The following is a 115,343-nucleotide window of genomic DNA, read 5'->3' as shown; positions in this document are numbered from 1 at the left end:
CTACCTATAAATTCTATATTTCCATCAGTTAGATATCTTACTGAATCTCCTGTTCGATATAGTCGTTCCCCCAATTGGAATGGATGCGAAACGAATTTTTCAGCAGTAAGATTCGGACGATTTAAGTATCCACGTGCTAAACCAGCACCACCAATATATAACTCACCCTCAATTCCTATTGATTGCAAGCGTTGATTTTGGTCTAATACATATAATTGCGTGTTCTGTATTGGCTGCCCAATAGAAACAAATTCTTGATTAGGCTGAATATCAAATGCATTCACATAAATAGTGGCTTCAGTTGGTCCATAAAAGTTGGTCAATTTCACTTGTCCACTATAATTCCATTTCTGTTGAAATCGTCTAACTAACCCTGAACTTAGTTCTTCTCCACCAGAAAATACATGGCGTACGGACGAACAATTCATGTTCAATTCAATACGATTGAAGTGATCTAAGAAAACAGATAACATTGAAGGTACAAATTGAACTATAGTAACCTGATGTTGTTTAATCACTTCAGCTATAATAGAAGGATCTTTTTCTCCATCTGGAGGTAGGAAAGATACACTGGCACCAACGTGAATGCCCCAAAACAATTCCCAAACAGAGACATCAAATGAGAATGGCGTTTTCTGCAAGACCACATCCTTTTCAGAAAGCGGATATTTATGTTGCATCCATTCTAGATAATTAATTACTGAATGATGCTCAATCATTACTCCCTTTGGATTCCCTGTAGATCCTGAAGTATACATAACATACGCTAAATTTTCTCCTGTTACACCACTTATACATGGGGTTGATTCTTCTTTTTCAATTGCAGTGTAATCTTTATTCATACAAATCGTTTCTATATTTTCAGATACAAACAAATTTTTAGAATTCTCTTCCGTCACTAGTACTTCGATTCCAGCATCCTCTAATATATATCGAAGCCGACTCTCTGGATAAGTAGGGTCAAGTGGAACATACGCTGCTCCTGATTTTAGAATACCTAATAACGCTATCATCATTTGTAATGAACGTTCCATATATACTCCAACTAGAGACTCTGGGCCTACACCATGCTTTTGTAAATAATGAGCTAGCTGATTTGCACGCTTCTCCAACTCTTTATATGTAATTTGTTCATTTTCGTAACTAGCCGCGATTGCTTCCGGTGTTTTTTTAACTTGCTCCTCAAACATCGTATGAATCATGCCTTCAGCCGAATAATTAACTTGAGTATGATTCCATTCCTCTAGTAACTGTATCTGTTCTTCTTCTGTTAAATGAGTAATTTCAAATAGTTTTGAATCTAGGCTCTTCGTCATCTGAATTAATATTTGCAATAAGTGATTCTGAATCAGATTTATTGTTTCTTCATTAAAATAGCTTCGATCATACATCAACTTTAAAGTAATTTTCTTACCGGGCATTACAATGAGTGTTAAAGGATAATTTGTTTGTTCCGTGCTTGTAACATCTAGTAATCTTAAATCATCATTTCTCTCACCTTGAATTGGATAATTTTCAAACACATACAAGGTATGAAATAAGGAGCTATTTCGCGGAACCTCACTCCAGCCTTGAATATCTATCAACGAATTATACTCATACTGTCTTCGTTCCATTTCTTTCATTTGTATTTTACGAAGCCAATCTACTACTGATGTATTATCCGTTAATCGAATTCTGGTAGGTAATGTGTTAATAAATAGCCCCACCATATTCTCTGCTCCCATTAAATCAGTAGGACGCCCAGCGCTAGTTACGCCAAATACGACGTCACTGTCACCGCTATACCTACTCATCAAATAAGCCCATGCACCTTGTACTAACGTATTCAACGTTAATCGACTATTTCGTACCCACTCTTGTAAACTCTCAGTAAGTTCCTCAGATACTTGATAAGCACATTCTCCATAACCCTTCTCTTGTCCTTGTTCCTTTCTTTCCATTGCTAATGGAGTAGGTGCATAGAACCCTTTTAATTCTTCTTTCCAAAATTCCTCTGCTTGACTTTGATCTTGTTTATTTATCCATTGAATATATTTTTTATAAGGAAGAGGTTTAGGAAGATTCAACAATTCTCCCTTTATCATCTTGAGATAAACTTCCATCACTTCACTAAAGACCAATGACACACTCCATCCATCTAGCAAAATATGATGATGTGTCCAAATAATTCTCGTTTCCTCTTTTGCCTCTTTAATCGCAGTGACTCTCATCAATGGTGCTTCATCCAATAAAAATCCTTTTCTACGATCTACATTCAAAAACTGTTGTAATTTCTTCGCCCTTTCATCATGTGGATAGGTGCTCCAATCCTCTTCATGAATAGTAAAAGGAAGACGTTGGTAAACCGCTTGTAGTGGTTTTTCTACTTCCTCCCACACAAATACTGAACGTAAAACCTCATGTCGATGAATAACATATTCCCAGGCCTTTTCAAAAGTAGCAATATCCAATTGCCCCCCGAGCAAGAAGCCTACTTGTACAATATAGGAAAATGAATGTTCATCATCTTGATCGTATAAAGTATGAAACAGTATTCCTTTTTGCAAAGGTGATAAACCATATATATCAATAACGTCTCCCATTTTTACACCCTCTTCTTTTTTAATTTAAGTAATACTTTGCTCAAGCTTTCTTCCGTAAGATCCTCTGCATCAGCAAAATCTGATACCGTAAAAGCAGACTCTGTTGTTGGTTTATTTATAAGTTGACGAAGATGCCTCAACATACCATCTGCTATCAATTGAATTTTTAATTTAGAAAACTGTTCTCTACTATACATCCAAACAAAATGTAACTTTTCATCTTTCACCATTCCGATAACATCAATTAGATGAGATGGTTTGGAATCTGGAGCATGATCTAAAAATGTAAATCCTGTCTCTTGCATAAACAAAGATTCCCTTGAGAAAACCTGATCAAATTGGCCCAAATAGTTAAAACTTATTGAAGGCTTTTGCTGATAAAACGGAAGTAATCCTTTATTCAAGTAACGTAAAATACCATAGTCAACTCCGCGATTTGGGATTCGACGCAATTGTTCTTTGACAGACTTTAATCCTTCAATAGGTGTTTGAGTTCCTTGAAAATTGAGATGAACGGGATAAATACTCGTGAACCAGCCCACTGTCCTTGATAAATCAATACCTTCAATTACCTCTTCTCTTCCGTGTCCTTCTAGATGAATAGAAACGGTTTGCTGATTTGTACAATCGACGATAGCTTGTCCTAATGCCGTTAATAGTACCTCATCAATCCTTGTCTTATGAGTTACTGGAACTTCGTGTAACAATTCATGTGTTTCTTCTATTCCTAAAGTCCTCGTCACTTGATCAATCGATTCCTCTGTCGTTTCTTGTATTGGATAGTCCATTGGAATTTTCATCGTTTCTTTTTCTACTTGTTGATTCCAATAATTTTGTACTTCTTTTGAAATACCCGAATCACTGTACGTCTGGAGTCGTTCAGACCACTCTTTAAAAGATGTACTTTTCGCAGGTAAGCGAACTTCTTGACCTTGTTTCATCTGGTTATATACCACCTGTAAATCTTCCAATAGAATCCTCCATGACACTCCATCTACTACTAAATGATGAATCACCCAGAATATTCGATCATTTCCAGTCAAGTTATCTTCAAAGTACACTACTCTCATTAACGGACCAGTAACTAAATTGAAACTAGCTTGATTAATGTTCATTTCTTCTTGTATTATTGTATTCCACTCTTTTTCATTAACTTGATTCCGTTTTACAACATGGAGTACTGACAGCTCATCAGTCTCTTCATTTCTCTGCCTCCACGTTCCGTTTGGTAACTGTTCGTACCGGAAACGTAAAGCATCATGATGTTTGAGTAAATTTAATATCGCTCCCTCTAGTAATTTCACATCCAATTTTTCTTTTACTCTTAAAAGCATTGATTGATTCCAATGCTCTGTATGTGGATGTTCTTGCTCGAAGAACCAGCACTGAATTGGAGTAAGAGGCACATCACCTATCACAATTCCCTGCTCCGCTTGTACTCCCTGCGTTTCTATAGCCACTTGTGCCAGCTCAGCGATAGTTGGGCATTCAAACATTTGCTTTGGAGTAAGTTTTAACCCTACTTGACTTGCTTGAGATATGATTTGAATACTGAGAATCGAGTCGCCACCAATTTCAAAGAAATTATCATAGATTCCCACCTTTTTAACACCTAATACTCGCTTCCAAATGGTAGTCAGTATCTGTTCGTTACTATTCCGAGGGCCAACACATTCACTATTAATCTGCTTTTCCTCCGGCATAGGTAAGGCCTCACGATCAACTTTACCGTTAGCTGTAAGTGGAATAGCTTCCATCGCCACAAATCCCGAAGGAACCATATAACTTGGTAGTTTCGCTTTAAGATACTCTCTCCACCCATCTACATTTCCATCTCCTACAACATATGCTACTAATCTTTTATCGCCCGGCTGATCTTCTCTTACAATTACAACTGCCTCTTTTATATATACATATGTATGTAAAGTAGACTCAATTTCCCCAATTTCAATTCTGAAACCACGTATTTTAACCTGATGATCAATTCTTCCACGATAATCTAAATTCCCATCTGGCAAATACCTCGCTAAGTCTCCTGTCCGGTATAATCTTGCTTTCGGATCACTACTAAATGGATGAGATATAAAACGCTCTGCTGTTAATTCAGGTCTATTTAAATATCCACGTGCCAATCCTGCTCCACCAATATAAAGTTCACCATCAACACCTATAGGAACAGGTTGTTGATAAGCGTCTAGTATATACACTTCTAAATCGGGAATCCGCTTTCCAATATTACTTCTTGAAGCATGCTGCACATCATCTAGAGTAATTGGATAATATGTAACATGAACTGTAGTTTCTGTAATTCCATACATATTAATTAACTGTGGGTTTTTCTCACCATACCTTTGAAACCACGGTAACAAGCTAATAGGTTCTAATGCTTCTCCGCCAAATATTACGTAACGTAGCTGCAAATTTTTATTCTTATCTTCTTGTTCACACACTCGTATTAATTGTCGAAATGCGGAAGGTGTCTGATTTAGAACTGTGACTTCTTCCTCCACTAATAATTGATAAAAATCCTTAGGTGATCGACTAATCCAGTACGGAACAACAACTAATTTTCCACCATATAATAATGCTCCCCAAATTTCCCATACTGAGAAATCAAATGCATACGAATGAAAAAGCGTCCAAGTATCTTTTTCATTAAACTGATACCAACAATCCGTTGATTTAAATAACCGAATGACATTGTGATGCTCTATCATAACGCCCTTTGGATTTCCCGTTGATCCCGAAGTATAGATTACATATGCCAGATTTTTGGGACCGACATTAGAAAGCGGCAAAGTCTTACTTTCTTTCCCAATCTCATCTTGATCACGATCCAGGCAAATCGACTCAACATTTTCTGGTAACCATTTCAATTCTTTTAAACTTTCTTGCGTCACGAATAACTGAATGCTAGCATCTTCTAAAATATATTGAAGTCGCTGCTCTGGATATGTTGGATCGAGTGGAACATAAGCCCCACCAGCCTTCAAAACCCCTAAAATACCTACAATCATTTCGAGGGAACGTTCAACGCATATTCCAACTAAAGTATCAGGTCCTACTCCCTTTTTCTGCAAATAATGAGCTAACTGGTTTGCACGTTCATTAAGCTCCTTATAAGTAATTTTTTCTTGTTCATACGTAACTGCAATAGTATTTGGATAAATCATCGCTTGCTGTTCGAATATTTCATGAATAGTTACTTGAGGTGGGACATTCAGTTTAGGATTGTTGAACTCAACTAAACTTATTCTTTTATCTTCCTCAGAAATGATTTCTATTTCAGCTACCTTCTGCTTTGGTTTTTCAAAAGTGTTTTCCATTATCGCTAACATCACGTTAAAAAACCGTTTTATCTCTTCCTTAGAAAATAGCTCCTCACGATAATCAATATGTACATGTAAAGAGTCAATATCAATTAGATTTTCAATATGCACTGCAAAATCTTGTACCTCTTCATGGTTTGGAATCCATAGTGAGTCACCACTTTCATCGCGATCCCTATAATCAATCGTAGTTCCGAAAAGTCTCACATTACTATTATTCTCTTTATTAATCTGCTTTAACAACAAATCAAATGGATATTTCTGGTGCCTCAATAATTTGCTTTGTTTTCTGGACACCCTGCTAATAAATGAAAGTACTTCTTCTTCTGGATCAATATCCATTCTTAAAGGAACTGTACTCACCATCATTCCAATCAATTTTCGTTCCATTTTAGTCATACGATTGCCGTAAGCCATTCCTAAACCAATATCAAGCGATGAAGTCCACCGATACATGGACAACGAGAAAGCAGCAACAAAAAAAGTGTATAAACTAATTTTGTAATCTTCAGAAAATTTTTCTATCTTTCTCTTCAAATGCTCCGTTAATATAAATGTCTCACGTGATGCTTTAGTGCTAACTTGGTACGTATTATAGGGCTTCAATCCAGTCACAGATGGCAGTGTTTTAAATTCCTCTAACCAGAATTTTTGATCTTTTTGAAAGCGACTACTATTCAAGTATGTTTGTTCATTGGTCAGGAATTGAACATATGAATTTTTAATTTCGCCTTCCTCATTCTCGTTATGCATTTCATAATAATATTTTGCAATTTGCTCAGTAAATATTTGAATTGATAAACCATCCATAATAATATGATGAACATTTCCAAAGACTGCACATTCATTATCGTTTAATTTTATTAAAGCGAAATAGTATAAATCTGAATTAAATAATGTAAACGTGTCTTTTGTTTTCTGCTCAATCCATTCCTCAAGCAAATTTGTATTCTCCACATTACTGAAATCAAAAAACTCAAATTCTTGTTCTTCATGTTTAATAAAATATTGTTTCGGTTCCTGATGCCCATTTTCTTTTAACCTAATGCACAGACCGTCATTTTCACTGATAACGCGATTCACAACTTGGTTTAATTTTGAATAATTCATTTTCCGATGAAGTTTAAATAAAAATCTTAAATTACATATTCCTTTATCAGAATGAATAACTTCTGTATACCATATTCTTCGCTGCGGATGGCTTAATCGATAACATTCCTCATTGGTCATAAAAATCTCCCCTTCAAAAATTATTTGCTCTTATAGGTTCGTGTTTATGTTTAGCCCATAAATATTTCTGCAGTGAAACTCCAATTAATCCAATAATAACAAGCCCAATCCCTCCATAAACATAGAGTTGAGTTACTCCAAACAAATGCACTAATGGGCCACTCATAGCAGGAGAAATAATTAGAACTGCGTTTGTTAAACTGCTTTGTATACCAAATACTCTTCCTACTTGATCTTGGTCGGATTCTATTTGTAAAATGACTTGATTAGATACAAGCATCAGCCCACTTCCGATACCAGCGATAAAACTAATTAAATAGGCTAAAACGAAGACCGTACCGGGCGTTATCAAACCAATCCCCCCAAAACCAATTCCCATTAAAACCATACCTCCACATACTACCCAGCCATATTGAAATTGTTTTAATTTCTGAGTTAGTAGTGCACCAAGTATTCCGCCAAGACCAATAATAGAAATGATATATCCCATTTTACTTTTATCATGTGGGAATAAGCTCTTAAATAAAGTTGGGAATTGTGAGTCGACTAATTGTAATACTGCCATGGCTATTGTAACGAAAATCATGGTTGATAATATTATCCGATTAGATAACACATAACCCCACCCTTGTACCCAAGCGGTCCAAGTACTTTGTTTTTGCTTTTCAACAAATTCTTTCGATATAGTTTCTTTAAATTTTATTGTGGGTATGAGAACTAAGGTAGCTAATAAACAACTTATAGCTCTTATAATGAGGCAGAACTCTGGTTGAAACCAGCTCAGCAACATGCCCCCTATAAGTGGACCTACTATCTTGGTACCCTGCTCTACTATTCCGTTGATACTTACTGCTTTAGTAAGTAAGTCCGGGGATACAATCTGTCTTGTTAGTGTTTGCTGTGCAGGATAATAGAAAACAATAAAAATGGAACGAATCATTAATGCCACTAAGAGCCAGTGGATATCTTGTACAAATAAAAGAGCAATTGTTATTAGACCAACCATTAGATTACAGAACATCATAATTGGAATTTTTCTAAAACGATCTGCAATAACACCTGCCCATGAGCCAAAAATAATTCCAGGAAGTGCATATGCAACAGGGATCAATCCAATCATAGTAGGATCTACTTCCCATTCAAACCCAACTATAGTCATAATCGCTAACATATCAATAAAAACACCAAGCATAAGCAATGAATAAGCAGAGAAAACTTGTAAATAAACCCTATTTCCTAATAGGCCTTTTGAATCAGTAGTTTTCATAAAAGCAAGCTCCTTAGGTTACTAATATAAACGCTTTTGCGTATAAGGTACCCCTTTATTAAACCTAATTAATCATTATAAAGATTTCACCTAGAATGTAACTTCGTCAAAACCTAGACTAATCTCAAGGTTTAGTTTATTTTAAATAGTCAGATAAATTTAGGCGCACCTATTTCTTCGTATTTATATCAACTGTTACAACATAGACCTTTACCTTACACTAAAAAACAGCTAAACATTACCTTAATATAACCATTTATAGTTGTTTGCACATTCAATTCACATCCTTTTTAAAGTTGGCTTTTTTCTATCTCAAATACTATCACACAAATATTTCACCTACTATATTCATAAAGTTGAAATATTTGAATCAGAAAATTCGGATAAAAAAACCAACCCACAAATCATACCAAACAATTATTTAGTTATATTGTCAGTTTATAGATGGCTTTAGCCATAAGGATATCAAAAATTAAGTTTCTTAATTTTATTAACATAATAGTTTAAAGAGACTATAAATCCTACTAAACAAAAAGATAAATATACAATAAAGTATATTTATCTTTTCTTATCCTACATATTTTCTATGCAAATTAATTCCAATAACTAAAATTGATAATAAAAATATAATACTACCAATTACTAATGTACTCATAACAGAATTGAATAATATAGTATTAATACTTCTGCACCTACTACCTATTTTATTTATTAGATATTTACACTTCAAAAAAATTACAAATTATTCATAATTAGGATACACACCCAAAATATGATTTGAATATGTTATTATATTTTAAGATAATATAAAATCAGTTTTTCTATAAGAGAACTTAATTTTTATGTAGTACGAAATTGTTAGTACTACAGTATATATTTAAATTTAGTTATAAAAACGTTTAAAGACCACCTATTTCCATAAGTGATCTTTCTTTGTAATTCTACATTTATGCACTACTGTAGAAATATATCGTAGATACGCTTTGTATGCTAAATTTCTAGTTCTCTCCATTTACTAAAAAACATAGCTTAGCACAATTAATATCATATTCGTTAAATTGCAAACTATTATTTTGTCTTCTGTACAGACAAACTACTAAAAATCAAATCAGCAACTTTTACATATCCTTTTGAGTTTGGATGAATTAAATCCTTAGACCAAAGCGTATTGTCATTAACTAAATGATGATTCCAAAAATCAACATGATGAAACTTATATTCTCTGCTCAGTGAACGTATAACTTCATTTGCCTCTAATAATTGTTCTTTTATTACTTGTTTTTTTTCAGAAGCAAAAGGAAGCCTAACTGTAAAATCAGGAAGGTTTGCTATAATAATATCAGCCCCTGCTTTACTTAATGAATCTATCATAAATTCCATATCGTTCTTATATGCATCATGATTCCAACGTCCTTTTAAAACATCGTTTGCCCCTGCAATGAGACTAACCAAATCTGGATTAAAAGTTAACGCCTTTTCCAATTGCTGCGAGCGAATTTCTTTAGTTACTAAGCCACGCTTTGCCAAATTAGCATATTTTATATCGTTTTCACACAGTTGAACAAAATGATCTATCCAGCTTTTTAATGCAATTCCCTCAACTTCATCCCCTATCCCCTCTGTAAAACTATCACCAATTGCTACAAATCGCTTCCACATATGTATTCCCCCTTTATTATTAACCATATCTATACTATACAATAGCTCACACCGTAATTGTTATTTCTAAGTGGTTTTCGATTTCAATTATATTCCACTTTATTATATTTACATTTAGAATCCAAAATTGACCGATTCCTAAGTATACTTAGGAATCGGTCATATTCGTATATTTACTAAAGAAATAAAATTTCTCTAGGAATTATACTTTTTTCAAAAAATTGGTTGTTCTTTGTTTTGCCCAGTTGATACATTTCTTTTCGATTAAATGATATGAAACTATAGAAAAAAGTAGTGTCATTGCAATGCATAAAGTAAGAAGGAAAAAGATAGGTATCTTTGTATACAAAAGTTTAAATAGTACCATCATGATTGGAAAATGACACAAATAGATACTGTATGAAATTTCTCCTAAATATACAAATACACTCTTATTTAAAAATGCTTTTACTTTTAGGTTACTCATAGCCATTATAATAAATATACCAACCCCCATTACGACACCCCAATCTTTTAATAAGAAAGTAGTATCATTACGGGAAAAACCATAAATTAAAATGGAATATAAATACAGAATAATCCCTAATGCAATAAGAAATCCTTTTTTAAATTTTTTCATATTCCTATATGAGTAGATAAGTTTTTCCTGATACTTAAAAAGTAACATTCCAACCATAAACATAGATGTAAAATGCAGTGTATCAGCATAACCATTATAAAATCCTTCAGCTTTCCCAATATACAACACATTAAGAAAAACACTAATTAAAGAAAAGCTCAAAGCAAATAGTATCGTTTTCTTCCAATTCAATTTATAAAAAAGAAGGAATAACAAAGGAAACACAATAGATATACGCATTTCTTGAGCCAATGACCAAATAACTGGATTATAATTTTCCGTAAAAAAGTTATTAAGAAGCACAAAGTGGTTTAGAATATCTAATTTTGTTATAGACCCTTGCCACCTATCATAGAACCAATCCCGTAGTCCTACCACTTCATACGACGAAAATAAAATAAATAAAACAAAGGAAACAATTATCCAAAAATAATAAGGAATATAGATTCTTACAAATCTCTTAATTAAATATCCCCAATAATTTGTTTTTGAATGATAAAGTGCCATCGATAACACAAAACCACTTAGTACATAAAAAACGATAACAGCTTCCCCACCCGCCCATAAAAACCTAAGCGGGGAAAATTTAATAGAATTAGGCAACGATGGTAGCATTAAACAAAAATGTCCAAATACCACAGTAAGTGCCGCTAACCCTCGTATGGAATCTAATTCTTTTATTCTCTTACTCATAAAATGTTCTCCTTGTAAATTGTAGATTTTGCTTTTCATAAAGGCCACTATGCGAATATAGTGAGAGAACTGTACACATCGTTTCTTTAAATTCCTAATATAAGCAGTAAAAAGTTAATTTGACCTCCATTTCTTTATATACATAATTTAAAACAAAATATTTAATACAAAGAAAAGATTTTATTAAATTTTTATAAAGTGAAACTTTAATGGGTGGTTTTTCATCATGTAACTTTATTAAACTAACCTTGCACCAGAATCCTTTAAATCGAAAGATTCATAATAAACGCCATCCCTTCTGTATATTTCTACAAAAAGAATAGCGTTTTTGGAGTATATGGATACAAATTTATTTTAGCTTAATAGAAATACAAAAAGTTCCGAAGGACCAAATTTGAAAAGTAATACAATCTTTCATTCCAAACTATCCACATAAGAATCTATAATACTTTGAAACCTTTTGTTTCAAACTAATATTTAGTTGTATCCTATAAAATTAGCTTTTTACTATATCAATCGCACTATCCCACATACCACTAAAAAAAGATCCAGTTTTACGTATAAAACGTGTAAACCAATTTGCTTGTTCCACATCAGATTTTGTTACAAGGTCTATTTGTAATGAATTACCTGATAAGAACCCAGGATCGGTATTATCTTTAGGCGAGATAATTATTTTACTAATTGTTACACCTTTTTTAATAGGCGCTTCAGGTTCTTTATTTGATACTTTAAATTCTTTTTTATAACCGTCTTTGTTTCCCTTCCGCATTGGAAGTGAAACAGCTTGCTTCGTTTGAACTACTACATCTTTCTCTTTTGCATTTGCTACTCGTACCGTTTCATGTCCTTTTACTACTGAATCTTTTCCGTAGACATTCTTCACTTCAAAATTCGCAAATCCATAATCGTATAATTTCTTTGTTTCATCAAAGCGTGCCGTATGAGATTTTGTTTTTATCACTACAGAAATTAGGCGCATACCATTTCTTTCTACTGTACCAGTGAAACAATCTCCCGCTTCTGGAGTCGTTCCTGTTTTCAAACCATCTACACCTTCATATTGCTTAATTAAACCTTTTAACATCCAGTTAAAGTTCGCCATATCAATTGGATATTTACCACCCTCTTGGAATGTTTTTTTAGGAATTTTTGCTGTATTCAATATTTGGGGAAAATCTTGAATAAGACGTTGTGCTAAAATTGCACAATCCCTTGCAGACATTTTATTTTTCTCATCTAGAGTTGTCCCTTCTAGGTGATATCCTTTTAAATCTTGATTTGTTAAGCCTGTAGAGTTTACAAATTTATAATCTTTCATTCCAAACTCTTTCGACTTATCGTTCATCATTTTTACAAAATTGCCCTCTTTACCAGCAATCTCTTCAACTAAAGCAATTGTTGCACCATTTGCAGAATAAATTGCCATTGCCTCATATAACTCTTTTACCGTATAAGAGCCACCATTTTCTAATGGAACATTTGATAATGAACGATCTTGCGAAATCTTATGTGCATATTCAGAAATTTTAACTTTTTGATCCCATTTAAGTTTTCCTTTATCTACCGCTTCATGAACTAAGTATTCGCTCATCATTTTTGTCATACTAGCAATTGCCAATGATTCATCTGCATTTTTTTGATATAAAATTTTTCCGGAATTTGCTTCTATTAAAATTGCTGATCCTGCTTCAACGTCTATAGCAGAAACTGTTTCCGCTGCTGCTCTTCCAAATGTAACGAACATACTAAAAAATAGTGTAAGCACTGTTACTATTGCAATAAATCTCTTGCAAAACATACCTTTCACTTCTGTTACCTCCAATATCTTTGTACTCAAAAAAGCGTTATTCTAACATAATCTCAAAAAAAATAGACAGTGTTCTCAAATTGTATATACATATTAAACGTTAGGATTGCTTTCATATAGACCATCTCATCTGACACTTTTAGGTGCCCTGATACTTTGTATTCCCACGCATATCCTTATTTTTAATCCCCTTATATTTTTTAAAATGATTCGCACTTTCATATTTTTTAGGATTACAATTAATAGACAATCTACATAATACATTTGTTCCACATTTACAAAAATAAAGTGAAACTTTAATCAGTGGGGGTTTTGTTCATCCCCACTAATTATTAACCCTCACCAATCGGGATTTTAATTATTCAATTGAGCTATTTGCTAGACTTATATTAGAGATAAATTTTCTTTAGTCTAAACCATTAGTTTTTTGTAATAAAAAAACTACACCCAATACTGAATGTAGTTTTTCTAACTAACTAATTTATTTATTTTTTACTTCATTTTTATAAAAAGCAAATAATGGTTCAATGGATGGACTAGATAACAGCGGAATTGCCTTCTCGATCAATTTCCTATCCCAATCAAACCAACGCATTTCCATTAACATGTTTATTTCTGTATCAGTGAATCGTTTCTTTATTTCCTTAGCAGGATTTCCACCAACTATTGTATACGGCGGAACATCTTTACTTACGACAGATCCTGCAGCAACAATTGCACCTTCACCAATAGTAACGCCAGGCATTATTATAGCATTCATTCCAATCCAAGCATCACTTTTAATGACTGTATCGCCCTTAGTTTCATATGATTGTTCAATTTGCTCAGCGAATGGATATACTGTAATCCATTCTGAGTGATGATTATGGTTACCACCCATTAAAATGACTACTCCACTTGCAATGCAAACATAATTCCCAATAATGAGTTTATCAAGATGCCATCCCATCTGTTCAATTGGATTAAACAGTGCTTGTGACTTAGCATCCCCCCACAAATACCTTACACAACCATCTTCAAAATTTTGATGACCATAATACCCTGAATAATAGGAGTACTCTCCTACTTCAATGAGTGGATTTGTTACTATATCTTTTATATATTTTGTTTCTGACCAATGATTAAATAATGGATGCTTCATAACTTTATTCCTCGCTTCTAAGTATTATATATTTTGCTATTTACTTAGAAGCTTACTACGACTGCTACATTTTTTAGCTTTCTCAAACGACGAATCATTATCTTCAAGCCTTTCTTTTATAATAGAAAAAGCATAACGCAATACATTACACTAGTCAAATTGTGTAATTTTGAACACATCTTAAACAGTGTAATACTGCAATAACAACATGAAAACACTCTAACTTCGATACAAATACTATATTTATTACATTTAGTTCATATTTTGTAAAAAAATCTTAATTGCCATGACAAAGCAAACAATAACCACTATTGGTCGTATTAATGACGTCCCTTTTGTAAGCACCATCTTCGCCCCAATATATGACCCTATAATTTGACCAAGCATCATAATCAATCCAATTGTCCAATCGATTTGGCCAAAAATAATAAAATACAACAAAGCAGCGAAATTACTAGTAAAATTCAAAATCTTAGCATTTGCAGTTGCCCGTGTAGCACTATATCCACATAAAAGAATGAACGCTAAAGCAATCAAGCTACCTGTTCCTGGGCCGAAGAAACCATCATAAAATCCAAGGAATGGAGGCACTGTTAACGCAAACAACAACATACTTATTTTTCTCGGTCGATCTTCGTTTGCTATATTTGGAGATAATAGAAAATAAAGACCAATAATAATAAGTAAAAAAGGTAATATCATGATTAGATATTCTGCCCGTATCTGTAAAACAAGCCATCCACCCAAAACTGATCCAAAAAAGGTCATTAAGATGGACAAACGCATTTCTTTAAGATTAATTTCTTTCTTCTTAATAAAAAACACTGTCGCCATGAGAGTTCCGCTACTCCCTTGCAGTTTATTAGTTGCTATCGCTACAGAAGGAGACATACCTACTAATAACATTATCGGGATAGTTATCATACCACCGCCTCCAGCAATTGTATCTATCCACCCTGCTAATACAGCTACTAAAAATAGTAATATGAGTAATTCAATAGTAAAATCCATACAAAGAATATGGGAAGGCTTGAGCTATTATACCCCAAACCTCCCCATCGTCCCTCCTCTCTTTAAACTAGTTAATAATATCTGTAAAGTAACTTTCTTTCTGATCACGTAATCGGCTGGAAACGTACTGCCTGCAAACAATTCTTCTTCCGTACTTATTATCTCCAATCGGAATTTTATATTCTTCCTCAGATAACCTTTCCCTACCATGAGTTACATTTGTTTGTTTACCATAGTATGAATTTGGAATAATTAATAAATCTTCAGATGTAAGTGGAACCTTATAAGTGGGCGTTGTTCGTAAGAGTTCTAAAAACATGTCAAATTTCAATTTTTCTTCTTCACTTTTTCCCACATAAATCAATCTATTTTCTGCTCCATTCAAACAAGTTGCAATAATATCACCATTATCATCCAAAAATATGATTTGGTTTATTTCCCCTACAAATCCCGATATTTCACCATCCGCCATTCCTGCGATATGAGCAATAGGCATTTTACTTATCGCCAATATATCATCTTTACTGAAGTGATTTTCTTCAAGATGCTTTTGAAGTAATTTTGGCGTTCCAATATGAGTTTGAGTTTTTAAATTTAACACTCCTTTTAATAAAAGAGCATCAACTCTAGTAAATTTTCCACAAGTAATTTCAGACACTATTCGTTCCACGGATTTATTAAGTCTATTTGATACAATTTCTAAATTCGTATTGAATATTTTCAATCTTGCTTCAATATCTGATTGGTCTTTCATGTCTGTATACACTGTGGCATCGTTATGTTGATAAAAGTTCCCGCCACCGGTGCTTGCACCGACATTTCGCAAAACTTCATCGTTGTTCAAAGGGGAAATGAGGTGAAATCTATTTTTCCCTGCATGTTCGGATGGGTGAATTAAAGCATCATAATTAAAAAGTGTGGCAAAAAGCCATGTGACCCATTCTGCATAAAAATATTTTTTCATTCTATCGTCTTCGTCTTCACCATAATTAAAACCTTTGCGATTTTCCCCAGGTAATAGGGTTTCCATAGGATCACATGGAATATTTTTAATAAGAGTAGGTGGTACGTTTCCACCACAATTCGCTACTTTTATCATATGTAGTAGTTTTTTCATATCTGAATTCGAAGTTTTCTTTGAATAATCAATCAAACAATTAAGCCACTCTCTTGAAAAGCTTGCAGCTATTTCTTGATCACAAGTATAAGGATTATGAGTTTTTAATTCATGGTCTATTAGATTCTTGATTTTATCCTTCAATACATTAGGAATGCTAATTTCTTCGATTTCTGTAATCTGCAGTATTCCTTTATTCATTATAAAACCTCCGTTGTTTTATTTTTTCACCATATCTTCTATTAAATAAACTACCTACTTCTTTTTTGCTCCTTTGCTTTTCGTCAGAGCTATTACAGTTACCAAATTACAGAGCATAAACGTGGAGTAAACAAAATTTCTTTTTAGTTACATTAACCCCGTAAATCTCCATTAAATTAGTATATTTAATGGAGATTTCTTTTCATACTTTACTTTCAAACTATGTTTATAGGATTTTCAATTCAAGCACAAATATTCCTTTCCCTAGAATTTTCCTAAGATTGAAATCAGAATTTTCAATACACTAATATTAACAATAAAAATATAACACGAAACCAAAAAATGTAAACGAATAGTTTTTTTATAAAAAATAGTCAGACTATTTTAAGGTAATTTGTATTTCATTGAACTAACTGTAATAAAGTGGAACTTTAATCAGCCCTCACCAATCGGGATTTTACGAGCAACAGGGCCCCCGCCTAACTTCTTTGCTTCCGCTGAATTTTGAGGTGGGGGTCTTATTACCCAGCAAATAGCGGATAAAAAAGCCCCCTAAATGATAGAGGACTTTCTTTACAAGAATATTCTATTTTAAAATCCTTACTTACCTTTTATTTTAAAAGATATTGCTGTAACTTCTTTATTAATAGTTCCGTCCCCTCTGGACTTACAATAATCTTCCCATTCACTAACGAAATATTGCTGTCTGAAATATCACCTGTAAGTGCACAAGCTCTTGGAGATTGATATTTTCGTAAAATAATCTGATCCTCTTCTATAAACATTTCAAGAGAATCTTTTTCTACAATTCCTAAACTCCGTCTTATTTCCATTGGAATAACAATACGCCCCATGCTATCTGCTTTACGAGTAATCCCTCTTGATTTCATAAAATGCCACCCTTTATTTTTATCTAATATTACGGTACTTATTTTAGCAATAAACAACAATAAGGAATAGTTCGTATTACAGTACTTTTTTTAGGAATAAATACCAATTAAAAATAGCTTATGTTAGGATTGTTTCTTGTTTATTCTTCATTTTTAATATATTTATCCTTGATCATTTTTATATATTGTTTTCTTTCTGTTAGTTCAAATATAAATAATGCCTTTTTTATGTATGTTAAACCAACTTCATTAGAGTGCTGAACTTTCAATAAAATTGCACCTTTTTCAAAAAACAATTCACCTAATAAGTATAAAGTATTCATATTTATGGCTAATTTTATACCTATTTCACTATACTTAATCGCTTCTTCATATTGATTTGCAAGGTGTAGACATTTTGTTAACGTATGAATGAGTCTTAATTTGATTTCTTTTTCTCTAGGAAATTCTATCTTATTAAAATTAATTAAACTTTGTTTTAATATATTTATGCTTTTCTCATACTCTTCATTTTCTGCATGTATTATAGCAATTGAATTCATTATGCTTATTTCTTTTTCTGATAAAAAGTTACTACTACTTAAAGTTTGTTTTAGTGCTCTATTTAAAATGTCAAAAGCATTAATTGTTGCTCCATTTACATAATATATAGCAATCGCTTCATGCCATAATAGAAATTGTTTATCTTCTTTTGATTGGAAATTATTTTCGTTTTTCTCTTTTTTCACTATTTCGTAAAGCTCATTATATTCTTTTTGTTTCACACAATCTCTCATTACACATTTTACATTTTCAATATATTTTATTTTTTTATTTTTGGTCAGTGCAAATATATAATTTGGATCAATACCAAGTCTTTCAGATAGTTGATACAACAATATGCTAGATGGATAAATAATCCCTTTTTCTATCTTACTAATTTGGCTTTGTGAACATATTCCATGACATAATTCAGATTGTGACATATTTTTTTTCTTTCTAAGTTCTTTAATAATAATACCAAGATTGTAGAATTCCATCTTTCCTCCCTCAAATGTAACACTTTATGAGTATAAGAATATTTTCCAACTTTTAATGTAATGTAAAATTAGTATAGTTACAATTACTATTTATATGGATTTATAGTTTTTCACAAACTTGTATCACAATATGAGAAATTATTACAATAAAGTTCACTAATAACCAATGGGAGTTTTATTCATCACCACTGATTATTAGTCCACTCCAAGCAGGCGTTTACAGGTAGTTCGATTTCTTTGTCACAGCTAAATTTTGAGGTGAGAATCTTATTGCCCGCAAATAGCGAAATTAAAAGAAATAAATATGATTTTTGACCTTTATTTCTTTTAATAGTTTCTTTTGATTTTATATAAACAATTTCGAAGGGACTTATTTTATGAAAAGAATATTAACCGAAAGAGAATTAGAAGTGGCTATTTATGTAGCAAAAGGATATACAGATGCAGAAATTTCCAGAAAAATATATGTTACCCCTAGAAGAATTTCAACGATAATTAATCATATTAAAGAAAAATGGCATATTAATTCTAGAGTGGAATTAGGTATTTTAGTTTATCATTATGGTTTTATAGATGCACCCTTATTTTCTAATAAGGAAATTCAGCTATGCAAAAAGGTTGTACAGTAGATAGCAGAATATAAAAAGGTTAGAGAATTAACTTCTCTAACCTTTTTATATTCAATATTAGCTTTTAAACAGCCCTAATGCTACCATTAATCCTGTTATCTGTTCAACCTTGTATAAACACAAAAAAGAATTAGCCCTTCCTACTTTTCAAAACTAGTTACAATTCTCTCTTTCATTTTCTGTATTACTTCACTGCTCAATACTTTTTGACCAGCAGGAAGTTTTAATATGGCAGCGGCACCTTTGCTAAGGTATATTTCTTGATCATTATTTTGATTTACTACCAATATTCCTTGCCCTTCAAATTCGAAATAACTAATATCTTTTGTTTCATTTGTATTATTTTTTATTGCTTTATATAATCCATATAAATCTTTACTTCTATTTTCTCCGCCCGTTCGAATCGGTTCAGTATCATTCGCAACAATTAGTCCTTCTGGCTGCTCACCCTTCATAATAAACCACAGCTTTTCATTTGTTGGTAATAGCAATTGCTTAAATTCAGAGCTATTTAAAATTTGCTGTGCTGGAATTGTTGCATAGATTGGTAACGAAAATGGAGATGTTGTTATTTTTTCAAAATTTAAATTTTCAGAAGAACTTCCCTTACTATATTGATAATCTTTTAATGCGATCGATTGTACTGATTCACTTTTATTTTTTGATGCATAACTAATTTTACTAGCGAAAATAATAACGGTCATTAAACACATGCACGGTATCACAAGCTTAAGTAGATTTCCCATTTATGAACCCCCGCTTTTAATATTATTAGTTTGCATGGATATTATAAACAGTTTCACTCCACCAAAAATTATTATTGTTATGGAACGTACTGAAATTATGATTATAATGATCACCATACCAAGGGTCCATGTACGTTATATAATCTGTTCCATTTGTCCCTTTATAAAATCCATCAAGTACTAGAAAGTGTCCGATGTTAGCTCCATTTTGCCACATAATAAGTACAATCATCGGCTGATTACTATTAATTTGACTTTTGAACCAATCATACGATTTTGCTCCAGAACTTATAGCTGAACTAACACCATATCCCGATAATCCATATTGTATTTCACGTGAAGTTGCAGGATTATTATATGATCCACCCTTAACATACCTAACGTACTGATCTTGTGAAGGAGTTTTCCCAAAATAATTTAAAACTGAAACCGAAGTGCCTGCCCAACACCAATTTGATCTTTCTTGTAATATGTTAGGTACAGATAATTTACGGTCTATTGGTGTACTTGGAGGATTTCCATTAATATACGCTGACGTTACATATACTTTTTTTCCATCTTTAAAATAGTAAAACCAACGATTATCTAAATTTCCTGTCCAGTAATCTTTAACCGCTTCACCATACTCCCATCCTTTAAAAGATACTTTTGTATTTCCGGGAATCACATCTACAATATTTGCATTCAAACTTTTCGCCTCTCTAACATTTACATTCAATGGAGCTGTTGTCCCTGAAAATTCAACTTCTTCTGCTATTATTTTCTGAACACCAATAAAACTAAATGTGAAGAACAATAAAACCATACAAACAATAAAATGCTTTCTTCCCTTCATTTCTCCACCCCTTCATCAGTACTAAAAAACATCAACAATTCATCCTTATTAATTGTTCAAGCTTAATATTACATACTAACGAAAAATGACTTCTCATAAAGTAAAACTTTAATCAGTGGGGGTTTTATTCATCCCTCACTGATTATTAGTTAAACTAATCGGGCTTTTACGGGCTGCCCGATCCCCACCTAACTTCTTTGCTCTCGCTGGATTTTGAGGTGGGAGTCTTACTGCCCGGCAAATAGCGAGATAAATTCCAATACAAAAAAGGAGCCTATAAATTTTTATAGGCTCCTTTTTATTTCGTCGTTATTACTTAGCTAATTCTTTCGTACCCTTCATTACATCAACGAAGAATCCCCAGTTATTCACTACAGAAGAGATACTGATATGTTCATCTGGAGTGTGGACGTTAAAGATGTCTGGTCCGAATGAAATTGCATCTAATTCAGGCATCTTTTGAACGAATGCGCTACACTCAATCCCCGCATGTACAGCGAAGATTTCAATTTCTTTATTGTATTTTTCTTGATGTACTTTTTCAAATAAATTACGAATTTGTGAGTTTGGATTGTATGGCCATTCTGGATACTCTGACTCTATTTCAAATGTAGCACCAACTAATTCAGCAATATATTTGATTTCTTCTGCAACATGTTGTTTTAAACTACTTACAGAACTTCGCACTTCGTTACGTAATTTAATTTCATCTTGCAACGTTTCAATAACGCCTAAATTTGTTGAGCTTTCTACAAGACCTTTAATATCCATGCTCATACTTTGAATACCATTCGGAATTAAGAATAATGATGAAATAAGCTGCTTTTGTGTCTCTTTAGCAAATACTTTTTCAACTGTTTCATCCAATTTTGTCAGTGTAACATGAACATCTGAATCAACAGCACGCATTTCTTCTTGTAATACACGTGTCCATGATTCTAGTTTTTCTTCTACTTGCCCTACATCTTCTGTACGAATTAAAATTGTAGCTACACTTTCACGCGGAATTGCATTCGTTTTTAATCCGCCGTGAACTTCACTTATGTTAAACTCCGTATGTGCTGATAAATCACGTAACACTCGTCCTAATACTTTGTTCGCATTACCGCGTTGTTTATCAATTTCCATACCAGAATGTCCGCCTTTTAGACCGCCAACATATAGACGGTATGCATCCATATTCGCTGGTGTTTCATCCCAAATTACGGGAATTGTTTCAACAGCTTTCGCACCACCTGCACTACTTACAAGTAATTTATGATCTTCTTCAGAATCAATATTTATAAATATCTTTCCTTCAAAATGATTTGGATCAATAGCAAAAGCCCCGCCCATTGTCGTTTCTTCTTCAGTAGTGATAACGACTTCAAGTGCTGGATGCGGAATTTCTTTTGAATCTAATAAAGCTAATGCATACGCAACTGCAATACCATTATCCGCACCTAAAGTTGTTTGATTTGCATATAACATGTCCCCAATGATTCGTAATTCAATTGGATCTTTTTCAAAATCATGTACTGTTGCTTGATTTTTTTCGCAAACCATATCCATATGACCTTGAATAATAATAGCTGGTACATTTTCATAACCAGCTGTTGCTTCTTTTTTAATAATGACATTTAATGCTTCATCTTGAATGACTTCTAAGTTACGCTCTTTTGCAAAGCCCACTAAATAATCACTAATTTCCTTTTCATTACCTGATCCTCTAGGAATCTTTGAAATTTCTGCAAAATGATAAAATACAGGGTGCTTTGTTAATTGTTCTAAAGTAGAATACATTTTTCAAGCTCCTCTCAAAATGAAAAAATAGTATGTAAGTCTTTTATCATTATACCATGATTCATTATTTTACCTTTCTTTTAACTTTTATTGTTCATTTTATTTACAACACTCATACAACATTATAAGGGCGTTGTAAGCTATATCGATTTTTCTCATTTAATAATAGTCGTATACTTTTTAAAGAAACACATTAAAGGAGATAAAGAAAATGAAAAAGTTTGCAGCAATTATTACACTATGTTTATTATTTTTTAGTTTTACTATTGGCTGTGAGAGAGCGTCACTAAATAAAATTGGTAAAGATGTATATTACATGCAGATAAAAGGCGAAGGAGCTATCGAAAAAGTAGATGGTAGAAACTTACGAAACTATACGCTGCCCGCATATCATGAAGATGGTGTCAAAAAACAAATTACATTTAGAAGTACAAAAAAAGAAAACGACCATAAATTAAATGAAGACGCGTTTTTACGCCTTTATGTAGATCAAGATGATAATAGCAAAAATGAAATATCATCAATTGAAGTAAAGTCCTATGAAGAGATTCAGAAAACAGATTTACCTAAAAAAGTAAAAGATAAGTTTACTATTAAATAAAAAACAAAAGAAAATGCTCTATGCATTTTCTTTTGTTCTTTTCACTTGTATATATTTTGAACTACTATTATTCATCAGTTTCTCTAACCGATTTATATTCTCCGTTAATGCACCTTTCACAAGAGAGAAATCTGTATTGGATTCTTCTTTTTTTTCTTTAAAAAACGAAGACTTTTGTACATTGACTTCAGCCATCTCTTCTCCCCCTTTTCAAAAAGATACAACCTTTTATTTATATTATATAGCAAATGTAGAAAGAGTGTACACTTATGATTTTCTTTTTAATTCTTCTTCTAATTCTTCTACTTGCTGCAACGCATCCCCTTTTATTAAAGAGAAATCTGTTGTATCTTCGTTATCTTCTTTAAAAAAATCATTGTCATAATCTTTTACCACTACAATCACCTCTACATGCTAGTGTAGGAATGATTGTCCAATTTTATTCAACTTTGTCGGATTTTGTTTTTAATTTATGTATAGAAGAAAAGGACAGAAAAAGATTCTGTCCTTATTTACTAAAATAACTATGATGTATTGTTAAATTATATACATTTTCAAAATCCCGATCTTGCAGGTTATTTTTCTTTCCATCAATAACAATGAAAACATCACTTACTATTTTTGCTGGTATAATCCCGACATTTTCTACTTGCACTGCTTTCTGCTCATTCAATTGCTCGATATGTTCTAACGGAACGATAATACTAAATTGCGAGCGAATACCACGAAAGTTTGTATTTAATTCCTTTGCCGCTTCAAAAACAACAATTTTCGCGCCAATTTTTTCCCCATATGAATCTAAAAATACATTTAAGCTCTTTGTATATTCTTCTTCCGTATGCCATTCCATCGTACCGAAAACTGCTGGATTAACATTTTGAATAATTGTGGTGTATATTTCTCCTCTCGCTTTAGATGCAATTAATGATCGTTTTATTGATTGAACTGTCTTGCCAATATCGCTAAATTTCGCACCCCATATTTCTGAAATATTAGGCGTTAAAATGAACGCAATATCAACAAAAATAACCATTGCAGTAAACATTAAAAGATTTTTCCAGAGGGTTAAATCAATTCCTTTTATCATGAAATACACGGTGACAGATATGATAAACAAACCATACCAAGTCTTTCTAATACGTTGCTTTTTCTCTTCGTACAACTCCTCATTTTTCCAATAAAAGAAAACAAGGACTACAAAGACAATCGCTAAAACAAATAAGCCAATTCGAATGTTAGAGATCATTAATCACATCACCCTCCATTCAAAAACTACTCACGATATCATTACATGCGCAAGCCGCTCTCTTTATGACAAAAGACATGGACAAGCTTCTAAATTTAGCTACATCGCATATATATTAGAAGGTACCACGTCTTTTATCCTGCTATTTGTGGGCAGTAAGACCCCACTGATTAAAATTTTACTTTACCATGAGTCTATATTGTATATGTAGACAAGCATTCATTTCAAATTTTCGTATTAAAAAGAAATATGTTTCGGAATTTCCCCTTCAGGTACTTCTCCATCCATACTTAAATAATAATGACGAATCGGACGTAAGTTTTCGTCTAATTCATAAACAAGCGGAATACTAGTTGGAATATTTAATGAAACTACACCATCACTCGAAAGGTTGTCTAAGTATTTTACTAGCGAGCGAATTGTGTTACCGTGTGATGAAATAATTACTTTATTACCATTTTTTAATATCGGCGCAATTTCTGAGTGCCAATAAGCAAGTACTCTCTTCTCCGTATCCTCTAAACATTCAGTTAATGGAAATTCACCTTTTTTGAGTGTTTTATATCTTGGATCGGTCGCTTCATATCGAGGATCGTCTTCAGTAAGAGCCGGTGGTCTTACATCAACACTTCTTCTCCAAATATGAACTTGCTCCTCACCATATTTTTGAGCAGTTTCATCTTTATTCAACCCCTGCAATGCACCATAATGTCTTTCATTTAGCTTCCAAGATTTATGTATTGGGACCCAAGTAAGATCCATCTCATGAAGTACAATCCATAACGTCCGAATTGCGCGTTTTAATACAGATGTATAAGCCACATCAAAAGTATATCTGTTTTTCTTTAATATTGCTCCTGCTTCTCTCGCTTCACTTAATCCATTCTCTGATAGATCAACATCTGTCCATCCAGTAAAGCGATTTTCAAGATTCCATAAACTTTGTCCGTGACGAATAAGTACAAGTTTTATCATTATAATTCCCCTTTCGGAAATGTGAATTTTATTGTTCCATTGCGTACACGTATAAAGTATCTAGTAATGTATCTTTTTATCCATTCACTCTATAACCAAACGATAGTTGCCAAATGTATGGATAAAATTTGTTCTTTTTCAAACTATAAAAACAGAAGTTTTTCATTATTTTTGATCGACTGGTATTTCCCGTTTTGATATCCAAGCATCAAAACCTGATCGACTATTTGCCATTTCATTCATAACTTGATGCCAATTGTCTTCACATGATTCACCAAATTTTGAAAAAATAGCGCCCATTTGTTGTCTTTGTACATCGCTCAATTTTTTCTCTAAATCTGCACCTTGTTCTGTTAAAGACAACTGTTTCACACGGCGGTCATGCGTAGCTTCATTACTCTCAATTAAGCCCTTTTCCACAAGTTGACGTAGTGGCCCGTGGAGAGCTTGTTTACTTATTTCTAATAATGATAATAACTCATTTACACTTATCCCTGGAAAACGTGCGATAAAAAATAAAATTCGATGATGTACTCGTTGAATGCCATATTCTTTTATAATTTCATCTGGCTTTTCAGTAAATGTTTTATATGCAAAATAAAATAATGCTAATGCCTCATTCATCTGTTCTTCTTTATGTTGTGTCATCTACTTTCCCCCTGTATGTAAATTATACCACAATCTAGTAATGAATATTTTAATCAACTTATTAGAACCTGTTTAGTCTATTGAAACATTCACTGCATAATTAGGAGATGATTCATTTGAAAAAAATATACTGTAAGTACATATTTATTGGATAGACTACACGAATTAGGAATTGAACATACATTCGGGGTTCCTGGTGATTATAATCTTGCCTTTTTAGATGATGTAGTACCACATGAAAATTTAAAGTCGATTGTATTATTAGTATTGGTGTGAAGTTAACTGATACTATTACAGGCGGCTTCACACAAGGTTTTACAAAAGAACAAGTTATAGAAATCCATCCCTACACTGTGAAAATTATAGATAAAAAATACGGTCCAGTTGTAATGCAGGATATTTTACAACATTTAAGTGATTCAATTGAGCATCGTAATAAAGATACTCTTGACGTTAAGCCATTTATTTTAAAATCATCTCTTTTTACTGAAGAGTTCAATCCCAAATCACAAATGGTCACACAAAAACGTTTTTGGCAGCAAATGTACCATTTCTTACAAGAAAACGACATCTTAATTGTAGAGCAAGGAACACCTTTCTTTGGTAGTGCTGCTATCCCTCTACCTAATAACACTGCATATGTAGGACAACCGTTATGGGGATCTATCGGATATACACTGCCCGCTCTAATTGGTACACAGGTCGCCAATTTATCACGGCGCAACATTTTAATTATTGGTGACGGTTCTTACCAAGTAACTGCCCAAGAGTTATCAACTATACTACGTCAAAATTTAAAACCGATTATATTTTTAATCAATAACAACGGATACACTGTTGAACGTGCCATTCACGGCCAAAACCAACCATATAATGACATACAGATGTGGGATTATACTAGCTTGCCGAACCTATTCGGATCAGAAGAAAAAAGCCTAACATTTAAAGTGGAGAATGAAACAGAGTTAACAGAAGTCTTAACAAATATAACTTTTAATAAGAATCAACTTATCTTTATTGAGGTAATAATGAGCCAAAGCGATCAACCTGAATTGTTAGCTAAACTCGGGAAAAGATTCGGTCAGCAAAATTCTTAATATAAAAAAACTAATTATACAATTGGTAGTGTAAAATTTGTTTTGAGAATAATTTCGACACTCAAAATACATAAGGAAAAGGATGGAAAGCACCATCTTTTTCTATTTTAAGAGCGTTCTTCGACTAACGCCCCGTGTGACAAGCAAAAATTCTTAATCCATCTTTAACTTTATAGCTTTTGTCGCAATAAATGTTTTAATATGCTTATCTAATATCCTTGTCCCACCAAAATCATCCTCATAAAAACCTGTCATAGCAAAACCAGCTTCAATTTGGCCTTGGATTTGGTCTTCTAAAGTATGCGCATATTCTATTGTTTGATTTGAATCGATGTAATCTTGAACTTCATCCTCTGGTAAATAATCCAATGTTGATGAAGGAATTGAATGTTTAACATCAAGAATACCTTTTTGTTCTTGGTTATCATCAAAGATCCATAGTAATGGATTTGTAAATCCAGCAATAAGAATACCTTTATTCTTTAAAACCCTAGAAACTTCATTCCATACAAGATGAACATCTTTTACAAACAAATTAGAGACAGGATTTACAACAATATCAAAATATTCATCCTCAAAGTCACCAAGGTCTGACATATCTCCTTGTACGGTTTTTAAAGTCAAACCATCCCGTTTTGCTACCTTTTCATCTTGTTCCAATTGCTTCTTAGATATATCAGTAACTGTTACATCTGCTCCAGCAGCAGCTAGAACAGGTGCTTGTTGTCCACCACCTGACGCTAAGCAAAGTATCTTTAATCCATCTAATGACTTTGGAAACCACTCTCTAGGAACTGACTTTTCCATAGTGACTGTAATCTCCCATTCACCTGATTTGCTTTTCTCAATAATCTCGCTACTTACAGGCTGCGTGTATCTAGAACCTTCTTCAACCTTCTTATCCCATGCATTACTGTTTTGTTGTGTAGTATCCATTGCGATTAGTCCTCCAAACGATTTAGTGGCATTCAATGTGTAAGCTTATTAACTATTTATACTTTCCTTTTCCTATTAACCTGCCTGATAGTTCATACATAGTTGTTTACATTTATATTAACAGATAAATACTAATAATTACTAAAAATTCTAAAAAGACACAAAAATATACATCTATTCCATCATTCATTTAAAATAATCGTAGAATTGGTAAGTTTTAAACAACTCATTTCCACAAAAAAAGCATTCCAAAACTGTTGACAGTTGGAACGCTTTTTTATGTTATTTCATTTTTCAAGCTTTTAACTAAATCCATTAAACAAATAAGCTACGCTTTTTCTTTTTTATTCAGCAAGAGTTAACTGCCAAGATACACCATACTTATCATTTAACCAGCCAAACTTTTTACTAAACGGATAAGAACCTAAAGGCATGAGAATTGCTCCATCCTGCGCTAGTTTATGAAAGACCGTTTCAATTTCTTCTTCTGTCTCACAAGTTACATAAAGAGACATAGCTGGAGTGAATGTAAAATTATGATTTACATAACTATCAATACACATAAACTCTTGGCCATTTAGCGTAAAAGTTGCATGAATTACAGTTCCCTCTTTACCAGGTCCATTTTCATCGTAGCGAGAAATACTTACAATTTCCGATTGATCAAATAGCGACGTATAAAAATTCATTGCTTCCTCAGCTTTGCCTTCAAACATTAAAAACGTAGTAATTTTTTGATTTGTGTTACTCATATGGAGACAGCCCCTTGTTATATATTTATGTAAAACATAAGTCGGCCAAAAAACCGAACGTATATTCCTATAAGTGTATTGTCTATAAAAACGATGAGTTTGTCAATTATCTACTTTCTTATTTCTTCTTAAATAATGCTGTCCAAAGAAATGATTCTCCAAACATTTCTTTCGGTTGTTTCATTTGTTTCATCCTTCTAATCTCAATTACCTCAAATTCTTTAAATATCTCTCTTAACTTTTCTTCCGAGTATGCAAGACCACCTTGTAGACTCCATTCTCTATATACGTCCCAATCTGTTATTTCTGATCCATTTCGCTCATCTAAATTGCCTGCTGCAAAACATGTTAATCCGAAATAACCACCCGATTTTAATGAGTTTTTAATTAAATCCACATAATTTATTCTTCTATGCGGTGGAATGTGATGCAAACAGCCCGAATCATATACAAAATCAAATTCGTTTTGAACCTCTAAATTAAAAATTGAATTACAAATAAAATGAATTTCTACCCCTTTTGCCAATGCCCTCTCTTTTGCCCAGTTAATGCCTTCTACAGATAAATCCACTGCTGTTACATCAAATCCTTGAGTCGCTAAATAAATGGCATTTCTACCTGGACCACATCCAAGTTCTAATACCTTCCCTTTTGAAACTCTCTCTTTTTGTATATTCGAAACTAGATTCTCATCTGGAACATTTTCAAAAAACGGAACATCCTTTTCTCTATTCTCATAAAACTCATTCCAAAATGGTTCTGCAGGTCTTAATAATGAATCAAGCATTTTTAAAATGTCTTCTTGTGTGTGTAACGTTTCAGTTTTCATTAATACCCCTCCATGAATTAATGGTTAGAAAATTATTATATATCTTTTTGAACTTTCAGACGAATAAAGGCTCCACATTTTAATTTTTTCTTTATTCTTTAAATTATTTTAAATACGGTAAATGAAATTATAAACTTTACTCTTATGGTGCAAATGCACGCCAACCTATTATTAAATACAAAAAGAGCCACAAATTTTTATGACTCCTTCTGCATTAATAATTATATCAGGATTTTTTATTATATAGCGATTTCTCTATTAATAAACGATATATCTCTTCATCCAGATTACCATTTCATACTTTAACGGCCACGTCTTTGCTGACCTTGCTTTGTACTACCTTTTTTATTACTTGACTTATTAAATGATCGGTTATTTTCATTTCTTGAATCACTTCTCGAGCTATTTCTCGAATCACGTCTTGATTCACTTCTTGAACCTTCGCGGCTATCTCTTTGACGATTTTGACCTGATTTCTTTGGAGCCGGCTTTGGTACCGGTTTTCCATTTTCATCTACACGTTTTATCTTCGGTTGTTCGATTATTTCTCTTTGTATTGGTGCACCAAGCGTTTTTTCAATTTCTTCTAAATGTTTTTCATCTTTCGCTGCAACGAACGTAATTGCAAGACCTGATCCACCTGCACGTCCTGTTCGGCCAATGCGGTGAATATAACTTTCTACATCTTCAGGGATATCAAAGTTAAATACGTGCGTTACACCATCTACATCAAGTCCACGAGCTGCTACATCCGTTGCGATTAAGTACTGAATTTTAGCTTCGCGGAAACTCTTCATAACTCTTTCACGTTTCGCTTGAGGTATATCACCATGAAGTTCAGCACAATTGTAACCTAATCCTTTTAAATTATCATAAAGCTTACTTGCTCTAACCTTTGTACGACAGAAAATAACTGCTAAAAATGGCTGGTCACGATCCATAACAAAACGAAGTGCATCTGGCTTTGCACGATCTGTCGTCTCAATGACACGCTGCTCAATTGTATCTACCGTTACTTCTTCACTTTGTACTTGAATCATTTGCGGCTCATCCATATAACGCTTCGCCAATTTTTTAATATCTTTTGGCATCGTTGCTGAGAATAACATCGTTTGTTTACTACCAGGTGTCTCATCTAAAATATCTTCAATATCATATAAGAAACCGAAATAAAGCATTTGATCCGCTTCATCTAGTACAATCGTTGAAAGATTACTTAAATCAATTGTTTCGCGTCGTATATGATCTAATAATCGTCCTGGTGTTGCAACAACAATATGTGTATTACCTTTTAATTTTCTCAATTGTTGTGCTACATCTTGCCCACCATAAATCGCTAGTACATTAATATCTTCTCTTTGAACAAGCATTTTTTTAATTTCAGTTGTAATTTGCAGAGCTAGTTCCCTTGTTGGTGCAACAATTAAAGCCTGAACATCACTAGACTCTGGATTGATTTTTTCTAAAATCGGTAACACAAATGCTAACGTTTTACCCGTTCCAGTTTTCGCCTGCCCAATAATATCTTTACCTGACAGAATAACTGGAATTGCCTTTTCTTGAATTGGTGTTGCTTCTGTAATTCCATTTTCACGTAATGTATGATTAAAAGTTTCACTAATTCCTAATTCTAAAAAGTTTTTCAAATAGACCACTTCTTTTCCTTATTTTTCACATTAGCTTTCATTGTACCATTTGTTTCGCTAAATATGAAAAATAAAAAAATTCTTATCTTCTTTTTTTATATTCATCCTGTACTAGATGGACAAATTCTTTTTGCTTTTTCTCGGATTTTATTAATGGTTCCATATTTGCAGAAGTCAAAATATACTTTTTAATTTTTCTATTACTCCAAATTAAACTTGTATACTTCGGATCTTCATGTAGATTTCGAAACCACTCTAATTCACTTAATTTTGCAATATGGTGTTTCAATTTCATGTCATTTCGAGGATAAAACAAAATAACATTTGCTATTACATCAAATAACGAACCCATCTTCTCCCTCCTATACCCTTGCTCAAATTATATATATTCTTTTGTACATATACATTTCAATTTTACCGAAATATACTGTTACTGATTTGGTTGAAATCGCAAAATATATGAACTAAAAAACCGATCTTTTTGATTTAGGAAAGACCGGTTTTCATTATTTTATAAAGTCAGCTTTCCTCCATGGTAGCAATAATACTGTGCTGCTTTAAGACTTTTAATCCTATTTAAAGACTTTTCCGCCCTTTCTATATCTAAGCAAAAATCCGGATTAGCTATTACTAACTCACGATTCTCTTGAACCGCTGCATCTCCTGTAATTACACAGTCTAAATTCGGAAAATATAATGAAATATGCCCCGAAGTATGTCCTGGCGTCGCTACTATTTGACATTCATTATTCAAAATCATTTGACCATCATGCACTTTTTCATCGACGGAAATATGTTTTATATTTTTTAACTGTTGTATAAACCATTTACCAAATTCTTTTTCTTCATTTGGCATACGTTCTAACATTTTTTCAGCTTGAACTAACCTCTCTGATTTTATATCACCACTAATATAGTTAGATTCAATTTCACTAGCAATAATATTAATGTGAGGATATTTCACTTTGAAATCATATAAAGCCCCTAGATGATCATCATCATAATGAGTAATAATTATATTTTTTAAGTTTTTCATCTCATATCCATGTTTTAATATTGCATTTTCAATTAAAGGTAAAAAACTTGTATATCCTGTATCGACTAATGTTAATTCATTATGTACTATAATTAAACTTGGATAAACACATTGTTTTTGCCCGTTAAATTCGAATTCAATTGGTAGTTCTATTATTTTCATTTTTCTTCCCCCATACCGCTTATAAAATGCATGATAATAACTAAATCATACACATACATTTTACAATATATATACTATGTAACGGAACACTGTGAATCGTGGCATAATCCACATTATATTATTTTGAACAGGTAATCCCCTATTTTTATGGAAATATATAATAAGAAAAACAATAACATTGATTAATCTCTCACTTCTTTGTCTATCCTTTTAAAAAATCTATGTTTTTGTAAAAGGAGTATTTATATGGAGAAACAGACACTTTGGAAAAAGTTCAAAAAAAGCTCTGTAAACCTCGGTAAATCCAGCGTATATGAAAGTATTATCTTATTCTACACAATGAAAAAGAAAGAATTACCTACTAAAGCGAAATTCATAATATTAGCCGCTTTATCTTATTACGTATTAACAATTGATTTCATTCCAGATATAGCTGCTATTATTGGGATTGGCTTATTAGATGATGTTTTAGCAATCGCTGTAGCGCATAAATATGTTATGCGCTATGCAGATGCTGAAATTCGAGAGAAGAGCAAGGTAAAAATGGAGTCATTATTTACTTCAGCACAAGCATAATTAAACTAACTAGTCATTTACATACCTTTTTACTTTCAAAAAAAGCTAACTGTAATTAATGATAGTTCAACCTCACTGAATATTACTCTTCACTATGAGAGCATTGCAGAATAAATCCCTAAACAAAAGCATTTCTCTTAGCTCTCAAACCGTAAACAAATAGGGTGTCAGCACGTGTTCCTAAGTTCTGACACCCTTTTATTTGTTCTTATATCTATCTGTTATACAGTTGCATGTGTCCCCTTATACAAAACTGCTATTGCCGCGACTATAAGGATCACACCCATAAAAGCAGGTGCAGCATGACCAAGCGATACATAGATTTGCCCTCCAATAATAGGACCAATCATTCTTGCTAAAGCTTGAATAGATTGACTTCCCCCTTGAATCCTTCCTTGTTCACTAGAACCGCCAGACTTTGAAAGCATCCCGTTGAATGAAGGCCCGAAAATTGAATCCCCAAAACCATACATCAGCATTCCAACGATAAGTAGTGGATAGAGTGAAAACAAAGCTGATGCCGCAATAAAACTGTATCCTATAATCTCCGAAACCATCCCAAGAATTGCTATTTGTTTATCACTAAGCTGGATCAAAAGCTTTGGCATTATAAAACTTTGTGAAACAATGTCTTGAAAGCCCAAAATTGAAAACATAAGTCCGATTAGTGCAGGTTTCCAACTGAAAGTATCCATTGTAAATTGCGTGAAAATTGCTTGTAAAGATCCGTTAGGTATCCAAAGTAAAAACGCTGAGACAAGTAACCATTTTAAATTTTTCATAGAAAGTATGTTTGCTAGCTGTGCAAAAGGATTCAACCTTACAAAAGTAATCTCTTTTAACCTATTATTTTTGTCAAGACTCTCAGGCATATATTTGATCCCATATACAACATTTATTAACGTTATGATTGCTCCAAAATACATAGGTACAGTATCACCAAACTTGGCAAGTAATCCCCCAATAGTGGGGCCAATGATAGTTCCCGCACCTACAACTGCACTCACCCATCCAAAGTATTTCGTTCTCTGCTCTTTTGGAATGATGTCTGCAAAATATGCGAAGATAGTACTTATGCTCCCGCCTGTTATTCCTTCTATTATGCGTCCAGCAAATAGTACCCATAAAGCTCCTCCTATACCAAAAACTAAGTACCCAATTGCAGAACCAAATAAGCATATTAAAAGTAATGGACGACGGCCATACTTATCGCTTAAAGCTCCGAGTACTGGGGCAGCTAAAAACATGCAAGCCGCATATACGGAAGTTAGTAGTGTAACAACTAATGCTTGTTCTTCCGGATTACTTGTATATGGCTGTACTAAGAATGGGACTACAGGCATGATAATACTGAAACCTATACCACAAAGAAATACAGAAATAAGTCCGAATAGTAAAGCATGTTTATCTATGCTTTTTTCAGTTTTCCTTTCATTTTGTGATCTAAATATAGACATTTAACTTCTCTCCTTAAAACATTTTGTTGTCGTGTCAACAAAATGATAACTCCGTTTTGTTGATTAGTCAACAAAAATAACGTAATAAAAAAGCAGCCTATTCTCATTAGAGTAAGGCTGCCATTTCATTATTAAAATGTATTAGGATTTAATATGTATACCTTGTTTCTTTATTTCTGCATCCAAATGTCTACTATACTTTTCCACGAAACTAATTATACTGTCGAATTCTTCTTCAGTTACTTGCTCAAATACAGCTTTATCCCGCTCTTGAAACTCTTTGTGCAGATCTTCATGGATTTTATAAATTTCTTTCCCTTCTTCGGTAAGCCTAAAATAAATTTCTTTCTTATTTTCCGACTTTTGGTAGCTTTCAATAAGGCCTTTTTGTATGAGCTTCTTAGTCATTCTACTTATAGCACCGCGAGTCACATAAAAAGCCTCTGCAAGTTGTGTCACATTAGAATCCACATTATTTTCAATATATTCAATGCAGTGGACTTCAGAAGACTTAAAACCTTTAAGACCTTCTTCCATCTTATCTTTATTAAGCCAAACCAGCTTATTATATAATTCCCTGAAACCGTTCATGACCTGTTCTTCTTTATTCATGACCTGCCCTCCTCACCGCTCATTAGTACATTAAAACTATTATATTAAATTTCTGCTTACGTTTCGACAATATTGAAATAATTATTGTAACATTCAAGATATGTGTAAAAATTGGCGCTTAAATAAAACAATTCATTAAACAGCAAATTTATTGCTACTTACAATAAACAGTAGACAAAAAGTAAGAGCTAAAATTATTTCTCTTAGCTCTTCTTTCATAAAACTATTTCACTTCATTAGCGACAAAAAAGTGCTCACATACACTTGATATGCGCTGTAAGTCCACGTTCCCACCAGATATAACCGCTACTACTTTTTTTCCTTTTATATAGCTATCAACTTTTCCTGCAAGAAGTGCAGCAGTTGCTAATGCACCTGCACCTTCTACAACAGCTTTCCCACGTTGTAATAAATCTTTCATCGCTACTTCCAGTTCTTTTTCTGATACAGTTACAATATCATCTACTAATTCTTTTACAATTTCAAATGTTAATTCCCCTGGTATTTTAACAGCGCAACCATCTGCAATAGTAGGCGCCTCATAATGTTCTACGATTGCTCCTTTATCGTAAGATGCCTTCATTCCATGAACATTATCTGCTTGGACACCAATTATATTAATCGATGGATTAAAAGATTTTAATGCTACAGAAATACCAGAAATAATTCCGCCTCCACCTATTGGTACAATGACAGTATCTACATCCCACATATCATCAAGAATATCTAATCCAATTGTACCTTGACCAGCCATTACCTCTACATCATCATATGGATGTAAGTATGTCTCACCTGTTTCCCTTATAATTTCTTCACATTTTGCCTTTGCATCATCAAATGTTTCACCATGTAAAATTACTTCAGATCCATATCCTCTAGTTGCTTCGACTTTAGCCTGCGGTGCAGAAATTGGCATAACAATTTTACTCTTAATACCGAGTAAATGAGCAGATAATGCAACTCCTTGTGCATGATTACCTGCTGAACATGCAATTACACCTCTTTCTTTTTCTTGATCCGTGAGCCGCGACATTTTATTAAATGCGCCACGAAATTTAAAAGAACCCGTTAATTGCATATTTTCTAATTTCAAATGAATTTCTCCGCCCGTTTTACTAGTCAAGTAAAAAGATTTTACTAATGGCGTTTTACGAGCATTTCTATCTAGAATCTTGTGAGCTTTTTTAATATTGTCTATATGTAATGGTAGTTTTCTAGTTATCATACTTACACCTCTTCCAATGTTCTATTCCTAAGTTTTCGTAAGTCGTAGCTCCTTTATACGAAAAGAAAAAGTCTTTATATTTGTACCCCACTCTGAAATAAACACATTTGCAAACAATTCAACATCCTCTTCATATCACGTTCTTTATAATGATTTAAACATGCAATTTGGATCCAATTATTCTTTTGTAAATAAGATGACTCATAATGAACGATGTATCCTTGTAATGCTAATGCATCGCCTACTACTTTAGAAGAATGATCTTCGCTCAATACAATAGTAAGTATAATTGGCGCGGCATGTTCTTTAGGTGAAACAAGCTTTAACCCCATATCAGTAATAACTTCTTCAATATATTCGTATGTCTCTTTAATTTTTACAAATACCTTTTCATCTTCAAATCTCTTCAACGCTTCTTGCAATGCATAAATTAAATTCCATGATTGTGAGTATGGAATGCTTTCATTTTCTTCATACATACCAATGTCCATATAGGCCGGCACAGCCTCGTTTATTTTTACAATGTGGTTATGAAAAACGAAAGAAATTCCTGTATATGATTTAATCGCTTTACCGCTAACACCACTTGCAAAATACACATCCTTTAAGTCTAATGGTATTGCTCCAATTGAGCTTATGCAATCTACACATAGTTTTATTTGATTCTCGTTACAAAGAGTGTTTAGCTCGTTTAAATCGTTTAACATTCCAGTAGATGTTTCATGATGAACAAACCAAAGCCATTCATAATTTCCAGTTGTCATGATTTCTTCTAATTCGGTATAAATAAATGGATCTCCCATTTCCTTTTTATACGTATCAAAATGTAACTGTGCTCGTTTTGCATGTCCAACTAATCTATTACCAAATTCCCCATTTGTTAATACTAGTCCTTTCCCTTTTAAAGAACGTAACTGTAAAGCGATCGCATCATTTGCTAACGTCCCTGTTCCTAACATAAGCTGTACATGTTTTGCTTTTGTCATGTAAAGTAACCGTTTTTTCACATTGTCCATCATCACTTGAAATGACTTAGAGCGATGCGAAATAGGCCGCGTAGAAAATGCCTTTCGAACGTTCTCTTCAATATCTACTGGACCAGGTAAAAACGTATATTCTTTCGTCATAATCCCCCCAACGCTCGATTCTTCAAACATAGCAGGGGTAACATACATTGGCTGGTAGGTTGCTGCTTCTGTACCAACTAACGTATGGAAATCTTTGAATCCCATCTGCTCATATAAAGCTAGTTCACGTGTTGTTGCAGAAATGAGTGCTAATTCATATCCGTTTAGAAGCAAATAACGATGTAGAAAACGGATTAATCCTAACAACGCTCTTCCATTCCTATATTCACGTTCTACTGAAAGTAAACGAATTTCATACACTTTTTCTCCATGCTCTTGCAAATAAACATCTAAATTTGAAATTTTATAATCTAACGAGAATGGTCGTTTTCCCCGCACCGCGACCATACCTACTAATCTATCCTCATCTAAACAAATTAAATATGTATTTTCTTCATGAAACCTATCTATACGAAACTGGTCTTTCGTTTCTTCATGTTGTGGAATCTCTTCCACAAAAGTTTTATAATTTAATTTATGTATACTTTCAAATTCCCAATCTTGATCAGCAACTTTATAAATTAACCCCATGCCTTATCTCCTTTATCTATTTAATAAAAAATGATAAGTGGAGATTATCCCCACTTATTAAACATTCATTTTATTCTCGATTTACATATAGAATAAGTACAATAATCATTCCACTTAAAATAGTCGTAACAATAGAATAAGAATAAAGAATCATACAAATTGGTAAACAAGCAATCGTAATTAGTCCTGGCTTCGTAAATCCTTTAAATATTAAATAAAATACAATAAAAATGCCTATGAGGGTAAGCGCTATCAAATAATCAAATGCGATTAATCCTCCAATAAATGTTGAAATACCTTTACCGCCCTTACCTTTAAATAAAACTGGGTAAATATGTCCAATAATAACGGCCAATAATGTTAACATTACGAATGTAGGATCTTCAAAAAGATATTTTGCAACAGTAACAACGATTGCTCCTTTAATTGCATCACCTAAAAATGTAGCGATGAAATACCCTTTTCCATATAAGCGCCCCATATTTCTTGCACCAGGATTTCCGCTTCCTTCACCCCTAATATCAACGTTATGTCTCAATTTTGTTACTATATAAGCGGTCAAGATGTTTCCAATTAAATAAGAAGCCACCAAATATAAAAACTGCATACTATTAATCATGTAATCATTCACTTTCTACATGGGATTACATATACAATATTCAATTACTACGTATATTGTACGTTTTAATATACATCCCTTTATACATTTTAACATCATATTTTTACAAATCATACAAAAATTCTCATACGCTATTTTTAAAAATATATATCCCTCATTAAATAATATGTTCCTTTCACTGCCATTTCTGCTTGTGATACAAATATAATTTCTTTCATACTTTCTTCACAGCATTTCTTAAATACAGCAAATATTTCAGGAACTAAACGCAATATACTGCCACTTACTGCAATTGGCGTTGAGTGCTTAAAGTTTAACTTGTTATAAACATTTACTGTAATCCTTGCTAATTCCTTTCCAGCTTGCATTATAATTTCATGTGCATCATCATTTCCATTTCTCGCTTCCTGAATAACTAATGGCGCGATTGCTGCAATTTTATCTTTAGAAGAAGTATATACTAAGCTTTTTATATGAGACGGTGTCAAAAGTTGAAACTGCCTTTGAATATTCAAACTCAATGGACAAAGACTGATTCCTTGATCAAATTGAATTGCCATTTTCTTTAAAGATTGTAATGCAATCCAATATCCACTTCCTTCATCACCTAAAATATGTCCCCATCCACCGCTATACTCATACGCTTCTCCTTTCTTTCCAAGACAAATCGCACCTGTACCACCAATTGTTAAAATTCCGTCATTCCCTTTTAAAGTAGCTGCATGTGCGATCATTGCGTCATTGAATACTTCAATTGGTGTTCCATACTTCTTTTTTAGACGTAATGTTAATTCATTTGTATTTGCTCCACTTACACCCGCTAATCCTAAACAAATACAAACGCAATCCCCCTTTAATAACCCTTTCTGGCATTGATCAATCACTTCCATAATATGCACAAGAGCTTCTTCAAAATCTATTAATATATTTCCAAATCCACTTGTAGCTCTTGCAAATTCGTTACCGTCTTTATCAAATGCAATTGCTTCTGTCTTCGTTCCCCCGCCATCTACTCCAATCATATACTTCATATATTCACCTCATTCTCTTCAAATTGGAGGGAATGTTATATTCCCTAAAACTACAGATTGCTTTGCACCTGTTGCGCTCGGCACATTACTCGGATTACGATGATACGTTTCGTTTGCTAAAATCGCAAAGGCGATTGCTTCTTTCGCCGCTGAGGAATAGCCTAAATCTTCTTGAGTAAATATTTTGCATTTTTCTTCCTTTAATCCAAATCGTATCATTTCAACAAGTGTACGATTATAACTTCCGCCCCCGCCTAAAATTACTTCATCGATTTCATAATACGGAAAAATAAATTCCTGATAATGATGAACAATTGAACTTGCTGTAAACATTGTGACAGTTGCCAATATATTTTCTCTACTATGCTTTTCAAATCGATTCAATAATTCAGTCACAAACGCTTCTCCAAACTGTTCTCTACCTGTTGATTTTGGTGGTTTCACGTTCAAAAATGGATGGTTCATACAATAAGTCAAAATTTCATCTACAACTACTCCCTGTTTTGCAATCTTACCATTTTGATCATATGACAACTGAAATAACCTTTGACATACTTCATCAATTATCATATTCCCTGGTCCAGTATCAAAAGCAATAACACTCTCATTACTTCGTTTACTTGGAACCACTGTAACATTACCAATCCCGCCAATATTTTGTAGTAGTCTATTTTTAGTTTGATGCCGATATAAAATAATCTCTGAATATGGTACAAGTGGTGCACCTTGTCCCCCTGCCGCCATGTCCATCGTTCGGAAATTCGAGATAACTGTCGTGTTCGTTTCATATGCTATTACTGCTGGTTCCCCAATTTGCAATGTTGAAGAAATAATATTTCCTTCTTGCTTTGGCTGATGATAAATCGTTTGTCCGTGAGAGCCTATTAAATCTAATTGTCTCAAAGGAAAATTGGCCTCTTTACAAACTTCCTTTACAGCATTGGCGAAGCATAAACCAAGTTTAAAATTTAAACTACATATAAGTTGGACATTCGAAGTTTCAATTGATAACGCTTGTTGGATCTCATTTTTCATATCATTACAAAATGGAACAGTAGTAAAATGGATGAGTTCGATTTTAGAATCTACACCACTTCCTTCTATATGAACGAGCGCTACATCTATTCCATCCAATGAAGTACCAGACATTACCCCTGCAATATACATAACGTGCATGACCTCCTATTTACTAAAAAACAATCATGTAAGTAACGAACGTACAACCAATCGAAAACAATATAAATCTAAAAAACAACTGAGCTTTCGATGCAAACGATCCATCAATGAAAGAAACAACTACCGTAAGCAAAACGCTTGCCGCAATACTTGTAACGAGCCAGATACTATGCATTTGTGATAGATTTAGCATGCCTAATAAAGGGACAAAAAGTAAATTTGCACAAATCACTCCAAATAATAATAAAAATACGCCTTTATAACTAAATTTTATATTCATTCTATTTCCCCCTTTCTAGTTTTAATGTGAAAGAAGTGATAGACAAAAAGTCTATCACTCAAAATAACAGCATGCAGATTAAGGATTAACAGATTCCCCGTCACCATTCTTTTCAATTTCAAGCATATTTTTGTCGTACATTTTAAAGAATGGTAAATAAATAAGGAACGATATTGCTATATTTATAAAAACTAATACAATCGCACGCCAATCTCCACCTGTTGCTAAATAAGCACCAATTGGAGCAGGTAATGTCCATGGCGGCATAATATGCGTTGGTGTTACAAATCCCATCGCTGTTGCAGCATAAGCTATAGTAGCTGTTACTAACGGTGTAATGACGAAAGGAATAATTAAAATTGGATTTAATACAATCGGCAAACCGAATATAACCGGTTCATTTATATTAAAAATCCCCGGAACAATACACGTTCTCGATAATGCTTTCGAATATTTTGATCGACCAAATACGATCATAGCTAACACAAGCCCTAACGTTGCGCCCGAACCACCAATCCAAATAAACCATTGATAAAACGGTTCTGGTGCAATAAACGGAAAATGACTCGCTCCACTTGCTACAGCTTCACCGTTCTTTCCTAAATACACATCCCAAAGCGGCCTTGCCACAGTACCTACAACTGATACTCCGTGTATCCCGAAAGACCAGAAAAACGTAATTAAAAATACAGGTATAATAACGCCAAAGTAACTATCACCAGCTTTTACTAACGGTGCGGCTAGTTTATCTACAACGTAATGTAAATCAACTTTAAAAACGACTGTAATAAGACTCATAATAATAATAACGAATGCTGCAGGTATAAGTGCTTCAAATGAACGTGATACTGACGGTGGTACTTGTTCTGGCATTTTTATCGTTACGTTATTCTTCTTACAAAATCTTAAAATCTCAACTGATAAAATAGAGACAATCATCGTCACAAATAATCCATGACCTCCGAGGTTTGTCATTGGAAGCATAAATCCTTTTTTATCAATTAACTCAGGCGTTAATGTTAAAAGTAGTGAACATACCGCAAGCTGTGCTCCTGATAAAGCATCTAATTTATAACTTTTCGCTAAATTATATCCTATTCCAAATGCTATATATAAGGACATAATAAACATAGTTAAACGATATGGTATTAATATACTTGTTTGATTCTTTAATGCCCAAACCGATATGAAACTATCTTTCGGCAGTGGTGGAAATGCTACTATTAAAAAGAAGCTTCCTACTATAATAAATGGTAACGCCGAAATAACTCCATCACGGATTGCTTGTAGATGCCTCTGCTCAGAAAGCCTTGCCATCGGGCCAGATAAGTTTTTATCAAGAAACGTGACAAACTTATTCATAACGCTTCCCCCTAACTGATTAATTCATTTACAGTTTTTAATAAAGTCGGGCCTCCAAGCGGCGTGTATGCTTGCGGTGGAATGATGCCACACGGAATAGATTCCTCCTCTGCAAATTTTTTTACAGAGTCAAATCGGTGTCTTATTTGAGGTGCCACCATTACGACATCCCAGCCATTCTTTACTTCTTCCTCTACCTCATTCGTTCCAATTGCATACACTTCCATGTTCAAACCATTTTTCTCCGCTTCTTTTTTTAAAGCGTTTACAACAATTGCACTGGACATTCCTCCAGAACAGACAAACAAAACCTTCATTTATTAATCCTCCTATACTTATAATTTATTACCCTTCAAATGAAAGGAAGTTTCACTTTACTAACAAGCATATGAAGTAGTAAATGAATTTAGTTATAATGAAAGTAAATTTCATTAAAAATATTTTTCCTATTAAATTAATGTTTCAATGTGTAATTTTCTCTATTGCAAGGCCAACCTCACCTCAGATATTATTTTAAATAATCATATGATAGGGAGGCGTATAAATGATCGTTAAACGTTTATTAATGATATGTTGTATCGTCATCTTGTTCATCCCTTTCTCTTTCATTTCCCCTCACTCTACTTATGCTGAAGTAAATACTACGTACAAAAAACATGAATTACGTGCTGTATGGATCGCATCAGTTCTGAATATTGATTGGCCCACAAAAACTGGCTTACCTATTGAAAAGCAGAAACAAGAATTTATAAGATTATTAGACGATGTAAAAAGCACTGGTATGAATGCAGTTGTTGTACAAATTAAACCAACAGCTGATGCTTTCTATCCCTCAAATTACGGCCCTTGGTCTGAATACATTACGGGTACACAAGGAAAAGACCCCGGATACGATCCACTTGCATTTATGATTGAAGAAGCACACAAAAGAAATATAGAATTCCACGCATGGATTAATCCATACCGAATAACGATGAATCACACTGATATAAATCGATTATCAAATAATCACCCTGCAAGGCAACACCCCAATTGGGTTGTACCTTATGGCGGAAAGTTATATTACAATCCCGGTATTCCAGAAGTGAAAAAATTTATAACAGAAGGTGCTTTAGAAATCGTACAAAATTACGATATTGATGCGCTGCATATGGATGATTATTTTTACCCATATAAAGTAGCCGGTGAAGAATTTCCAGATCAGAAAACATACGAAACATATAATAACGGTAAATTTACAAATATAGAAGATTGGCGACGTAACAATGTAAATGAACTTGTAAAAGATTTAAATACTGCTATAAAACAAGAAAAATCATACGTAAAGTTTGGCATTAGTCCGTTCGGTGTATGGCGAAATATAGCTGACGATCCGACTGGCTCTAACACAACCGCAGGCCAAAGAAACTATGATGACCTTTATGCTGACACACGTGAGTGGATACAAAAAGGATATATTGACTACATTACACCGCAAATATATTGGAATATAGGTTTCACCCCAGCTGCATATGACATATTAGTAGATTGGTGGGTTAAAGAAACAAATAACAAACCGATTCATCTATACATCGGTCAAGCGGCCTATAAAATTAATAATAACTCCGTCCCTGCTTGGTCTGATCCAGAAGAATATCCAAGACAAATTACATTAAACCGGCTATATCCTGAAATAAAAGGTAGTATGCATTTTAGCTTAAAAGATATTAATAACAATCCACTTGGAGTTAAAGATAGACTCTCAAAAGACATATATATACATCCTGCATTAATCCCGCCTATGCCTTGGATTGATCATGATCCACCAAAACAACCGACATTAAAAGGTGCCATTCCAAGAAATGAAGGTATTGCAATCGGTATCATTGATAATAGAGATAATGATTCTGCTTATTACGCTATTTACCGCGCGAATGGGCAAAATGAAGTGGATATACAAAATCCTAAAAATTTACTTACTACTGTAAGAAAAACAAAACTTGGAGAAATTTATGTAGATAAAACCGTTATTTCTGGAGAAATGTATACGTATGTCGTAACTGCAGTTGATCGATTGCATAATGAAAGTGTGGCTTCTAGTCATACTACCGTTAGAGCAAAATAAAATCTCATAACAAAAAGCGCCTTAAAGCTGTGATACTTAGCTTTTAAGGCGCTTTTTGTTATTTATTCTTAAACTTCTCAGTCGCTGCTCTCATCTTCACATTTAAATCATGATCAATTGAGTCGCGAATATCTCGCTCTACTACTTCCATTTCTTTTTTGAAATTTTCCAAGTAGATTTTCAATTCTTCTTCCTTCTCTGGTCTTTGTGAAGGTGGTAATTGTACTACCAACGATAACATGGCCGTTAAATCTTTCATTAAGAACGTTTCAAGTTTATGTTGTTGTTCAAACATGCGTTGCTCTTGATAGTACGGAAGTGCATTTAATACTGAAATTGTAATATCATCAACCGTTCTTTGTAATGAAGGATTTATTGAGCGTTTATACGCTTGAATTGTATTTAATGCGTCTGGATAACGGTCATAAAAATACAATTTATAAAATGATAAGTCTGTCGGTTTTACAGTTTGCTGCGTTTCTTGTCTTAAGAAATCTTTCACTTTCATCGCAGCCACATCGATATCTTCACTTGTAAGCTTTTTCGTAGTTTTTGCCATTACATGCACTTTTTTCTGCTTTTCTTTCGGTAACATCGAGAAGACTTGTTCTCTCGTACGTTGACCTGATGCACAGAATAGAGTATTTAGTATATTTTGTTCTTTCTTTCCTTCGGTGCGAATCCAGCGATAAAACAGTGGGTGTTGTGTAAATTCTTGTAGAAACGGTATTGATTTGTTTGATAACTTATCTAAAGAATCTTGCGCTTTTTTATATGGCTTCGTCCATGAAAAATACAGTTTCCGTCCGAAATATACGACTAAAACAACGACAGTAAATGCTATTAAAAGCAATGTACCGAGTAGTAATAGTACTGTTTGAATGAAACTCATTTGTTCACCTCCTCTAATAATCCGTTATTTCCTTGGACGCTGAATGAGTTTCTGCTTCATCTCATCATTAAATGTGTCTAGTTCAATAACAAACTTCTTACTTGACTCAATAATACGTTCTGACGATTTTTCAGATGCCTCAATTGCAGCGAACACATTTTGGAATGATTCGCGTAATTTATCCATGCTAATAGCAGGATTCTCAAGCAATTTCGTCGTTTCTTCTGTATTTTGTTTTAACGCTTGAGAATTACTTAACACCATCGATTCAATTGCTTCATTCGTCGCATTTACGGCATCAATTGTTTTACGTTGATTCGTTAATGCTAGCTGAATAGCAGCTGAAACTGTTACAACGTTTTGCGTCATCGTAATCGCATTACGTATTGCCTCTGTTAATTTTTCATTGTTTTTCTTAATGATGTCTACAGAAGCTATAGATTGTAATAATACACTTTTCGCTTGCTGCATATTACGTGTACGTACAAGTATCTTTTCTAATGCATCGTTAATTAACGGAATATCCCTTTGACGCTCTGGGTTTTGTTTTTCAGCTTCAAGCATGCCAGCAAGCTTTTTCCCTAAGTATACTTGTTTATCAAGAGCATGAATTTTATCGTGCGATTGTTCTTTTAACATTTCAAGACCAACTGTATCCTCTTGTAGGTTATCACGACCAATTAGGAGGGATCTAATAATTTCCTCGATTTGTTTATCTATAGATTGGTATTTATGCACGTATGTTTCAAGTGGATTTTTCTTGAATACTTTAAACATTATTTTCTTCATACCACTTGCTTTAAGTGAATTGGGATCAAGCTCTGATACCACTTTTCGTAATTCTAACAATGTATTTGGAATTTCTTCATTTTTCCCATTCATCATCGCTGTTACAGGGCGTTTTAAAGCTGATAACGTTTGTCCTGCTGCTTGTTGCTCTTTATCCCCTAAATCTCCTAGCTGAGACAATACTTTTGATAAATCTGTATTTTGCTCGCTATTTAACTTTTGTACATAAAGATCAGCTTCTTTATTTAGTTCCTCTAATTCTGCATCTTTTATAACTGTATCAACTACTACTTCTACATTATTATCTTTCACAATGGATACAGGTTCTTTTTTCTCGAGTTCAGTCAACAAAATCGCTCCTTTATTTATATGTGCGAATTCATATGCACTATATTTCATCAATTATATCGTATTTCATATACATTCTGCCTGCTTGAAATCGATTTTTTAGAAATGTCTGTTTATGCAGTCATTCCCTGTTTCTTACTATAAGTATACCTGTAATCAACATAATTTTCCTCAGACTTAAGACCTAGAGAACTACATGCTGAAGGCGGATTCTTCATATATTTCCTAAATAATTTACGTTCTTTCAATCGTGCTACACTCAATCTTTTGACATTCACCCTTTTTCAATGTGATAATTCTATTACGCTCACTTTTATTTATTTTTGCGAGCTACAAATGCTCCCTTTTGAAACGCTAATAACACCGTTTCAAACGTATCATCTTCTTCAATCATTTTTATAAACTCACCTAATTCACTCGCATGAGAAGTTGCATTATCAACAACAAGAAAACCTTTTGGTTGTAACATACGTTTTATATGCTCAAACCACCACATGTATTGCGTACGCTCTGAATCTAGGAAAATAAAATCAAATGAATGATTTAATTGCGAATCTAAAAATGCCCCGGCTTCTTGATTATGAATATCGATTCTTTGTAACAGGTTTGCCTTTTCAAAATTGACAAGTGCCTCTCCAACTCGTTCTGAAGAAAGCTCTACAGTCGTTACATTTCCATTCGTTTCTTCTACCGCATTAGCTAACCACAATGTAGAATAACCATTAGAAGTTCCAATTTCTAAGATGTTTTTTGCATTACACCCTTTTACTAAAATTGATAAAAATTGCCCCATCTCACGAGAAACATTCCGTAATTTTTCTTCCCTTGTTTTTTTATTTCGATCATGCTCTTCTCCATATTGTTCAAGTTGCAATAATAATGAATCTACTGTATCCATTCTTTTCATCGCCTTTCCAAGCAATATGATGAAAAAGCTCTTGCTGCCCGTCTACTTTTTATTATATGCGAAACAAAAACCTTTTTCCTGTTATATGACAAAGATTTATAATTTTTTATAGCATATTGTTTCGTTTTTTGGTAAAGTTAATTTCTACGTGCAATTATTCCATTCATATTATTTCATATTAAAATTGCAGTTATTAAATTATATAAACCCCATTTAAATGAATCGGTATTTCAAATTCAATTAAGCGCCCTTTTCGGACGCATTTTCTTTGTTTATATATTTCCAGAAGAAAGGATGCTTACAAATGAACGTGATTAGCTTAGATGCTGCTCGAAAACGAAAGCAGCATAAAAAATTAATGATTACTATACCGATTATTACACGTATTTATGAAGAAGACGGGGAAATTAAATTTGAGGTAGCTGGCGAAAAAGATGTACCTCTTGAAATGTTAGAAAAATAATAAAAAACGCATTTCTGAAGAAATGCGCTTTTTTATATTTTTACATTTAAATGCATAAGTTTTTCAGGATTAACCATCATATAAATATTTGAAATTTTCTCATCCTCAAATGCAAACGAAAGAACATACGTTACTTTATTATTTATTGTAACTATAACTCCTGGCATACCATTTACCATTTTGAAATCAACAGTGTACTCTTCTGTCAATCGTTGTGCAATCCCAAAGAACAAGCGCATAATTCGATCCGCAGAATAAATCGGATTAATCGCAGTCGTAACTTTACCACCACCATCAGCTTTGAGTATAGCATCTGTTTTTAATACTTCTAACATACCTTCCTCATCCCCACACTGTAATGATGATACAAACTTTTCAACATAAGAAGCCATTTTCTCCGTGCTTAATTTTGATTGCTTCGGTTTCTCCAAAATGCTTTTTCGTGCACGTTGAAAGATCTTCCTGCAGTTCACACTACTCTTATCAACAATTGAAGCTATTTCTTCGTATTCATAACTGAAAACCTCTCTTAATATGAAAACAATCCTTTCTACCTCAGATAGTTGTTGTAAAAGTAATAAATATGCGGTGGAAAGGGATTCTTTCATTATAAATGACTTTGATGGCTCATCACTCTCTTCTACAAGTGGCTCTGGTAACCACATCCCTACATACACGTTACGTTTATGCGCTACCGATCGTAATTTATCAATTGAACGATTTGTCGCCATCTTACATAAATATGCTTTCATATTTTCTATAGATTGAGGATCTTCTATATTATTTAGCGAGATAAATACATCCTGAACGATATCCTCAGCATCCATAACGCTCCCAAGAATTCTGTATGCTAACGAAAATAATAATGGTTGATACGCTTCATATAACTGCTCCGTTTCCATGATGAACTACCTCACTTTCATATTGCTTTAAAATGTGTAACGCTGCACGTTTCCCGCTTGCTACCGCAGCATCAGCTAATATTTCATCATGCCCTGCCCAATCTCCTGCAACATAAATACCTGGCATTTCAGGTATATTTGGGCCCGGTTTTTCAACACGGTCAATATGAGGAAAATCATGTACTACTGTTATTTTCGGTAAATATTGCTGTGCAACAACTTCTCTTTTCCAATTTGGATGTAACAACTCCATCGTACTTTCCAACTGTTCTTTATCTTCATGAATATGATTCATCGCTAGCACAGGATTATGGTACTTAATTAGACTCACTGCAATTGATCCATCTTCACTTAATTTAGCTGCTCTCGATTGATTTGTGAAAAATATAGGTTGATCTAATCCTAATACAAATTGATGTGTAGGATTGGGTAATTGTCTCAAGCCAATATCTAATGCAGCAACAGTAACCGGTACCGATTGTTCACTCCACCTATGCAAACTTGTTCCTTCTGCACCTTTTATTATTTTACAAGCTTCTTTCGGCGGAGTCGTCACGATGACTGTACCTACTTCAAAAACCTCATCATCAACACAATGTATTCTTTGTTTATCTTCGTAATGCTCTATTTCCAAAACATGCTTTTTAGCCAAAAATTTTACCCCGACATCATTCGCTAAATCTCTTAATTTTGTTATTATCGTCTCCCAACCACCATCTACATAAAGCACTCCTTCTTTTATAGAAAGCTGTATTTGCTTTAGTACAGATGATGCTAATTGTATTGTAGGAGCAAACGTATATGTTGTTGTCCGGCATAGCGCATAAAATATATTACGAACCATTGGATCTTTTATTTCATTTTCTGCCCATGTAGTTAGACTCATTTTCGGAACTTCTCCTACATCTAAATTTCCTAAACGAATCATAAGACGTGAGAATTGTACTTTTGCAGACCACGAAAGTAGTGGTGTTGATAAAATTGAGCGAAAATCTGTTGGGATGGTGAATATATCCCCTTTCCATATTCCATGTGCTTTTGTAGATGGTATTCCACCTGGAAGATTCAAACCGAGCTCATTAAAAGTTATAAACGCTGCCCCGCCTCTATATAAAGCATGTGCACCAAGATTCATGCAGATTCCATTTTTATTTATAGTCATCCCTCGGCCACCGAATTGACTGGATTTTTCTAATACAATCACTTTCTTTCCAGCTTTCGCTAAATATATAGATGCTGTTAATCCAGCAAGCCCACCGCCAACAATTGCTACATCAAATGTATTCATAATAAAATCCCTCCTTATCGTTCTACATACAAGACGAACGATTAAGGAGGGATGTGACATGAAAATAAATTTTTATTACCCTACTTTATTTCATTACTTTTTAATTCGGTCATATTGCATACGAAATAACTCAATTGCAAATGGAATATCCTCTTCACTCTTTATATAATAACTGATCCATCCTGATTCAGGTAATACGTGATGTGGTTTTACCAATCCTTGCTTCACTAATTCATCTCGCTTTAACTTCGGAAATGGTAAATCAGCTAATTTATCACCATGAAGATGGCCAAGTTCTTTCTTACCATAATTTATTTCAATACCACCAAATCGATGCGGTTTTTCAGAAACACCCGCCCAGCTGAGTACTTCGTTTCTAATCATTTCACTAAATGACATGAACATTCACTCCTTATAAATGATTGATGTACTTTTAAATTAACATTTTCATTACTTTTTTCCATCAATCCAAAGTATGAATGGGAATACGAATATAGTTTAATCTTTATACTTTATTCTTTATGGAATAAGTGAATTTATTAAGCTACCGACAACAGCACAAAACAAAGACTAGACACATATCCTAATTTTGTAACCTAACTTACCTATAGAAAGGCGGGTAATACAATTGACTGCCAACATCGACTATACCTCCCCCTCAACCAATTTTACTTATGATGTAAATAAAAGTAATTTTTTTCGGAAAGATGCCCAAAATTATATAAATGTACTTGGTATTAAACAATTAAACACTTTAGAAAATACTTCTTTATTAGATATTTATTTAAGTACAGGAAATGTTGTAGAACCACATATTCATCAAAATGCAGCTGAACTTGTTTATTGTATTTCAGGGTCTGCTGTTGTTTCTTTACTTAATCCATTTACGAATCAAATATTAAACTTACCGATAAAACCGGGGCAAGTTGCCAACATTCCACAAGCGTGGTGGCATTATGAAATTGCTACAGCTGATAATACTCATTTATTAGCTATTTTCAATGCCCCAGCGCCAGAAGTTATTTTCGGTTCTGATATTTTAAGATTAACTCCGGCTCATATGATGGCCCATACTTACTGCCTCAATGAACAACAATGGAAACAAGCGGTTTCTCCTATTCAATCAACTACTGTTATTGGCCCTCCGGCAAACTGCAATCAAAACCGTGGAATGAAAAATTACCCAACCCAGCCCCTCCCTCAACAACATAATCCGTATCCCCAAGATTCTTATTACTTTCCTCTTTACTGGGGCTATTAATTTGTAAATTTTTAAAAGAATCATCATTTATCTCCTAGGAAAATACCGAGGAGATTTTTTTATTGTATGTTCTCTTCCTATTAATAATAGTAACAATTGATAGTGTCCATACATATAATATTTATATATTAAATTGGAGGTGATAGTACTATGAGTAATTATAACTATCGAAAAAACTACTCTTATAATAAAAATAGTAGCTCTTCAGCATCCTCTCAATCTTCCAATTCCCAATCTTCCAATTCCCAATCGCAAAGAGACTTAACTCAGCAAGGCTATGTAAAGAAAAAAGGATGTAACTGTAATAAAAATAAATAGTTTATTTTATGGATGAATTCTTTTGTAAAAGAATTCATCTTTTTTTGCTGACCGGAATTTTTTTATGTTACATAACTTATTCCTTAAATAGGAAAGGATAAATTATACTTTTTATACGAACTTAACAAAGAGTGATTATTCAATTGATTTATTACCTATTCCCCCAAAAAATATAGTCCTTCCTAAATTTAGGAAGGACTATATACAAACCTCTGTTTAATTTCCTACTAAACGTTGTAACAAATTAAACGATATTAATACCTGCACTTACAAATCCAGCAACTGCAGCTATTGGACTTGCTGCTGTTAATGAAACATATAACAGTATTTTATCCCCAGCCGCTACTGGAATAGCTTCAGCTATGATTCCTGATGCTGTAGAACCAATCGCTATTGCGGCAAATGCTGGTGTTAATAATAGAGGTGCGCCTTGTACTGTAAACGTATTGCTTGCTGCAGGTGCAGTTAATATTTGTATTTGCACTTGAACAGGTGATAGTGGAGCTAATGCAGCTGTTGCACTAAAGAAACCTGCTAATGACGTAATAGTTCCTGCGCGCGGTGCTACAAATGCATAATCACCTATACCTAATGCTAATGTGATACTTGTTCCACCAGTTAAAGCTACACCAGGCTGACTAAATCCAAATCCAAGAAGAGTTCCTGTATTAGCTATTAACGCGTTAACTAACGCAGATGGAGTTGTACCTGAAGCAAATGGAATAATAGCTCCGCCACCAGTTGCACCTGTTGCTCCAGTTAAACCTGTTGCTCCTGTTAAGCCTGTTGCTCCTGTTGGGCCTGTTGCTCCTGTTGGGCCTGTTGCTCCTGTTGGGCCTGTTGCTCCTGTTAAACCTGTTGCTCCTGTTAAGCCTGTTGCTCCTGTTGGGCCTGTTGCTCCTGTTAAGCCTGTTGGACCTGTTGGACCTGTTGCTCCTGTTAAGCCTGTTGCTCCTGTTAAGCCTGTTGCTCCTGTTGCTCCTGCTCCTGTTGGACCTGTTGCTCCTGTTGCTCCTGTTGCACCAGTTGCTCCTGTTGCACCAGTTGCTCCTGTTGCTCCTGTTGCTCCGCCTCCTGGACCTGTTGGACCTGTTGGGCCGCCTCCTGGAGTTGCACCAATTAATTGAGTTAATAAGTTTAATAAAAGTTGTAAACTTGCCGGATCAATTTTTAAAGAAAAGAAAAATGGTGCAAGAGCACTGTAGAATTGTTGTAATAAAGAAAGTAATTGACTTAGATTTGGGTTAGGAGACTGTAGTAAATTAATAATACTTTGAATTAATTGTTTTAAGAAATTCCCTTCTGGGGAAGGTGCTAATTCATTTAGTAAGTTCAATAGTTGAGTAAACAAATTGAGTAAAGCTAATCTGTTTGCATCACTTGGATTTGCAAAAAACGCTGCAACAGCCGCTATTAAAGAGTTTAGTAAAGTAATTAATCTACCTAATTGCTCACTAGTAATTGGAACTGTCTGTGGATTGTTACAGCAATCTGGAGTGAAAACAATCGGATTATTGCAGTGGTTATGACCGAAACAATTATTGCTTGTCATTTATGTCCTCCTTACTTGTTTTATATTTGAGTTTTTCCTATTATAAGGATCATAAAGTTGTAAAAGAGTATGTGTTATATATTGACTTAAAATAGGAAACATGAAATATAATTAAACTTGCAAACGCTATTTAATTATGTTCATGACTCACATATTAATTATATGTTTTTAATAATTGACTGCTTAGATTAAATACCTAAACTTAAGAGTTTATTTTATTTTTCCACGTTTATCTCTTAGGTTCAAATACACATATTAATTTGAATATACTCAACAATTAACGGTGCCATTTTTTACATATAAATTCACATTATTTCTTTACTAAAATTGTGGTCTCTTTTTAAACATGAAGCCGTTTGTATCATAGAGAACTCTCATATAATATATTGAAAAATTCATTCTATATTTTATTCCAATACACAATGAAAAGGATTGAAAGTAAATTTCCTATCATTCAACCATTTATAACATCTAGAAATTGAATGTACCTTCACTTAATTTTAACTATTTAAATATGAAACAAAAAGGACAGATTCCTTTTCATTAAGGATCTGTCCTTTTAATTAATAATGATAAATTGTAATATAATTGAAGATCCTTGCGATGGTGGTTGCGTATCCAATAAAGTTAATTTACCAGTACTCACTTCATATAATGGTTGTGGCTGCAGTATTCCGTTAACAAACAAATTAATATAAGAAACTTCACTAGGAGACAAAATATTTGTTGTACCATATTGAGGTATCCCGTCAGTATCTGTATATATAAGTTTCTCTCCATCTGCAAAAGTGTAATATAACAAATTGGTTGTTGTTATAGGGCCAATACCCCCAGTAGGACCTGTTGCTCCAGTTACTCCCGTTGGTCCTGTTATTCCAGTTGGTCCCGTTATTCCGGTTGGTCCGGTTACTCCTGTTGGTCCTGTTGGTCCTGTTGCTCCGGTCGGTCCCGTTATTCCGATTGGTCCCGTTTCTCCGGTTAGCCCGGTTACTCCGGTCAGTCCCGTTACTCCCGTTGAACCTGTTATTCCGGTCGGTCCCGTTTCTCCGGTTGCTCCCGTTATTCCGATCGGTCCCGTTTCTCCGGTTGCTCCCGTTATTCCGATCGGTCCCGTTATTCCGGTCGATCCCGTTTCTCCGGTTGCTCCCGTTATTCCGGTCGATCCCGTTTCTCCGGTTGCTCCCGTTATTCCGGTCGATCCCGTTATTCCGGTCGGTCCCGTTATTCCGGTCGGTCCCGTTTCTCCGGTTGCTCCCGTTATTCCGGTCGGACCTGTTTCTCCTGTTGGAATATAAATTGGTGGAAGAATCGGAAATGTAGGTCCAATATTTTCTGGCCCTATCATCCCCTTATTCAATGATAAATTGTCATTGCGTTTCAATTTAATACCTCATTCCACATGTTTTTTAATTCATACACATCATTATGATCCTATTATTCAAGAATGACTTTATAACTATTCTCTTTTTCTTCCCAAAGAATTATTACATATATTAAACATTTTACCGTTGCTATAACCGCTTTAATTAATATAATAAATAAATCATTCTATTTAAAAAGTACTAAATCTATAACATTCTTATTTAAAAAGATGAGGTGATTTATATTCAAGATAATAATGAAATTAGAAAAAAAGAAATAATGTCAATGGCCCTTGACATTATTTTCCCTTACAGGCTTACTGGGCCTACCGGAAGTACTGGGCCTACCGGAAGTACTGGTTTAATCGTTACAACAAACTCTATGTTCGCTAATAATACATTAGGTGGTCCCATCTCTGTGATATTAGGTGGCACTAATATTCCTCTTTCTAATAACCAAAGCCTCGGTAATTTTACAGTTAACGCCTCAAACGATATATTTACAATTCCTGTAACTGGAAGATATCATTTAACCTATCAAGTTAATACGACAACCTCTCTACTTGCTGGAACAAGACTACTATTAAACGCTTCTACGCCAATTCCTGGCTCTATTTTTTCTCCCGCGTTATCAACTTCAAATTATAGTAATAATTTAATTACTAATTTAAATGCTGGTAATACAATTTCACTACAATTATTTGGTATATTATCCGTCGTGAATTTAGTTGGAGGCGGATCAACAGGTGCCTCTCTTACAATTATACGAATTGATTAAAAAATGATTCATTCTTTTTATAATAAAAAATCTAAATACTCACTTAGTAAATGTTACTATAGTGATTAAGTAATAAAAACAAATTATACTATATCCATAGTAGAAAACATCTATACTAAATTTTCCGTATATATATTATCAATTTACACTTCCCCCAAGTCGATGTTACATTAAAGATGAAGATTGTTTCTCCTTTACAGACCATCTCAATATGTATTTGAGAAACATCTCCAATCCTATACGCGAGAGCAATACTATATTGACACTCAATTGAGTGTCTTTTTTTATTCAAAAAAATAAAACCATCTCTTATAGATGGTTTTAACAATACACATTTACTTTTACTCTTTATATTATTGCCAGCTTATAAAGCTGGATAATAAATAGTCATACTTAACCGAGTTAATGTTCTTCCTGAATTAGTATAAGTATGCGGTCTATCCGCCTTAAAGCGAATTGAGTCTCCATTATTTAACGTATATTGACAATCATTTATATCAATTTTCAATTCCCCTTCAAATACCGTTATAAATTCCTCAGTACCCTCTTTATGTGCTTCTGAACTTAAATTCCCTTCTGTTTCAATTTCAACCGTATAGATTTCGAAGTTTCTATCATCTTGGAAAGGAAATGAGGGATACACTTTATATCTCCCATTGTCTTCAGACAATGCTTGAACATCATTTCGTAAAATCACTTTCGTATCAGGCTGTGGATTATTAATTAAAGAGGTAAAGGATACTTTCAAACCATTAGCAATTTTCCATATTGTTGTTAGTGTCGGGCTTGAATCTCCTCTTTCAATTTGTCCAATCATCGTTTTACTTACACCTGTTAATTGAGAGACCTTTTCTAAACTTAATTTTTCTTTTTCACGTATTGATTTTAAATTTTTTGCCAGAATAAGTTGAATTTCTTCCATAAAAAACACTCCTACATTGTATACAATATAACGTCCGTTATGTATAATAAAAAGCACACGTTATATTGTTCTTTTTGATCATTATAACATACAAAATAATTAGGGGGTTTTAAAATGCCAATATTTTCTTTTTTGTTATTTGTTTTTATAAGCAGCTTCACACCTGGCCCTAACAATTTCTTAGCTATGACATACGCAAATCAACACGGATTAAAGAGAAGTATAAACTTTTGCTTTGGAGTAGCATTCGGTTTTTTCATCCTCACTTCTTTATGTAGTTTCTTTAATATTGTATTAATTAATATTGTACCTATAATTGAATTGCCTTTAAAGATTTTAGGTGTCGCGTATATGCTATATTTAGCCTTTAAAATAATCACTAGTAAAGGCAGTGCAGAACCCGATGAAAAAAATAATAAAAACTTATTTACAGTGGGTATTTTTCTTCAATTTGTTAATCCAAAAGGAATATTATTTGGACTCACCGTAGTCTCTACTTTTATACTCCCTTACTACAACTCATATTCAATTTTTCTACTTTTCTCATTATTCCTAGGTATAGTTGGTTTACTGAGTACATTTAGTTGGAGCCTTTTTGGTTCCATGTTCCAAAAAATTTTATTAAAACATAATCAATTATTTAACATCATTATGGCTGTTTTATTGATTTTCAGTGCTATTTCAATTGTTATTCACTAGCTATTAACTCATTCTGGATGCTTTTTATCCTCTTTTCTGTATACATCACATCAATATTATAATAATCCTAAAATGTTTTTATTAATAATCTATTTCGTAGTTTCACAATTTATGGATTGGGACTACGAAGTAAACTAGAATGTTTCTCACTAGATAATATTAATTTTGTTGTGTGCCGCTAGCTTAATAAAGTTCTTCAACATTATTCGCTTTAGTATTATACGATTGTAGGCAAAATGAAAACAATAAGTCTACAACATAGGTATTTTAAAATCTTTTTATAATTATAGAGAAAAAATACCGTATAATATAAATTACTGCTCTTTAGGAGGATCACAATGGCTGATAAGTATAAATTTTTAATTCTCATTGTTACCGCATTTTTTTCATTCTTTTCTTTAATAAAAGATTTCCGCAACACTTCAAAAAGTTTCTTTTGGGGTAGTTTTTTAATTCTTACAAGCTTCATGATACTATTAATACATGCTCTAGATTTAACTCAAATACTTATTTATCCAAAGCAAATTGCGCTTGAATTTATAACAATACCACGTAAATTATTTTTGCCATCTGTCACTGAGGCCGCCAGTTTCCCTACAACACTAAGATAATAATTTGATTAAGAGCTCTTTTTTAACCTAAACATACCATATACAAAATCCAACCTTAATCACTTAATTACTGATAAGAACCTAACTTATAAAACGCATAATAATTATACTCATTTACTAGTATACAAGCCGTATCTCTTAGTAGAAGCACAGCATAGAATACGATACAGGACAAAACCTTCAAAAAACTTGTCTGAGTTAATTCTCAAAAAGGGGTGAATATAAATGCCTATCGTTAAACCTTTTATAGCTGGAAGACGATTTGTAAGTACAGCAGCAACAGGAACTGCTGCTGGAGCAGATTTAACTTTTGCTAACACAGACTTCACTGATGACACTGGCGCTGTAACAACATTCCCTGCTTCTTATGCCTTTTTAACACTTTATATTAATGGTGTTATTCAAACAGGTGATACTATTACTGGTGTGACTACTACAGCTGCTACTATTGTAGGAGGAGCAGTCCTAGATGGAGGCACTCCTATTGCAATTGAATTTACTATAACGTAACTTGATTTATCTTTTTAGAGGTTTCATTAAAAGAAACCTCTAATTTTAAAAATTCACATCAATTTTAGTAGCAACTACATATAGTACAGTGCATATACTAGATAGAATGATAGGAACTTATACTCACTCACAAAAAGAGCACTTATCTATAGTGACCTTTTATATGGCACAATAATTCTTCTCCTATTTGCTCTTAGAGAACCTACTAAGCAGTTAGCTAATTTAGCTAACTGCTTTTTCCATATATTATTTATAGCTTTATCCGTAATAGTAACGCTTGTGCACTATCTACTATAAATTTTCATATATTGTATTATGATTGTCCAAAACGTGAAGTTAATACTCACGCAATCTAAATACAAGAAAGGAGTGAAAATATGCGCTCATCAATTCGTAAATTCGCTAATTTTAATTGTGAAGCACAAGCACCTAGTACACTACCTGCCCTAGGTTTTGCCTTCAATGCTACTTCACCTCAATTTGCAACATTATTTACACCACTACTATTACCTAGTACAGGCCCAAATCCTAACATTACTGTCCCTGTAATCAATGATACAATTAGTACTGGAACTGGTATTAAAATTCAGATAGCTGGTATTTATCAAATTAGCTATACATTAACAATTAGCCTTGATAACGTTCCGGTAGCCCCGGAAGCAGCGCGCTTTTTCTTGACATTAAATTCATCGACTAATGTTATTGCAGGATCCGGAACCGCAGTCCGTTCTAATATTATCGGAACTGGTGAAGTCGATGTATCAAGTGGTGTCATTCTAATTAACTTAAACCCTGGTGATGTAATTCAAATTGTCCCCGTTGAAGTAATAGGTACAGTAGATATTCGTTCTGCAGCGTTAACAGTTGCGCAAATTCGTTAATAAAGTGAAACTTTAATCAGCCCTCACCTAACTTCTTTGCTTCCACTGAATTTTGAGGTGGGGGCCTTACTGCCCGGCAAATAGCGGGATAAAAACAAAAGACTTGGCTAACTAACATTTAATGTTCCTTATACACACTAAAATATATTTTTATAGATTTGACACACATTTATATTAAACAAGCATATTTTATTGTATGTTGACTATATAGTCATACAAATCTAAAGCGTTCATAAAAGCACACTTATATGTGTGCTTTATTTTTAATTAAAACCTACAACATTCTCAAACAATATCCATATATTATCTTGATTTCTCTCTAAATATATAGTTTGTCTCAGAGCGCTATACTGCGCTCTTTTTATTTAAATCCCAATTTTTAAAGTTCGATTTTATGATTTACGTTATACACATGGTCCGCTACTTTTGAAACAAGGTATACATCTAGAACACTTCAGTCATAAAGATATGTTCATAACATTAAATCGCTATTCACATGTTTTGCCTGGAATGCAGGAGGATGCTGTTAAAATATGTAGTGAAAGACCATTAGAATAATAATATTTTCAAATATAAAAAAATGCGGTTTCTCCTCTCAAGAGAAACCGCAACATATCAATGCTTTTACTATATTTTAAACTGACTCGTATACAAATCAAAATAGAATCCTTTATCTTCCATGAGAGATTCATGATTCCCTCTTTCTAAAATATTTCCATCTTTTATAACAAGGATTTGATCTGCCTTTTCAATTGTTTTAAGTCGATGAGCGATCACAAAACTTGTGCGACCTCTCATTAAATTATTTAGTCCTGCTTGTATTTGTAATTCTGTTCTTGTGTCAATATTAGATGTCGCTTCGTCGAGAATTAATATATCTGCATCTGCTAAAATTGCTCGTGCAATCGCAAGAAGTTGTTTTTGTCCTTGACTTAAATTCGATCCTTCTGAAGCAATTTCTGTTTCATATTGATTTGGCAAATGCTTAATAAAAGAATGTGCAGATGCTGCCTTAGCTGCAGTGATGACTTCTTCATCACTAGCATCTAAGCGTCCATAACGGATATTATCCATAATCGAGCCTGCAAATAAATACGTATCCTGTAAAACTACTCCTATTTTACTTCGTAAAGAATTAATATCATAATCTTTTATACCTTTTCCATCAATATGAATTTGTCCTTGCTGTATATCGTAAAAACGAGTTAACAAATTAATGATTGTTGTTTTCCCTGATCCAGTCGGACCAACTAAAGCAATTGTCTCTCCTGGCTGCGCTTTAAGACTTACTTCTTTTAAAATCGTTTTATTTTCTGCGTAGCCAAATGAAACATTCTCAAGTACAACATGCCCTTGTAAATTTTGTACAACAAATGCGTCTTTTTTATTTTGAATTTCTGGTACCTCATCCATAATCTCAAAAACACGTTCTCCACCAGCAACTGCTGCTTGAATTGTATTCATTAAAGTCGCAAATTGACTTAACGGTCTTGAGAATTGACGAGAATAATTAATAAAAGCCGCAATAACACCTACTGTTGTCATTCCGTTTAAGACCATAACTGATCCAGTCCCAATGACAAGCCCCATACCTAAGTTATTAATAAAGTTCATACTTGGAAAAATAAAAGCTGAAAATGTATCAGCCTTCGTAGCTGAAACTCTTAGCTGTTCATTAATTTTATTGAAATTTTGTACAGTTTCTTTTTCTTTTCCGTACAACGTTGTAACATCCGCACCTGTAATTGCTTCCTCAATAAATCCATTTAATTCACCTAAATCTTTTTGACGCTTCGCAAAGTTTTTACCACTATATGCAACTAGTTTTTTTGTAACGTAAAACATAATAGGTACTGTAATTAAAGTTACAATTGCTAAAATCCAATTTAAGGCGAACATCGCAATCGTTACACCTATAAAAGTTAACGCTGATGAAATAATTTGTACAACACTTTGTGTCAAAGCTTGGTTCAAATTATCTATATCATTTGTCACACGGCTCATTAAATCACCTTGAGAACGTACATCAAAGAACCGTAAAGAAAGCGTTTGGATTTTCTCAAAAATATCTTGTCGTATTTTTTGAATTGTTTTTAATGCAACGTTAATCATGACAAACGTTTGTAACCATGTTAAAAGTACCGTTACACCATAAATCGCGATAAGTAACATACACATTCTTGCTGTACCACTTAAATCTTTCGGTACAATATATTGATCTATAATGACTCCCATAAAATATGGACCTAATAATCCAAGTAATGTAGTAACAACTACTAGAAATATAACAAACATAAGAGCAGCTTTTTGATAGCCCATATAATTCCATATCCGCATTACAGTTCCTTGAGCATTTTTAGCTTTTCCCATCTTTGGCGTGTTTCTTCTACCTTTATTAGCAAATTGTCCTTGAAAATTACGCATGTTCTTCCCCACCTTCTTTATACAAATTACCACCTTGGGAAAGATAAATTTCCTGATAAACCTCACTTTGTTCTAACAATTGTTCATGTGTACCATTACCAACTAATTCACCATTATCTAATACAAGTATTTTATCCGCATCCATTATGGAAGAAATTTTGGACGCAATTAATAAAGTCGTTGTGCCTTTATATTTTGTTTTTAAAGCTGTTTGAATAGTAGCCTCTGATTTCGCATCAACTGCTGATGTAGAATCATCTAATATTAGAATCGGTGGTTTTCTCACAAGTGCTCTTGCAATTGATACACGTTGTTTTTGTCCACCTGATAGATTTGTTGCACCTTGTGTTAAATTATATTGATAAGATTCTTCCAGCTTATTGATAAACTCAGTCGCACAAGCTGATGCAGTTGCTACTTCCAGCTCATCGTGTGTTGCATCTTCTTTACCATAACGTAAATTCTCTTCTATACTACCTGAGAACAACAACGCCTTCTGAGGTACAAAGCCTATTGAAGCACGGAGTTTTTGCAAATCATATGTTTTAACATCTATTCCATCTATACATATTTCACCTTGATCCACATCATATAGACGTGGTAACAGTTTCGCTAAGGTTGATTTACCACTTCCAGTCGATCCAATAATCCCTACTTTTTCACCTTTTTGTATGCTAAACGAAATATCTTTTAAAACATATTCATTATTTTTCGTATAGCTATAACTAACATTTTTAAATTCTATATTCCCCTCGATTTTCTCAGGTTCAATCGCATTCGCTTCGCTTATAATATCAACTTCAGTATTTAACACTTGCTTTACACGATCCGCAGATGGAAAAGCTCGCGCAATTTGAATAAATACCATGCTAATCGACATAAGTGACATTAAAATGATATTCAAGTAATTAATAAATGCCAAAATCGCTCCTACTTGAAGTGTTCCACTGAATACTTTTTCTCCACCAATCCATAATGTTGCAACAATCCCGCCACTTACAACTAGCATAATGATTGGCATCATTAAAGAAATAAGTTGCACAGCTCGAATATTTATCTTCGTTAAATTTGTATTTACATTTCCAAATTGAGCGATTTCATATTTTTGTCTTACATACGCTTTTATAACACGCACACCAGATAAATTTTCTTGTAACTTTGTATTCACTTTATCTAATGCCTCTTGCACCTTTTTAAATGTACCACTTGCTTTACTTGCAATTAAAATAATTGCAAGTAATAAAATTGGAACAACTACAAGTAATATTGGAAATAACTCTCGCGCTGTTACAAAAACAATAATTATACTTCCGATAAATAACAGTGGGCCACGAACGAGAACACGTAATGTCATCGTCATTGCCGATTGAATAGAAGTGATATCATTCGTCACAATCGTTAATAATTTACCTGTTCCAAATGAATCACGATTATTACTAGAAAATGTTTCTATTTTCGCAAACACATCTTTTCTTATGTCTGTAGCGAAATTAACAGCTGCTTTTGTAGAATACATCATACACCCAAGCCCTCCAACTAAACCGAGTGCTGCTGCCCCTATCATAAGAAGCCCCATTTTTATTACATAATTTAAATCCCGATTTGCAATCCCAACATCAATGATATGTTGCATAATAGTCGGTTGAATTAAGTCCATCGCAACCTCAAGTACCATAAATAGCGGTCCAATAATAGCGAAGAACATGTATGGTTTTAAATACTGTAATAACTTACGAAATGATTTCATACATAATCTCCTTTTCCCATGAAATTACCACTGAATAATTCATATCCCTCCTTATTTAAGCGATATATTTTGTAATTTCTTCATTACTTCTATTATATTATGTAAATTAATATTTAACATTATTAAATGATAAGCATTAATGACTTTCTGGTCAATAAATGTGCTTTATATTATGTAAATACAAAAACCGCATTCTTACTGAAAAGAATACGGTTTTTCATCTATATTTCTTCAATTGTAAAATTTAAAAACTCAGTCTCAAATCCCTTATTTTTAGAAGGACTACACGTGTAAAAACCTATTTTAATAGGCTCATTCCCTATATCCTCCATTAAATGAGTGATTCTTATTTGTTCCCATTGATGGCTCTTTTTCACATATATTGTATAATCACCACGTTTTCGAATAATTCGAAAACGAATTTGTTGCTTAGCTTCTTCAGTTGGATAATCTTGCGTTGACCAGTCAGAATATCCATTATTCGTTACGACAGCACCTAAGTGAGATGGCCCTTCAGGGATATATTCTAAAGATGTTTTTAGCCAACAGTTCTCCGAAATCATAACAAAAAGACCTGCTTGATCGAATTTTGAATTTGGATTCATACGTAACTGAACTTCAGCTTGAAAGTCTGTCATCATCTCATTATAAAATACATGACCATTCATTACTTCAAAACCATAATGTGTTTTAAGCCAAAAATCAGTTTCTGCTTTCGAACGGACAATAAACGCATGATTGTCATTAATCTTATAGTATTCAGGTACATTCATTATAGTGAGTTGCTCAATACGTTCTGGTATATACGATATATAAAGCATTTATATAGACATTTAAAACTCCGCTAATACTGGGAATTTATAACCTTTAAAATCTAACTCTTTATCACTTCGAACCATTAAATACTTACTAGACTGTAATTCTGTAAACTGTACATCCTCAATCCCTAATTGATCTGGAGAAAAATAAAATTCGATTTCCGTAAACCTTTCATTGATTTCTCCACATATTTCATCTAAAACCGGAAGTACTGGCGCAAATACTCCAAATAATTTCAACTTTTCATTGTCTACTTCATAAACGATTAAAGCATCTAGTTTCTCTGAATAATACAATTTCTCATTCCATTCCGAGTCATACATATTCAAATAAAATGAAGGACGGAAATTTAAAGTTGAAAAATTATTTGAAAGTCTTTGGCCACTATCAATAGTTTCATGTATTAACTGTCTATTCTCTACATTATAGTAATCTAATTTTTTAAGTAGTGAATCGTTATTATTGTTTTTATCGTATGGTATAGTCATCAAATATTCCTGCACAACTTTAAATCCAAACGCTGTATATAGTTCAGGGTTTTCCGTAAACAATAATGTACATTCACATTTCTTATCGATTTCTTCTATCATTTTACCCATTAATTGTTTCATTAGCCCTTGTCTACGGAAATTAGGATGTGTCATTACTGATTGAATACCCGCCGCATTTATTTTTTCTCCATTAATTAATAATGGGAGTGAAAATGCCGCAACATTTGCAATCACTTTATCTTCTTGTAAAAATGATAAAGCTTTATATGTATCATCCCAATACCCTTTATCCGAAAAATCATTCAATGTTTGAGTTGTAATTTCAAACACTTCTTCAAATAAAGGAAATAACTGCTCTCTTTTCGGTTCTTCTATTAGAAGACTTGCCATTTTTTCAACATTCCCCATGTTGTACCTCCAAATGTTAAATTCCATTAAATTAGATATACTTATATGACCTACTCTTAAAAATAGAGGTCTTACCAATCAATATACTATCATAAAACATAAAAAAAAAGTCTAATTAATTTTATGTTTTGACTATTTGAAAATAAGTCGAATAAAACAATATTAAGATTTTTGGATATTAATTAGTTTATTATATAAAAATAGCGCTTTCTAATTAGCTTTTACTAATAGAAATACACTATTTATAATAAAATATTTTTAGTCTTTTATCCCTTCAAGTCTTTCCTTCGTATTAATTTCTTCTCCACTTATACGCTTTTCAAAAGACTTTCTCCAACTACTTGAAAGTGCATTTACTTCTAATATCCTTTTTATCCCTTCAATATTTTGTTTTTCCTTGTGCATGATACGGTTAGCAAACGCTACTGAAACACCTTTTGGATCAGACTGTAGTCTTTTTAATGTATCGACTGATGATACCCATCCTTCTTTTAATACGCGAAAATAGAATCCTGTATATCCTGTTTCTTGAAAATATAGTGGTAACTTTGGAATATTATATTTTTTTGCTAATTTAAAACAAGGTTGCCTTGGTTGTGTTACCTGTACGATTGCCTGTCCTAGCTCAAACGTATCACCAATACAAACATCCTCTTCGCGCATACCACTAACTGTTATATTTTCTCCAAAAGCCCCATATACAAGATCTTGATTCAATTCTTGTTCCCAGTATGGATAGTGATCACCAGTATAAACACAAACTGCTTTATCTACTCCTCCATGATGAACTAAGTCCGCCTGTCCATCTCCATTAAACTTTACAAAGGATAAATATACCGGTTCCTTTACTTGTTTCTTATTTATGCCTGTATGAATTACTTTTCCGCCGTATGTAACCTCTTTTGGTAATCCTATATTTAAAGATAATAATCGATATTCATTAGCCATTCTATTTCCTCCTTTAAAGGTGTTACATGTATTTTCTCTCGATTAATTTTTACAACCCTCTCTGCTATATAAAGATGATTATAAAACCTCTAAAATCATTGTTCAATTCAATTATTTATATAATAATGATAGGTATAACCTATTATTATACTTGAGGTGATTTCAATCGAATTACGACAACTTGAATACTTTTTAGCTGTTTCAAAAGAATTACATTTCACAAAAGCAGCTGAGAAATTAAATATTTCACAGCCTTCACTAAGTCAACAAATACGTGCATTAGAGCATGAAGTAGGAATGCCACTTTTCGATCGAATTGGTAAAAAAATATCTTTAACTGAAGCAGGGAAGATTTTATTATCACATTGTAAAACCATTTTTCATGAAGTCGAACAAGCTCGTTCAGCCCTTCAAGACCTAAACGGATTACAGCAAGGTTCCTTAACAATAGGGGCTTTGTTAACCGTCGTAAATTATTTACTACCACCAGCTATTTTAAATTTCAATAATTTATATCCCAATATAGAGCTTTCTGTATTAGGGCTTCGTACAGGAGATATTCGTGAAAAATTATTACAAAACGAACTAGATATCGGCATTACATTTCTCCCGGTGCAAGATAAAGAAATTATCTCCATCCCTCTATACAAAAGCGACCTTACATTGGTCGTGCCAACTGGTCATCGATTAGCTAAACGTAATCATGTATCTATTACTGAACTACAGAACTACCCTTTAATTCTTTTACCTAAAAATTTCTTTTTAACCGAACTAATTACATCTCATTGTCAAAAATTCAACTTTAGACCAAGACCAATTTTAGAAATTAGTACGATGGAATCTTTAATCCAAATGGTTTCTAAAGGCATGGGAATTACAGTGTTACCACAACCATATATAGACTTTTTACAAAATAAAAACATTCAAGCTATTAAAATAGAAAACCCTACTCCAATAATTGAAATAGGGCTTATTTATAGAAAAGATAAATATATGTGTGCTGCCACTCGAGAATTTATTGAGCAACTACAAATCACAGTACGTTCTTTCCAAAACTAAACAAAAGAGATTGTCCTATGAAATCGTTTCACAACGATCTAGTAGAATAATCTCTTTTCAAAAAAGTAAACATTGCATGTAAACTCTTATAAATTTTAATGTACCTTTTTAGATATTGGAATATATTTTGTAAAATATGCACCAACTAGCAATAATACAATTGAAAATAACCAAGTAAAAACACCGCCAAAATGAAACCAATATGCAAACATATTTAATATTGCGAGTGAAAAGAAACAAATAGAAGTTAGCGCACTTTTCAATCCTTTTATCTCGGATTTTTTTCTCTTTTGATAAGCAATATACATCGCAATAACAAGAAAAAAGATAAGAACAAATGGTAACATAACTTTTAGCATTGGTAATCCCTCCAGTGTATATGCACTCTTTATATTACCATCTTATCCCATTTATCTTTTAGGCATCAATTTATTCTTATCTTCCCTCCAAAAGTCAGTATAAGTTTTATTTTTAAAGTTCACATTCACCTCAGAAAACGGCATACTTCCTCCAACTTTCAATGAGTAAAAACCGGGAAATCATTAACGATTCCCCAATTTTTCAAACTATATTAAAGTATCCCCCTTTCCACTAAAGTCTCTGCGATTTGAACTGAATTCCAAGCCGCACCTTTCAATAAATTATCGGAAACAATCCAGAGGTGGAATCCGTTTGGCGTATCAGGATCTTTACGTATTCTTCCGACAAATGTATCTATTTTCCCTTCTGCATATAATGGCATTGGATACAGCTGTTCACTAGGGTTATCCTGCAAAATAACACCTGGTGCATCCATTAATACTTCCTTAATTTCCGCAACGGTTGCTTCTTTTTCCAGTTCTATATAAACCGATTCTGAATGCCCAGATACGACTGGAACACGTACACAAGTAGCTGCCATTTTCAAGTTTTCATCTTCTAATATTTTCTTCGTTTCTTGAATCATCTTTACTTCTTCAAAAGTAAAATCATTGTCTGTAAATATATCTACTTGAGGCAGTACATTAAACGCTATTGGATAATGTTTTTTATCTTTTTTCGCCGGTAATATATCACTTTTCACTTCTTTACCAGCAAGCATAGACTTAGCCTGCTCTTGTAATTCATGAATCGCATGAATGCCAGAACCCGATACAGCTTGATATGTTGAAACGATAATTCTTTCTAAACCGAATGATTTTCGAATCGGCTGAAGTGCAGTTACCATCTGTAATGCTGAACAATTTGGAACTGCAATAATACCTTTATGCCGCTCTAAAGTATGCGCATTCACTTCCGGAACAACGAGCGGTACACCTTGTGCCATTCGGTACTCACTTGTGTTATCAATTACAATCGCACCACTAGAAACTGCATGAGTTACAAATTGTCTAGATACTTCTCCCCCAGCACTAAAAAAGGCAATATCTACACCTTCAAAGCTAGTTGTTTTTGCCTCTTGTATAATTATCTCTCGTCCTTTGAATCTTACTTTCTTACCGGCGGATCGTTTTGATGAAAGCAATGTAACTTCAACTATATTAAACTTCATTTCATTCTCTAACAGTTCAATAATTTTTTGCCCTACCGCACCTGTAGCCCCAACAACAGCTACATGATAGCCCTTTTTGATCATCTTTTCTCCTCCAATATCACTTGAATGAATATTTCCACAATTTTATTTTATACGGAATTTAATCATTTGGAAAATTAAAATACATGATATAATCATTCACAAATCATGATAATAAAAGAGGGATCGCTTATGGAAATGAGACATGTTAAAACATTTTGCGCCATTGTGAAGTATGGTAATTTTTCTAAAGCTGCTCATGCGCTAGGTTATGCGCAATCTACTGTTACAGCACATATGAAAGCTTTAGAGAACGATTTACATATTCCTCTTTTCGATCGGTTAGGGAAAAAAGTGCTACTTACAAAAGCAGGTCATCAATTTCATCCTTATGCATTAGAATTACTTGCAATATATGAAAAAGCGCAAGAAATCCCCCAAAATACAGATTATTTAGAAGGTACATTAAGTATTACATCTAATGAATCATTAGCGGTATACCGATTACCACAATTATTACGTACTTACAAACAGAAAAATCCGAAAGTAAATATCGTACTTGAAACAAACACAAATGAACAAGCATTACAAAAATTACGTGAAGGAGAAACAGACGTTGTCTTCATAATTGGAGAAAGTATAGAACATAATGATTTTATTACGCGTACTTTTAGTAATGAAACATTTGGATGGATTTTACCAGCTTATTCCGCTGCACACGCAAATCCATTCCAGTTATTACAGGACACCCAGTTCATTTTTACAGAACAAAGCTGCGGCTATAGGCCAATGGTAGATCGTTTTTTACGTCAAAGTGGAAATATTCCAGCTAAAACATTTGAAACTTCCAATGTTGAAGTCATTAAACAATCCGTTATGTGTGAATTAGGCATTTCAATTCTTCCTTATATCGTTGTACAAGAAAGTTGCCAAAAAGAACAACTATGTTTTCAGCCTATCGAAACTCCAACCATTATTCAAAGTCATGTAATCTATCATAAATCCAGATGGATTTCCCCGGTATTACAGTCGTTTCTTTCCTTACTTGAACGAGACTAAAATATTAAGACGTACATATAAAAAGAGTAATTGCCTAATAAGCAATTACTCTTTTTCATTAATTAGTATACTATTTATTAGTCTGTCCCCCGCCTGCAATTAATTTACTACCTGAATATGTACCTTTGTTCATAAACACTTGATTAATTAATTCTTTTTGCTCAGCTTCCGACATTACTCCTTTTCCTTCTCCTAAATTCCCGCTTTGTAATTTCCAAATCTTATTGTGATCTGCATCAACTTTTTCATATTTTCCTTGTTTCCATCGTTCTAAAATTTCTACATATGTACTTCCCTGTACAAGATCATTACTCTTTACAATATCAATTAAGCTTTCAATCCGCTCTTGTGTAATAAAAATATAGCCCCACTTTTGATCAGCTTTCGCTTTTTGATGTGCCATTTCATGTAATGCTGTCTGTATGTTCTCATCTGTCCATTTAAAATTTTTATTAAAACCACTATTCGGCAATGAATAATTGCCATTTTCTAAAAGCTTTGCATCTTCTGCTTTTACATTACTATCAGCTAATACTTCTACTGCTGGAGCAGCTGGTGATGCCTTTTTCGCAGCTGGTTTACTATTATTTAAATAATACAGCATACCATATGTTAAACCTACTCCAATTACCGCCATACCAGCTAGAATACCTATTATTTTAAATAGTGTTTTCATCGCGCTTGTTTCCTCCCAAATATCTCTGTTCTTACTACCTAATTACTTCTTATATAAAAACTGTTCCTTCATTCAAAATATCGCATCCCATCCCCTATCATATTATTTATATATACTTCCTCATATTGTATTTCTTTTTCTTTAAAATTGAAAGATTATTCTGTTAAATATTGAAAATATTCTACAAATTTTCCCTTTATATTTATAAAGAAACAAAAAACAACGAGCGCGATAAATAACACTCGTTGTTTTTACTTTATGCACGATTTTCTTTTAACCACTTCGTAATAGCATCTAACCTCGAAACATCAAAACGTCTTTCTTCACAAACATTTAAACTGTTTAAATTCTTTACAATTTCTATTTCATTCGATTTTACACTTTTCGCCTCAATTAATTTACAATACCCATCTGTAACAGAATTTAAATTTTCATAATAACACTGAAACGATTTTGATATATGTAAATGTTTTTCAAAGTTTCTCCTTCTTTTCGTTTCATCAGATACTTTCCGCTTTCTAAGTTCTTCATCGTTCGTATATAAATAAAAATATTGATCCGGAAAACCAATTTCCCTATTTATCATCTTTTCTTTATAAAAATTTTCTATTAAAGATAATGGCTGATTAAATAGATCAAAATGAAAACACCAATTATAACTAAGTGGCTGATATATATCGCCATCGAGTATTACTAATTCATATTGCTCTGACTTCTGAACAGCTATATTCCAGCGCTCAACTTGTTTTTCAAAATACCATGTTCTATGTTCATTTTTTGGCCTTTCAAATAAAGAATTGACTTCAGGTATTATATAAGCACCATAATTCTTTTCTAATTCACGGCACGTGGTACTTTTACCAACAGCGCTTGCTCCCTCAAATGCTATTATCCCCATAGTTTCTCCCTCTTTCATTAACTAAAATTTCGTTGTTTCGCTTTTCTTCCCCATAACTTTCTCCATAAAACAATTGAAGCGACAGTGAGCATGATTGTTGTAATGATACTACCTTCAATTCCGAACGTGCCTCCATGAAGGAATTCGGGGCCATTTGTTGCAGGTTTAAATAGCGGAGTTGAATATATGGTCATCCCGCTAACTGCAAAACCGTAGACGTTATATTGTGCCCAATTCCAAATGGAATGCCATGCGCAAATCCCCCACAGACTACTGTCTTTTAAAACGTAAAAAGCTGCAAATACACCATCTAATATTATATTCGATATTGAAAGAATTGTAATACCTGGATTAAGTAAATGAAGAAAACCAAATAAGAAAGATGTCACAACAATCCCAACCCATATACGACTTCTAACAGAAAGAACCGGGAATAACCAACCTCGTACAATAATTTCTTCCGTTGCCCCTTGTATTAAAAATGCAACTAAAGAACCTACAATACCCAATATAGCGGTTACTGTAATTTTTTGTATTTGTAATGTTACAACTCCTGCTAATAGGAGTAAAATTACTGGTATTGAAATGAAAACAAATCCTATTAATGTACCTCTCAAATATTTTCTTATCCATTGATTTCTCCAAAAACCAATGGATGAAAATGATCTTTTCTCTACAAATCTAATCCATAAAAACACAAAAAATATTGCGCCGCCAAACGTTAATATCATCTCAATGTCGCTATAAATCGCCTTCATAAAAGTTGTTTCTGCTTTCGGTAAAATCAGCATAAACAACATAAATAATTCACCTAAAGTTAAAAATATAATCGCGAGTATGACAGCAAAAACAGGATGAACTTTTCTTCTTCCTTCTTTTGCTGCTTCAATTATTTTAAATTGTTTATTTTGCAATATTCTATCCTCCTAATTATGGTACTCATCAGCAATATTAAAATAATATTTAGCCTTTTATTTAAACTTATTTTTTCATATAAATGATTTTTGTTTGGAATAAATCCAAATTAGGAATAATATATAAATAAAAGAGGTGCCTTTGTGCCTTTACTATTATCACCCAGATTACTCAGTGGTATTACCAGCACTTGCTATTTCCCACCATTTGTTGTAAGATAGTAATTAAGGTCAATTTAACACTATATTTTCTTTGCATATTATCAAGTATCAATCAGGGACAGTTTGTACTCCTTATGGGTTTTTGATAATATGTGAAATTTTATTTTCATTCAAATAAGGCCGATCATATTGTAATTTTTCTACTTTTAGGAGGCATTACCATGACATTAACAGGTAAAGTAAAATGGTTTAACAGCGAAAAAGGTTTCGGTTTCATCGAAGTTGCAGACGGTAACGACGTATTCGTTCACTTCTCAGCTATCACTGGCGACGGCTTCAAGTCTCTTGACGAAGGTCAAGAAGTTAGCTTCGAAGTTGAAGAAGGTAACCGCGGACCTCAAGCTAAAAACGTTGTAAAGCTATAATTCAAACAATAAAAAGGTTGTTACCAGCAAGGTTAACAACCTTTTTAATATATAACTAAAATTTTTACATAAAAGGAGTGGTTACATGTATCGAAATCGAAAGAACGATGTAGCAGAAGTACCACCAGAACAAACCCCTGTTTGGGAATGTGAAGCAGAGGATTGTTTAGGATGGATGAGAAAGAACTTTTCATTTGAAGAAGAGCCTAAATGCCCTTTATGTAAAAGTAGCATGAAAAGCGGAGAACGTTTATTACCTAAATTAGGTTAATTTATAATAAAAAAAACCTCTTTTAATTAAGAGGTTTTTTTATTATAAATTTATGTCCTCAACATCAGTTCGCACTATAGAATACAATAATGCATCGTGTTGCTTATTTCCTTGATGAATATATCCGCGCAATAGCCCTTCCTTTTGGAAGCCAATTTTAGATAACATTCTACAAGAAGTAACATTTTCAGGATATGTAATAGCTCCAATTCTAAACAAACCTAAATCTTTAAATCCATAATCAATAATTTCTCCAGCTGCTTCTGAAGCATAACCATTTCCCCAATAGCGAGGATGCAGATCATATCCAATCTCAGATCGTTTACTCCATAATTGTAAATTGTTTAGTCCAATTGTTCCTATTAAAACGTTCGTTTCTTTTAACACAATTCCCCATCGTATTGCCTTTTTCTCAAAGTAATTTTTTGAAAAAGATTCGATCATACGTGAAGCTTGTCCAAACTCCGTAAAAGAATTCATACCGTAGTAACACGTCACTTCATCCAATGAAAAGATTTCATATATTTTTTGACAATAAGATTGTTCTATTTCAACTAAACGTAAGCGTTCTGTTTCTAATATAGGAAATGCCATAGGATCACTCCTTTCTCTCTACTCATTCATTATATCAGAAAAAATATGTATAATTAGTAAAGTCCTTATTGTTCCATAAATCAAACATTTCTAATGGCACATTCTCTCTTAATTCTATATACACGAATTAGATACCTTCTGATTGCACCTCAAACATGACGCTATAATTTCCATAAATCGAATTTTAAATTATCAAGAACTGTAAAGAAATTGTTTCTTCATTTTCTCCTTCTAAACAACCAACCTACCCCATACATTTATGGTAAAATATAGTTAATATTTATTTTATTGTGGAGGTGAAGATTTCCTATGTATATATTCATCAGCTTATCCCTCTTACTCATATTACTTATTTTTTTATTCGCAAAAAAATTCACACCAAACTCATTCATGATGACTAGCTTTAAAGGTAATAGCTTTAGGACATTTTCAATCGGTATTTTAATCGCTGCCATACTCTCACTTTCATATGGAACTTATCATGCGGTAACATATCAACCTAGTTATTTAGATATTAAATTAAAAAATCAAAACTATACTGTTTTCGGTAATGTAGGCGAATTCGGTTATTTCTCCGAAGAATTATTAAAAAAAAATACAGAAGTACAACTATATTTCGTCTCTTGGAAAACAATACAGTTAAAAAATCCGGTAATACTTATAGAATATCCTTCAGGAAAACAAGAAACATGGAAGCCAAATATCGTATCAATACCGGTAAATAAATTACAAGAAAAACATGATATAAAAGATATTTATCAACTATCACCGTATTCATTTAAAGAGTCTGGAGAAATAACATTAACAATAAAAGAAAACAATGTAAAAAACAATACAATTTCCATTCAAATAAAATAAATAAAAACTGTTCCTCCATTTTGCTGAAGGAACAGTTTTTATTTATTCTACAGTATTATTCATTTAATGTAGCCATTATTTCATTGGCTATATTCTTTCCATTTCCAATACACGCACCAATTCCGACACCATAATATGAGGCACCAGCTAAATATATATTTGGATAAAGATTCGTCATTTTTTCTTGCAATGCTTGAACCGCTTGATTATGTTCTAAATGATATTTCGGCATTAAATCTTTCCAATTTGTAACTTCGACTACTTCTGGTTCACCTTTAATTCCGAGACTCTTTTCAATATCATATAAAGCTACTCGTACTAATTCTTCTTCACTATAATTTTTGATTGTTTCATATACCGGATTGGTGCTCTTATAAAACATTCTTACCAATAATTTTTGTTTACCGGATGTATGTTTCCACTTTCGACTTGTCCATGTACAAGCATCACAATGTAAATCACTGTTTTCCGTTACAATAAACCCTGTGCCGTCAGCTGGTAGTTGTTCATCTAGTATGTCAAATCCTAAGTAAATACTTATAAGAGATGAGTTTTTAAATGTATTAAACTGCTCATTTAACTCATTAGACTGTAATAAAGTTTGTGCTATATCATGCGGAGCTGCTAAAACAACATAATCAGCTTGTATTGTTTCATGATTTACAAAAGAAATCTCATATCGATCTTCTTGTTTACTTACAGCCGTCGTTATAGCACCTTTTTTTACGACAGTTTCAGTAAGCACTTCTTCTAAGCGATTAATTATCGTAGATAGTCCACCTTTAAATGATACGAATTTTTTATTTCCTGCTGATTGAAATTGTTTTTTATTCTCTTCAAAACCTTTAATAATACTTCCATACTTATTTTTATAATCCAGTAAATACGGTAATGTAGATGCCATTGTAAGCTCATTCAATTTACCAGAATATACGCCTGAAAGTACAGGAGCAATTTGTCTTTCCACTAACTCTTTCCCTAAGAAACTTTCTAAAAATAGAGCAAGTGATGTATCTTTCGTAAACTCTTTATTTTTCGTTATGAAATCTTTTAAAGCTACGATTTTCCCTTTCGTTGAGACTAGCGTACTGCTAAACAAAGACTGGGCGCTCATCGGTATCCCAAATATAGTATCAGAAGGAATCGGATGTAACATGTTTTCAGAATATATGTAAGAAATACCCGTTTCATTATATACCATTTCATCTTCTAAATTTAAATCTTTTACAAGTGGCATAACATATTCATTACGAGCAACGATTGAATCCGCTCCTGACTCCATAATGAAATCCTTTTCTTCCACACTATGGATTTTACCACCTAAATACTCTTCTTTCTCAATAAGAATTAAATTTAAATCGATATTATAATCCTTTTTTAATTTTTCTAAATAAAACATAGTAGAAAGTCCCGTTATACCTCCACCGATAACAACAACTGTTTTCATATGTGCTGCGCTCCTAACCGATACAATTAATAATTCCTTTTTATTATAACCAAAAGTCCTTATATTCGACTAGCAAGTTGCGCATTCTGTAAGAAATTAGACAATATATTTGAATATATTTTCAAATTACCTAATAAAAAAGAACTATAACATATACAAACCACGTCATAGTTCTCTTTATTTTAAAAACATAAAGTAATTGATTAATTTGTCTAGTTCTTGACTCAATGCCAATACTTTTTCATGTTGAATTCCATAATCCGATACTAAATATAAAAGTTCTTCTTTTTTTATTTCAATTACTTTTTCTAATTTCGCTAGTTCCATGTCGTTTTACATCTCTCCAAAAATAAAATGTATGTATTTCAGTATAGCCTACTTACATAATTAGTAAAAGTAAAATACGCATGTAAAATCTTACAAATTTGAAAAAATAATATACTACTAACAAAAAAGAAACTAGATTAAGCTCCCTCTTACAGATTATTGACGTTCATTAAGAATTAATAACATACCGGAATTTTTCTAATGTTATATCTTTATAATCTGGAGCTCTCTTTATATGATTAAAATAACTATATGAGAATTTAAATACATGACCAAAATCCCAATCGAATTCACTATAGTCTTTTATCCAAAATATATTTTCAGTTGGTAAAATATTTGCACGTTTAGATTGAATTAAAGGTAATCGATCTATAGGTGAGTGTAAAGTTATTCCCGTATTCAGCTTGAGCTTTTGGCTAGCTCGTAGTACGTATACTAGTTTTAAAAGCGGGCGTATCCCTCGTTGAAATATATCTATATGCCCTAAATCGTACATTATATTAATTGCGTGGGAGTAAGTAAGCAAATGCCCAATTAAATCATGATGCGATTCCGCTCGATAAATACTATTAAATTTCGATAACTCATTTAAAATGAACTGAGATACTTGTGTTGGATTACTCAATTCACTTTTTATCTCATCTTCAAAACTTAATTGTTTTACTTCTTTCGTCGTATAACCAATCCACGATCTACCTGGAATTGTTTTTCGAAATGATAAAATAAGAGTAGTAATCCCTTCAATTGCTTGATTATCGCCCCATTTTTGTAGCTCTTTCATAGCCAATAAACTTAATGACGCATAAATGACGTTATGCCCCACCCAATGAAGTTCATCAATCGTTTGTTCTAAAGATTTTATAATCATATTCTCCGCAATTTGAAAATCTATTTCTTTTTTATCATCAATCATCTCACCAATTTTTTTCTTGTTCAGCATCATCCTTGTTTGCGAATACATATTACGAGCTGTTTCTTCATCAATATTATTATCTTTCATAAAAAAATAACTAGCAATTGCAGCTGCTCCAAAATGCGCATGCCAAATATCATTTGTTTCTTTTTTGCATTGAGAAATAATTGAAAGGCCGCCTTTTAAAATACTTTTGTTTTCCATTTTCTATCTCCCCTAATAAAGTGAAACTTTAATCAGCCCTTACCAATCGGGCATTTATGGGCAGTTAATCCCCCACCTAACTTCTTTACTTTCGCTAAATTTTGAGGGAGGTCTTACTGCCCGTTAATGCGGGATAAAAATCACTATATTTTCACCCTAAAGATGGTGTCAGTACAAATAAAATATGATTCGATTCATCACTTTTATTCAAAAATCGATGCTTCACATTCGGTGGAATACGTACAACATCGCCTTCTTCTAAAAAATATTCTTTTCCCTCCAATTCCACATACACTTCCCCTTTCATAACAACAGCAATCTCTTCCTTATCTTCATGGGAATAATGGCTTTGTGTTGTGTTTGCTTGTTTATTTAAATCCATCATTAGCATTTCAATACGTGCTTTCATAAAATCAGGTGTTAATACATCATATACAATGTGATTATTGTTTTCCCGATATACTTTTTTTCGATCTTTTTTCTTAGAAATGAGCGAATCTGTATCAATTTCGTTAATAAAAAGTGTAAACAGCGGTACATTTAATGCTTTTGCAATTAATTCCAAAACATTTAAAGAAGGATTAGCATGCCCTCTTTCAATTTGGCTAATTAACGATGTACTAATCCCTGCATAATCAGCGAATTCACGAATTGTCATGTTATTTTTCTTACGGTAACTTAATACCGTTTGTCCAAGCCTATCATGTATCATAGTAAAAATTCCTTTCGTCCATCATAATGCATGTTTCTTTGTCTTTGTGCTGACATACTAAACAAAGGCAAATAATCCTTCCCTATTATCTCCGGGACTTATATACTTACTTTTGTACATTATATCGTAGTAAGTTTATTATAATAAACATTCTATCGGAGGGACAAACTTTGAAATCACCTATTCTTTCATATTACATCTTATTTTTTGGTGTATTCGCCTTATCAACTTCAGCAATTTTTGTAAAATTGGCAGATGCTCCTGCTACAATCATTGCTTTTTACCGATTATTCTTTGCCACACTGATTCTGTTACCGTTATTACTATTTAATAAAAATAGTCGAGATGAGCTAAAAACTTTAACGAAAAAACAATGGGGATTCGGATCCATATCTGGGCTATTTTTAGCTGCACATTATGTACTTTGGTTTGAATCATTACAATATACTTCTGTAGCAAGCTCTACAGTTATCGTAACGCTACAACCTTTGTTCTCAATGATTGGTGTTTATTTTTTATTTAAGGAGAGATTTACGAAAGGAGCGGTTATTGGTTGCCTCATCGCTATTTCAGGTAGTATCGTTATTGGCTGGCAAGATTTCCAAATTAGTGGAGCAGCTTTATATGGAGATATTTTAGCATTTATCGCTGCCGGTATCATTACTGCTTATTTTTTCATTAGCCAACACGTTCGTAAAGATTTGGCACTTATACCATATTCGGTAATTAGTTATGGAAGTAGTGCTGGCTTTCTTGGCATATTTGCTTTCACGCAACAAGAATCTTTCATCCATTATTCTACACAAACTTGGTTGTGCTTTATTGGATTAGCTTTCATTGCTACAATTTTAGGACAAACCATTTTTAATTGGTTATTAAAATGGATGAGTGCTACTTTAATTTCCATGAGCATTTTAGGAGAAACAATTGGAACTTGTATACTAGCGTACTTTATATTACATGAGACCATTTCTTTACAACAAGGACTAGGAATTACCGTTATTTTTATTGGTTTAGTATTATTTTTATTACAGCCAAATTCTAATAAAAAAGCATGACAGTATACTGTCATGCTTTTAACTATTAATTATGTACAATTAAACCATCCGGTCTAAAACGACTCATCATAATTTCATTAATAAACTTTCCTTGAGCTTTCAAATTCCCTATCTTTACTCCCTCTTCTACAAATCCAAATTTTTCATATAAAGCTTTTGCTTTTGGATTCGTTTCTAACACACCTAGTTCTACTCTCTCTAACATTAACCAATTATCAGCCAGATCAAGCATCTTCGTAAGAAGTACTTTCCCAATTCCTTTATTATGATATTCACTATCGACCCCAATGAATAAATCGCCTGAATGAGATCTTCGTCCCGGACTTTGTGTTAAACCTACAAACCCAACAATTTCTCCATCATATTCTGCAACAAATTCAAATTGATTTGGTGCTAAATTTCGAATTCTATTTTCCATAGCGTCTACACGCATGCTAGGTAAGAAAACCATATACGGTAAAACTTCATCTTGTATACATATACGATGAATTGCTCTAGCATCTTGTATTTCTACTGCTCTAACGTTGATCCCCATCTTTCTCTCCTCCATATAAATAACAATATATTTGTTTGTGTGTATTCTAGAAACGTGTATGAATGACCTTCTCACTCGTATTTCTTTATGTCATTTTCACATAATTATTTCAATATAATACTTATTTTCCTAAAAGATTAACAACTATATGGATATGGTTAACTTTTCACCTTGTTATATAAATTAAGCAAATTTTCAATCAGAATACCATTTAGTTTCATGCCGACTATATCACAATTTTCTATTTCAATATTTTTCAGATTACTATTACTTATGGTGCTACCTTCCAAATCACATTTATCGAATACAATAGGTTCCTTCTCATCTCCGAGACTTGTATTTTTAAATTGCACTCCACCTAAAGTCACCAAATTAAATTTACTGCCAGAAAGATTTAAATCTGCATATGATGACCTTCTAAAATTTATATTTCTAAACTTTGATTGACTTACATTACAATTACTCATATTCGTATTCATTATATTGCTACCAACAAATGAACTGTTTTTTAAATTCACTTGATAATACTCTGTATTTGCTAAATTACAGTTTTCGTATTGACTATTTTTCATATCTTTATTTGTAACTACACTCTCTTTGTTTGAGCTTGTTTTTATTCTTTTCACGTAACAATACTCATCTTCCGATTCAAAAATCATTTGGTAACCTATCTTTTTATAAAAGTGATGATTGTTAATTTGTCTACTAGATGTTTCGAGATCCCAAATCTTTATGTTCGGATATTCCTTTTCTATTAATTTCATAACATGTGATCCAATTCCTTTTCCTTGATAAACAGGATCTACAAAAATACGATCAATTCGACCGTACGACTTACCAGAAATCGTAACTATTATCCCTCCGATTATTTCTTTATCCATGACAACTTTGAAAGAATCCAATTCTTCAATGGAATATTCCATCATTTCAACTGAAGAATATCCTGGCGGTTGAATGTTATAATCAATGACATTATCTTGGCCGTATAGCCATTGTTTTGCTTCTGCATCAAATGTTCTTTTCATTATTTCTGTTAATTTCTCAGCATCTAAAATTGTAGCTTTTTCTATAGATAGCATTGTTGTTTTCCCTTTCATTATTACAAACCAACAACTATTGTGAATTCCATAATTATCAATTCACTTTTATTTTTAATGCTTTTCCCATTATTATATATGGAACATCATTTTTACTTGGATGAAATGGCTCTAATACATTTACCCAATCTAATCTTTCATATAACGAACGTGCTTTTTCATTGTTTATTTGTGTTGTTAAAACACTTGTTCTATTTGAAAGCCCTTCTAGTAATTTATTATGTAATTTCGTTCCAAGACCTTCATTTTGGTATTGTGGGTGAACTGCTAACTCTACAAATTCAAAACAATCTTGTAACCATTCGTCTACTTGCTCTAGATGTAACGCTTCTCTCATTAATTGATTATAGTACTGTCCCTCCATTGAGCGATAACCATAAGTAAAGCCAACTACTTCATTTTCATCATTTATTGCTACTATACCTTTAAAACCTGTATATTCTATATGCCTATTCATTCGCTCGATCATTTCATTGAAATTTGTTTTCTCAAATACTTTACAATACAATTTTGCCATATTCCCAATTAAGATTTCATCTTTTTCAATGCTTAAGAATTTCACTTTATTCCCCCCTATTAAAACATTTATATCCTTAAATTTTTAAAAACAAAGAAAATTAATACTAATCACTCTCTTTACTATTAAACTACAAATCACCCTATATTTTCCACAATTACTTAGTATTAATGAATAAAAGAAGAGACCATGTAATATCAACATGTTCTCTTCTTTTATTCATTTTCAATTTTATCCCGCTATTTGCCGGACAGTAAGACCCCCACCTCAAAATTCAGCAAAAGCAAAGAAGTTAGGTGGGGCCCTGCTGCCCGTGAACGCCCGATTGGTGAGGGCTGAACCCCCCCACTGATTAAAGTTTCACTTTATATAATTAAAAATTAGATATTACTTAAGCCACTCGTTGCAAGTATTACTTAACTGCTGTAAATCTTCTATAAATTGACTCGCATCATATCCATCACAAACCGAATGATGTACTTGCAATGAAACTGGTAGCATAACCTTATTTCCTTCGTTAAAATATTTCCCACAAGTTATAATTGGCAATAGAAATTTTTCATCATTATTAATATTAAGATTAAATCCAGTAAAACTAGTCCAAGGTATGCTAGAAATCGGAAATACATTAGGCGGAATATTTTCTTTCGTGAAAAGACCATGAACATTAGCATAGCATCTCATATCGTCTTCATAATTTTTATAGAAAGTGCGGAAATCACTTGAATAATCCGTCCATATACTTGAAAAAGACTTATCATCTTTATGAAAGATTGTATAATTCGGTATCATTTCCTCCCAATAGCCTAAAACTCCTTCATCGTTAAAACATGTTCGAAATTTTTTATGATTATTTACTACTCTAGAAATTAAATATATAAAAACGGGATAAAATTTTATTCCCTTTTGATATACTTCCTCTAATAACATCGTGATATCAACATTCACAGTCATACTAAATGTACATTTCAACTTTAAATAATGCTCAAAATACTGCTCTCTATTCCAATCTTCTCTATCAATTACATGGAACTTCATTCTAATAGCCTCCTAAAATTTTCTTTTTATTTTAGAAGGCTAATTCCCTTGCTTTCACCATAATTGTTCACTCCTAACAGTGTACATTTCACCCTAATTATTTATTTAATTATATAACATATGTAAGAATCAATTCACATATTTCTGGAAATCCATCCACATACTATAGATAAATCAAATGAAATTTGGAGGATACATACATGAATAACAAAAATATGAATAAAAAAGAAAATGTTACTGAAAACACTACATCTATTCAAAATAATAATACTGCAAACCTTACTATCGAAGAACAAGCAATGAACGGCTTATACGGAATGCCCGAAACAACAATTGAAGATGCTGATCACGCTTCAGCTGATGATTTGACTTCAAAAAATTAATTAACTACATTGAAAAAGCCAAGGAAAATATCCTTGGCTTTTTTAACTATGCATCCACTTTTTGTATTTCTTCACTCTTTCTTGAAAGTTTACCTGGCCAAAAAGCAAATCGGCCTAACACAACTGTAATTGCGGGTACAAGTAACGGTCTTACGATAAACGTATCTAGTAATACGCCAATTGCAGTTACAATACCAAATTGAACTAATACTTGAATTGGAAGTGTACCTAACACTGCAAAAGTTCCTGCTAAAATTAAACCTGCCGATGTAATAACACTACCTGTTTGTATTACACCATTTTTTACTGCATCCATGTGATTTTGTGTCTTTCTGTTTTTCCATATTTCTGAAACCATAAAGATATTATAATCTTCACCTAAAGCAACTAAAAATACGAATGCGTACAACGGTATCGCACCTTGAATGGCCGGCGCTCCCATACCGTAATGAAGCAATATCCATCCTGCTCCTAACGCTGAGAAGAATGATAAAACGACAGTTACAATTAAATAAATCATCGCAACAACCGATCGTAAGTAGACAAGTAATAGTAAAGCGATAATGCTAATCATTACTGGAATAATTACTGATTCATCACGTTCAGTAATTTGCTTTGTATCATATAATGAAGCTGTTTCTCCACCAATCCACAATTGATCTTCAGTATTACGAATCCCAGCATCTTTTAATACTTTTTCTACATTACTTTTCAATTTAGGAATTTGATCTAACGCTTCAATTGAGTATGGATTTTCCGCTAAAGAAACTTCATACATTTGTATTTGCTTATTTTCTTTTCCCTCTTTTGGCTCTTTCACTGTATTTACGAAAGAAAATTTCTCTAGTTCTTGTTTAATAGGAAGCTCTTTTCCTTTCGTATCAACAACCACTTTTACTGGTGCTAGTTCACCAGCTGAGAAATGATCACTAATTAACGTAAACCCTTCACGAGAAGGCATATCCTTTGGAAACGATTCTAATAAGTCATATGTGTATTGAATACGTGGTACGAACGAAGCCAATCCACCTAATACAAACACAGTTAGCATAATTATTGTCCACGGTCTTCGTACTACTACATCTCCAAGTTTTTTACTAAAGGAGCCTTTTGATTTTTCAACTTTTACAGCCCTCTTTTTCTTTCTTGCAAACTCCTCATTCATTGAAGTTGTTCTCGGTATAAACGGGAAAAATGCAATCCTACCGAAAATTAATAATAGTGCTGGTAAAATGGTTAAAGCCGCGATTCCCATTATAAATACAGCAACACTAAATGGTACTGCAAATCGATGAAAGGCACCATAATGAGCAAGTAGTAATGTTCCTAATCCAAGTACAACAGTTAACGCACTCATTATTATTGCACCGCCAGAAGCTTTAATCGCAAGTTGTAATGCTTTATATTTACTTTCTTCTTCTAACAAGTACTCTCTATATCTTGAAATTAAAAATAGACAATAGTCCGTTCCAGCACCAAACAATAATACTGTCATAATTGATATTGCTTGGGCATCTACTTTAATCCATCCGTGATCAGCTAAAAAACCGAGTGTAGGACTAATGATACCGTATGCAAAGCCAACAACAAGTATAGGTAAAATTGCTAAAATTGGCGAACGGTAAAGCAAAATTAATAGGACCAAGACTAATAATACAGTAGCCACTAACAATTTCACATCTGCTTGACTAAATAAACTAACTGCATCCGTTTGAATACCTACAGGCCCAGATAATCGAACATGTAAACCAGATTCACTTATTTTTTGTTTAAATGGATCTTCATCCACCTTACTATTCACTATTTTTTCAAGTTTTTCCAGATTTCCTTTTAATATATCCGTACCAGCAGATTTATTAAAGAATACCGGTGTAACAAATGATGTACCATCTTTTGATGCACTTTTTGATAATACTTGCTCTGGAATTGTATCAAATGGCGGTAACGTTGATTGTTCTTTTAAAGGACTAGCTTTTAACTCTTTATAAACTTCTTGTATGAGTTTATAATCCTGTGACTGTAATCCACCATCTCTATACCATACTACTAACAATGGATTCCCTGTATTATTCGGAAACTCTTTTTTCATAAGCGCTTCCGCTTGCTGTGACATAGCTGTTTCAGGTAAATTTTTTGGATTCGGTTCTTTCGTACTGTTTACTTGTGGTAACGTAAATGAAAGTAATAATGTAATAAGAACCCACACCGATAAAGTGATCCATTGCGTATTTTTCCCTGCTACAAGCCTCCCTAACATATGTAACGGGTGCTTTTTCATAAAAACCCACCTTCCTTTTTTCCTCCATTATTAATTATATATACTGGTCGGTTAATTAATCAAGAATGATTGAAAATTATGTTATAATTATCTCAATCATAAATGTCAGGAGCGAATGTATTTGGAACAAAAACAACGTCCTCTCGGAAGGCCGCGTCAAAATAAAAATACAAAATCTACAAAAGAAACCATTTTAGAAGTGGCAACCCGCTTATTTCTTACACAAAATTATCAAGTCGTTTCTATGGATGAGGTCGCAAAAGTTTGTGGTGTTACGAAAGCAACTGTCTACTATTACTATTCAACAAAAGCCGATTTATTTACCGCTACTATGACCGAAATGATGGTACGTATACGCGAAAATATGTCTCAAATACTCTCTACAAACAAAACGTTAGAAGAAAGATTATTAGACTTCGCTAAAGTTTACTTACACGCAACGATGGATATTGATATGAAAAATTTTATGAAAGATGCAAAACTGTCGTTATCTGAAAAACAATTGAAAGAATTAAAAAATGCTGAAGATAATATGTATGAAGTACTAGAAAAAGCACTCGATACTGCGATGCACATCGGAGAAATTCCGAAAGGAAACGCTACATTTGCGGCTCATGCTTTCGTATCTTTATTATCAATTGGGAATTTTAAAGATGAGAATCACAATCCTATTCTTGCAAATATAGATGAATTAGCACAAGAAATCGTTTCTTTTTATTGGAATGGGTTAGGTCATTCATATTAAACTGATTTACTTTAATAAAAGAGCATGTTTAATTTTTTCAAACATGCTCTTTTATAATTTATTTATATACTAATAATCAGATTATACTTCAATGTCACTTAACAAAAAACTCCATTTTAACTTTACAAATTTTGAAGTTGAACATTTATATTCTCCTTACTTAATCCCCCATGGTAACAAACTACAGATTCAATATGTAAATTTAAATACTTCTTCAAAGACTGCTTTGCTTCCTTAATATTTATAGTTGTTGGGGCGTGAATTCCTCCTAACATCCCATTCACACTATACATAGAGTCTCCTGCAATAAGAATTTTACTTCGTTTCAAATATAAACTAATATGACCCGGAGTATGCCCTGGAGTATGAAGAATTAGTATTCCACCGCAATACGGAAGTTCTTGCCCGTCAATCACAGTATCACTCACTTTTCCTTTTGGTCGGTTCTCTACATTTCCTTCCTTCAATAAAGGCAAATCCCCCTCAATATATGGCTTATCTAATTCGTGCGCATAAACCTTAATATTATTTCCACAGCGCTGCAACAACTCCGGAAGACTACCTATATGATCAATATCCTGATGCGTCAAAATCACGACTTTTAACTTATCAAATGATACCCCAACCTTTTCCATCTCTACTTGTATATCTTCAATTTGTCCTGGGAAACCCGTATCTATTAATACTGCCATTTCATCATCCCATAAAAGAATTGGATGAATAACAAATTCTTGAAATTCAAGTTGTAACATTTCTATCCCTTTAGCAATCTCCATACAGCCATTCTCCTTTATACTGAAGTTTGAAAATATGTACGAGTAAACTGAAAATATAAAGTGAAACTTTAATCCGTTGGGGTTTTACTGCCCGGCAAATAGCGGGATAAAGCACCTTTATCTTATAATATGTTTTGTCATCCCAATAGAGAATGCTTCAAACCCTATAGATTGATAGTAAGATTGCAATTTTTCTACACACATAAGTTGTGGAATAACCTTGTTTTGTTCACAGTGCTGGATTAATCGTTTCACTATTTCTTTTCCGATGCCACTAGACTGATATTTTGGCAATACACCAACTCCACAAATAATGCCTGTTATGACTCCATCTGATATGACACGCCCCATCCCTACTAACCTCTTATCATCAAAAACATAAATTGCATACCAACTTTGCTTACACATTTGTTCTAACTCGTTAACCGTTAATTTAAGAGAATTCCATCCTAAAGATTCGTATAAGGATAATAATCCATTAAAATCTGTAGGATGTTCACTTGTGTGGCGTATACTATTTTCCATGTAAATACTCCCTATTCTCTGACTTGTTTATATTTCATAAAATTCCCTTTACACAAATCTGATTGATGTAAAAATAACTAGAACAAACTTCAATAAGAAAGATAGAATTCCTTCTCAATATAAAATAAAAAGAAGTTATCTCACTTAAGATAACTTCTTTTATATAAGACTCTCATTATATTATCAACCCAAAAATATACAACTGCATACGATTAGCACAAACAAAACTAATAAACCATTTGAGAAATAACCCATTGAAAACTACCCCTTTATTAAATTATGTAAAAGATTTTATCATAAAATGATTTACAACTTAATAACTGAAAAAGACATTGCATTCATTAGTTATATATGTTAAGTAATATTTTATTTTCGGTTATATTCTCGTTCCCTGAAAGTGCTTATCATACTCTTCTACTTCCGTTCATATAAGTTCAAAATATTAAATAATAAATCAAGAAGACCTCCACCTTACGAGGTCTTTTTTACTTATTTTCCAAATACACTAATTGATTCTTCCTCAATTACAAGTAAACAATTAGCATATTACATGATTTAATATCCCAATAACCAATTCAACTCTATTAATTCGGTTCGACCTTAATATCCCCCTTTTATTCCAAAAACTCAATAATCGTTTCACATACTTTATCCGTCTCCTCGATATCTGGGAAATGTCCACTATTTTCAAATATAACAAGTTTACCATTTTTCAATTGTCTCGTTATTCTATAACTCATTCCTACACCCGTGTTATAGTCATGCGCTCCAACTATGACACACGTATCAATTTCTAAACCTTTAATACGCTCAATAAGCGGTAAAGATGATTTTGTTCCAAAAATAACTTTACTCATCTTCCCTGTATTACTTAACTTACTTTCCTCCCAAAACCTTCTATTTAGCTTTGCAAATTCTTCATTTTTAAACAATAGTCGATCTACATTTTCTGTATCAACTATACTCCAAACTTGATTATACCTTTCTTTTAAAGGAATTTCTGACTTACTTATTATCAATATTTGTTCTTTCACTTCCCCTTTCGTTACTTGTAGAAAACCTTCTATCTGCACAGTATACATATCATTAAAATCATCTAACGATGGTGCTTGTAATACCATTTGTTCAACATTTTTTGGATATTTCAAAGCATACTCTAAACAAAGTTGTCCACCAAAAGAATATCCTAACAAATTTATCTTCTCTACATGTAATTGCTTTCTTAATTCCTCTAAATCTTCGACTAGAGTATTGATTGAGTACTCACCGTCATCTTCTGGTGCCTCACTTCGTCCGCAACCTCTTTGTTCGTAATAAACTACAGTCATATTTCCTTCTAACTTCAAACCAAGCGTTCTTTCGAATACATAATGATTACCACCTGGACCACCATGTACTATAATAAGAGGGACTGTATTATGAGCTGTCCCTGCAACTTTACACCAATGCATAATCCCATTGATTTTCAAATAGTGTACACCATCTTGCAACATTAACTGATTCATTTATCCTATCTCCCTATAGCTCACTTATTACTATCTAGATGTATAAGTTCTGACCATTCACACTTTTTCCCTTTATATTCTTTAGACCCTACCCTTTCTTATATGAATAGCTTTCTTATTCAAAAATAGATTTTTAAAAATTCCTACCCCCACAATTAATAAACCTATACCAACTAATTTATTTATTTGTAATGGAATGCTCTCCATTCCAAATAATCCGAATGTATCAATGCATAACGCAACGACCAATTGAGTAATAAGACTAATTAGCACCGTATATGCTGGACCTAAGCTCTTTATTGCACCCATTATACAAATAATTAACCCGATGCCAAACAGTCCACTTACATAAAACAAATAATTTGTAGTATACACTTTAATGTTAATACTGTTTTCTGTAATGATATAAAATAGAATAGAACTAATGAGACCTATTCCAAGGACACATGTAGTCGTTAACCACTGTCCTACATTTTCATTTACTTTTGCATTAAAAACAGATTGTAAGCTAATTAATATTCCTGCTAATATAGCTAAACTAAATCCAATCAAAATCTTCCTCTCCCTTTCATTGCTCATATATATTATCTTTAGCGACTTCCTTCATTCTAGAAAAATCTTTAATGACAATAACTCCATTACTCTTTTCAATTAATTTATCATTATAAAATCTTTGTAATACCCGAATTACGTGCCTATAACTTACCCCTATAAAGTCTGCAATACTTGTTACCGAAGTCGTATCCAAATCCCCTTTGTACATATTCCCGTTACTATCTGTTGAAATTGAAAGTAAATAACTAGCTACACGTACTTCTACAGGATAAAGTAAATTAAGAGCAGTAAAACGAGTCGATATTTTTAACGTGTTCGCAATGTTTTCAAGTAAGAACTTCATAAATATAAGATCATGTAATAACTTGTTTCTAATAACCGTATTAGAAATGGAGATAGCTATAACATCTGAACAAGCTTCAACGACATTATGTGCTTTGCTATTTTGAATTAATTCAATATCACCAACAATGGCCAATGGATTGATAAAGCGAAGGATTAGTTTCTTTCCTTCTGATGTAATCGTGTAAACTTTTACTTTACCTTTAACAACAAAATATAAACGATCCATTTCGTCATCTATATTGCAAATAAGCTCGCCTTTTTCAAAGTAATTTAATTGAAAATAAACTGTATCTATTTCTGAAAAAATCTCGAGCGTTTTATTGGTTCTCAAATAATGCGTAATTAAACCTGATCTATCCTCCATATTCATTTCTCCTTTCATTTACATATTAAATACAACAATACCTATAATCATTACTATTGTTCCCACAATATGATATCTCTCCATCTGTATCTTTTTTATATGAAACAGTCCTTTCATTTCAATAACTGTTGCCGTTAACAATTGAGCAACCATTAGTGTGCCAGCTGTCAATGTAACTCCTAGTGAATATATCGCCATCGTTTCTGCACAAATAATGAATCCACCAAATGCACCCGCTGCTAAATATACTTTTTTCACACTCTTTAAATCTGTTACTTTCTCTTCTTTCTTTAACAAAAATACAGTTGTTGCAATAAGGAATCCAATTAAATGGGTTATAATACTCGTCGACCATATACCGATATGTGAACTAAGTTTCGCATTAAAGGTTCCTTGAAGTGTTATAAATATCCCCGCAAAAACAGCAAATATAATACCTTTCAAAAAATCATCTCCTCATCTTTTATTTCTGACTTAATTAAAAGCTATAATCCTATAATGGCAAAAGGACAAATGTCACATCACTATGAAAATAACTTGGAATGAACAAAAAACACACCTCAAAAATGCGAGATGTGTTTATCTTTATTATTTATATATAAAATTTTATAAATTTGAATTACGCTACATTAAAAGATTTCTTTTTCATAACAAACTTTGCAAATAAGAAACGTACAAGCGGTCCCATAATAATTAATTGTAATGGATATGCCATTATGAAATTTTTAATAAAAATCGAAAAATAAATTGAAACAAATGAAGCTCCTTGTAGTCCACCATGTAAATGCATCATAGCCATACCGAAAAATGACATAAAGAACACCATTCCGATTACCATAGTTGTCGCCATCGCAACGATAATATTTATTTTCTTAGATTTATCAAATGGCAACATGAATACAATTTTTTTCGCACAAGGTCCAACGATACATATTTCAATTAATAGCGCAATAATAAAGCCAATTAATAGTTCTAATGCAATCTCTTTAATATAAATTGGTCCTCCTGTTTCATTCATTAGTAAATTGTAAAACGTCATTACGATAACCATCCCAAGGCACATCATCATACCAAATTGGAGGTTTTCTTTTCTTGTTGTTGGCAAAATTCATCATCCTTTCTCTTTGAGTCTTTGTCATTATATCGATATTGAAACCCCCTTCGTAAGTGAACATTTTGTGAACAAATTTAAAACGTTTTCATGTATTTTCTTTACTTTCAACTCAAATTCTCACTTTTACTTATAAAGGTTTTATATATTTCAATGTTGAATTACTAAATTTAACATTGCATTACATTATTACTAGGAGGATAACCATGAATGAACAAGGATTTTTCGTATATCATATCGTAACAAAGAAAAAAATGCATATCGGACAAATCATTCCTTTTAACAAAAATCAACACAATACTCTATATCACTTCTTTTTTGAAAGAGAACAATTAAATGCTAATGGTGAAGATGGCATACAAATTTTAAATAAACACTATAAAAATAACGAATTACATATAAATAATGAAAATGCTAAAGTAGTCATGAGTTATATGGATCAAACAATTAGAGCAGCTAGAGAAACAATTGTAGAAATGGTTAGACTACAAGAATTCCCTGAATATCCTTCCAGATTATCTTGTTTATACGCTGCAAAAAGCTATGAAGATGCTTTAAAATGGAAAGCATTATTTGATTCTTACAATCGAGAAGTTTTACAGATTGTTAAACTACAAGTAATCGGAAGTTCTTTTGAAGGTGACGGGAATCTTTTACCAAAAGAAGATGGTATTCCTTTTTCTCAAAAAATCGAACAAGCTAGAGAGTATTGGAAAGGAAATATTAGAAATGAACTTCCTGAGCTACTGATTAATGGAGAAATTGAAGTGGTGGAAATTATTGATGACTTCTCCTCAATTCATATTTAATTTCTAACTAAATCATATAGGATGGAGATTACAATGAAGAAAAAAGTGTACTTCAATCATGATGGCGGCGTAGATGATTTAATTTCATTATTTTTATTACTTCAAATGGAAAACGTTGAGCTTACCGGTGTATCTGTTATCCCAGCAGACTGCTATTTAGAACCCGCAATGTCTGCCAGTCGTAAAATTATCGATCGCTTCGGCAAAGGTAATATTGCAGTAGCCGCTTCAAACTCTCGCGGGCAAAACCCGTTTCCAAAAGACTGGCGGATGCATGCATTTTATGTAGATGCTCTACCAATTTTAAATGAGTCTGGAAAAGTTGTAACACCCGTGGTGGCAAAACCCGCGCATCATCATTTAATAGAAACGCTTCTACAAACGGAAGGAAAAACAACTTTATTATTTACTGGGCCCCTAACTGACCTTGCTCGTGCATTATATGAAGCTCCCATAATCGAAGATAAAATTGAACGTCTCGTTTGGATGGGTGGTACATTTCTTACAGCAGGCAATGTACATGAACCAGAGCATGATGGAACAGCTGAGTGGAATTCGTTTTGGGACCCTGAAGCAGTGGCTCGTGTATGGGATGCAAAAATTAAAATCGACTTAGTGACACTAGAAAGTACAAACCAAGTTCCGTTAACTATAAACATACGTGAACAGTGGGCAAAAGAGAGAAAGTATATTGGTGTTGATTTCCTTGGTCAATGTTATGCAATGGTCCCCCCTCTCGTTCACTTCTCAACGAACTCTACTTATTATTTATGGGATGTACTAACTACCGCGCTTGTCGGAAACACTAGCCTTGCAAAAACTGAAACGATTAATAGTATCGTTCATACATATGGACCAAGCCAGGGGCGTACAGAGGAAACTGCTGATGGACGACCTGTAAATGTCGTTTATGATGTAAAACGTGATGTATTCTTTGAATATATTACTGAATTAGCAAAGAAAGCTTCTACTTGAACCACTATCTATACGAAAAATAAATAGAATAAAATCACTTCAGACGATGAACCCCTATATTTAGAATTTAGTTGAAACTACATATTTAACTATTGAAAAGAGTATTGAATTAAATTTCAATACTCTTTTTGTGCAATTTAATTATATTGGATTAATGTAGTGTCTTATTGATTATTCATTTCATAACCATTGACAAAATACGTTATTGTTTCTAACTCATCTTCATTTAATTCTCTATCTAGTTCTTGTTTATACACTGCCTTTATCTTCTCTTCATCGCCTTTATGAATTTCTGTATAAGTTCCTACTGTTTTTAACATACGAATCTCTTGTAAAAACTCCTCTCGATTTATCGCTTCCCCATGAGAAAGAATATATGTCTCAGCATCAAATTTCTCTAATTCATCTATCAATTTAAACGTTCTTTTCGTCGTATAGTTCCACTTCGAAGAAAAAATATCTGCATATATACAGTCTCCTAAAAACAATATCTTTTCTTCTTTTATGTACATAACAACAGAATCATGTGCATGATCTCCGCCCACATGTTTTAACACGCAGGTCACTTCACCAAGGTCTAATTCCATTTGATCCTGGAACGTTAAGGTTGGAGGAATAATGTTAATATTTCTCGCTTTTTCTTCAAACTCTTTCTTGATGCAATCCGCACAAAATTCAATTTCAGTACCCTCTTTTACGCGTGCGTCCAACGCTTCATCTGTCCATTCATAAGATACTATTGCCTGCATTTCTTTTTTCGTTTCAGCGTGCGAAATAGTTAATGCATTCCGTAATACAGATAATCCAAAAATATGATCCCAATGCCAATGCGTTAGTGCTACAAAATCAGGATTCGATACATTTTGTTCTTTTAACATTTCTAAAAATAATTGTGCATGTTCTTCTGAATTCCCTGCATCAATCATTAAAGTTTTTTCTTTTCCAACAACCATTCCTAATATAGGTCTATCCGTTTCAGAAACTGGTGTCATATACCAAAATGAGTTTCCTATTTTTTTAATTTGTTGCATAACCAATTCCCCTTTTCGTTTTCTCACTTAAATTTAATATATAAATTATAACGAATCACTACTTTTTTCTCTATACTCAAACACAATTACTTGGACTAATCCAACTTAATTTTTCGTAAGCTAAAAATAAGGGAATAGAATCGGAGTGTGATACTATGGAACGTTTATGGATCCCAATGATTGTAACATTTTTTTCGTTCGGTGGATTACTGTTAGGTGGTGCTGTTGGAGTAGCAACACGCCAACTCATTGAAGAAAAGATGCATCGTTTATACGCATTATGTGGTGGTATTTTATTCGGGTTATTATCACTTGAAATTATCCCTGAAACATTTTCAAGCTATGAAATAATTGGGCCTATACTTGGTATAGCCATCGGTATTTTAGTTATGAGCTTATTAGATAACTATTGTCATCATCCAATGATACATAAAAAAGATCAACAAGCATGGCAAACCTTCCTTTTTCTCTCTTTCGCTATATTTATTCATAATATACCTAGTGGATTTGCGTTAGGTACAGCTTTTATAAATCATAATGACTCTGCCATTCCCTTTTTAATAGCAATCGTCGTGCACCATATTCCAGAAGGATTAGCTTTAATTATTCCATTTCTTTTTACAAAGCATAAATATATTTCCTTTTTATTAACGACTTTATTACTTTCTCTTATTCTCGGTACTGGTACGGTTTTTGGAATTTTGATGGAAGGAAAAGCTCTTCACCTGCAAGGCCTCATTATGGGAAGTGCTATTGGTTCACTTGGATATGTCACAATTCATGAAATGCTTTGGAAAGCTAAGAAACAGCTCTCTTTCCTTACATTTCTAATGTGGGCAACTAGTGGTTTTCTCCTAATAATAGCGTTTACTCTACTAGCTGGACATCACTAAATTAAACAAAAAAGATAGCTGAAAACAATTTGTCTTCAGCTATCTTTTTTATTCTTTCTATCTCTCTATAGAAAGAATAATTCCAGCAATCATAGAACTAAGTCGCTTTAAAATATTCCCTAGAAAAAACGTGCATACACTTTGTTTCGAAATAACTGTAGCATTTCTTTCATACTTCGGGTCGTTTCTCTTAATAAAACATTATCATTTTAGTAATTTATTGGAAATAACATTATGTTTTTCGACCATTATCAATCTTTTCCTTCTTTATAAAAAACATAAAAAGAGCCCTATTTTCAAAACAAGGACTCTTTTCATAAACTATTTAGCTACCTCTTCTTTCGGCATTACCATCCCTTTATAAAGTTGAACAGTTATCCAGTAATAGATGAAATAAATGACTAAGAAGATTCCTATTGGCACCCACACTTTTACAAACGGATCAACTAATATAAAGCTGAATAAGTTAAGCCCCACTAAAACGTGAGAGATGCCAATGATTGCTGGGAAGATAAATAAATATGAAATTTCTTTATATATACTTTTCGTTAACATACTACGTCTTACGCCGATTTTTCGTAACATTTCATAACGGCGTACATCACGAGAAGCACCTGTTAATATTTTGAACATAAGGGAACTCGCCATCATTGCTAAAAAGGCAATTCCGAGGAAAAATCCCATAAACATTGTTCCGCTCATGAAGCTGTTCATAAACTGATAAATTGTCATTTTCGTAAATAAGTCTACCTTTGCACCTGTTGCTTTTTCAATTTGTTCTTTTTGTCTCTTGTCTATTTCGATCAATAACGGTTTATATTTTTTCATATCATCTACTTTTGCTAATGTTACAGTGTGTTCTGTTCCTTGAATCCCTTTATAATGCTCTTCGTCTGCAATTCTTACTGGTTTTCCGCTAAATTGATTATGCGTAATTTGTATCTCTCTTACAACTGCGTCTTCCCAATCCTTTGGCATTTGAGGGAATTTTGCTAATTCAGGAGCCTCTAAAGCTGAATATACAGGTTCAGTTAAAGGTTCAGTCACACGTTTACGAACAGGCTCTTTTAAAGTTTTTGTATCAAAATGGTCTGAAACAAGTGGTGGTTTCGCAGTTAAGTCGTTACGTAAATAATAAATCGCTTCTCCATCTACTTTATATTTGTAATTGCTCTCTTCAACAATTTCCATTTCTTTCAAGGCCGCTTTGTCTTGATCATTCGGATCATGAATTACAACATCATATACACGAGAAAAGTCTGTCATAATACCTACATTTTTTTGGAACGCCATACCTGCAGTCATCGCACCTGCTCCTAATGCAATTAACATCGCTACAGTACCTAATACTCTGGATAAACTATTTACTCGAAAGCGTAGCTGTGCATATGTAAAACTATTTAGACCAATTTCATTTCGTTTTTTATTCCCTTTAATTTTCATCACAAAAAATGGGAGTAATGAACTAAAGATAAAATATGTGCCAAGTGTTGTAACGATGGTTGCTATAATAAAACCTAATTCAGCATATATTTTTACATTGATCATAAAATAGTACCCTGTACTTACCAGTAATACACCAAGTACTGTCATTATAATAATGCGAGTTTTACTTTTCTTCACTTCATCTAGTGTTTCATCTTCACGAATTAACTCTAGTTCAGTTTTACGTAACAATCGGACGCTGTTCATTAAGCCAGTAATGAAAAATAGTATTAAGAAGAAAATAGCTGTAACTAAAATTGCTGGTGTGTATACAGATGCGTAACTACCTTTTGCTGAAATTTCCATTCCATTCATTAAAAAGTTTCCTGCTACACTTGCAAGTAACATCCCTACTACAATACCGATAATAATACTTACAATCCCCATACCGAATGTTTCAATAAATAATAACTGTGCTACTTTTTTCTTTTTCGCACCAAGCATCATGTACATACCGAGTTCTTTTCTTCTTAACGTGAGCAAGAAAGAGTTGGCATATATAATATAAAATACAGTAATGAAAGATAATAGTATTGCACCTACCCAAAAGACGAGTCTAATACTACTAATTAGGCTATTATCTTTCGTAAATTCACTATTCATCGCCATCGTTTGGAACATGTAGAAAATACTAATACTAATAACGAGACCAATAAGTAAAACCATATAATCTTTTAACATCTTTTTCATACTATGACGTGATAATTTAAATAACATAGTTTCGCCCCCTACTTAGACTCAGCAGCTGAGCCCATATGAGCGAGCACACCTAAAATGTCTTGATAGAAATTCTCTCGAGTGCCTTGACGATTTAATTCTTTATAAAGAAGACCATCTTGAATAAATAAAATACGCTCACAATAACTTGCACTAAATGCATCGTGTGTAACCATTAAAATACTTACATTATGATTTTCATGTAAATCTTGCATCGCTTCTAATAAACTTTTTGCGTTTTTACTATCAAGCGCTCCTGTCGGTTCATCTGCTAATACAATTGCCGGATTATGTACTAAAGCTCTTGCCGCCGCTGTTCTTTGTTTTTGTCCTCCAGAAACAGCAGTCGGATATTTTGTTAAAATTTCAGTGATGCCTAATTTTTTTGCAACGTCATTTACCTTTCCAGTAATCTCACTGGACGGTACGCCTTGCAAAGAAAGTGGTAAAGCGATATTTTCATAAATTGATAAATTTTCTAGTAAGTTAAAATCTTGAAAGATAAAACCTAATTTTTGAGATCGAAAATCTGATAATGCATTACCTTTCATAGAAGTAATATTTGTTCCAGCTATCGTCACACTACCACCTGTCGCCTGGTCAAGTGTACTTATCACATTAAGTAAAGTCGTTTTTCCAGATCCAGAAGGCCCCATAATCCCGACAAATTCTCCTTCTTTAATACTTAACGATACGCCCCTTAATGCTTTTGACTGATTCTCATTTCTTTTCCCATACGTTTTTTCTACACTTTCTACAGTAACTACATTTGTTGACATCTCTTTCACTCCATCCCTTTTGTATAAAATCAATTTCTCACATATTTCTTATTATTTTGTCATGTGAATTCTTAAGAATTTTTTAATTATGCATTCAATAAGAGTTACATCCGTAACATGAACCTATTTCCTACTTCATATTCTCATTTTTCTACAACTCGTTCCCTCGATTTCGCTTACATTTACCTTACATTTTTGTAAGATAAAAAAGAAAACACACTAATTTTTAATAGTGTGTTTTCTTTACAATCAATATTCTCTATTCTTTATTTCCTCTTCAATCCTTGCCACAAATACATCTAGCGCAACAACTTCTGACTTCTCTTCCCCATATTTACGTACATTTACAGCTCCGCTTTCCATTTCCTTATCCCCAATAACAAGAAAATACGGTACTTTTTGCATTTGTGCTTCTCTTATTTTATATCCTAATTTTTCATCTCGTGCATCCTGTTCAACACGAACTCCAGCTTGTGCTAATTTATGTGCAACCTCACTGCAATATTGTTCATGTACTGCATTTGAAACCGGAACTACTTTCACTTGAACTGGTGCCACCCATGCCGGGAACGCACCTCCAAAGTGCTCAATTAATATTGCTAAGAAGCGATCTAATGACCCTAAAACTGCCCTGTGAATAACAACTGGTCTTTTCTTATCATTATTTTCATCTATATAATTTAAATCAAATTTCTCTGGCATTTGGAAATCAAGCTGGATTGTTCCGCACTGGTGACTTCTATTTAAAGCATCTTTAATATGAAAATCAATTTTCGGCCCGTAAAATGCACCGTCACCTTCATTTAGTCTATATTTATAATTTAGCGATTGTAATACATTTTCTAATGCTGCTTCTGCTTGCTCCCATAATTTATCATCACCCATTGAATCTTCTGGACGAGTAGAAAGCTCTACTTCATATTCGAATCCAAAAGTTTTATATACGTAATCAATTTGCGCCATTACGGATTTAATTTCATCTTCAATTTGTTTTGGAGTTACAAATAAATGTGCATCATCTTGGCAGAAAGTACGTACTCTTAATAATCCGTTTAACGCACCACTAAATTCATGACGATGTACTTGACCAAATTCACACATACGAATCGGTAATTCACGATAAGAATGCAATTTATTTTTAAACATAAGCATGTGCCCTGGGCAGTTCATCGGTTTTAATGCAAAACTTTTATTATCTACTTCAGAGAAATACATATTATCTTTATAATGTCCCCAGTGCCCTGATCTCTCCCATACTTCTTGGTTCATCATGAACGGAGTGCGTACTTCTTGATAATTGTACTCTTTTTGAATTTCTCTTAAAAATGCTTCCAATTCGTTTCGAATAATTTGTCCTTTCGGTAAATAAAACGGCATTCCCGGAGCCTCTTCAGAAAACATAAATAACTCAAGCTCACTTCCCAACTTACGATGATTTCTTTTTGCTGCTTCTTCAACGAAATGTAAATACTCTTCTAATTCTTTTTGAGAAGAGAATGCAACACCATATATACGCTGAAGCACTTGGTTATTACTATCACCTCGCCAATATGCACCGGAAACGTGAGTTAATTGAAATGCTTTCAAATAACCTGTAGATGGTAAATGTGGTCCTCTACATAAATCTACAAATTCACCTTGTTTATATAGTGTTACACTTTCTCCACTAGGAATTGCTTCTAAAAGTTCTAATTTCAAACTATCATCTATTTCTTGAAACAGCTTAGCTGCTTCTTCTCGAGAAACCTCAACTCGTTCTATCTTTATATTTTCATTTATAATCTTTTTCATTTCTTTTTCGATTTTTCGTAAATCTTCTATGTTTACACTACTTGGAAGATCCATATCATAATAAAATCCATTTTCAATAACAGGCCCTACTCCAAGATTTATATCACCATACAATCTTTTTACAGCTTGCGCTAAAATATGTGCCGCAGAGTGTCTTGCAATTTCTACACCTTCATTTGAATCTATAGTAATGATTTCCACTTCCGCATTTTCTTCAATATTTCGGCGTAAATCATATAATCCATCATTTACTTTCCCCGCGACTGCTTTCTTTTTCAAACTACTGCTAATGGATCCAGCAATTTCTTCTAAAGTAACTCCATTTACAAATTCTTTCACGCTACCATCTGGAAATTTAATTTCAATCATTTGTTCTTTCATTTTTCATCTCTCCATTTCATAATAAAAAGCACACTCATCCCTAAAATAGGGACGAGCGTGCTTATACCCGTGGTTCCACCCAGATTCCCATTGTAAACATACAATGGCTTCTTTTACGGTAACGTCGTTTATACGGCACTAGATACTTAATTTCCCCAGTGCAGCTCTAAGGTGGTAAGTTATTTTTCTGCGTTAGGAAGTTCTCAGCTTTCCTTCCTTCTCTGTATAACCGGGTAAAATAACTCGTGTCCTTTTCTTCGCTTATTATGAAATTGAATGCAAAAAAGCATATTCATCCCTAAATATAGGGACGAATATGCTTATATCCGTGGTTCCACCCAGATTCCCATCACAAAAAACATAATGGCTTCTTTTGCGATAACGTCGCATACACGGCACTAGATACTTAATTTCCCTAGTGCAGCTCTAAGGTGGTAAGTTATTTTTCTGCGTTAGGAAGTTCTCAGCTTTCCTTCCTTCTCTGTATAACCGGGTAAAATAACTCGTGTCCTTTTCTTTGCTTTTTGTAAAACATCCATTTATTGTTATTTAATATATCTTATTCATTTTATTTTTGCAAGTGTTTAAAAAATTATTTATTTAATTTAAAAAGTGAAACCAAATTTTTTTGGTTTCACTTCACAATTTTACCAATCTTGTGGTTCGTAATTTAAGTCTGCAAATAGACGTCTTTTCTCTTTCTTCGTTAAATCTCTCCACTGTCCAACTGGTAAATTATTCAATTCGATATTCATAATTCTCGTACGTTTTAACGTGTATACTTGATAACCTAAAGCTTCACACATACGGCGAATTTGGCGATTTAGCCCTTGGGTTAAAATAATTTGGAACTCATATTTTGATAGCTGTGTAATCTCACAAGGAAGCGTTTTTGTTCCTAAAATTTTAACACCCGCTGCCATTTTCTCTAAGAAATCAGGAGTAATTGGCTTATCTACTGAAACGATATATTCTTTCTCATGTTTGTTTTCAGCACGTAAAATTTCATTAACGATATCACCATCATTCGTTAACAAAATTAAACCGTCTGAGTCTTTATCAAGACGTCCAATGTGACTAATTCGTAAAGGATGGTTCACTAAATCGATAATGTTACCTTTTACAGCTTTTTCACTCGTACATGTAATACCTACTGGTTTATTTAAAGCGATATATACGTGATCTCGAGCAATTCGAAGCTGCTCTCCATTTACTCGTACATCATCACCTGGATTTACTTGGTCACCAATTTTTGCAACCTTACCGTTAATAATTACTCTTCTCTCATTAATTAGTTTATCCGCTCCACGTCGAGACGCTTTTCCAGCTTCACTAATAAATTTATTGATACGCAAATTAGGCACATCCTTTTCTAAAAAAAATTTCAAGCTCACACTGCTTCTACCGTACAATACAAAAGGGTAAGCCTCCTATTATAACTTAAATATATTAACATGAAAGGGTATATAACGTCTTCTATTAATTACTTGTTTATAAGAAAATATCGTTATTATACAATCATTTATGCACTTTTTCAGCGTTTAATATACAAGCCATTCTTCCTTACATACAGCTTGTTTTCCTTTTATCTCTTCTATATCTTCATGAATATTAGCTAATTTATATAAATCTGGGAAAATCTCTTCCACATAATGTTGGTGCGCTATTTCATCTTTCCAATACGTTAACACTATGTAACGATTTTCATTTTTTAAAGACTTCCCAACTACTCCACCTAGCATTCCTTTTGCTTTTTCCATTCCTTTATTCCAAATTGTTTCTTGCTTATGTAAAAAATGCTTTTCCTTTTCCAACTTTACATCACATATAGCAACTCTTACGAACGCTCCCTCTATTACAATATCTTCCAAATGCATATCAGTTATATCATACAACGTTTGAAATAATTCAATTTCACATGAAAGAAACGTATCCTCTTGATTACTATTTAAATAAATTGTATCGTGAGAAGCATTCATAAATGATTGATATACACTTCTATCTTCCCATAAAGTAAATACACATGCCTCATCTTCATTCCATCCACCAAATTGTCCATGAAAACCATCTAGGTGCTGTATATCACGCCATTTTTCTTGCGCACTTGAAAATAATTCTTTTTTCTCTTCTTCCACTTTACAGTAGATTGTTTTTAGTAACATTTTTAATTCCCCCCTATGATCCGATCCATTTCCCACTCGCCATACTTTCTATTTTTCCATATACACAAACGTTAATTTATTTTGTTATCAACTCCATTACTTATTCAAAGTTTGATGCCCTCCGTAAATGTTGTAAGTTGATTATTGGAATACTTACTGTGTAAAAATACATCTAAAATATAAAAATTAAAATCTCTTGCTTTGCTTTCTTACCCCGATTATAGTTTACATAACATTATTATGTATTACCGATTATCTATATCATTCAATAAAACATATTATTTTATACTATACGCATAATAATTTTAATTCAAACAATTCAGAATTAAAATCCAAAAAAGATAGAAAGTAAACAATCTTACATTATCATCTACTCCCTATCTCTTTTATCATCAATTATTTTTCAAACAAATAATACGTAATTTCTCCTGGATAATGTAATACAGTTACCTTCCGCTCCCCCTTTTTAAAACTAACAGTATGCCCGTTTTCCCCTAAGTTCTCCCATCCACTCGCCTTTGTAATTGGCATTACACTTATATATTGATAATCCTCTTCCTTATCATCGTTAATATGAATTGCTGACATTGGTACTGGAAAACCTTTAATTTTAGATTCTTTGTCCAGATATATGAGTGCAAATAAGCCAACTAATATCATAGCCATTGAAATATTTTAAACTAGTTTTTTTCTATTCATTTTCACTGAAAACCCTCTTTTCTCACATATTACTTTCATCATTTTACTAATCTTAGTTATTTATGTATATAAAAAATATAATTAAAATCAATTCTAGACTATATTCTCTATCATTAATACTGTTATTGTTATATATTATAATTAATAGATTTTAAAATTTTGGAAGCGTTACTCATTGAGGAATTTTTTTTCAAAAAAATGGTCAGTTGTAATTTCTATTTTTATTATTGCCAGTACGATTTTCTACACAATGATAGATAAAAATCATAACAAAAAAGCCACGGTAGAAACAATTGATACAAAAACATTCAAAACTAACCTGCAACCTAAAATAGATGAGTTAACTACAAATTATAATGACATCATCGAGAAAGATTGGTTGCCTGCTTGGGAGGATATTAATATAAACGAAGATTCGGTTGACAGGACTAAACTATTAAGTACAATGATTTCTGTTTCAAAGCAATATGAAACAATCATAAAAGAAATTGACACCCTACAAATTGAAGAAAACATAGTAGAAGTACATATACAAAAGCAACTAACCTATTTCACAACTGAATTTAAAACCGCATCTAACTTCATGAAAAATGCAGCAGATTTGATTATAACTGGAGCCAATAGCTCTACTCCAGCTAATGAAATAATTGAAAATGCTAAACACTCTTTAGAACTTGCCGATCAACTTATTGTCATCGCTTTATCCACCTTAGCTGAAGTTGAGGATAAATTAGGACTTTTGAAAAAATAGCATTCTTTACTATTTTAAAATAAAAAAATGATTGCATTTCATTAATTGTATAACTATAATGTTTTTATTGATTCTATACACATTCAATGCGTATAAGTTATTAATTTTATAATTCGGATGAACCATTCAGGAGAAGGTCTATTGATCTACCGACGGGGCAAAAAGTTGTAAAACCAACTTTGAAACTCTCAGGTCTTGGTTACAAGTAGAACTGCATGGGGACGAATCTCTGGAGAGACTCCCTTTCGCTTTATATAGCGCAGAGGAAAACGAGCACCGAAGGAGCAAATCCGCTACTATAGCGGATAATCTCTCAGGTAAAAGGACAGAGACAAGCGAAAGAAAATGCCGATTTGTATCGGTTTATTTTTCTATCCCTTGTTTCTCCAGAGACCATTTCATTTACTTGAAGTGGTTTTTATTTTTTTCTAAAAAAGGAGAATACAGATGGAGACAGTAAGTAAAGTGTTAGAACAAATCAATCACTATGTGTGGGGACTACCAACGTTGTTGTTACTCGTTGGTACTGGTATCATTCTCACAGTGCGTTTAAAAGGTTTACAGTTTAGTAAACTATTATACGCTCACAAACTAGCTTTTAAAAAATCAGAAGATACATCTTCTTCTGGAGATATTAGCCACTTCCAAGCGCTTATGACAGCTATGGCGGCAACGATTGGTATGGGAAATATCGCTGGTGTTGCAACAGCTGTGACAATCGGTGGTCCCGGTGCAATCTTTTGGATGTGGATTACTGCTTTGTTCGGGATGGCAACAAAGTATGCCGAAGCAATTCTTGCGGTGAAATACCGTGTTAGTAATGAAAATGGCGAATATTCGGGTGGACCAATGTACTATTTAGAACGTGGTTTAGGAAAGAAATGGCTTGCTGTTTTATTCGCCATATTCGGTACAACTGCTTCTTTCGGTATCGGTAATATGGTGCAATCTAACTCAGTTGCAGAGGCAATGCGAATTAATTTCTCTTTCCCCCCTGCTCTAACTGGTATATTGATGTCGTTTTTAATCGCTATTGTTATTTTAGGCGGAGTTAAAAAAATCGGGAAAGTGACAGGATATATCGTTCCTATTAAAGCTTTCTTTTATATCATTGCTGGCCTTATTATTATTTTCTATCACTACGATCAAATTCCAGAAGCATTTTCACTTATTTTTTCTGGTGCATTTACTGGTACTGCAGCTGCTGGTGGTTTTATCGGAGCAACAGTTGCATCAGCTATTCAAATCGGAATGGCGCGCGGTGTATTTGCGAACGAGGCTGGTTTAGGGAGTGCCCCTATTGCCGCGGCGGCTGCAAAAACAGATTCACCTGCAAAGCAAGCATTAGTTTCTATGACCGGTACTTTTCTAGATACGTTTATTGTATGTACAATTACAGGACTTGTATTAATTACAACAGGTGCATGGAAATCAGGTAAAACTGGCGTTGAAGCTACAACACTTGCATTCCAATCTGTATTCGGTACTGCTGGTAGTATGATTCTCGGTATCGCAATTATTTTATTTGCCTACTCTACTATTTTAGGCTGGTCGTATTATGGAGAAAAATGTGTAGCTTATTTATTCGGAGAAAGTGCTGTTAAATATTATAAAGCAATCTTTATCATCATGATTGCTATTGGTGCGAATTTAAAATTAGGCATCGTATGGACATTTGCGGATATTGCAAATGGACTTATGGCAATTCCAAACTTAATTGGTCTAATTGGATTAAGTAGTATTGTTGTCGCTGAAACGAATCGCTTTTTACAAGCAGAGAAATTAAAAGAAAGTCATAAAAAACAGGCAAGTTAATCAATAATAAAGGAATGACTCATACATAATGAGCATTCCTTTTTTTGTTTTCTTACTCAGTAAATATCATTAAAAATATATTTATATCAATCTTTCCCTTTTTTATTCCACTAAAAGTTTTTCACATAAATGACATAAATCGTATGGTCTAACTATATAGTTGAAAAGGAATGCGACATTAAAGCGTCGCTGAAAAACTTATCCAAGAAAAGGGAGGAAAAATCTTTTGAAAAACAAAATCATTGTTTTCCTATCTGTTTTATCATTTATTATTGGTGGTTTCTTCTTTAACACGAATACTTCAAGCGCTGAAACATCATCTACTGATTACGTTCCTAACCAATTAATCGTTAAGTTCAAGCAAAATGCATCTTTAAGTAACGTGCAATCTTTTCATAAATCTGTCGGAGCTAATGTCTTATCTAAAGATGATAAGTTAGGTTTTGAAGTCGTTCAATTTTCGAAAGGTACTGTAAAAGAAAAAATAAAGAGTTATAAAAATAATCCAGATGTAGAATATGCAGAACCGAATTATTACGTTCACGCCTTTTGGACTCCGAACGACCCATATTTTAAAAATCAATATGGATTGCAAAAGATTCAAGCTCCACAAGCTTGGGATAGCCAACGAAGTGATCCTGGTGTAAAAGTAGCTATTATTGATACAGGAGTTCAAGGGTCACACCCTGATTTGGCTTTGAAAGTAATTTACGGGCATGATTATGTTGATAACGACAATACATCTGATGATGGTAATGGTCATGGTACACATTGCGCTGGAATTACTGGAGCCCTTACGAATAACAGTGTCGGAATTGCTGGTGTTGCCCCACAAACTTCAATTTATGCTGTCCGCGTATTAGATAATCAAGGAAGTGGTACACTTGATGCTGTAGCGCAAGGTATTCGAGAAGCTGCTGATTCGGGGGCAAAAGTAATTAGTTTAAGTTTAGGAGCTCCAAATGGTGGTACTGCATTACAACAAGCCGTTCAATATGCATGGAATAAAGGCTCTGTTATAGTTGCAGCTGCTGGAAATGCTGGAAATACAAAAGCTAATTACCCTGCTTATTACAGCGAAGTAATTGCAGTTGCTTCTACAGATCAAGCAGATAAGAAATCTTCATTTTCTACTTATGGTAGCTGGGTAGATGTTGCAGCACCAGGTTCAAATATATACTCCACTTATAAAGGAAGCTCGTATCAATCATTAAGTGGTACTTCTATGGCAACACCTCATGTTGCAGGAGTCGCTGCTCTTTTAGCAAATCAAGGATATAGCAATACACAAATTCGCCAAATTATTGAGTCAACTTCTGATAAAATTAGTGGTACAGGTACGTACTGGAAAAATGGTAGAGTCAATGCATTTAAGGCTGTACAATACGCTAAGCAATTACAAGAAAATAAAGCTTCTTAAGAAAACTTTAATCAGTCGATCTACCATGAATGCGGAATAAAATAGAAGGAGAGACTTCTATAATTAAAGCCTCTCCTTCTTACAAACTATATTACTCTCCCTGCTTTTTAACCATATGTAAATACAGTACAAAATCCATCATTGTCGACGAATGACCAAGTTGACGAATCATCGCTGTTATATTTCCTCTATGATATGTACCATGATTTACGACATGTTGTACTAACTCTAAAATTGAAGTTTCTAATGCCCCTGCATATGGGTTCTCAATAACAAATACAGCATTCACGTCTTGTATTGTAATTAAAAAGTCTTTATATTGATTTGCCATGTTTTCAAACATTTTTTCTAATTCATGTAACGATTTAGTTTCAATTTGTTTTCGTAAATCTTCTCGGTCTTGTATTGCTTCATTCATACTTTTACCATGCAATATGTGTAACCACACTTGATCTGTAATATAAATATGCACAAAAGTATCCTTAATGGATGGGAATACACTCTGTATCTGCTCATTAAAAATTGTCTCATAGTTTGGTAACTCTTTTAATCGATTGAATAATCGAGTATTAGCCCAAGCATGGTAATCACACTGTTTTAATATATAGTCTTTCAATTTATATTACCTCCTTATTGTATGAAACGAATGGTTTGTTTCTTCATTTCCGATTCTCTATCAGCCTTTGCAATCCCTTTTCCTTTCATTTCCTGTTTATTTATCGTTTTATATTTTACATACGTATGAAATTCCGTTTGAAATGGAAATGGTGTAATCCGAATTGTTTCCTCGTCTACCCATTCAGCTTGAATAAGTTTCTCCTCATTACTATTAAACATTTCTGTTCCTTCAAAACCATCTTTAAATAAATCAATTTCATCTTTCTTTTTTACACCAGGCTTATTCATACATACGTATAAAGAAAGTTCATCACAAAACTTTAATAATCTATAATGTTTATCAAACATCGCAAACTGTTCCTTTGTTGACGTTTTCAAAATTCTTTTTTGTCGTTCTAATTCATGTTTATAAAATGACATCATCTCTTCATCTTCCTCGTTTAGTGGAAATGATAAAAAATGTTTACTGCAAAGCAATGCCCCGTATGGATTAGAATTTTCAATTTCATTCAAACCAATCGTATAAAAAACAAAACGTAATGGGCTTGGACAATCCATAAATGTATATGGAATATTTTTAGCATCATTCAAAATTGGTACTTTATCAAGCTCTATCCATCCTCTGTCATGCTCATATATTGCATCAACTGTTTCTTTTAAATATGTTTTACCTTCAAAAAAGTCCTCTTTTATATGCTTTGCAATCTCTCCAGCTAAAAAACCATGATCATGTTGACGAATTAATATACTTTCCTTCTCATTTTTTTCACGAAAAATCATTCCTATACTCCCCCTCATCCTCATACTTAAGCTTTTTATATGCATCGATTCTTAATTAATCCCTAAATAATAGAAGGGATTCAGTCTCTTGCAACGAAATTAACATAATTATATAGTATTCTTTCTAATCATAGTGATAGCTTTATCTTTACTATCTATTATACTAAAACATTCATTCCAAAAATTTTTTTATGAGGTGAAAACATGAACAAAACAGAATTAATTAAAAACGTAGCACAATCAGCTGATATTTCTCAAAAGGACGCTTCTGCAGCTGTACAATCCGTATTTGACACAATTGCTAATGCATTACAATCTGGCGATAAAGTTCAATTAATCGGATTTGGAACTTTTGAAGTGCGCGAAAGATCTGCTCGTACAGGACGTAATCCGCAAACTGGCGAAGAAATTCAAATCGCAGCTGGTAAAGTTCCTGCATTTAAAGCAGGTAAAGAATTAAAAGAAGCTGTTAAATAAACAAGAAACCAGCCATTTTATAGGCTGGTTTCTTGTTTTCATTTAAGCAATTGCTTTATATTCTCTGCATGGTACACTTCACAAATATAAAATACACATTTGCAGTTACTTACAATTTGATACTTTCTAGTTGGATACACATTCGCTGTAACAGAACATCCATCAAACAATTCGATAATATTTCCAGATGGCTGATATCCTTCATATAATACGTTTCTTCTTACTTCCATCTTTTCTATAAGCTTTTCAACAGGAATATTTCCACTCTCTAATTCACTCTTTATTGCGTCCGGTAAAAACGAAGTGTCTGCAAAAATTAGATTTTCAGATAAAACCTTACCTTTATAACTAACATTAGATACACGGTAAAGAAATGTTCCATCTTTATCAAAGAAATTCTTTGCTTCTTTCGGAATGTACTGTCTACCAAGTGCCTCTTGTTCAAGAACATCAAACTGAACTGTATCATTTAAAAGCTTTTCTAAAGCGTGAATGGATGATGTATCTCCAGAAAATAAAATATTTTTAATTGCTTGTATATTATAAGTGAATTCATTCTTTCTATTTTCCGCCACTAACATGAGGAACACCTCTTCTATAATTTTTTATTTAAGATTTAAAAGTGCTACCGCGTCTAATTGCGTAATTTCAGTCACTTCCTTACTGAATATTGCAACAGAAGCCATATAATCTAAACTAGGCCTTACATCTTCCATCATTGTATTATTTGCCAACTCTTGCTTATCCTTAAAAACTAACAATCTTGGAGGATTATTTGGAGCTGATACTGTAATATGTACTGGTGGAATCATTAGTCCTTCACCTGTCGCTTTCAACACCGCTTCTTTTCGAGTCCAATATGTTAAAAAACCTTCTATTTTCTGTTCATTTGGCAGTTTCATAACTTGTGCTATTTCAATCTCTGTTAATACACCTTCTGCCATTTTCATAACATCTACATTTGGATTCATTTGTTCTACATCTATGCCAACAGGTGCAGATTTTGTAAATGCAACGACAACCCACTCACCTGAATGCGAAACAGATAATTGCGGCATACCTTCTGGTAATTGTGGTCTTCCATGCTGCAATTTACATACGGAACACATTCGATCAATTGGTACTTGGACTGGTGACATAGAAAGTATCTTGCCGAGAACTAATCTACTAATTACGCAACCTATTATAAAACGAGCTCGATCTGCCGAATGATGATACGAATTTGCTTTCTCTCGCTCTATATTATTTAGTAAATTGTAATGCCATGATTGTAAATCTGAAATTCTTGCCCACCATATTTGACAATCATTCTCATTCAAAGTTGGAATAGAATCTACAACTTTACTTTCTATCATGTAAACTCTCCTTTATTCAACGAATATCAATTTTCATAAAAAAGCATACGTATATTGTTACTCATTGACAAGTACTTTCTCTTTTTCTGATACTGATAATGTTTTTTCTTTCTTCTTTGACATTACCTCTTTATCGGAAATACGTAAAGAAAATAGTAGTGCTATAAGCAAAAATATTGCTGATCCAATTAATGCTGCTTGATATGGTAAAAAATCGGATTGAACGTTATTACTTCCAAAACCAGCTAGTATACTAGCTAAAACAGCTACTCCTATTGCTGAACCTAATCGATTTTGCACATTGAATATAGTAGTCGCTCTCCCCATAGAAGGCGGCGTGATATTGTTAAAGGCAGAAAATTGAACCGCACCGACAGATTGACCTAAGAAAATACCAATGCCAAACAATAATGCCCGGATTTGCCACGGATTCGTATCGTGATTTACAAAACTCAATAAAACAAATATAACCGCCGTACATATTAATCCAATAGAAATTACCTTTCGAGCTCCTAATTTCTTATATGACCATGGCACAATTTGTGAAGAAATCATTAATCCAATCGCCTCTGGAAATGTCGTAAGTCCTGATTCTAGCGCGGAAACTCCTATCACATTTTGATACATAAGTGGAAAAACAAATAACATTCCTAATAAACCAGCTGATGAAAATAATGATATAATGCTCATCTTTCTAAATACTGGTTCTTTTAATAAGCGTAAATCTAACATCGGTTGCTTTACTTTCAGTTCTACGATTATAAACAACGCAATGAATACAAGCCCAGCTACCCCGGTACTCATAATTTCTGGAGAAATCCACCCTTTTGATGGTCCCTGGCTGAGTGCATATATGAGCATCGCAAATCCTGGTGCTGATAAAATAAAGCCAAGAGAATCAAAGCGACCAGCTGATTTTTCAACATGCTCTGCTAAAAATAGAAGTCCAAATAGCAATGCAACGATTCCAAACGGTACATTAATATAAAATGCCCAACGCCAAGACATTTGATCTACAAAGAAACCACCGATGATAGGCCCAACTGCTGGCGCTACAGCAATTGGAAGTACAATGAACCGGGAAATCTTCGGTCTTTCCTTTGGTGAAAATGTTCGAAATAACATCGCCATTCCGACCGGTGTTAAAAGCCCTCCACCAGCACCTTGAATGATACGAAAAATATTCAATGAAGTAATATCGTTAGCCATTCCGCATAAAGCAGAAGCGATTGTAAATACGAAAAGAGCAATTAAAAATACTCTTTTCGTCCCAAAACGATCTCCTAACCAACCAGAAATCGGAAGGAAAACAGCTAAACTAACTAAATACCCAACATTAACCGTCCCCATTGCAGATGCAGGTACTTGTAGTTCTCTACTTATCGTTTGCAGTGCTACATTTACAATCGTTGCGTCCATCGCAGCCATAAACATCGCAGTTATATACACGATACTTACAACTACTTTTGGATTTAGTTTTGCTTTCATTATCGTTTTCCTGCTAATGTTTTTTCGCGAACTTGATTACTTTTCGGATTCAAATCTTTCCAGTTATATTCAACATATTCTAAGCAGCTCTGCCTACTAGCTTCTTCATATACGACATTCCAGCCAATAGGTACATCGAGAAAAGCAGGCCAGAGAGAATACTGGCCCTCCTCATTTATTAATACTTTATATGTGTAATTATCATTTTCAAATGGATTCGTCATACTCTACTTACCCCTTTCTTATTCTGCAAATATTTCGCTAATACTTGTCCAATTTCCGTGAGTGGACCTGGCTGACATAGATCTTTATGTCTACAATCAATATCGTGCTGCACAATTTGCCCGTCTAAATAATTTAGCCACGTATTTGGAGAAATAGGATCAAACCAATCTGGTATAACAGTAGATCTAAAGAATAAGATATCTCCGTTATAAACTTTCGGTACATACTTCCCTAACAACCCTACTGAATTTACATATGTTTCTTTCAAATTCAATATAGTCTCTTCTTCAAGACTTGCTAATGCACTTCCATCTTTACGAAGGATTTCAACTGCACTTTCCATTGTAAGTGGTTTACCATCCATGTTATCTGGATCATATCCGCCTAAAGCAAGTAATGCTATTAACGCTTCCTCTTCAGTAGGCGCTTCCGTATTCGGTAAGAAGTGTCCAGGATAAGAATCAAGCATAACGAGTAATTCTACTTCTTCCCCTCCATTTTGTAGTTGCGCCGCCATTGCATGCACAACATTTCCTCCAAGCGACCAGCCTAGTAAACGATATGGTCCATGAGGCTGTACTTCACGAACGTGTTTCAAGTAATCCGCCGCCATCTCCTCTAAAGTTTTTGGAAGTTCTTCATTTTTAGCAATACCACGTGCTTGTACACCATAGATTGGATAATCTGTTCCTAAAGATTTCATAAGTCCTGCATAGCACCAACTTAATCCACCTGCTGGATGTACACAAAATAGTGGTAATTGATCCCCGCTTGCTCGTAATGGAAGCAACACATCAAGTGCACTTTGACCATTCCCCATCTCAAGTCTTTCAGCTAACCCTGCAACAGTCGGTGCTGCAAATAAAGTGCCAATGTTTAGTTCCACTCCAAGCGCCTCTTTAATGCGGCTCATAAGCTGTACTGCAAGGAGTGAATGCCCACCAAGATCAAAAAATCCGTCATCAATTCCAATTTGAGGTACACTTAGCACTTCTGTAAACAAGTCACATAACATTTCTTCTTGCGGTGTTCTTGGACCACGACTAGAAGATGATGCGATAAATTCTGGAGCTGGCAATGCCTTTCTATCTAATTTACCGTTTGGAGTTAAAGGTAACTCATTTACTACTACAAAAGCGTATGGAACCATATAATCTGGTAAACTACCACTAGCAAACTGACGCATTTCATTCGTATCAATCTCTTCATCATTTGATGCGACGATATAAGAAACTAACCGTTTATCCCCTGGTTGATCTTCCCGTACAATAACGGCTACTTGCTCAACTTTAGGGTGCTTCATTATGACTGCTTCTATTTCTCCTAATTCAATTCGGAATCCACGAATTTTTATTTGATGATCTGCACGTCCTATATAATCTAGCGTCCCATCTTTACGCCAGCGAGCTAAGTCTCCTGTACGATACATTCTTGTACCTGGCTTGCCAAATGGATCTGCGATAAAGCGTTCTGCCGTTAATCCTGCTCTTCCTAAATATCCACGCGCAAGCCCTGCACCTGCAACATACATTTCTCCAACTACTCCAGGTGGCACTGGTTGTAAATAGTTGTCTAACACATACACTTTAAGGTCAGGTATACTGCACCCAATTAAACTATTTGCTCGTAAAGAGACGATAGTTTCATCTAATTCAATATAACTAACATGCACTGTCGTCTCCGTAATACCGTACATATTAATAAGCTTTGGTGCATTATGAGGATGTCGACTATACCAATCTTCTAAGCGACTTAGCTCAAGTGCTTCTCCTCCAAAAACAACATATCGTAAAGATAATTTTTGGCCAATCTCTTCATTTTCACGATCTGCTTGCATTAATTGATAGAACGCTGATGGAGTTTGATTTAAAACCGTAACCTTTTCTTTAACAAGAAGCTGTAAAAATTCTTTCGGCGAGCGACTTACAGTATGTGGCACTACAACTAAACGCCCTCCGTATAATAAAGGTCCCCAAATTTCCCAAACCGAGAAATCAAAAGCGTATGAATGGAACATCGTCCAAACATCGTTTCCGTCAAACTGGAACCAATGATCAGTTGCCCCTAAAAGTCTTACTACATTTTGATGAGGTATCATAACGCCTTTCGGTCTACCCGTTGAGCCTGATGTATAAATAACGTAAGCAATATGTGATGGAGATAATGGCTTAATTCGTTCCACTTCATCAATATTGTCTTCACTATATTTCTCAACTTCTGCTATTACTTTCACATCATCAACTAAAACTTTTAGTGCCTCGTCACATTCAATTTCCACTTCTGAATTCGTTAAAACACATGATGGTTTCGCATCGTGTAGCATAAATGAAATACGATCTGCTGGGTAATCTGGATCTAACGGAAGGTATCCAGCACCCGCTTTAAGAACAGCTAATAAGCTTACCACCATGTTTAATGATCTTGGCATCGCTAAAGCAACGAGTTGATCAGGACCAATCCCTTTTGCTATTAGGAATCGAGCTATTTTATTTGCTTTTCTATTTAACTCTTCATAAGTTAATTTCTTATCTTCAAAGACAACAGCAATAGAATTTGGATTTATATGAGACTGTTTTTCAAATAATTGTGGCAATGTCATTTCTGGTGCAATTTGAAAACCACCATTCCACTTTTCTAATACTGTATTTTTCTCTGCTAAAGTTAATATTTCTAATCTGCCAATGGATTGATCCGGATTTGTCGCCGCATCATCTAATAACAAAATGAATCGTTCTATTAGTTTTTGAACCGTTTCACGTTTATATAAATCGGTACTAAACTCTAGTAATCCATGTAAACCGTTCGGAGTACCATCATCCCCGTTACTCTCACTAATTTCAAATGTTAAATCAAATTTTGCAGAACCGACGCTTTGAATTTCAAGGCTCGCTTCTAAACCTGGTACATGAAACGTTGCTTCTGGTGTATTTTGAAAAGCTAACATAACCTGAAACAACGGGTGGCTGTTTCGAGTACGTACTGGATTTAACACTTCAACAAGCCTTTCAAATGGAACATCTTGATTTTCATAAGCTGCAAGATTTACCTGCTTCACTCTATTTAATAATTCTTTAAAACTTGGATCTCCTGAAGTATTTGTACGTAACACTAATGTATTTACAAATAAACCAACAATATCTGAAAGTACATCATCATTTCTTCCAGCAATGGGACTTCCAATTGGTATATCAGTGCCTGCACCTAATCTTGTAAATAGTGCACTAAGCCCTGCTTGTAACACCATAAACAAACTAACTCCATTTTTACGTGCAAGCTCTACTAACCTACTATGCATACCTTCATCTATATGAAAATGAATTGTTTCCCCGCGGTAACTCGTCTCAATTGGACGCTGGAAATCTGTAGGTAACTCCATTTGATCTGGTAAACCTTTAAGTTCTTCTTTCCAAAAATCTAATTGTGTTGAAATAAGACTCTCTGGTGTCGTTTCATCACCTAGCAATTGTTGTTGCCAAAGTGCATAATCTGCGTATTGAACTGGAAGTGTCTCCAGCTGAACTCTGTCACCTTGACATCGTGCTTTATACGCCGCTGTAAAATCTCTCGTTAACGGCTGTAATGACCAGCCATCACCTACAATATGATGTAATAAAATTAATAATACATGTTCGTTTTCACTCACTGTAAAAAGTTGCAAACGAACTGCCGGCTCAATATCGAGGTTAAAACTATATCTTACCGCCTCTGAAAGTACACTTTCTAATTCATCTTTACATGTTTTTGTTATAATCATTTCTAGATTTAAGTTTTCCATATCTAAAATTTTCTGATAGGAACTACCTAATACGTTAGGGAAAATTGTTCTAAGTGTTTCATGTTTCTCAACTACATCATAAAAAGCACCTTGTAATGCTTCCT

112 protein-coding genes, 3 pseudogenes, 1 riboswitch and 2 other annotated features (2 of these 118 running past the window's edge) are annotated in these 115,343 nt (G+C 33.3%); of the genes and pseudogenes, 28 read left to right on the top strand and 87 right to left on the bottom strand.

Translation table 11 applies throughout. The annotated features are described in order from the left end of the window. The 11 genes from DOS87_RS12005 to DOS87_RS11955 form a co-directional block, all read right to left on the bottom strand. Window positions 1-2,585, bottom strand: the 5' end (the start) of a protein-coding gene (locus tag DOS87_RS12005; RefSeq protein ID WP_097825748.1) for a non-ribosomal peptide synthetase. Its footprint begins 3,886 nt before the window's first position; 2,585 of the gene's 6,471 nt are visible here — the first part of the coding sequence; the start codon lies at window positions 2,583-2,585; its stop codon lies beyond the left edge, outside the window. 2 nt (window positions 2,586-2,587) lie between these two features. Continuing rightward, window positions 2,588-7,144: a non-ribosomal peptide synthetase gene (locus DOS87_RS12000; RefSeq protein ID WP_098578021.1), complete on the bottom strand. Its 4,557-nt coding sequence runs from the start codon at window positions 7,142-7,144 to the stop codon at window positions 2,588-2,590. A 13-nt stretch (window positions 7,145-7,157) separates the two neighbouring features. After that, window positions 7,158-8,411 carry an MFS transporter gene (locus DOS87_RS11995; RefSeq protein WP_000858612.1) on the bottom strand — a complete coding sequence of 418 codons (1,254 nt, stop codon included), beginning with the start codon at window positions 8,409-8,411 and terminating at the stop codon, window positions 7,158-7,160. 1,068 nt (window positions 8,412-9,479) lie between these two features. Further along, entirely contained in the window at window positions 9,480-10,070 is a 591-nt protein-coding gene (locus DOS87_RS11990; protein WP_000265867.1) for an SGNH/GDSL hydrolase family protein, read from the bottom strand. Between the two features lie 202 nt (window positions 10,071-10,272). Then, on the bottom strand, window positions 10,273-11,421 hold the full coding sequence (locus tag DOS87_RS11985; RefSeq protein ID WP_003282126.1) for an acyltransferase family protein: 1,149 nt from the start codon (window positions 11,419-11,421) through the stop codon (window positions 10,273-10,275). A 457-nt stretch (window positions 11,422-11,878) separates the two neighbouring features. Continuing rightward, window positions 11,879-13,192 carry a D-alanyl-D-alanine carboxypeptidase family protein gene (locus DOS87_RS11980; RefSeq protein WP_000677658.1) on the bottom strand — a complete coding sequence of 438 codons (1,314 nt, stop codon included), beginning with the start codon at window positions 13,190-13,192 and terminating at the stop codon, window positions 11,879-11,881. Window positions 13,193-13,673: 481 nt separating this feature from the next. Beyond that, window positions 13,674-14,333, bottom strand: coding sequence for a CatB-related O-acetyltransferase (locus DOS87_RS11975; protein WP_000682536.1), 660 nt, complete (start codon window positions 14,331-14,333; stop codon window positions 13,674-13,676). 252 nt (window positions 14,334-14,585) lie between these two features. Then, window positions 14,586-15,344, bottom strand: a complete 759-nt coding sequence (locus DOS87_RS11970; RefSeq protein WP_042598004.1) for a TSUP family transporter — start codon at window positions 15,342-15,344, stop codon at window positions 14,586-14,588. 67 nt (window positions 15,345-15,411) lie between these two features. Next, window positions 15,412-16,662: a hypothetical protein gene (locus DOS87_RS11965; RefSeq protein ID WP_001032355.1), complete on the bottom strand. Its 1,251-nt coding sequence runs from the start codon at window positions 16,660-16,662 to the stop codon at window positions 15,412-15,414. A 611-nt stretch (window positions 16,663-17,273) separates the two neighbouring features. Further along, window positions 17,274-17,552: an AbrB/MazE/SpoVT family DNA-binding domain-containing protein gene (locus tag DOS87_RS11960; RefSeq protein WP_098831083.1), complete on the bottom strand. Its 279-nt coding sequence runs from the start codon at window positions 17,550-17,552 to the stop codon at window positions 17,274-17,276. A gap of 140 nt (window positions 17,553-17,692) precedes the next feature. Beyond that, window positions 17,693-18,571: a helix-turn-helix domain-containing protein gene (locus DOS87_RS11955; protein WP_000397974.1), complete on the bottom strand. Its 879-nt coding sequence runs from the start codon at window positions 18,569-18,571 to the stop codon at window positions 17,693-17,695. Between the two features lie 377 nt (window positions 18,572-18,948). On the opposite strand from DOS87_RS11955, the gene DOS87_RS11950 reads away from it, so the two are divergent. Beyond that, window positions 18,949-19,200 carry a response regulator transcription factor gene (locus DOS87_RS11950; RefSeq protein WP_000821942.1) on the top strand — a complete coding sequence of 84 codons (252 nt, stop codon included), beginning with the start codon at window positions 18,949-18,951 and terminating at the stop codon, window positions 19,198-19,200. A 140-nt stretch (window positions 19,201-19,340) separates the two neighbouring features. On the opposite strand, the gene DOS87_RS11945 is transcribed toward DOS87_RS11950, so the two are convergent. The 3 genes from DOS87_RS11945 to pepD form a co-directional block, all read right to left on the bottom strand. After that, the gene (locus DOS87_RS11945) at window positions 19,341-19,946 is read right to left on the bottom strand and encodes a hypothetical protein (RefSeq protein ID WP_000527414.1); all 606 of its coding nucleotides are present in this window, start codon (window positions 19,944-19,946) and stop codon (window positions 19,341-19,343) included. A 25-nt stretch (window positions 19,947-19,971) separates the two neighbouring features. Continuing rightward, entirely contained in the window at window positions 19,972-20,781 is an 810-nt protein-coding gene (locus tag DOS87_RS11940; protein ID WP_000678376.1) for a papain-like cysteine protease family protein, read from the bottom strand. A gap of 312 nt (window positions 20,782-21,093) precedes the next feature. Next, complete coding sequence (gene pepD, locus DOS87_RS11935; RefSeq protein WP_000287540.1) at window positions 21,094-22,563, bottom strand: beta-Ala-His dipeptidase; 1,470 nt, start codon at window positions 22,561-22,563, stop codon at window positions 21,094-21,096. Window positions 22,564-22,774: 211 nt separating this feature from the next. On the opposite strand from pepD, the gene DOS87_RS11930 reads away from it, so the two are divergent. Continuing rightward, window positions 22,775-23,164 (top strand): YxeA family protein, encoded by a 390-nt coding sequence (locus tag DOS87_RS11930; RefSeq protein WP_000712655.1) that lies wholly within the window; start codon window positions 22,775-22,777, stop codon window positions 23,162-23,164. A gap of 18 nt (window positions 23,165-23,182) precedes the next feature. Here DOS87_RS11930 and spoIISB read toward each other — a convergent pair whose 3' ends face one another. From spoIISB to DOS87_RS11905, 5 genes are all read right to left on the bottom strand, one after another. Then, window positions 23,183-23,359: a stage II sporulation protein SB gene (spoIISB, locus tag DOS87_RS11925; protein ID WP_000852629.1), complete on the bottom strand. Its 177-nt coding sequence runs from the start codon at window positions 23,357-23,359 to the stop codon at window positions 23,183-23,185. Window positions 23,360-23,431: 72 nt separating this feature from the next. Beyond that, a complete protein-coding gene (locus DOS87_RS11920; protein ID WP_000237817.1) occupies window positions 23,432-23,560 on the bottom strand; it encodes a hypothetical protein in 129 nt (42 codons plus the stop codon). Between the two features lie 112 nt (window positions 23,561-23,672). After that, window positions 23,673-24,410, bottom strand: coding sequence for a type II toxin-antitoxin system SpoIISA family toxin (locus tag DOS87_RS11915; protein ID WP_000624981.1), 738 nt, complete (start codon window positions 24,408-24,410; stop codon window positions 23,673-23,675). Between the two features lie 237 nt (window positions 24,411-24,647). Then, window positions 24,648-25,385, bottom strand: coding sequence for a 2,3-diphosphoglycerate-dependent phosphoglycerate mutase (gpmA, locus tag DOS87_RS11910; protein WP_000594159.1), 738 nt, complete (start codon window positions 25,383-25,385; stop codon window positions 24,648-24,650). Window positions 25,386-25,550: 165 nt separating this feature from the next. After that, window positions 25,551-26,033, bottom strand: coding sequence for a MarR family winged helix-turn-helix transcriptional regulator (locus DOS87_RS11905; protein ID WP_000191905.1), 483 nt, complete (start codon window positions 26,031-26,033; stop codon window positions 25,551-25,553). Window positions 26,034-26,180: 147 nt separating this feature from the next. Between DOS87_RS11905 and DOS87_RS11900 the strand changes: the two genes are divergently transcribed. Both DOS87_RS11900 and DOS87_RS11895 read left to right on the top strand, forming a co-directional pair. Then, window positions 26,181-26,309 (top strand): hypothetical protein, encoded by a 129-nt coding sequence (locus DOS87_RS11900; RefSeq protein ID WP_003265031.1) that lies wholly within the window; start codon window positions 26,181-26,183, stop codon window positions 26,307-26,309. Further along, window positions 26,285-27,130 (top strand): annotated as a pseudogene (locus tag DOS87_RS11895) (thiamine pyrophosphate-dependent enzyme); the annotation flags it as partial. The gene DOS87_RS11900 and the pseudogene DOS87_RS11895, both read left to right, overlap by 25 nt. A 153-nt stretch (window positions 27,131-27,283) precedes the next feature. On the opposite strand, the gene DOS87_RS11890 reads toward DOS87_RS11895, so the two are convergent. The 6 genes from DOS87_RS11890 to DOS87_RS11865 all read right to left on the bottom strand — a co-directional run bounded on the left by DOS87_RS11890 (window position 27,284) and on the right by DOS87_RS11865 (window position 32,491). Next, window positions 27,284-28,066, bottom strand: coding sequence for a class I SAM-dependent methyltransferase (locus DOS87_RS11890; protein WP_098578413.1), 783 nt, complete (start codon window positions 28,064-28,066; stop codon window positions 27,284-27,286). 344 nt (window positions 28,067-28,410) lie between these two features. After that, window positions 28,411-28,818, bottom strand: coding sequence for a VOC family protein (locus tag DOS87_RS11885; protein ID WP_000072495.1), 408 nt, complete (start codon window positions 28,816-28,818; stop codon window positions 28,411-28,413). A gap of 118 nt (window positions 28,819-28,936) precedes the next feature. After that, entirely contained in the window at window positions 28,937-29,647 is a 711-nt protein-coding gene (locus tag DOS87_RS11880) for a class I SAM-dependent methyltransferase (RefSeq protein ID WP_000846298.1), read from the bottom strand. A gap of 302 nt (window positions 29,648-29,949) precedes the next feature. Beyond that, window positions 29,950-31,302 carry a DEAD/DEAH box helicase gene (locus DOS87_RS11875; RefSeq protein ID WP_002082792.1) on the bottom strand — a complete coding sequence of 451 codons (1,353 nt, stop codon included), beginning with the start codon at window positions 31,300-31,302 and terminating at the stop codon, window positions 29,950-29,952. A 73-nt stretch (window positions 31,303-31,375) separates the two neighbouring features. Then, window positions 31,376-31,645: a hypothetical protein gene (locus DOS87_RS11870; protein WP_000535041.1), complete on the bottom strand. Its 270-nt coding sequence runs from the start codon at window positions 31,643-31,645 to the stop codon at window positions 31,376-31,378. A gap of 159 nt (window positions 31,646-31,804) precedes the next feature. Continuing rightward, the gene (locus DOS87_RS11865; protein WP_000691174.1) at window positions 31,805-32,491 is read right to left on the bottom strand and encodes an MBL fold metallo-hydrolase; all 687 of its coding nucleotides are present in this window, start codon (window positions 32,489-32,491) and stop codon (window positions 31,805-31,807) included. A 246-nt stretch (window positions 32,492-32,737) separates the two neighbouring features. Between DOS87_RS11865 and DOS87_RS11860 the strand changes: the two genes are divergently transcribed. Continuing rightward, window positions 32,738-33,067: a YkvA family protein gene (locus tag DOS87_RS11860; RefSeq protein WP_208730263.1), complete on the top strand. Its 330-nt coding sequence runs from the start codon at window positions 32,738-32,740 to the stop codon at window positions 33,065-33,067. 221 nt (window positions 33,068-33,288) lie between these two features. On the opposite strand, the gene DOS87_RS11855 is transcribed toward DOS87_RS11860, so the two are convergent. The 10 genes from DOS87_RS11855 to DOS87_RS11810 form a co-directional block, all read right to left on the bottom strand. Continuing rightward, window positions 33,289-34,524, bottom strand: a complete 1,236-nt coding sequence (locus tag DOS87_RS11855) for an MFS transporter (RefSeq protein ID WP_098578414.1) — start codon at window positions 34,522-34,524, stop codon at window positions 33,289-33,291. A 141-nt stretch (window positions 34,525-34,665) separates the two neighbouring features. Further along, window positions 34,666-35,136 (bottom strand): MarR family transcriptional regulator, encoded by a 471-nt coding sequence (locus DOS87_RS11850; RefSeq protein WP_001030909.1) that lies wholly within the window; start codon window positions 35,134-35,136, stop codon window positions 34,666-34,668. Window positions 35,137-35,359: 223 nt separating this feature from the next. Continuing rightward, the gene (tdcB, locus tag DOS87_RS11845; RefSeq protein ID WP_000632966.1) at window positions 35,360-36,361 is read right to left on the bottom strand and encodes a bifunctional threonine ammonia-lyase/L-serine ammonia-lyase TdcB; all 1,002 of its coding nucleotides are present in this window, start codon (window positions 36,359-36,361) and stop codon (window positions 35,360-35,362) included. 74 nt (window positions 36,362-36,435) lie between these two features. Then, window positions 36,436-38,019 (bottom strand): aminotransferase class V-fold PLP-dependent enzyme, encoded by a 1,584-nt coding sequence (locus tag DOS87_RS11840; protein WP_098578415.1) that lies wholly within the window; start codon window positions 38,017-38,019, stop codon window positions 36,436-36,438. A 70-nt stretch (window positions 38,020-38,089) separates the two neighbouring features. Continuing rightward, window positions 38,090-38,638 (bottom strand): glycerol-3-phosphate 1-O-acyltransferase PlsY, encoded by a 549-nt coding sequence (plsY, locus tag DOS87_RS11835; protein WP_000610878.1) that lies wholly within the window; start codon window positions 38,636-38,638, stop codon window positions 38,090-38,092. Between the two features lie 137 nt (window positions 38,639-38,775). Beyond that, window positions 38,776-39,669 (bottom strand): BadF/BadG/BcrA/BcrD ATPase family protein, encoded by an 894-nt coding sequence (locus tag DOS87_RS11830; protein ID WP_000876580.1) that lies wholly within the window; start codon window positions 39,667-39,669, stop codon window positions 38,776-38,778. Window positions 39,670-39,687: 18 nt separating this feature from the next. After that, window positions 39,688-40,836: an anhydro-N-acetylmuramic acid kinase AnmK gene (gene anmK / locus DOS87_RS11825; protein WP_000274969.1), complete on the bottom strand. Its 1,149-nt coding sequence runs from the start codon at window positions 40,834-40,836 to the stop codon at window positions 39,688-39,690. 22 nt (window positions 40,837-40,858) lie between these two features. Continuing rightward, complete coding sequence (locus DOS87_RS11820) at window positions 40,859-41,125, bottom strand: hypothetical protein (RefSeq protein WP_001021963.1); 267 nt, start codon at window positions 41,123-41,125, stop codon at window positions 40,859-40,861. A 78-nt stretch (window positions 41,126-41,203) separates the two neighbouring features. Then, window positions 41,204-42,487: a PTS sugar transporter subunit IIC gene (locus tag DOS87_RS11815; RefSeq protein ID WP_001032289.1), complete on the bottom strand. Its 1,284-nt coding sequence runs from the start codon at window positions 42,485-42,487 to the stop codon at window positions 41,204-41,206. Between the two features lie 11 nt (window positions 42,488-42,498). Then, complete coding sequence (locus DOS87_RS11810; RefSeq protein ID WP_000865904.1) at window positions 42,499-42,804, bottom strand: PTS sugar transporter subunit IIB; 306 nt, start codon at window positions 42,802-42,804, stop codon at window positions 42,499-42,501. 227 nt (window positions 42,805-43,031) lie between these two features. On the opposite strand from DOS87_RS11810, the gene DOS87_RS11805 reads away from it, so the two are divergent. Beyond that, entirely contained in the window at window positions 43,032-44,591 is a 1,560-nt protein-coding gene (locus DOS87_RS11805; protein ID WP_017763147.1) for a glycoside hydrolase family 10-like protein, read from the top strand. A 58-nt stretch (window positions 44,592-44,649) separates the two neighbouring features. Here DOS87_RS11805 and DOS87_RS11800 read toward each other — a convergent pair whose 3' ends face one another. The 3 genes from DOS87_RS11800 to DOS87_RS11790 form a co-directional block, all read right to left on the bottom strand. Continuing rightward, window positions 44,650-45,483 carry a DUF3974 domain-containing protein gene (locus tag DOS87_RS11800; RefSeq protein WP_000008362.1) on the bottom strand — a complete coding sequence of 278 codons (834 nt, stop codon included), beginning with the start codon at window positions 45,481-45,483 and terminating at the stop codon, window positions 44,650-44,652. Between the two features lie 24 nt (window positions 45,484-45,507). Further along, window positions 45,508-46,620 (bottom strand): toxic anion resistance protein, encoded by a 1,113-nt coding sequence (locus tag DOS87_RS11795; protein WP_000137396.1) that lies wholly within the window; start codon window positions 46,618-46,620, stop codon window positions 45,508-45,510. A gap of 313 nt (window positions 46,621-46,933) precedes the next feature. Then, window positions 46,934-47,527, bottom strand: coding sequence for an O-methyltransferase (locus DOS87_RS11790; protein WP_002082794.1), 594 nt, complete (start codon window positions 47,525-47,527; stop codon window positions 46,934-46,936). 304 nt (window positions 47,528-47,831) lie between these two features. Between DOS87_RS11790 and DOS87_RS11785 the strand changes: the two genes are divergently transcribed. Continuing rightward, window positions 47,832-47,990: a hypothetical protein gene (locus DOS87_RS11785; RefSeq protein WP_001100984.1), complete on the top strand. Its 159-nt coding sequence runs from the start codon at window positions 47,832-47,834 to the stop codon at window positions 47,988-47,990. A gap of 32 nt (window positions 47,991-48,022) precedes the next feature. On the opposite strand, the gene DOS87_RS11780 is transcribed toward DOS87_RS11785, so the two are convergent. The 3 genes from DOS87_RS11780 to DOS87_RS11770 form a co-directional block, all read right to left on the bottom strand. Beyond that, window positions 48,023-48,892, bottom strand: a complete 870-nt coding sequence (locus DOS87_RS11780) for a sigma-70 family RNA polymerase sigma factor (protein ID WP_000447150.1) — start codon at window positions 48,890-48,892, stop codon at window positions 48,023-48,025. Further along, complete coding sequence (locus DOS87_RS11775; RefSeq protein ID WP_098578416.1) at window positions 48,870-50,180, bottom strand: phytoene desaturase family protein; 1,311 nt, start codon at window positions 50,178-50,180, stop codon at window positions 48,870-48,872. Before DOS87_RS11775 ends, DOS87_RS11780 begins: the two co-directional genes overlap by 23 nt. A 93-nt stretch (window positions 50,181-50,273) precedes the next feature. Then, on the bottom strand, window positions 50,274-50,579 hold the full coding sequence (locus tag DOS87_RS11770) for a luciferase domain-containing protein (protein ID WP_000010317.1): 306 nt from the start codon (window positions 50,577-50,579) through the stop codon (window positions 50,274-50,276). Between the two features lie 229 nt (window positions 50,580-50,808). Between DOS87_RS11770 and DOS87_RS11765 the strand changes: the two genes are divergently transcribed. Then, the gene (locus tag DOS87_RS11765; protein ID WP_000126322.1) at window positions 50,809-51,441 is read left to right on the top strand and encodes a cupin domain-containing protein; all 633 of its coding nucleotides are present in this window, start codon (window positions 50,809-50,811) and stop codon (window positions 51,439-51,441) included. Window positions 51,442-52,003: 562 nt separating this feature from the next. Here DOS87_RS11765 and DOS87_RS11760 read toward each other — a convergent pair. Both DOS87_RS11760 and DOS87_RS11755 read right to left on the bottom strand, forming a co-directional pair. Next, the gene (locus tag DOS87_RS11760) at window positions 52,004-53,311 is read right to left on the bottom strand and encodes an exosporium glycoprotein BclB-related protein (protein WP_208730262.1); all 1,308 of its coding nucleotides are present in this window, start codon (window positions 53,309-53,311) and stop codon (window positions 52,004-52,006) included. Between the two features lie 559 nt (window positions 53,312-53,870). Continuing rightward, a complete protein-coding gene (locus tag DOS87_RS11755; RefSeq protein WP_086391119.1) occupies window positions 53,871-54,692 on the bottom strand; it encodes a DUF4183 domain-containing protein in 822 nt (273 codons plus the stop codon). A 215-nt stretch (window positions 54,693-54,907) separates the two neighbouring features. Between DOS87_RS11755 and DOS87_RS11750 the strand changes: the two genes are divergently transcribed. Next, window positions 54,908-55,450, top strand: a complete 543-nt coding sequence (locus DOS87_RS11750) for a BclA C-terminal domain-containing protein (RefSeq protein ID WP_098578419.1) — start codon at window positions 54,908-54,910, stop codon at window positions 55,448-55,450. A gap of 364 nt (window positions 55,451-55,814) precedes the next feature. On the opposite strand, the gene DOS87_RS11745 is transcribed toward DOS87_RS11750, so the two are convergent. Then, window positions 55,815-56,372, bottom strand: coding sequence for a helix-turn-helix domain-containing protein (locus DOS87_RS11745; RefSeq protein WP_000391292.1), 558 nt, complete (start codon window positions 56,370-56,372; stop codon window positions 55,815-55,817). A 114-nt stretch (window positions 56,373-56,486) separates the two neighbouring features. Between DOS87_RS11745 and DOS87_RS11740 the strand changes: the two genes are divergently transcribed. The 4 genes from DOS87_RS11740 (at window position 56,487) to exsF (ending at window position 59,073) form a co-directional block, all read left to right on the top strand. Beyond that, complete coding sequence (locus DOS87_RS11740) at window positions 56,487-57,071, top strand: LysE family translocator (RefSeq protein WP_001121279.1); 585 nt, start codon at window positions 56,487-56,489, stop codon at window positions 57,069-57,071. A 338-nt stretch (window positions 57,072-57,409) separates the two neighbouring features. Then, entirely contained in the window at window positions 57,410-57,682 is a 273-nt protein-coding gene (locus tag DOS87_RS11735) for a hypothetical protein (RefSeq protein ID WP_000774122.1), read from the top strand. 225 nt (window positions 57,683-57,907) lie between these two features. Next, a complete protein-coding gene (locus DOS87_RS11730) occupies window positions 57,908-58,192 on the top strand; it encodes a DUF4183 domain-containing protein (protein WP_001123247.1) in 285 nt (94 codons plus the stop codon). Window positions 58,193-58,569: 377 nt separating this feature from the next. Further along, entirely contained in the window at window positions 58,570-59,073 is a 504-nt protein-coding gene (exsF, locus tag DOS87_RS11725) for an exosporium protein ExsF (protein ID WP_001257874.1), read from the top strand. Between the two features lie 627 nt (window positions 59,074-59,700). On the opposite strand, the gene DOS87_RS11720 is transcribed toward exsF, so the two are convergent. The 5 genes from DOS87_RS11720 to DOS87_RS11700 form a co-directional block, all read right to left on the bottom strand. Next, the gene (locus DOS87_RS11720; RefSeq protein WP_097981669.1) at window positions 59,701-61,497 is read right to left on the bottom strand and encodes an ABC transporter ATP-binding protein; all 1,797 of its coding nucleotides are present in this window, start codon (window positions 61,495-61,497) and stop codon (window positions 59,701-59,703) included. After that, window positions 61,490-63,244 (bottom strand): ABC transporter ATP-binding protein, encoded by a 1,755-nt coding sequence (locus DOS87_RS11715; protein WP_000834778.1) that lies wholly within the window; start codon window positions 63,242-63,244, stop codon window positions 61,490-61,492. The genes DOS87_RS11720 and DOS87_RS11715 overlap by 8 nt, the downstream gene beginning before the upstream one ends. A 221-nt stretch (window positions 63,245-63,465) precedes the next feature. Then, window positions 63,466-64,065: a DUF1349 domain-containing protein gene (locus tag DOS87_RS11710; protein WP_000965798.1), complete on the bottom strand. Its 600-nt coding sequence runs from the start codon at window positions 64,063-64,065 to the stop codon at window positions 63,466-63,468. Between the two features lie 12 nt (window positions 64,066-64,077). Next, window positions 64,078-64,962, bottom strand: a complete 885-nt coding sequence (locus tag DOS87_RS11705) for a GNAT family N-acetyltransferase (RefSeq protein ID WP_000528683.1) — start codon at window positions 64,960-64,962, stop codon at window positions 64,078-64,080. A 258-nt stretch (window positions 64,963-65,220) separates the two neighbouring features. After that, complete coding sequence (locus DOS87_RS11700; protein ID WP_001263005.1) at window positions 65,221-65,910, bottom strand: MOSC domain-containing protein; 690 nt, start codon at window positions 65,908-65,910, stop codon at window positions 65,221-65,223. A 156-nt stretch (window positions 65,911-66,066) separates the two neighbouring features. On the opposite strand from DOS87_RS11700, the gene DOS87_RS11695 reads away from it, so the two are divergent. Continuing rightward, window positions 66,067-66,969, top strand: a complete 903-nt coding sequence (locus tag DOS87_RS11695; RefSeq protein WP_000623400.1) for a LysR family transcriptional regulator — start codon at window positions 66,067-66,069, stop codon at window positions 66,967-66,969. Window positions 66,970-67,064: 95 nt separating this feature from the next. On the opposite strand, the gene DOS87_RS11690 is transcribed toward DOS87_RS11695, so the two are convergent. The 3 genes and pseudogenes from DOS87_RS11690 to DOS87_RS11680 form a co-directional block, all read right to left on the bottom strand. After that, window positions 67,065-67,328, bottom strand: coding sequence for a hypothetical protein (locus tag DOS87_RS11690; protein ID WP_000921855.1), 264 nt, complete (start codon window positions 67,326-67,328; stop codon window positions 67,065-67,067). A 51-nt stretch (window positions 67,329-67,379) separates the two neighbouring features. Continuing rightward, window positions 67,380-67,499 (bottom strand): annotated as a pseudogene (locus tag DOS87_RS11685) (choloylglycine hydrolase); the annotation flags it as partial. 41 nt (window positions 67,500-67,540) lie between these two features. Continuing rightward, window positions 67,541-68,584 carry an aspartate-semialdehyde dehydrogenase gene (locus tag DOS87_RS11680; protein ID WP_000591707.1) on the bottom strand — a complete coding sequence of 348 codons (1,044 nt, stop codon included), beginning with the start codon at window positions 68,582-68,584 and terminating at the stop codon, window positions 67,541-67,543. A 129-nt stretch (window positions 68,585-68,713) separates the two neighbouring features. On the opposite strand from DOS87_RS11680, the gene DOS87_RS11675 reads away from it, so the two are divergent. Then, the gene (locus DOS87_RS11675) at window positions 68,714-69,580 is read left to right on the top strand and encodes a LysR family transcriptional regulator (RefSeq protein WP_000425889.1); all 867 of its coding nucleotides are present in this window, start codon (window positions 68,714-68,716) and stop codon (window positions 69,578-69,580) included. A gap of 70 nt (window positions 69,581-69,650) precedes the next feature. Here the strand turns inward: DOS87_RS11675 and DOS87_RS11670 are convergent, their stop codons facing one another. The 3 genes from DOS87_RS11670 to DOS87_RS11660 form a co-directional block, all read right to left on the bottom strand. Continuing rightward, the gene (locus tag DOS87_RS11670) at window positions 69,651-70,256 is read right to left on the bottom strand and encodes a PRK06770 family protein (RefSeq protein WP_000853597.1); all 606 of its coding nucleotides are present in this window, start codon (window positions 70,254-70,256) and stop codon (window positions 69,651-69,653) included. Window positions 70,257-70,512: 256 nt separating this feature from the next. After that, window positions 70,513-71,172, bottom strand: coding sequence for a nucleoside/nucleotide kinase family protein (locus DOS87_RS11665; protein WP_003309476.1), 660 nt, complete (start codon window positions 71,170-71,172; stop codon window positions 70,513-70,515). Continuing rightward, window positions 71,172-72,068, bottom strand: coding sequence for a CPBP family intramembrane glutamic endopeptidase (locus DOS87_RS11660; protein WP_098578423.1), 897 nt, complete (start codon window positions 72,066-72,068; stop codon window positions 71,172-71,174). The genes DOS87_RS11665 and DOS87_RS11660 overlap by 1 nt, the downstream gene beginning before the upstream one ends. Window positions 72,069-72,451: 383 nt before the next feature. On the opposite strand from DOS87_RS11660, the gene cspD reads away from it, so the two are divergent. Beyond that, on the top strand, window positions 72,452-72,655 hold the full coding sequence (gene cspD / locus DOS87_RS11655; RefSeq protein WP_000176366.1) for a cold-shock protein CspD: 204 nt from the start codon (window positions 72,452-72,454) through the stop codon (window positions 72,653-72,655). Window positions 72,656-72,740: 85 nt separating this feature from the next. Further along, the gene (locus tag DOS87_RS11650) at window positions 72,741-72,926 is read left to right on the top strand and encodes a cold-shock protein (RefSeq protein ID WP_000286198.1); all 186 of its coding nucleotides are present in this window, start codon (window positions 72,741-72,743) and stop codon (window positions 72,924-72,926) included. Between the two features lie 42 nt (window positions 72,927-72,968). Here DOS87_RS11650 and DOS87_RS11645 read toward each other — a convergent pair whose 3' ends face one another. Then, window positions 72,969-73,520 (bottom strand): GNAT family N-acetyltransferase, encoded by a 552-nt coding sequence (locus DOS87_RS11645; protein WP_000885387.1) that lies wholly within the window; start codon window positions 73,518-73,520, stop codon window positions 72,969-72,971. Window positions 73,521-73,829: 309 nt separating this feature from the next. Between DOS87_RS11645 and DOS87_RS11640 the strand changes: the two genes are divergently transcribed. Next, window positions 73,830-74,378, top strand: a complete 549-nt coding sequence (locus tag DOS87_RS11640) for a hypothetical protein (protein ID WP_000275270.1) — start codon at window positions 73,830-73,832, stop codon at window positions 74,376-74,378. Between the two features lie 55 nt (window positions 74,379-74,433). Here the strand turns inward: DOS87_RS11640 and DOS87_RS11635 are convergent, their stop codons facing one another. The 4 genes from DOS87_RS11635 to DOS87_RS11620 all read right to left on the bottom strand — a co-directional run bounded on the left by DOS87_RS11635 (window position 74,434) and on the right by DOS87_RS11620 (window position 77,981). Next, window positions 74,434-75,825, bottom strand: coding sequence for a protoporphyrinogen oxidase (locus DOS87_RS11635; RefSeq protein WP_000860361.1), 1,392 nt, complete (start codon window positions 75,823-75,825; stop codon window positions 74,434-74,436). A gap of 177 nt (window positions 75,826-76,002) precedes the next feature. Then, a complete protein-coding gene (locus DOS87_RS11630) occupies window positions 76,003-76,152 on the bottom strand; it encodes an aspartyl-phosphate phosphatase Spo0E family protein (protein ID WP_000417698.1) in 150 nt (49 codons plus the stop codon). A gap of 169 nt (window positions 76,153-76,321) precedes the next feature. Then, window positions 76,322-77,269: a hypothetical protein gene (locus DOS87_RS11625; RefSeq protein ID WP_000428900.1), complete on the bottom strand. Its 948-nt coding sequence runs from the start codon at window positions 77,267-77,269 to the stop codon at window positions 76,322-76,324. A 151-nt stretch (window positions 77,270-77,420) separates the two neighbouring features. After that, window positions 77,421-77,981 (bottom strand): helix-turn-helix domain-containing protein, encoded by a 561-nt coding sequence (locus DOS87_RS11620; RefSeq protein ID WP_000581035.1) that lies wholly within the window; start codon window positions 77,979-77,981, stop codon window positions 77,421-77,423. Between the two features lie 170 nt (window positions 77,982-78,151). Between DOS87_RS11620 and DOS87_RS11615 the strand changes: the two genes are divergently transcribed. After that, window positions 78,152-79,039, top strand: a complete 888-nt coding sequence (locus DOS87_RS11615) for a DMT family transporter (RefSeq protein ID WP_098578272.1) — start codon at window positions 78,152-78,154, stop codon at window positions 79,037-79,039. A gap of 25 nt (window positions 79,040-79,064) precedes the next feature. Here DOS87_RS11615 and DOS87_RS11610 read toward each other — a convergent pair whose 3' ends face one another. From DOS87_RS11610 to catA, 4 genes are all read right to left on the bottom strand, one after another. Further along, window positions 79,065-79,574, bottom strand: a complete 510-nt coding sequence (locus DOS87_RS11610) for a GNAT family N-acetyltransferase (RefSeq protein WP_000512623.1) — start codon at window positions 79,572-79,574, stop codon at window positions 79,065-79,067. 158 nt (window positions 79,575-79,732) lie between these two features. After that, complete coding sequence (locus tag DOS87_RS11605) at window positions 79,733-80,671, bottom strand: GNAT family N-acetyltransferase (protein WP_003309472.1); 939 nt, start codon at window positions 80,669-80,671, stop codon at window positions 79,733-79,735. A 37-nt stretch (window positions 80,672-80,708) separates the two neighbouring features. Further along, entirely contained in the window at window positions 80,709-81,233 is a 525-nt protein-coding gene (locus DOS87_RS11600; protein WP_000670761.1) for a GNAT family N-acetyltransferase, read from the bottom strand. 342 nt (window positions 81,234-81,575) lie between these two features. Beyond that, window positions 81,576-82,226 carry a type A chloramphenicol O-acetyltransferase gene (gene catA / locus DOS87_RS11595; protein WP_000668530.1) on the bottom strand — a complete coding sequence of 217 codons (651 nt, stop codon included), beginning with the start codon at window positions 82,224-82,226 and terminating at the stop codon, window positions 81,576-81,578. Window positions 82,227-82,426: 200 nt separating this feature from the next. Between catA and DOS87_RS11590 the strand changes: the two genes are divergently transcribed. Further along, window positions 82,427-82,609 carry a DUF4021 domain-containing protein gene (locus DOS87_RS11590; protein WP_001060661.1) on the top strand — a complete coding sequence of 61 codons (183 nt, stop codon included), beginning with the start codon at window positions 82,427-82,429 and terminating at the stop codon, window positions 82,607-82,609. A 46-nt stretch (window positions 82,610-82,655) separates the two neighbouring features. Here DOS87_RS11590 and DOS87_RS11585 read toward each other — a convergent pair whose 3' ends face one another. Then, window positions 82,656-84,887 carry an MMPL family transporter gene (locus DOS87_RS11585; protein WP_098578273.1) on the bottom strand — a complete coding sequence of 744 codons (2,232 nt, stop codon included), beginning with the start codon at window positions 84,885-84,887 and terminating at the stop codon, window positions 82,656-82,658. Window positions 84,888-85,008: 121 nt separating this feature from the next. Between DOS87_RS11585 and DOS87_RS11580 the strand changes: the two genes are divergently transcribed. Continuing rightward, window positions 85,009-85,632, top strand: coding sequence for a TetR/AcrR family transcriptional regulator (locus DOS87_RS11580; RefSeq protein WP_000436036.1), 624 nt, complete (start codon window positions 85,009-85,011; stop codon window positions 85,630-85,632). Between the two features lie 122 nt (window positions 85,633-85,754). On the opposite strand, the gene DOS87_RS11575 is transcribed toward DOS87_RS11580, so the two are convergent. The 7 genes from DOS87_RS11575 to DOS87_RS11545 form a co-directional block, all read right to left on the bottom strand. Next, the gene (locus DOS87_RS11575; protein WP_000401471.1) at window positions 85,755-86,408 is read right to left on the bottom strand and encodes an MBL fold metallo-hydrolase; all 654 of its coding nucleotides are present in this window, start codon (window positions 86,406-86,408) and stop codon (window positions 85,755-85,757) included. A gap of 117 nt (window positions 86,409-86,525) precedes the next feature. After that, window positions 86,526-86,933 (bottom strand): GNAT family N-acetyltransferase, encoded by a 408-nt coding sequence (locus DOS87_RS11570; RefSeq protein ID WP_081143258.1) that lies wholly within the window; start codon window positions 86,931-86,933, stop codon window positions 86,526-86,528. 614 nt (window positions 86,934-87,547) lie between these two features. Continuing rightward, window positions 87,548-88,438: an alpha/beta fold hydrolase gene (locus tag DOS87_RS11565; RefSeq protein WP_001072687.1), complete on the bottom strand. Its 891-nt coding sequence runs from the start codon at window positions 88,436-88,438 to the stop codon at window positions 87,548-87,550. A gap of 81 nt (window positions 88,439-88,519) precedes the next feature. After that, a complete protein-coding gene (locus DOS87_RS11560; protein WP_000579007.1) occupies window positions 88,520-88,990 on the bottom strand; it encodes a DMT family transporter in 471 nt (156 codons plus the stop codon). A gap of 16 nt (window positions 88,991-89,006) precedes the next feature. Then, window positions 89,007-89,702 carry a Crp/Fnr family transcriptional regulator gene (locus DOS87_RS11555; RefSeq protein ID WP_142330522.1) on the bottom strand — a complete coding sequence of 232 codons (696 nt, stop codon included), beginning with the start codon at window positions 89,700-89,702 and terminating at the stop codon, window positions 89,007-89,009. A gap of 18 nt (window positions 89,703-89,720) precedes the next feature. Beyond that, window positions 89,721-90,146 (bottom strand): DMT family transporter, encoded by a 426-nt coding sequence (locus DOS87_RS11550; RefSeq protein WP_000676020.1) that lies wholly within the window; start codon window positions 90,144-90,146, stop codon window positions 89,721-89,723. Window positions 90,147-90,321: 175 nt separating this feature from the next. Beyond that, the gene (locus DOS87_RS11545; protein ID WP_001143403.1) at window positions 90,322-90,807 is read right to left on the bottom strand and encodes a DUF2798 domain-containing protein; all 486 of its coding nucleotides are present in this window, start codon (window positions 90,805-90,807) and stop codon (window positions 90,322-90,324) included. A gap of 212 nt (window positions 90,808-91,019) precedes the next feature. On the opposite strand from DOS87_RS11545, the gene DOS87_RS11540 reads away from it, so the two are divergent. Then, window positions 91,020-91,622, top strand: a complete 603-nt coding sequence (locus DOS87_RS11540) for a DUF2441 domain-containing protein (RefSeq protein WP_001005235.1) — start codon at window positions 91,020-91,022, stop codon at window positions 91,620-91,622. Window positions 91,623-91,643: 21 nt separating this feature from the next. Next, window positions 91,644-92,597 carry a nucleoside hydrolase gene (locus DOS87_RS11535; RefSeq protein WP_003261685.1) on the top strand — a complete coding sequence of 318 codons (954 nt, stop codon included), beginning with the start codon at window positions 91,644-91,646 and terminating at the stop codon, window positions 92,595-92,597. Window positions 92,598-92,761: 164 nt separating this feature from the next. Here the strand turns inward: DOS87_RS11535 and DOS87_RS11530 are convergent, their stop codons facing one another. Then, window positions 92,762-93,628 (bottom strand): MBL fold metallo-hydrolase, encoded by an 867-nt coding sequence (locus tag DOS87_RS11530; protein ID WP_001184095.1) that lies wholly within the window; start codon window positions 93,626-93,628, stop codon window positions 92,762-92,764. A 155-nt stretch (window positions 93,629-93,783) separates the two neighbouring features. On the opposite strand from DOS87_RS11530, the gene DOS87_RS11525 reads away from it, so the two are divergent. Then, entirely contained in the window at window positions 93,784-94,521 is a 738-nt protein-coding gene (locus DOS87_RS11525; RefSeq protein ID WP_000440612.1) for a ZIP family metal transporter, read from the top strand. Window positions 94,522-94,593: 72 nt separating this feature from the next. Here the strand turns inward: DOS87_RS11525 and DOS87_RS11520 are convergent. From DOS87_RS11520 to DOS87_RS11490, 7 genes and pseudogenes are all read right to left on the bottom strand, one after another. After that, a pseudogene (locus DOS87_RS11520) lies at window positions 94,594-94,694 on the bottom strand (MFS transporter); the annotation flags it as partial. A gap of 148 nt (window positions 94,695-94,842) precedes the next feature. Further along, window positions 94,843-96,723 carry an FtsX-like permease family protein gene (locus DOS87_RS11515; protein WP_098578626.1) on the bottom strand — a complete coding sequence of 627 codons (1,881 nt, stop codon included), beginning with the start codon at window positions 96,721-96,723 and terminating at the stop codon, window positions 94,843-94,845. 11 nt (window positions 96,724-96,734) lie between these two features. After that, window positions 96,735-97,502 carry an ABC transporter ATP-binding protein gene (locus DOS87_RS11510; RefSeq protein ID WP_000106426.1) on the bottom strand — a complete coding sequence of 256 codons (768 nt, stop codon included), beginning with the start codon at window positions 97,500-97,502 and terminating at the stop codon, window positions 96,735-96,737. A gap of 249 nt (window positions 97,503-97,751) precedes the next feature. Then, window positions 97,752-99,674 carry a threonine--tRNA ligase gene (thrS, locus tag DOS87_RS11505; RefSeq protein ID WP_079245499.1) on the bottom strand — a complete coding sequence of 641 codons (1,923 nt, stop codon included), beginning with the start codon at window positions 99,672-99,674 and terminating at the stop codon, window positions 97,752-97,754. A 44-nt stretch (window positions 99,675-99,718) separates the two neighbouring features. Further along, window positions 99,719-99,941 (bottom strand) — a binding site (T-box leader). Window positions 99,942-99,977: 36 nt separating this feature from the next. Beyond that, window positions 99,978-100,201 (bottom strand) — a binding site (T-box leader). A 120-nt stretch (window positions 100,202-100,321) separates the two neighbouring features. Then, complete coding sequence (rluF, locus tag DOS87_RS11500; RefSeq protein ID WP_001222160.1) at window positions 100,322-101,029, bottom strand: 23S rRNA pseudouridine(2604) synthase RluF; 708 nt, start codon at window positions 101,027-101,029, stop codon at window positions 100,322-100,324. Between the two features lie 186 nt (window positions 101,030-101,215). Further along, the gene (locus DOS87_RS11495) at window positions 101,216-101,836 is read right to left on the bottom strand and encodes a YdbC family protein (RefSeq protein ID WP_000925175.1); all 621 of its coding nucleotides are present in this window, start codon (window positions 101,834-101,836) and stop codon (window positions 101,216-101,218) included. Window positions 101,837-102,232: 396 nt separating this feature from the next. Next, on the bottom strand, window positions 102,233-102,502 hold the full coding sequence (locus DOS87_RS11490) for a hypothetical protein (RefSeq protein WP_098578625.1): 270 nt from the start codon (window positions 102,500-102,502) through the stop codon (window positions 102,233-102,235). A 208-nt stretch (window positions 102,503-102,710) separates the two neighbouring features. On the opposite strand from DOS87_RS11490, the gene DOS87_RS11485 reads away from it, so the two are divergent. The 3 genes from DOS87_RS11485 to DOS87_RS11475 all read left to right on the top strand — a co-directional run bounded on the left by DOS87_RS11485 (window position 102,711) and on the right by DOS87_RS11475 (window position 106,521). Continuing rightward, complete coding sequence (locus tag DOS87_RS11485) at window positions 102,711-103,286, top strand: hypothetical protein (RefSeq protein WP_001243468.1); 576 nt, start codon at window positions 102,711-102,713, stop codon at window positions 103,284-103,286. A 219-nt stretch (window positions 103,287-103,505) separates the two neighbouring features. After that, a riboswitch (glycine riboswitch) is annotated at window positions 103,506-103,625 on the top strand. A gap of 108 nt (window positions 103,626-103,733) precedes the next feature. Beyond that, complete coding sequence (locus DOS87_RS11480) at window positions 103,734-105,101, top strand: alanine/glycine:cation symporter family protein (protein ID WP_000451017.1); 1,368 nt, start codon at window positions 103,734-103,736, stop codon at window positions 105,099-105,101. A 226-nt stretch (window positions 105,102-105,327) separates the two neighbouring features. Then, the gene (locus DOS87_RS11475) at window positions 105,328-106,521 is read left to right on the top strand and encodes a S8 family peptidase (RefSeq protein ID WP_098578624.1); all 1,194 of its coding nucleotides are present in this window, start codon (window positions 105,328-105,330) and stop codon (window positions 106,519-106,521) included. Window positions 106,522-106,612: 91 nt separating this feature from the next. Here the strand turns inward: DOS87_RS11475 and DOS87_RS11470 are convergent, their stop codons facing one another. Then, window positions 106,613-107,137, bottom strand: a complete 525-nt coding sequence (locus tag DOS87_RS11470) for a DinB family protein (RefSeq protein WP_000656265.1) — start codon at window positions 107,135-107,137, stop codon at window positions 106,613-106,615. A 14-nt stretch (window positions 107,138-107,151) separates the two neighbouring features. Then, window positions 107,152-107,919, bottom strand: coding sequence for a DUF3891 family protein (locus DOS87_RS11465; protein WP_000577289.1), 768 nt, complete (start codon window positions 107,917-107,919; stop codon window positions 107,152-107,154). Window positions 107,920-108,123: 204 nt separating this feature from the next. Between DOS87_RS11465 and DOS87_RS11460 the strand changes: the two genes are divergently transcribed. After that, window positions 108,124-108,396, top strand: a complete 273-nt coding sequence (locus tag DOS87_RS11460) for an HU family DNA-binding protein (RefSeq protein WP_001043905.1) — start codon at window positions 108,124-108,126, stop codon at window positions 108,394-108,396. A 38-nt stretch (window positions 108,397-108,434) separates the two neighbouring features. Here DOS87_RS11460 and DOS87_RS11455 read toward each other — a convergent pair whose 3' ends face one another. The 5 genes in view from DOS87_RS11455 to DOS87_RS11435 are tightly spaced (at most 57 nt apart) and all read right to left on the bottom strand, a layout consistent with a single transcriptional unit that may run on beyond the window. Further along, window positions 108,435-108,977, bottom strand: coding sequence for a hypothetical protein (locus DOS87_RS11455; RefSeq protein ID WP_000959120.1), 543 nt, complete (start codon window positions 108,975-108,977; stop codon window positions 108,435-108,437). 24 nt (window positions 108,978-109,001) lie between these two features. Then, a complete protein-coding gene (gene sfp / locus DOS87_RS11450; protein ID WP_000573015.1) occupies window positions 109,002-109,751 on the bottom strand; it encodes a 4'-phosphopantetheinyl transferase Sfp in 750 nt (249 codons plus the stop codon). 57 nt (window positions 109,752-109,808) lie between these two features. Then, complete coding sequence (locus DOS87_RS11445; RefSeq protein WP_000644938.1) at window positions 109,809-111,239, bottom strand: MDR family MFS transporter; 1,431 nt, start codon at window positions 111,237-111,239, stop codon at window positions 109,809-109,811. After that, window positions 111,239-111,463: an MbtH family protein gene (locus DOS87_RS11440; protein WP_000184057.1), complete on the bottom strand. Its 225-nt coding sequence runs from the start codon at window positions 111,461-111,463 to the stop codon at window positions 111,239-111,241. Before DOS87_RS11440 ends, DOS87_RS11445 begins: the two co-directional genes overlap by 1 nt. Beyond that, window positions 111,460-115,343, bottom strand: the 3' portion of a protein-coding gene (locus DOS87_RS11435; RefSeq protein WP_001133919.1) for an amino acid adenylation domain-containing protein. 3,274 nt of this gene lie beyond the right edge of the window; 3,884 of the gene's 7,158 nt are visible here — the last part of the coding sequence; its start codon lies beyond the right edge, outside the window; it ends in the stop codon at window positions 111,460-111,462. Before DOS87_RS11435 ends, DOS87_RS11440 begins: the two co-directional genes overlap by 4 nt.

Origin of the sequence: Bacillus sp. CR71, assembly GCF_003429245.1 — a bacterium.
Classification (GTDB): domain Bacteria; phylum Bacillota; class Bacilli; order Bacillales; family Bacillaceae_G; genus Bacillus_A; species Bacillus_A thuringiensis_S.
Note: the sequence above shows the minus strand (reverse complement) of the source record. Positions and strands in the feature narration are given on the sequence as shown.

What these genes read in the sequence shown, in the direction of transcription:
- DOS87_RS11940 (WP_000678376.1), bottom strand. Translation starts at nt 20,781, where the DNA reads ATGAAGGGAAGAAAGCATTTTATTGTTTGTATGGTTTTATTGTTCTTC.
- DOS87_RS11870 (WP_000535041.1), bottom strand. Translation starts at nt 31,645, where the DNA reads ATGGGTTCGTTATTTGATGTAATAGCAAATGTTATTTTGTTTTATCCT.
- DOS87_RS12000 (WP_098578021.1), bottom strand. Translation starts at nt 7,144, where the DNA reads ATGACCAATGAGGAATGTTATCGATTAAGCCATCCGCAGCGAAGAATA.
- DOS87_RS11945 (WP_000527414.1), bottom strand. Translation starts at nt 19,946, where the DNA reads ATGGGAAATCTACTTAAGCTTGTGATACCGTGCATGTGTTTAATGACC.
- tdcB (WP_000632966.1), bottom strand. Translation starts at nt 36,361, where the DNA reads ATGATAACTAGAAAACTACCATTACATATAGACAATATTAAAAAAGCT.
- DOS87_RS11770 (WP_000010317.1), bottom strand. Translation starts at nt 50,579, where the DNA reads ATGTCATTTAGTGAAATGATTAGAAACGAAGTACTCAGCTGGGCGGGT.
- DOS87_RS11590 (WP_001060661.1), top strand. Translation starts at nt 82,427, where the DNA reads ATGAATAACAAAAATATGAATAAAAAAGAAAATGTTACTGAAAACACT.
- DOS87_RS11440 (WP_000184057.1), bottom strand. Translation starts at nt 111,463, where the DNA reads ATGACGAATCCATTTGAAAATGATAATTACACATATAAAGTATTAATA.
- DOS87_RS11495 (WP_000925175.1), bottom strand. Translation starts at nt 101,836, where the DNA reads ATGTTACTAAAAACAATCTACTGTAAAGTGGAAGAAGAGAAAAAAGAA.
- DOS87_RS11785 (WP_001100984.1), top strand. Translation starts at nt 47,832, where the DNA reads ATGAACGTGATTAGCTTAGATGCTGCTCGAAAACGAAAGCAGCATAAA.
- DOS87_RS11890 (WP_098578413.1), bottom strand. Translation starts at nt 28,066, where the DNA reads ATGGATACTACACAACAAAACAGTAATGCATGGGATAAGAAGGTTGAA.
- DOS87_RS11710 (WP_000965798.1), bottom strand. Translation starts at nt 64,065, where the DNA reads ATGCTTTATATATCGTATATACCAGAACGTATTGAGCAACTCACTATA.
- DOS87_RS11965 (WP_001032355.1), bottom strand. Translation starts at nt 16,662, where the DNA reads ATGAATAAAGGAATACTGCAGATTACAGAAATCGAAGAAATTAGCATT.
- DOS87_RS11535 (WP_003261685.1), top strand. Translation starts at nt 91,644, where the DNA reads ATGGAGATTACAATGAAGAAAAAAGTGTACTTCAATCATGATGGCGGC.
- DOS87_RS11905 (WP_000191905.1), bottom strand. Translation starts at nt 26,033, where the DNA reads ATGACACAACATAAAGAAGAACAGATGAATGAGGCATTAGCATTATTT.
- DOS87_RS11985 (WP_003282126.1), bottom strand. Translation starts at nt 11,421, where the DNA reads ATGAAAAGCAAAATCTACAATTTACAAGGAGAACATTTTATGAGTAAG.
- anmK (WP_000274969.1), bottom strand. Translation starts at nt 40,836, where the DNA reads ATGTATATTGCAGGGGTAATGTCTGGTACTTCATTGGATGGAATAGAT.
- DOS87_RS11960 (WP_098831083.1), bottom strand. Translation starts at nt 17,552, where the DNA reads ATGAAATCAAGAGGGATTACTCGTAAAGCAGATAGCATGGGGCGTATT.
- DOS87_RS11930 (WP_000712655.1), top strand. Translation starts at nt 22,775, where the DNA reads ATGAAAAAGTTTGCAGCAATTATTACACTATGTTTATTATTTTTTAGT.
- DOS87_RS11760 (WP_208730262.1), bottom strand. Translation starts at nt 53,311, where the DNA reads ATGACAAGCAATAATTGTTTCGGTCATAACCACTGCAATAATCCGATT.
- sfp (WP_000573015.1), bottom strand. Translation starts at nt 109,751, where the DNA reads ATGATAGAAAGTAAAGTTGTAGATTCTATTCCAACTTTGAATGAGAAT.
- DOS87_RS11630 (WP_000417698.1), bottom strand. Translation starts at nt 76,152, where the DNA reads ATGGAACTAGCGAAATTAGAAAAAGTAATTGAAATAAAAAAAGAAGAA.
- DOS87_RS11880 (WP_000846298.1), bottom strand. Translation starts at nt 29,647, where the DNA reads ATGAAAACTGAAACGTTACACACACAAGAAGACATTTTAAAAATGCTT.
- spoIISB (WP_000852629.1), bottom strand. Translation starts at nt 23,359, where the DNA reads ATGGCTGAAGTCAATGTACAAAAGTCTTCGTTTTTTAAAGAAAAAAAA.
- DOS87_RS11670 (WP_000853597.1), bottom strand. Translation starts at nt 70,256, where the DNA reads ATGAAAACACTATTTAAAATAATAGGTATTCTAGCTGGTATGGCGGTA.
- DOS87_RS11775 (WP_098578416.1), bottom strand. Translation starts at nt 50,180, where the DNA reads ATGAATACATTTGATGTAGCAATTGTTGGCGGTGGGCTTGCTGGATTA.
- DOS87_RS11990 (WP_000265867.1), bottom strand. Translation starts at nt 10,070, where the DNA reads ATGTGGAAGCGATTTGTAGCAATTGGTGATAGTTTTACAGAGGGGATA.
- DOS87_RS11915 (WP_000624981.1), bottom strand. Translation starts at nt 24,410, where the DNA reads ATGATCTCTAACATTCGAATTGGCTTATTTGTTTTAGCGATTGTCTTT.
- plsY (WP_000610878.1), bottom strand. Translation starts at nt 38,638, where the DNA reads ATGATTAATAGTATGCAGTTTTTATATTTGGTGGCTTCTTATTTAATT.
- pepD (WP_000287540.1), bottom strand. Translation starts at nt 22,563, where the DNA reads ATGTATTCTACTTTAGAACAATTAACAAAGCACCCTGTATTTTATCAT.
- DOS87_RS11790 (WP_002082794.1), bottom strand. Translation starts at nt 47,527, where the DNA reads ATGAAAAGAATGGATACAGTAGATTCATTATTATTGCAACTTGAACAA.
- DOS87_RS11555 (WP_142330522.1), bottom strand. Translation starts at nt 89,702, where the DNA reads ATGGAGGATAGATCAGGTTTAATTACGCATTATTTGAGAACCAATAAA.
- DOS87_RS11540 (WP_001005235.1), top strand. Translation starts at nt 91,020, where the DNA reads ATGAATGAACAAGGATTTTTCGTATATCATATCGTAACAAAGAAAAAA.
- DOS87_RS11585 (WP_098578273.1), bottom strand. Translation starts at nt 84,887, where the DNA reads ATGAAAAAGCACCCGTTACATATGTTAGGGAGGCTTGTAGCAGGGAAA.
- DOS87_RS11650 (WP_000286198.1), top strand. Translation starts at nt 72,741, where the DNA reads ATGTATCGAAATCGAAAGAACGATGTAGCAGAAGTACCACCAGAACAA.
- DOS87_RS11745 (WP_000391292.1), bottom strand. Translation starts at nt 56,372, where the DNA reads ATGGAAGAAATTCAACTTATTCTGGCAAAAAATTTAAAATCAATACGT.
- DOS87_RS11860 (WP_208730263.1), top strand. Translation starts at nt 32,738, where the DNA reads ATGGAGAAACAGACACTTTGGAAAAAGTTCAAAAAAAGCTCTGTAAAC.
- DOS87_RS11640 (WP_000275270.1), top strand. Translation starts at nt 73,830, where the DNA reads ATGTATATATTCATCAGCTTATCCCTCTTACTCATATTACTTATTTTT.
- DOS87_RS11850 (WP_001030909.1), bottom strand. Translation starts at nt 35,136, where the DNA reads ATGAATAAAGAAGAACAGGTCATGAACGGTTTCAGGGAATTATATAAT.
- DOS87_RS11705 (WP_000528683.1), bottom strand. Translation starts at nt 64,962, where the DNA reads ATGGGGAATGTTGAAAAAATGGCAAGTCTTCTAATAGAAGAACCGAAA.
- DOS87_RS11780 (WP_000447150.1), bottom strand. Translation starts at nt 48,892, where the DNA reads ATGGAAACGGAGCAGTTATATGAAGCGTATCAACCATTATTATTTTCG.
- DOS87_RS11480 (WP_000451017.1), top strand. Translation starts at nt 103,734, where the DNA reads ATGGAGACAGTAAGTAAAGTGTTAGAACAAATCAATCACTATGTGTGG.
- DOS87_RS11455 (WP_000959120.1), bottom strand. Translation starts at nt 108,977, where the DNA reads ATGTTAGTGGCGGAAAATAGAAAGAATGAATTCACTTATAATATACAA.
- DOS87_RS11530 (WP_001184095.1), bottom strand. Translation starts at nt 93,628, where the DNA reads ATGCAACAAATTAAAAAAATAGGAAACTCATTTTGGTATATGACACCA.
- DOS87_RS11830 (WP_000876580.1), bottom strand. Translation starts at nt 39,669, where the DNA reads ATGAAGTATATGATTGGAGTAGATGGCGGGGGAACGAAGACAGAAGCA.
- DOS87_RS11575 (WP_000401471.1), bottom strand. Translation starts at nt 86,408, where the DNA reads ATGGAGATTGCTAAAGGGATAGAAATGTTACAACTTGAATTTCAAGAA.
- DOS87_RS11460 (WP_001043905.1), top strand. Translation starts at nt 108,124, where the DNA reads ATGAACAAAACAGAATTAATTAAAAACGTAGCACAATCAGCTGATATT.
- DOS87_RS11675 (WP_000425889.1), top strand. Translation starts at nt 68,714, where the DNA reads ATGGAAATGAGACATGTTAAAACATTTTGCGCCATTGTGAAGTATGGT.
- DOS87_RS11715 (WP_000834778.1), bottom strand. Translation starts at nt 63,244, where the DNA reads ATGAAATCATTTCGTAAGTTATTACAGTATTTAAAACCATACATGTTC.
- DOS87_RS11605 (WP_003309472.1), bottom strand. Translation starts at nt 80,671, where the DNA reads ATGAAAGGGAAAACAACAATGCTATCTATAGAAAAAGCTACAATTTTA.
- DOS87_RS11740 (WP_001121279.1), top strand. Translation starts at nt 56,487, where the DNA reads ATGCCAATATTTTCTTTTTTGTTATTTGTTTTTATAAGCAGCTTCACA.
- DOS87_RS11885 (WP_000072495.1), bottom strand. Translation starts at nt 28,818, where the DNA reads ATGAGTAACACAAATCAAAAAATTACTACGTTTTTAATGTTTGAAGGC.
- DOS87_RS11620 (WP_000581035.1), bottom strand. Translation starts at nt 77,981, where the DNA reads ATGATACATGATAGGCTTGGACAAACGGTATTAAGTTACCGTAAGAAA.
- DOS87_RS11865 (WP_000691174.1), bottom strand. Translation starts at nt 32,491, where the DNA reads ATGAAAATAATAGAACTACCAATTGAATTCGAATTTAACGGGCAAAAA.
- DOS87_RS11645 (WP_000885387.1), bottom strand. Translation starts at nt 73,520, where the DNA reads ATGGCATTTCCTATATTAGAAACAGAACGCTTACGTTTAGTTGAAATA.
- DOS87_RS11970 (WP_042598004.1), bottom strand. Translation starts at nt 15,344, where the DNA reads ATGGATTTTACTATTGAATTACTCATATTACTATTTTTAGTAGCTGTA.
- DOS87_RS11955 (WP_000397974.1), bottom strand. Translation starts at nt 18,571, where the DNA reads ATGGAATTCTACAATCTTGGTATTATTATTAAAGAACTTAGAAAGAAA.
- DOS87_RS11570 (WP_081143258.1), bottom strand. Translation starts at nt 86,933, where the DNA reads ATGGAAAATAGTATACGCCACACAAGTGAACATCCTACAGATTTTAAT.
- gpmA (WP_000594159.1), bottom strand. Translation starts at nt 25,385, where the DNA reads ATGATAAAACTTGTACTTATTCGTCACGGACAAAGTTTATGGAATCTT.
- DOS87_RS11840 (WP_098578415.1), bottom strand. Translation starts at nt 38,019, where the DNA reads ATGGGGTTAATTTATAAAGTTGCTGATCAAGATTGGGAATTTGAAAGT.
- DOS87_RS11735 (WP_000774122.1), top strand. Translation starts at nt 57,410, where the DNA reads ATGGCTGATAAGTATAAATTTTTAATTCTCATTGTTACCGCATTTTTT.
- DOS87_RS11445 (WP_000644938.1), bottom strand. Translation starts at nt 111,239, where the DNA reads ATGAAAGCAAAACTAAATCCAAAAGTAGTTGTAAGTATCGTGTATATA.
- DOS87_RS11720 (WP_097981669.1), bottom strand. Translation starts at nt 61,497, where the DNA reads ATGCGTAATTTTCAAGGACAATTTGCTAATAAAGGTAGAAGAAACACG.
- DOS87_RS11635 (WP_000860361.1), bottom strand. Translation starts at nt 75,825, where the DNA reads ATGAAAACAGTTGTTGTTATCGGTGGAGGTATAACGGGACTTTCTACT.
- DOS87_RS11855 (WP_098578414.1), bottom strand. Translation starts at nt 34,524, where the DNA reads ATGTCTATATTTAGATCACAAAATGAAAGGAAAACTGAAAAAAGCATA.
- DOS87_RS11625 (WP_000428900.1), bottom strand. Translation starts at nt 77,269, where the DNA reads ATGGAAAACAAAAGTATTTTAAAAGGCGGCCTTTCAATTATTTCTCAA.
- DOS87_RS11565 (WP_001072687.1), bottom strand. Translation starts at nt 88,438, where the DNA reads ATGAATCAGTTAATGTTGCAAGATGGTGTACACTATTTGAAAATCAAT.
- DOS87_RS11975 (WP_000682536.1), bottom strand. Translation starts at nt 14,333, where the DNA reads ATGAAGCATCCATTATTTAATCATTGGTCAGAAACAAAATATATAAAA.
- DOS87_RS11805 (WP_017763147.1), top strand. Translation starts at nt 43,032, where the DNA reads ATGATCGTTAAACGTTTATTAATGATATGTTGTATCGTCATCTTGTTC.
- DOS87_RS11800 (WP_000008362.1), bottom strand. Translation starts at nt 45,483, where the DNA reads ATGAGTTTCATTCAAACAGTACTATTACTACTCGGTACATTGCTTTTA.
- DOS87_RS11665 (WP_003309476.1), bottom strand. Translation starts at nt 71,172, where the DNA reads ATGAAAGAGGGAGAAACTATGGGGATAATAGCATTTGAGGGAGCAAGC.
- DOS87_RS11700 (WP_001263005.1), bottom strand. Translation starts at nt 65,910, where the DNA reads ATGGCTAATGAATATCGATTATTATCTTTAAATATAGGATTACCAAAA.
- exsF (WP_001257874.1), top strand. Translation starts at nt 58,570, where the DNA reads ATGCGCTCATCAATTCGTAAATTCGCTAATTTTAATTGTGAAGCACAA.
- DOS87_RS11950 (WP_000821942.1), top strand. Translation starts at nt 18,949, where the DNA reads ATGAAAAGAATATTAACCGAAAGAGAATTAGAAGTGGCTATTTATGTA.
- DOS87_RS11820 (WP_001021963.1), bottom strand. Translation starts at nt 41,125, where the DNA reads ATGAATATAAAATTTAGTTATAAAGGCGTATTTTTATTATTATTTGGA.
- DOS87_RS11680 (WP_000591707.1), bottom strand. Translation starts at nt 68,584, where the DNA reads ATGATCAAAAAGGGCTATCATGTAGCTGTTGTTGGGGCTACAGGTGCG.
- DOS87_RS11610 (WP_000512623.1), bottom strand. Translation starts at nt 79,574, where the DNA reads ATGGGGATCAACGTTAGAGCAGTAGAAATACAAGATGCTAGAGCAATT.
- DOS87_RS11730 (WP_001123247.1), top strand. Translation starts at nt 57,908, where the DNA reads ATGCCTATCGTTAAACCTTTTATAGCTGGAAGACGATTTGTAAGTACA.
- DOS87_RS11510 (WP_000106426.1), bottom strand. Translation starts at nt 97,502, where the DNA reads ATGTCAACAAATGTAGTTACTGTAGAAAGTGTAGAAAAAACGTATGGG.
- catA (WP_000668530.1), bottom strand. Translation starts at nt 82,226, where the DNA reads ATGAAGTTCCATGTAATTGATAGAGAAGATTGGAATAGAGAGCAGTAT.
- DOS87_RS11465 (WP_000577289.1), bottom strand. Translation starts at nt 107,919, where the DNA reads ATGATTTTTCGTGAAAAAAATGAGAAGGAAAGTATATTAATTCGTCAA.
- DOS87_RS11490 (WP_098578625.1), bottom strand. Translation starts at nt 102,502, where the DNA reads ATGGCTATGATATTAGTTGGCTTATTTGCACTCATATATCTGGACAAA.
- DOS87_RS11525 (WP_000440612.1), top strand. Translation starts at nt 93,784, where the DNA reads ATGGAACGTTTATGGATCCCAATGATTGTAACATTTTTTTCGTTCGGT.
- DOS87_RS11995 (WP_000858612.1), bottom strand. Translation starts at nt 8,411, where the DNA reads ATGAAAACTACTGATTCAAAAGGCCTATTAGGAAATAGGGTTTATTTA.
- DOS87_RS11810 (WP_000865904.1), bottom strand. Translation starts at nt 42,804, where the DNA reads ATGAAGGTTTTGTTTGTCTGTTCTGGAGGAATGTCCAGTGCAATTGTT.
- cspD (WP_000176366.1), top strand. Translation starts at nt 72,452, where the DNA reads ATGACATTAACAGGTAAAGTAAAATGGTTTAACAGCGAAAAAGGTTTC.
- DOS87_RS11515 (WP_098578626.1), bottom strand. Translation starts at nt 96,723, where the DNA reads ATGTTATTTAAATTATCACGTCATAGTATGAAAAAGATGTTAAAAGAT.
- DOS87_RS11815 (WP_001032289.1), bottom strand. Translation starts at nt 42,487, where the DNA reads ATGAATAAGTTTGTCACGTTTCTTGATAAAAACTTATCTGGCCCGATG.
- DOS87_RS11690 (WP_000921855.1), bottom strand. Translation starts at nt 67,328, where the DNA reads ATGCTAAAAGTTATGTTACCATTTGTTCTTATCTTTTTTCTTGTTATT.
- thrS (WP_079245499.1), bottom strand. Translation starts at nt 99,674, where the DNA reads ATGAAAGAACAAATGATTGAAATTAAATTTCCAGATGGTAGCGTGAAA.